Genomic DNA, 110,866 nt, shown 5'->3' on the forward strand with positions numbered 1-110,866 from the left:
GGCCGGGTGGGGGGGGGGGGGGGGGGGGGGGGGGCCGCGCGCCGCCCGCCCCCCCCCCCCCCCCCCCCCCCCCCCCCGGCCCCCGCCCCCCCGCCCCCCCCCCCCGCCCCCCCCCCCCCCCCCCCCCCCCCGCCCCGCCCCCCCCGCGCCCCGCGGGGCCCCCCCCCCCCCCCCCCCCCCCGCCCGGTCACGTGTTGAGCTCGGCCAGCCAGCCGAGTTGTTCGGCGCGGTCGTCCACGGTGGGCGCGTTCAGGCCGACGATCAGCCGGGTGGCGCCCGCCTTGCGGTAGGCCGCCAGCCGCTCGCGTACCCGATCGGGCGTGCCGCACAAGGCCAGGGCGTCGACGAGATCGTCGGGGACCTCCTCCATCGCCTCGCCCAGGTCACCGTCGAAGTAGGCGTCCCGCACCCGTCCCGCCGCCGATCCGAACCCGAGCCGATGCGCGAGCCGGTTGTAGAAGTTGACCCCCCGCGTGCCCATCCCGCCCAGGTACAGCGCCAGCATCGGCCGGATCAGGTCACGGGCGTAGTCGGCGTCGTCGTCCACCATGGCCATGACCATCGGCGAGACCTCCACCTCGGCCACGTCCCGTCCGGCGCGGGCCGCCCCGGACCGCAGGTGCGTCATCGTCTCGGCGAGGTGCTCGGGCGGGAAATGGATCGGCAGCCACCCGTCGGCGATCTCCCCGGCCAGTTCCACCGCCTTGGGCCCCATGGCCGCCAGATGGATGGGCAACGGCTGCCGCGTGGGCGAAACGGTCATGCTCAGCGCCTTGCCCCGGCTGTCCGGCAGCGGCAGCACGATCTCCGGCCCCGGGTGCTCGACCGGCCGTCCCTCCAGTGCCTTGCGGACCACGGCCACATAGTCGCGTAAGTGGGCCAGCGGCCGCGCGTACCTCTGCCCGTGCCAGCCCTCGGCTACCTGCGGGCCCGACGCGCCGAGCCCGAGCAGGAACCGCCCGCCCGACACCCGGTCGACCGTGGTCGCCGCCATGGCCGCCGAGATCGCGGTGCGCCCCGTCACCTGGATCACGCCCGTGCCCAGCCCGATCCGCTCGGTACCGGCCGCCAGCCAGGCCAGGGTGGTCGCCGGATCGACCCCGTAGCCCTCCGAGGCCCACGCCGAGTCGTAGCCGAGCCGCTCCGCCTCACGTACCAGAGCCACCTGGGCATCATGACCGGCCGCCACGGGACCGAGAGTGCCGATACTGAATCCGAGCCGCACTGCCCGCCTCCTCGTAGGCCGATTTCGGGCTTACTCTCCCGCAGAAGCCACGCCGAAACCAGAGCCGCCGCCCGATAAGGGCCCACCCGCCAATCACCGAGGGGCGGGTGAGCCCCTTCGACGCCCAGGGCCGTGCGGCCCGGGTCCCTAGCGCGCCTGCGGGCTCAAGCGATTCCCGAGGCGTTCTGTCACCGTACGCTCACGCGACCGGCGCGGACAGGCCCAGAGTCAGCACACGAGGTTGACGCAGGTGAGCGACAACACCTGCCGGTTGCTGCCGTAGGAGCCGGTGGTGTCACCGCGGTACTCGTTGACCAGCCACAGCTCATTGCTGGCCGGCCAGAAGGACAGGTTCTGCGCGTTGCCGGGCGCGGTGGTCAGATAGCTGGTGGTGATCCGCGATCGGTCCGCCGAGATGATCACCTGGTGCAGGCATGATTTGCGGTACTGCGTGCCGCCGGTGCTGACGATCGACTGGGACACCCCGCCCACGGTGACGTGCGGCATGTAGGAGACCGCGGGGTAGCCGTTCGGGCACAGACCTTCCATGACGCCCATGTCGTTGTAGAACACCGCGCCCTGCATGTCCCACACCGGGCTGAACCAGGCCTCCCGGGGCCGGACCAGGCCGTCGGCGTCCTCTCCCAGCCGGGCGGTGACGAAGTCGAGCGGCCAGCGGACGACCCGTCCGGAGGCGGCCTGCACGTGCTCCACCGTGATCAGGCTGTCGACGCCCGACCTGTCGAGGGAGACTCCGCTGAAGCAGGGCCGCGGCCCGGTGACACCGGCGCAGCCGCCCGCGTCCCGGAATTGGTAGTAGCCGATCTGCGGCAGCGCGAAGCTCGACCAGGCCGCGGAGCAGACCCCGCCCACGCAGCCGACGTTGCCGGAGGAGGTGGAGTTCATCCGCCAGAACTGGGTGAGGTCGAAGACGCGGATGACCCGCCCGGCCGGGTCGCCTCCGGCGAACAGGAACAGCTTGTTGCCGTACCACGTGAGACCGTCGGCGTGGCTGTTGATCTCACGGAACCCCTCGGCCGAGCCGTCGGGCTCGACGAGCAGGGCGTGGCGGTAGTTCTCCGCCGTCGCGCCGGAGAAGCCGGTGAAGCTCACCCTGGCCAGCTGGTTCGCCTGCCAGCGCGGGACCGCGTTCGCGGGGAAGGTCCCGTTGCGCCAGCTGACCGCGGTGATCTTCCTGCCGGGACAGCCGGGGCACGGCGGGTAGTTCACCGAGCCGTTCATGGCGTCGCCGCTGCCGGTCATGCCCTGGGGGTACCAGTTGGCGGTGGTGGTGTCGGTCGCGTCCCAGCAGTTGCCGGTGTAGGCGATGTTCGCCTGCAGGTTGGTCCCGTTGTTCCAGGCCGCGCCGTGGCAGAGCGGCCTTGCCGCATGACCCCCGGGGGCCAGGAGGTCGTTCAGGGTCGTCTTGACCACGGGGAACCTGGCGGCGACGTCGTCGCGGTCGCCGAGGGTCTCGTGGTAGCGCAGGGGGCTGATCTGGGCGAGTTCGGTGTCGGTGAGCGCCCGTCCGGTGGCCGCGGCCTGGGCGGGAACGGGCAGGCCCAGTAAGCCGGCTAAGAGCAGGACGACGGTGACGGCAGAGGTGCGTCTCATGTTCGCGATCTTGCCTGCGGCCGTCCGGGTAGTCATCGCACCGATTCCCGTAGTTCGTCCGAAATCCCCCAGGTGGTCGGGGCCTACCAGGCGATCGCGGTAAAGGGCTCCTCCCCCTGCCAGACCCGCCGGCGAGGGAGAGCCGGGTCGGCCTGCCCGGCCGGCGGGCTCGCCTGGAGGTCGACGCGGTACAGCTCGCCAGGGTGCTCGGCGCACTCGCGCACCGTGCCCTCCATGCCGTGCTGATCGGTGTTCATGACCGAGACCAGCAGGTGGCGGCCCGACGGGTCTGTGCCGTAGCCCATGACGGCCGCGCAGCCCGGACTGAAGGCCACCCGGGCCGTCCGCAGCCGCGGGAGATCCACCACGGTGATCGACTCACCGTAGGAGTCGCCGTCGCTCGTCCACATCGCCACGCGTCCGTCGGGAAGCGTGAGCGCGCTGCCGTCCATCAGCGACCCGAACCTGTGCAGCTTCCTGGCGGCCAGCAGGTCGCCGCCGGGGTGGCCGATGTCCAGCGCGACGATGTGGGGTCCGCCACCGGCCGTGATCGCGCGGAAGGCGAGGGTGCCGGTGTTCCTCCAGTGCAGGGCCAGCCCGCCGGCGCCGTAGGGGCCTTCCTGAGGGGCTCGGGTCGACCATTCGCGCTTCTGGCCGATCAGGCCGACCACGGTCGTGGCGACCTCGCCGCTGTCCTGCGGGTCGGGCAGGAGTCTGGAATAGGCGATCGTGCCCGTCCCGGAGACCGCCAGGTCCATGACCCAACCCTCCAGGTCCCCGCCCACCTGGTCGCCGACGGTCGCGCCGCCGTCACCGTCCATCCGGACACGATGGACGCGTGACGTCAGCTCGCCGAACGCGCCGTCGCCCCGCGTGGTGACCGCGGCCAGGTAGGCGCCCGGGGTCACGTCTCTGGCGACCGCGGTGAACCGGTAGAACGCCGGGTCCGGCGCCTGGACGCGGGTCGTGCCGCCGTCGTCGAGGTCCACGACCGTGAGGGTGGAGCCGGTGATCGCCAGGACGTGCCGGGGCGTCCCGTCGGAGGAACGGCTCGCCACGGGTTCGGCGGGCGGCAGCCGTACGAGGAAGACCGCGAAGGCGGCGGCGGCCGTCACCGCGGCGGCCGCCGCGATCGGGCGCCACGGCAGGCGCGGCAGGTCAAGGGCGGCGCGCGCCCCGAACAGGACCAGCACGGCAGGGGCGAGCGTCCAGGCGATCTCCGCCCAGGGCGTCGTCTCGAAGGTGGCGGGGTCGATCGAGCAGGCGGCGCCCGCGGGCAGGGCGCTGACCGCGCGGGCGGCCTGCAGCAGGGTGTGGGTGAGCGCGATCAGGACGACGACCGTGGTGGTGGCGAGACGCGGGGCGCCGGAACGCCGGACGCTGACCCAGCCGAGCAGCAGTGCCGTGGCGATGGCGGTGGCGTTCGCGGCGGAGAGCAGGTAGCCGGGCAGGACCATCTCCCACGGGGGCCTGGGCTCGAAGCCGGACCACGAGCAGAACACCGTCTGACCGTCATCGGCGGGCAGCCATTGCCTGACCAGGCTCGACACGACCACCAGAAAGGCACCGAACCACCATAAGCGCGACACAGCGTGATCCTTTCGGCATCACACGCTCGCGTCAACGAACCGATCTGATCGACGAGCGCTTCCCCGGCAAGGAGAACCCCGGCTCACTTTGCTGCTCGGCCGGCGTGCGGGACGCGTGGGGAGGTCGCCGTGGCGGGTGAGCGGCGTGAGAGCAGGTATCCCGTCAGCGCGGCGGCCAGGCCGGCCAGGCCCGCGGCCGCGAAGCCGCCCGCGGGCGCCGACGCGTCGATCGCCATCCCCACGACCGGGGCGCCGAGTGCGAAGCCCGCGCTCGCGGCCGAGGCCTGCAGGCCGGCCGCCTCGCCGCGCACGCCGGCCGGCGCCAGCCGGCTCACTGCGTCGGAGACGGTGGAGAGGGCCGGCGCGGTGAGCAGCCCGGCACCGATCATGGCCGCACACAACCACCGCCAATCGTGGGCGAGCCCGGCCGGAATCGTCACCAGCCCGAGCAGGCCGAGCAGCAGCCAGGTGGGCATCGGCCGCGGCAGCGCTCCGTACACGAGACCGCCCACGACGGACGTCACCCCGAACACGGCGACAACCACGGCCGCCCACGAGAGCTGACCGGTTTCTTCGAGCGTGGCGACGATGGCCAGGTCGACGCCGCTGAGCAGCATCGCGAGGCCGAACCCCATCGTCAGGACGGCGAGCATGCGCGCGCCCAGCCACTCCCGGCGCCGGGGCCGTTCCGCCGCCTCGCCCGCCGTCTCCCTCGACGCCTCGTCCGCGGCCCGCAGCGGCGGGTTGAGCAGGGCGATGCCCGCTCCCCCCGCGACGATCACGGCGCCCAGGCCCCACGCCACCACGCCGGGGGACATGCTCGCCGCGCAGACGATCACCACCGCCGGTCCCACCACGTACGACAGCTCGCCCACCACCGACTCCAGCGCGAACGCCGCCTGCCGTTGCCCGGCCGTCGTCATCGCGGCGACCGCCTGCCGGGTGACCGCCTGGATGGGCACCATCAACAGCCCGGCGGCGAAGGAGGCGGCCGGCAGGATCACGTACGGCAGCATCGGCACGGTCAGCCAGAAGACGATCTGCGGCACGATCGTGACCACCAGCACGGTACGCAGGCCCCGCCGGTCGACCATCCGGCCCAGCAGCGGCCCGCCCAGCGCGACACCGGCGGTGAGCGCCGCCACCACGCCTCCCGCGGCCGCGTAGCTCATCTCGAGGGCGAGCACGACGTACATCGTCAGCGCCATCGCGTCGGCCGTGATCGCGGTACGAGCGAGCAGCGAGATGCCCAGCAGCGGCGACATCCCCCGCACCGCGAGCACCTGGCGGAATCTCGTCATTGATCTGACGGTAGGTCGTCCGTGAGGCTATAGGAAGTCGTTAATTCGTTGTGCCAGATATAATGAACGCTTATGGCACGCGATCTCGAGACCGCATTGCTGCGGACGTTCGTCACCGCCGTGCGAGCGGGCAGCATCAGCCGCGCGGCGGCGGCGCTCGGCAACACCCAGCCCGCGCTCAGCCAGCAGTTGCGCAGGCTGGAGAGCGTCGTCGGCCGCCCGCTGCTGCACCGGGCGCCGTCCGGCGTGTGGCCGACCCGGACCGGTGAGGAGCTCCTGCCCTACGCCGAGCGCATTCTCGCGCTGTCGGCACAGGCACTCGCCGAAACCGGAGGCGCGCTCACCGGGCACTGCGGTGTGGGACTCCTCGAAGACCTCGCCGTCTCCCGCCTTCCGCAGGCGCTCGCCGACCTCGCGCGGCTGCATCCCGAGGCGACGCTGGAGGTCCTTGTTCTTTCCGACGCGGCGATGCGGCAGGCCTATGACACCGGCCGCGTCCAGCTCGTGCTCGACGAGGTGCCGGACCTGCCCTGGCCGCCGCGCTGGACGGTGCGCCTGCCGCTGGTCTGGGCGGTCGGGCACGGCGTCGCCGTCGACGCCGATCCGCTGCCGGTGGTGCTGTTCTCCAACACCTGCGCCTGGCGTACGGCGGTGCTGGAAGCGATGGAGGGCAGCGGGCGGCGCTGGCGGGTGGCGTTCGAGAGCAACAGCCTGGCCGGAGTTCTCGCCGCGCTGCGGGCCGGGCTCGGGGTCGCGGCGCTCATGCCCGCCAACCTTGAGCCGGCCATGGCCTGTCATGACGCGGCGGCGTTGCCCGCCCTGCCGGACGTCGAACTCGGCCTTGCCCGCCGTCCGGGCACCGAGGGCGACGCTCTCATCGACGCCGTGGAGACCGCTCTGCGCCGGATGATCTGAGCTCGGGCTGCGGCCGCAGGACCATGAGCGAGTCTTCCGGGGTCGCCACCATGGCGAAGGGGAACCGGTCGAGCTCAAGACAGAGCGCGACGTCATCGGGATGAACTCCCTGACGTACCCCCTGCGCCAGTTCGGCGGCGGCGCGCGAGCCGGCGGCGCGGCGGAGGTACTCGGCGGCGTCCGCCCCGGTCTCGGTGACCCTCCGGGCGATGTACTGAGCGCAGGCCAGATCTTCGTCGGCCCGCCCGTCTTCGCCGGTGACCACGAACGTGACGCCGTCGCTCTCGCGTGTCCGCAGGAGCCGGGCGGTCGCCTCCGCCACCACGAAACCGGCGCACAGCACCAGCGACGCCTCCTTGACCGCGAGCGCGCCGACCGTCCCCGCCGTGGTCTTCTGCACGACGGTCCGTCCGCCGAGGTCGGCGGACCGCAGCAGGCCCGGCGAGTTGACGGCGTCGAACCCGGGCGCGGCCGGGCCGTCCTTAAGCGCCACCCAATCCGGGTGCCGAGCCTTGAGCGCCAGGGCCTCGTCCAGGGACTCGGCGAGAACGATCTTTTCGGCTCCCCGGGCGAAGGCCCAGGCGGCCACGGTGAACGCACGCATGACGTCGACGACGACCGCCACGGACGGCGCTTCGCCCAGATCGGGGATACCAAGGAAACGGGCGTACATTCCGGACATGTTTGCACATGTCCGGCCTAGGAGCGCAGGGCGCCGATCTTCCTGAGCCACTGGTCGCAGTTGGCGCAGGCGGCCCTGGGCTGCCAGCGCTGCGAGGTCACCTTGCCCTCCCAGTTGCCGCCGGGGTGCCACACCAGGGCGTTGAAGACCAGCGTGTTGCGCGGGATCTGGTTGAGCGCGGTGACCGGCATGGGCTGCGCGTGCAGGTACTTCTTCAGCGCGTCCACCTCGGCGCACGACTCCTGCGGCCAGTCCATCGCCTGGTGGGTGCCCTCCAGGAGCCGGGCGATGAGCGGGTGGTCGGGGAAGCCGTGTTTGTCCTTGCCGCTGATGCCGGTGTAGAGCTGCGTGGCGTCGCCGACGACGGCCAGTCCGGCGATGACCCGGCCGTTCTTCTTGTCCAGCGACATCATCCCGGCGGCGTTCTGCCTGCTGAGCGCCAGCGCGCCGCCGCTGGCCCGGTTCTTGGCGTCGTTGATCGCGGCCGCGTTCATGGCCTGGGCCTGCCGGTCGCTCTCGATGAGGTCCTTCGCCTGCTGGTCGGCGACGTAGTAGTCCCAGGCCCCGTAGTCGCTGTTGCTCGCGAGCCATTTCCCGAACTCGTCGACGGCGGTCGCCGGTGCGCCCTTGTTGGCGAGGAAGCTCTCCATCGACCTGAGCTCCTTCTCCAGCGCCTCCATCGCGTCCTGGCTGAAGGTCGAGTGCGGCGTGTACGACACGGCCAGCGCCGACACCTGCGTGCGCCTGCGGTAGAACCAGTCCTTGATGGCCTGCGCGGAGGCGGTGGAGGCGGGGATGGGCGCGTAGAACTGGTACGGCTCCATGACCGGGTCCTTCCTCGAAGGAGACGCCGCCCTCGGGACCGTTCCAAGGCGGCGGGTCAGCTCAACGTATGTCGCGGACCGTCCGGGAAGAACCCCTTCCGCCTGTCCTGAAGCGGACGGCGGGTCACGGCCGCAGCAGCACCTTGACGGCGCGGCGCTCGTCCATGGCCCGGTAGCCCTCGGCCGCCTGGTCGAGCGGGAGGGTCAGGTCGAAGACCTTGCCGGGATCGATCCGGCGCTCGCAGATCAGCTCGATCAGCTGGGGAAGGTACTGGCGTACCGGCGCGGGACCGCCGTGCAGGTGCACGAGGGAGAAGAACAGCTCGTCGCCCGGCAGGGCGACGTCGTGCGCGACGCCGACGTATCCGACGTGACCGCCGCGGCGGGTGGAGCGGATGGCCTGCGTCATGGATTCCTGGGTGCCGACGGCCTCGATGACGCTGTGGGCGCCGAGCCCGCCGGTGAGTTCCTTGATCAGGGCCACGCCCTCGTCGCCGCGCTCGGTGACGATGTCGGTGGCGCCGAACGCCATGGCGAGGCGCTGCCGGGTCTCGTGGCGGCTCATCGCGATGACGCGCTCAGCGCCCAGTTGCCTGGCGGCGAGCACCGCGCACAGCCCGACGGCCCCGTCACCGACGACGGCGACGATCTTGCCGGGGCCCGCCTGGGCGGCGACGGCGCCGAACCAGCCGGTGCCCAGCACGTCGGAGGCGGCCAGCAGGCTCGGAACCAGATCCGGGTCGGGCGGACCGGGGGTGGCGACGAGCGTGCCGTCGGCGAGCGGGATGCGCGCCAGCTCGGACTGGGTGCCGATGGCTCCCATCATGACCCTGTGGACGCACCCGCTCTGGTAGCCCGACCGGCAGATCTCGCAGGTGTTGTCGCTTGCCACGAAGGAGCCGACCACGAACTGGCCCGGCCGGACGGTGCTCACCTGGCCGCCGGCCTCTTCGACGACGCCGACGTACTCGTGCCCCATCGGGGCGGGTCCGTCCGTCTTCTCGATGCCGCGATACGGCCAGAGGTCGGAGCCGCAGATACAGGTCGCCGCCAGGCGGATGATCGCGTCGGTGGGCTCGATGATCGCCGGGTCCGGGCGCTGTTCGACGCGGACGTCGCCTGGGGCGTGCAGCACTGCTCCCCGCATGGTGGGCTCCTTCATGGGCGGCTCCTTCCTTCCCTGTTTCCGCGGACGGGCCGGGGCACCTGAGCCCGGGAGGTTTCTTTGCCTCGGCAGGCGGTGTCCGAACCGTGACTTGACGTCCGCCCTTCCCACATTCACGCTTATGTCTACTTGTTTAGTAGGAATTACAGGAAAGGGGATGTGGTGCGCGCACTCATCCTGCTCGGCCTGGTGGGATTGGCGGCCCAGCTCGTCGACGGCAGCCTGGGCATGGCCTATGGCGTCACCTCCACCACGCTGCTGCTGGCCATCGGCACCAACGCCGCAGCCGCGTCGGCGACCGTCCACCTGGCCGAGATCGGTACCACGCTGGCCTCCGGCATCTCCCACTGGCGCTTCAACAACGTCGACTGGAAGGTCGTCGCCAAGATCGGCGTCCCGGGCGCGATCGGCGCCTTCGCCGGGGCGACGTTCCTGTCGAGCCTGTCGACCGAGATCGCGGCGCCGATCATGTCGATCATCCTGCTCAGCCTGGGCGTCTACATCATCGTCCGCTTCACCGCCTTCGGGCTGCCGAAGGGCAATCTGGGCAAGCCGCTGCGCAAGCGCTTCCTGGCCCCGCTCGGCCTGGTCGCCGGATTCGTGGACGCCACCGGCGGTGGCGGCTGGGGACCCGTCGGCACGCCGGCCATTCTGGCCAGCGGCCGCATCCCGCCGCGCAAGGTGATCGGCTCGATCGACGCCAGCGAGTTCCTGGTCGCCATCGCGGCCAGCGTCGGCTTCCTGATCGGCATCGGCTCGGAGAACATCAACTTCGCCTGGGTCGGCGTCCTGCTGCTCGGCGGCGTGATCGCCGCACCCATCGCCGCCTGGCTGGTCCGGCACATCCCGCCGCGCATCCTGGGCTCGGCCGTGGGTGGCGTGATCGTGCTGACGAACGTGCGTACCCTGCTGCGCAGCGACTGGATCGACGCGCCCGGCAACGTCCAGGCCATCGCCTACATCGTCATCGCCGTCATCTGGGTTGCCGCGATCGTCTACTCGGTACGCGAGTACCGCCGCGACAAGGAAAACGAGTCGGTCGAGGCCATCGAAGCCGAACTGCGGCAGCGCGCGGCCGAAGAAGGGGAGAAGAGCCCCGCCTGATCATGCCAGTGACGCTTCCCGGCCGTGTCACCGGCCGGGACCGCGGGACCCGGCCGTCATACGACGCGCGGCCCCGCGATCGGGGACAAGCCGCGGGGGCGGTGATGATGAGGATGACACCGGCGGTACCGGCCGGTTTCGTGATGGCCGCGCCCGGCACGCCGAGCGCGGTCTTTCTGCTGCCGGTGGGGATGAGCGCGCCACGGCCGCCCCCCACCGCCCCGGCCCCGCTCGTGAAGCACTGACCGCCGCCCCCTTTGACCTCTCACGGCACCCGCACACCCCGTCAAGGACACCCCGACACCAAGGAGCCCCTTTCGTGAAGCCGAGCCATCACCCGCTCAGGCACCGGAGCGGCACATGACGCGCACCTCCGCCCGCACCCAGTACGCCCTGCGAGCCATGGTCACCCTCGCCGCGGCCGACGGACCCCTGACGGCCGGGCGCATCGCGGCCGGCCAGGACATCCCCCGCCGGTTCTGCGACAACATCCTGCTCCAGCTGCGCCGCGGCGGCCTCGTGATCAGCATGCGCGGCCCCGAAGGCGGCTACCGCCTGGCCCGCCCGCCCGAGACGATCTCCCTGGCCGACGTCATCGTGGTCGTCGAGGGCATCGACCAGGACCACGACCACTTCCCCGGCGCGGCCGCGCCCCTGGCCGCGGTCTGGAGCGAGATCCGCGAGCACGAAACCCGGCTCCTCGGCGAGATCACCCTCGCCCAGATCGTCACCACCTTCCGCGGTCACAGCACCCGCGCCTCCTGACCCCGCCACCGGCGGCCCGGAGACCGGGCCGCCGCGACGGCGCACGCGCGGGCGGGTCCGGCCACGAGCCGGAGAGGTTTGCCGGGACGCGCAGGGTTGACGTGCCACCACAGGCACGTATCTTTCGCTTAGGAAAGTTTCCTAAGAATTCCCTCTGCCGTACGCACCCGGAGTCAGGCCTGCACCGGGCGTACGGAAACATCCGCCACCAGCACGAGGAGAGGGTATGAGAAGAACCCTGCGCGCCTTGGCCGCGACCGCGCTCGCCGCGGGAGCCATCACCGTCGCGTCGGGCGCGCTGAGCCCGGCGTCGGCCCAAGCCGGTGACTGTGAGTACGCCATCGGCCAGAACTCGTTCTCCGCCCGATGCGCGACCAGCGGCCCCGCCTACGAGTTCCGCGCGTGGGTCCAGTGCGTCAACGGCCGCAGGGACGGCGGCTGGACGACGACCAACAGCGGCCAGTGGAGCAGCGCCGGTTGCGGACCATGGTGGATCGACCGCCTGAGCTACGGCCTGGACACGCGCCCGATCCCCTGACATCGCCGAGGCGGTACCGCCGCGGCGATCGCCTTGCTCTCTGACACACGACAGTTGACACTGCTCACTATCGGGGAAAAGTCGCTGTCCGCCCTCCAGGGAGTGATCGCCGTGGCCCCTCCGCATCCTCACACCCCCTCCCGCCGCCGATTACTGAAGTCCGGCATCGTCCTGGGTGCCGCCACGGGCATCGGCGGCACCACCGCCGCCGGCTCGACCGCCTGGGAACCCGTTCGCGACCCGCGCGAGAAGAGCATGGTCAGCGTGCCGTTCGAGGGTTTCGAGAAGGTACGGACCGGGCTCATCGGGCTCGGCAACCGCGGCGGCGGCCAGGATCTGCGGTTCGCCGCCGTCTCCACGGTCACCGCCGTGTGCGACATCCGGCCCGAACGGGTCAGCCGCACCATCACCCGGATCATGGACCAGGGCTTCCAGGACGTCGAGCCGGTCGGCTACTCGGCGGGCGAGGAGGACTTCCTCAAGCTCGTCCAGCGCGACGACATCGACCTGATCTACGTCGCCACCCCCTGGGAGTGGCACTACCGCCAGGCCAAGGCGGCCATGGAACACGGCAAGCACGTCGCCGTCGAGTTGCCGATCTCCCCGCACCTGGACGAGATCTGGAACCTGGTCCGCACCTCGGAACGTACCCGCAAGCACTGCATGCTCCTGGAGAACGTCAACTACTTCCGGCCCGAACTGCAGATGTTCAACATGGTCCGGGCGGGCCTGTTCGGCGACCTGCAGCACGGTTCCGGGGGCTATGTCCACGATCTGCGCTGGCCGTACCTGTTCGGCGGCGCCTACCACCCCGAGCACTGGCGGCGGCGCTGGCAGACCCGGATGAACGCCCTGCACTACCCCATGCACGGCCTGGGACCGGTGTCGGCGTCCATGGGCATCAACCGCGGCGACCGCTTCGACGAACTGGTCGCCGTGGCGTCCCTGCCCAAGGCGCTGGCCCTGTTCCGCGAGGAGGACTCCCGGGTGGGCCCGGACCACTCGTCCTGGCAGGACAGACCGTACATCTCGGGTGACCGGCACACCTGCTTCGTCACCACCGCCGGCGGCCGGTTCATCCGGGTCGAGCATGACGTGAACTCCCCGCACCCGTACACCAGGGAGACCACGCTCACCGGGACCAGGGGATCGATCGAGCTCGACAACGCCCGGGTCTACCTGGAGTCACTCGGCCACAACGACCACGCGTGGCGGACCGGCGGCGCGTACACCGGCATCCTGAAGCAGCACGACCACTGGCTGTGGCCTTTGCTGGAACGGCTGGCCGGCCAGTACGGCGGGCACGGCGGCGGCGACTTCGTCTCCATCTTCCGCCTCATCCAGCTGATGCGGCTCGGCATGACCCCCGACATCGACGTCTACGACTCGGCGGCGTGGTGCTCGGTGATCCCGCTCAGCCACGAGTCGCTGAAGACCGAGCGGCTCCACGCGGTCAAGGTGCCCGACTTCACCCGCGGCCGGTGGAAGGAGCCACGGCCCACGTTCGACCGCCCCCAGCCGGAGGACCCGCAACTCCAGGGCAGATAGGCCGGCCGGCACTCACAGGGTTACCCGCGTGCGTCCAGAGCCGGGTCTCGCCTCAGCACCGCCTGGTGCAGGGTGCGCAGCGCCGTTCCCGGCTCGATGCCCAGCTCGTCGGCCATGACGCGGCGAATGTCCCGGTAGACGTCGAGCGCTTCCGAGGGGCGCGAGGCCCGGTAGAGCGCCAGCATCAGCTGCTCACGCGGTCGTTCCCGCAGCGGATGCGCGGTGACGTGACCGGCCAGCATCGGCATCAGCCCGTGGTGGTCGCCGACGGCCAGGCGCAGGTCGGCGTGGTCCTCCTGGGCGGCCAGGCGTTCCTCCTCCAGGCGGGCGGCCTCGGCACGGGCCCACGGAGCGCGGATGCCCGCCAGCGCCTCCCCCCGCCACAGGGTCAGAGCCCGGTGGAACAGGCCGTCCGCCGCCGTCAGGTCTCCCTGCGCCTTCGCGGCACGCGCCCGGCGCACCAGGAGCGAGAACAGCAGGGCGTCCACGTGCTCACGGGGAACGTTGAGCTGATATCCGCCGGAAACGGTGGCGATTCCCGCGTGCGGTGAGAGCAGGCCACGCAGTTTCGACACCACGATCTGTAACTGCTTGGCCGCCGTCGTCGCGGTGCTCTCGCCCCAGACCTGGGCGAGCAGGTGGTCCGCTGAAACCGGCTGCCCGGCGCTCAGCGCCAACCTGGTCAGGACTCCGACCCGTCGCGCGCCTGCCAGCGGGAGCCGCGTACCGCCTGCGCTGATCTCCCAGGGTCCCAGGACGTTGATCTGCATTCCCATCAGAGCGTGCTACCGCGACCTTTCCGTCCGCCTCCCGGTTGATTCCACTGTAAGGACGGGACGGGACGGGCAATGTCCGGTGAACGCCCGACATCGGCATCTCATGGCCCACCGGCGCGACGGAGTACGCGGCGCACGGCGCCCCGTAGCCACTGGTGGCCCCCGTCGGCGGTGTGGCGCGGGTGCCAGGCCATGCCGATCGTCAGGGGTGGCAACGGCAGCGGGATCTCCAGCAGACACAGCCCCAGAGCGTGCGCCGCGTCGCTGAGCGGTGAGGGAGGTTCGCCCGGCAGCGCGGCCGGAACCAGGCAGACCACGTCGCCGGCCGCGGCCAGCGCCATCGCCGCCAGATGTCCGGGCAGGACGGCGCTGACCCGCCGGGTCAGCCCCTCCTCGGCCAGGGCCGCGTCCAGCGGGCCGGTGAAGCGTCCCCGGCGGCTGACCGCCACGTGCTCGGCCCCGGCCAGCCTGGCGGGCGTCAGGGTTCCGTCGGCCAGCGGGTGCCCGGCCCTGACGCCGGCCGCCATTCGCAGCGTGACCAGCTCTTCGACCCTGGTCTCCGGGTCGACGTGGTCGATGGCCCCGATCTCCAGATCGATCCGGCCTTCGCGCAGCGCGGGGCCCGCCTCCCACTCCTCGGCCAGCACCCGCAGGGAGACGCCCGGCGCCCGACGGCGGGCCAGGTCGAGCAGTCCCGGCGCGAGCGCCGTACCGACCAGGTCCGAGGCCTGCACGGTGAAGGTGCGCCGCAGTGCGGCGGGGTCGATCCCGCCGCTCGGGGTGAGCAACGCCTCCAACCGGCGCACCACCGCGGCGGCCTCGTCTTTCAGGGCCTCGGCGCGAGGTGTGGGCACCATCTTCTGTCCTGCCCGCACAAGGAGCGGATCCTGGAGCACCCGGCGCAGCCGGGCCAGGGTACGGCTCATCGCCGCGGGGGAGGTGCGCAGCCTCGCGGCGGCCCGGGTGACGCTCTGCTCGGTCAGCAAGGCGTCGAGGGCGACGGCGAGGTTGGCGTCGAGGTTCGGGTCCGGGCTGCTCACCGGCATCATTCCGTTTCAGGCAATGATTGGATGCTGAAGTTCCCATTGTGGCAATACCGGTGGGGTCCTCACGATGGGGGCTGTATCCATCCGGCACCCACCGCGAGGTTTTCATGATCGTCATTACCGCTCCCACCGGGAACATCGGCCGGCGGCTGCTGTCGCTGCTGGTCGAGGCCGCGCCCGCACGCGGAGAGGAGGTACGCGTCGTCGTCCGCGATCCCACCCGGCTCCCCGAGACCGTGCGCGGAAAGGTCAAGGTGGTCACCGGCTCGCACGGCGACGCGGCGACCGTCGAGCGCGCCTTCGCCGGGGCCGACGCCGTCTTCTGGCTGGTGCCGCCGGACGCCTCGCGCACGCCCGACGAGGCGTACAGCGGCTTCACCCGCCCGGCCGCGCGGGCGTTCGCCGCTCACGGCGTCGGCCATGTCGTCGGCGTCTCGGCGCTCGGCCGCGGCACGCCGCAGGCCGCCCAGGCCGGGCTGGTCACCGCCTCCCTGGCCATGGACGACCTGATCGCCGGCTCCGGCGTCGCCTACCGGGCCCTGGCATGCCCGTCATTCTTCGAGAACCTGCTGGAGGAGGCCGATGCGATCCGCGAGAACGGCGTCTTCACCGACACCGTCGCCGCGGACCGTCCGGCCCCGATGGTGGCCGTCGCCGACATCGCCGCGGCGGCGGCCGGGCTGCTGCTGGACCATTCCTGGACCGGCGTCGGCAGCGTCCCGGTGCTCGGCCCGCAGGACCTGTCGCCCAACGACCTGGCCCGCATCATGACCGAGGAGCTGGGCCGTCCGGTCCGCTACGAGCGCCGGCCGCTCGACGAACTGCGGTCCACCATGCTCGGCCACGGCCTCAACGAGGCGTTCGTCGAGGGCATGGTCGACATGAAGCGTGCCAAGGACCAGGGTCTCGACGCGGGCGCCGGCCGCTCGCCGCAGGCGGGCCCGGCCACGGGATTCGCGCAGTGGTGCGCGCAGACCCTCAAGCCCGCCGTCCTCGCCGGGGCCGAGGCGGTCGATGCCCCCTGACGGAACGGGCCGTAGATTTCAGCCGAGGCAGGACCGGACGGCCTTGGCCAGGTTGGCCGCCCTCGGGTCGTCGGGCCGGAAGTTCCAGAGGTTCGTGACGTAGCAGAAGCCGACCTCGCTCTCGGGGTCGGCGAGGGCGATCGATCCGCCGGAGCCCGGGTGGCCGAACGACCCCGGCCCGATCATCGGCGCCGGCGGGCATGCTCGCCAGAACCCCAGCGACATGGAGAAGGAGCGGTCGGCCGGGATGTCCAGGCCGGGCGGCAGCCCGTACATCCGCGTCCTGTCGGTCTGGACCTCTGTCATCGTCTCGACCGCGGGCGGATCGAGCAGCCGTACCCCGTCGACGTCGCTGACCGTGGCGGCGTACATCCGCGCCAGGGAATGCGCGTCGGCGAGCATGTTCGCGGCCGGGAACTCGGCCGCGCGCCAGGCCCGTGTGGCGTGATAGCCGGAGGTGTTGTCCAGGGCCCCGCCGAGCTCGCCGGCGCGCATCTGGATCGAGCCCGGACTCCACATGGACTCGACCCACGCGGTGACCGTCGCCGCGTCGAGGCCGGTGGCCGCGATCATCCCGGCGAGCAGTTCCTCCACGCTGAACGCGTCGGCGTAGTGGAGGGCGGCCACCCGTTCCTCGTGCTCTTCCGGCAGCCCGATCCAGGCGCTCAGCCCGAGAGGGGCGGCCACCTCCTCGGCGAAGAACGTGCCGAGTGACTTGCCGGTGATGCGGCGCACGACCTCCCCGACCAGGAAGCCGTAGGTGACGGCGTGGTAGACATGCTCGGTGCCCGGCTGCCACAGCGGCTTCTGCGCCTCGATCGCACGGATGACCGGGTGCCACGCGCACGCCTGCTCGAACGTCAGCGGTCCGTCGAGGAGCGGGAGGCCGGCCTGGTGGGACAGCAGCCAGCGCACTTTGATCTCTTCCTTGCCGTGGGCGCCGAACTCCGGCCAGTACCGGGTGACCGGGGCGTCCAGATCCAGCTCACCGCGCTGTGCCAGCATGTGGGCGCAGATCGCGGTGGCGCCCTTCGTCGTGGACGCGACCTGGACGATCGTGTCCTCGCGCCACGGCCGGTTCGCCTCGCGATCGGCGAGGCCGCGCCACAGGTTGACGACGGGGCGGCCGCCCGCGTAGACGCTGCACGCCGCGCCGACCTCGCCGGGGGCGTCGAAGTTCGCGTGGAACGCGTCAGCGACCTTTCCCCAGCCTTCCTCGACGCCGCCGCCTTCGGTGACGTGGTCGTTGCCCTGGTTGGTGGTCATGCGGATGTCCGTTCTCTCGTTCGGGGTTGTCTCTCGCTCTGACCTACGGCAGGCGCGCTCGTCCCAGGCGACGCCACGTCGTGGCCGGTCACCTGGGAGACGCGAGTCAGGCGATGGGGGTTACTTCCCGGTCGTGCCGTGTTCGCCGGTGAGAGATTCCTGGTAGATGTCGGCGTAGGTGGGCGTGTCCTTGATCAGGTCGTCGCAGAAGGCGGCCACGTCGTTGCCGATGAGCTGCAGGACGCCCTTGCCCGCCGCGACGCCTTCCTCGAAGAAGTCGACGATCCCGGGCAGCAGCGGCCCGTCGGGCAGGTCGACCGGCCCGACCTTGAAGAAGTACCGCTGCATCTCCTTGTAGACGATCTGGTAGTCCGGCGGCAGCGCCTTCACCCGCGCCAGGTGCGCCCGCCACTGCTTCTTGCCCTCGATGATGTCCTGGATGCCCACGTCAGCTACCTCCCAGCCGGCCCAGTTTCCTGGCCACGTTCCTGTTCAACTGCTCGCGCCAGCGATCGCGATAGCTGCGGGCCCGCTCGCCGCCGGCCAACGCCGCGCAGAAGCCCGCGATGTCGTCGCCCAGCACGTCGCCGACGCGCTGCCCCTCGGCCGCGGACTCTTCCAGCAGCCCCAGCACGCCATCGACGATCGGCATCAGGTTGCGCCCGGTGAAGTCCCCGTGCAGCATCAGATGCCCCTTGATCTCCTCCCACGCCGCCCGATAGTCGACCGGCAGCGTCTCGGCCCGAGCCTCGAACGCCTTCCATTCCCTGGTGAGATCACTGCCCGTGATGGTCTCCCAGAAGTTCATCTCCCACCCTCCTTGAGCGTGTCGATCCGTGATGTCACGTACTCCCACTTCACCCAGAACCTCGCCAGCTCCGCGCGCCCGGAGTCGTTGAGCGCGTAGAACTTACGCGGCGGACCCTGTCCGGACGGCCGCTTCGTCACCACGACCAGCCCGTTCCTCTCCAGCCGCAGCAAGATGGTGTAAACCGTCCCCTCCACCACATCGGCGAAGCCCAGCTCGTTCAACCGGCGGGTGATGGCATACCCGTAGGTCTCCTCGCCGCCGATGATCTCCAGCACGCAGCCCTCGAGCGTGCCCTTCAACATCTCCGTCAGGTCGTCCATCGCGGTCCTCTTCGCTGCCTTGGTACTTTGTAGTACCGAGTACCACTACACAGTATCACAGAGTAGCGGCGTAGGTAGACATCACCGACGCGAATGCGCGCGCAGTCGTGGAAGCGTCATCTCGTCGAGGTCACACCGAGGAGAGGAACTTCTGTGAACGATCACGAAAACGCCCGTACTCCAGGTCCGGTGACCCGGCGGACGCTCCTGCGCTCCAGCGCAATCGCCGCCGGCATCGCCTCGGTCGGAGCACTCTCCCAGCCGGCACCCGCGCGGGCACGTACGCCCTCCGGCGGAACCGACCTGGTACTCCTGGGAACCGCGGCCGGGCCGGCGCCTTCGAGCGGGCGCTTCGGCATCGCCAGCGCGCTCGTCGTCCGGGGCAACGTGTACATGGTCGACTGCGGCCGCGGGGCGGTGTCGCAGTACGTGCGCGCGGGCCTGGACCCGGCCCGGCTCAAGGGCGTCTTCGTCACCCACCTCCACGCCGACCACATCGCCGACTACTTCAACCTCGCGATGTACATGGCTCCCGCGATCCTGTCCCAGACCGGCGCCATGCCGCGCATCGACGTCTACGGCCCGCCCAGCGCGGGCGCCCTGCCCGACGTTCCCGGCGCGCAATGGGTCGCCCCGCACCGCCCGACCCCCGGCCTCGCCGACCTGACCAGGCTCTCCAACGAAGCCTTCGCCTACTCCAGCAACACCTTCATCGCCGAGAAGATCGGATTCGACCCGGCCGCCGCCCTCCGCGTCCATGAGATCGAACTGCCGGACGTGGGCGCGTCCCCCATCGGCGACACGGCACCGGCCATGCGGCCCTTCCCCGTGATGAGCAACGACGACGTCAGGGTGACGGCCATCCTGGTCTCCCACGGCGTCGTCTTCCCCAGCCTGGCGTACAGGTTCGAGACCGAACACGGCAGCGTGGTCTTCTCCGGGGACACCACGCTGACGCCGAACATCCCCACCCTCGCCGACGGCGCGGACATCCTGGTCCACGAGGCCAACGATCCCCAGTGGTGGCACGAGCACGGAGCGTCGGAGCACTTCGTGGAGCACATGCGCGCGACGCACACGGACGTCCTCGACCTGGGCACGGTGGCCCGGCAGTCGGGCGTCGGCTCCCTTGTGCTGAGCCATATCGGAGATTTCCAGCCGCACACGCAGTGGCAGGAGCGCGCCCGTACCGGCGCGCAGAAGGCGGGATACCGCGGCAAGATGATCGTGGGGAAGGACCTCATGCGCCTGCACGCGCGGCGCTGACCTCACCTTTCGCCCTCCCGCGAAACCTTACCGCCCGGGCCCGGGAACCCGATGAGATCCCCGCATGGACACGCTCCCCGCACAGCTCGCCCGGACCATGCGGTTCACCCTCGGCTCCCCGCGCCACATCACGGTCCGCCCCGACGGCCGCTCCGTGTACTTCCTCCGGAGCAAGGCGGGCGACGATCCGGTCTCCTGCCTGTGGGCCCTCGACTGCGCGACCGGCGAGGCACGCCTCCTCGTGGACCCCGCCGACCACGACGCGCCCCCTCCTGCGGCGGAACTGGCCCTGCGCAGGCGTAGCAGGGAGACGTCCTCCGGAATCGTCGCCTTCGCCGCCGACGGCGCGGGCGAACTGCTGGCGTTCGCGCTGGCGGGCGAGCTGTGGACGGTACGCCCGGCCACCGGCGAGGTGCGCCTCCTGAACACCCCCGGCCAGGTCGTGGCCCCGCGCCCCGACCCGGCGGGCCGGCGGATCGCCTACGTCAGCCGGGGCGCGCTGCGGGTCCACCACGACGGCCACGACCACGCGGTGGCCGAGCCGGACGGCGAGGAGATCACCTTCGGCCTGCCCGAGTTCGTGGCGGCCGAGGAGATGGGCCGCGACCGGGGCTACTGGTGGGCGCCGGACGGCCGATCGCTGCTGGTCGCCCGCGTCGACAACACACCCGTCCAGCGGTGGTACCTCGCCGATCCCACCGACCCCGCCGCCCCGCCCGTCACCGTCCGCTACCCGGTCGTCGGCACGGCCAACGCCGACGTCACCCTGTGGCTGGCACGTCTCGACGGCGCCCTCGTCCCCGTGGCCTGGGACACCGGGGCCTTCGAGTACCTGACCGCCGCCGGATGGGACGCCTTCGGCCCGTACGCCGCCGTGCAAAGCCGTGACCAGCGGCGCCTGCGGATCCTCGGCATCGACGGCGAGACCGGCGCCACCGAAGTGCTGGCCGAGCAGCACGACGACGCATGGGTACGGCTCGTGCCCGGACTTCCCGCCCGCACCGCGGCCGGCGTCCTGGTGACCAGCGCCGACGTGGAGGACACCCGGCGGCTCCTGCTCGCCGGGCAGCCGGCCACCCCGGCCGGTCTGCAACTGGACGAGGTGGTCGTGATCGACGGCGAGACGATCCTGTTCACCGCCTCCGACGAGCCCACGCAGGCCCACCTGTGGGCGTACCGGCAGGACTCGGGGCTGCGGCGGCTGAGTGAGGAGCCCGGCGTGCACACCGGCACCTCGTCGGGGTCCACCACGGTCGTGATCTCCCAGACCCTGACCCACCACGGGGCCAAGATCACGGTCCGTCCGGAGGACGGGCCGCCCGTGGAGATCGCCTCGCGGGCCGAGCGACCCGTCCTCAAGCCTGATCCGCGCCTGCTGAAGCTCGGGCCGCGAGGGCTGCGCGCCGCCCTGTTCCTGCCCTCGTGGCACCGGCCGGGCGACGAACCGCTGCCGGTTCTCATGGACCCCTACGGCGGGCCGGCCATGCGCAAGGTCATGGCGGCGCGGACCTGGTGGACGTACGTGTCGCAGTGGTTCGCCGAGCAGGGTTTCGCGGTCCTGGCCGTCGACGGCCGCGGCACTCCGGGACGTGGGCCCGCCTGGGAGATGGAGCTGCGCCACGACCTGGCCGGGCCGGTGCTGGCCGACCAGGTGGAGGCGCTGCGCGAGGCGGCCGGGCAGGTGGCGGGGCTCGACCTGACCAGGGTGGGCGTTCGCGGCTGGTCCTTCGGCGGCTTCCTGGCCGCGACGGCCGTACTGCGCCGTCCTGACGTCTTCCACGCCGCCGTCGCCGGCGCCCCCGTCACCGACCAGCGGATGTACGACACGCATTTCCGTGAACGCCACCTCGGCCACCCCGCCGAACATCCGGAGGCCTACGACCGCTGCTCCCCCATCCTGGAGGCGGCCTCCCTGACCCGGCCGCTGCTGCTGATTCACGGGCTGGCCGACGACAACGTGGTCGCCGCCCACTCCCTGCGGCTGTCGGCGGCGCTGCTCGAAGCGGGCAGACCGCACGAGGTCCTGCCCCTGCCCCGGGCGAGCCACCTGGTCGTCCGGGAGAACGTGCTCCGCCACGAGCTGGACTTCCTGCGCCGGGCCCTGAACCTGCCTACGGATACTGGCTTTCGACCAGAGCCTGGCCAAGATCGGTGCGGGAGTAGAGGACCGAGCGGCCCACCCGCCGTCGCCGGATGAGGCGCGCGTCCAGGAGAACCTTGAGGTGGCGCCCCACCGAACCGAGTCCCTGCCCGGTCAGCGCCACGAGCTGGGTCGTGCTCTTGGGACCGGCGAGCAGGACGAGAACGCCGGCCCGAGCCTGTCCCAGCAGCTTGGTCAAGGCGTCGGGCACCGGCACCCGCTCACCTTCGGCCAGCGCACCCCGGCAGGGGTAGATCACGGCATAGCGGTGGGGCAGGCGCCAGCTCACCCAGCGTCCGCAGCCCGGGGTCACCGGCACGAACAGCAACTGGACGCCGGACAGCTCCCGGGGCGGGTTGTCGTGCGCGTTGATCTGCAGGCGGCCCTCTCCCAGCCAGCGCATCCCGGGCCGCATGCCGTCCAGCACCGCGGCCCACCCGCCCTGGCTCAGCCGCTCCGATCTGACGGCGATGTCCGCCTCGACGACCCTGCGACGCCGCGGCCAGGAGGGCGACACCGTCTCCCGCCACACCCACGCCAGGAGGCCGGCGGCACGTTCTCCCAGGTCGGCGCGGTGCAGCGGGGTGGGAAGCGGCCCGCCGAGCGACACCTCCAGGTCCGCGTGGATGATCTCGGCGGGTGTCTCGCGCACGCGCTCCAGCTCGTCCTCGAACCTCGCCGCTCCGTCGTCGTCAGGCGTGGGGATGAGGAAGTCGGCGATCCAGTGACGTCCGAGCGCGGCGCGGAGCAGCAGCGCGCTGATCGGATCATCGGACATGCGGCGCCGGTAGGCGGGCCGGTGGGCATCCAGCCACGCGCGCTCACCCGGATGCGCCGGGCCGCCGTTCTCCAGGGTCAGCAGGCTCGCGGTGGTCTCGGCCAGCGCGGACACCACGAACCGGCTCCTGGCGAGGGTGTCGGCGTTGACTTCCCAGTAACCCATGTTTCGCTCCCCCGCGAAACCTTACCGGCCCGGCCGGCGGCACCGATGAGATTCCCCCATGCGTACGTATGGGGAGCTCTTCCGGGTGCCGGAGTTCACGCCGCTGTTCGCCGCCTCCGCCGCGCAGACGATGGCCTCGACGGTGAGCGGACTGGCGCTGGGCACGCTCGTCTACGCGGCGACCGGCTCGCCGCTGCTCGCGGCCTTGAGCATGTTCGGTCCGTCGCTGGCCCAGGTGGTGGGCGCGACGGCGTTGATGTCCGCGGCCGACCGGCTGCCGCCGCGCGCGGCGCTGAGCGCCCTGGCCGTGGCCTACGGCATCGGCACGGCCGTCATGGCGGCTCCCGGCCTGCCGGTGTGGTCGATCTTCGCCGTCCTGTTCTGCCTCGGACTGATCGCGTCGCTGAGCGGCGGGGTGCGTTTCGGGTTGCTGAACGAGATTCTTCCGGGGCACGGGTACCTGCTCGGCCGATCGGTGCTCAACATGTCGGTGGGCCTGACGCAGATCTGCGGGTTCGCCCTGGGCGGGCTGCTGGTGACCGTGGTGTCGCCGCGGGGCGCCTTGCTCGCCGCCGCGTTCCTCGCGCTGGCCGCCGCGCTGATCTCGGGTTCGGGACTGTCCCGGCGGCCGGCTCGTGCCCCCGGCCGCCCATCGGTCGCCGCCACCTGGCGTACCAACGTGCGGCTGTGGTCATCGGCGCCTCGCCGGTACGTCTATCTGGCGCTCTGGGTGCCCAACGGGCTGATCGCCGGCTGTGAGGCGCTTTTCATCCCGTACGCGCCCGGGCACGCGGGCCTGCTCTTCGCCCTGGCCGCGTTCGGCATGCTGACCGGGGACGTGCTCGTCGGGCGGTTGCTCGCCCCGCGGTGGCGGGAGCGGCTCGCCGTACCGCTGCGGCTGCTGATGGCCGTGCCGTACCTGATCTTCCTCCTGGAGCCCGCGCCGCTGCCGGCGGCGGTCGCCGTCACGCTGGCCTCGGCCGGCTTCGCGGCAAGCCTGCCGCTGCAGGAGCGGCTGGTGGCCCTGACCCCCGCCGAGGTCCGGGGGCAGGCCCTGGGGCTGCACGCGTCGGGGATGACGACCCTGCAGGGTGCCGGGGCCGCGCTGGCCGGGGCCGTCGCTCAGCACACCTCTCCCGCTCTGGCCATGTCCGTGATGGCGATGGCGTCGGTCCTGGTGACGTTGTGCCTGGTACGCGGGCTGCGGCCCGGCGTCGGAGACCTGGTCAGGCCCGCGTGACGCTCAGATCGGCGCCCGCGTGGAGATGGGGCCGATCGGCGCAGGCCCGGCCGGATCGTGCGGGGCTCGCCTGAGCACGGCCCCCGCCACCAGCGCCGCCATGCCGGTGCTCACCAGCGCGCCGGCCGCCACCGCCGCCGTGAACCACGGCGACGCCTCCTCAGCCCTATCGCCAGGAGCGCCGCCACGGCCAGCCAGGCGATCGCGTTCAGGATGGCTGCCACCGCGAGTGACTTGCCGGCGGCGCGTACGGCGTCCGCCAGCTGGGGAGATGCCGCCCCGACAAGGGGCACCCTGCCGGAACGGCGACCAGAGCCGCCGCCATGACCACCTGCCCTCTGATCGCCCGCGCCGCCGACCGGTCCGGGGCGTGCTTTCCCACGGCGCGTACCCTCACGGCGAGTTGCCAGAGCGACCGCAGCGCCAGAAGCACCGCCATGGCGAACAACGCCGTGCCCGTCCGGCGCAGTTCGGCGGCGATCGCGCCCGCTCCGGCCGCCTGCGCCCACACGCCGTGCAGGCCGGCCGCGTCGCGTACACCCGGATTCCACAACAACCACAGCACGCACGCGCCGACGGCCAGGATCGCCGGGAGTGGCACGCGCAAGGGCCTGGCGCCGGGAACGCGCCGGCCCCAGCACGACCTCCGCCACGATCCGCAGCATGCCCCTGCCCCGCCTCACGCCTGCCCCCAGGCCACTCGCCTGAACCCTGCCTGTTCGACCCGGCGCAGCGTGGCGAGCTGCTCACGCAGCGCGTCACGTCCGCTCTCGGTGATCCGGTACGGCTTGCGCCGCTCCTGCTCACATCCTCGTCCGGCGGCATCCAGGAGCGCGCGATCGAGGAACAGGGTGCGGACGGCGACCTGCTCGGCCATGACCTGCGGGAAACGTGCGGTTGCCGGAGAAGGCCCGGCGGCCCAAGGGGTGAACGCCGGATCGACGGCCCGGATGAAGTGCCGCGCGCAGGGGTCATCGAACAGCCGGTCCGGTCGGCTGCTCTCCTGGGCGCGCAGGAGAGCCACGCCCCAAGGCGGTCGCGCCGATTCCGGCCAGGCTCGTCACGGGGTTGTCCGGTTCCTTTTGTTGGCAGGCGGTGTCACGAGTGGGCGCCCAGGGCGCGGAAGTAGTCGTGCACGGGTGTGAGGCCGAGGTCGTCGCCGCGGAAGCCGACGTACTTGTCCGGGCGGATCAGATACAGGCTGGGGCGGCGCACGCCGTAGCGGTTGTGCGCCTCGCTGCGCAGGTCGGCGAAGACTCCGTCCAGAGGGTCGGGCGGCAGGTGGCCGCGGGTGATGAGGTGGACCTCGCCGTGCCCGGCCATCGCCTCGTGTGCGGAGGCCTGCCAGGCGGCCAGGGTGGTGGGGTCCGTCGTGTCCGCCGCGAACAGGATGAGGTGGTGGCCCGGCGGCCGGAGGATGTGGCGGAGCGCCACCGGCCCTTCATGGTTCTCGACGTAGGCGTCGCGTACCAGTTCGCCGGCTTCGGGTCCGGTGCGGGCCAGGTCGCTCCACGCTCTGGCTGGTGATTCGTGCCAGCGCTCGAAGACGAGGTCGCTGTCGCGGTAGTGGACGAGGTGTTCGCCGAAGGCGTTCGACAGCCGTTGCTGCACGGGGTTGAGCCGGCCGAACAGGCGCAGCGCGTGCCGCCTGGCCCTGCGGGCGATCAGCGTGCTGCCGGTGGCGACCTTCGTCGTGGCCGAGGTCGCCTCGACCACGGCCTTGATCACGGGCAGGCGTTCGGCCTGATAGCTGTCCAGGAGGGACTCCTCGGCGCGCCCGGTGACGACGAGCGCGAGTTTCCAGCCCAGGTTGTAGGCGTCCTGCATGCCCGTGTTCATGCCCTGGCCGCCCACCGGGCTGTGGCTGTGCGCGGCGTCGCCGGCCAGCAGGACCCGGCCCTGGCGCAGGCGGTCGGCCAGGCTCTCGCGGGCCACGAACGACGAGCTCCACTGCAGATCGCGTACGTGAGAGTCCAGCGGCGTGCGTTCGGCGACGTAGGCGGCGAAGTCGTCCAGCCCCGGAGTCTGCGGCGGCCGGTCGTCCGGCGTGCTGGCCAGGATGCGCCAGTAGCCCCCGACCATGGGGAAGACGGCCACGAGGCCAGACGTGCCGAAGTAGACATGGAAGCGGTCGCGGGTGAGCGGCCAGTCCACGGCGACGTCGCCCAGGATGAACCCCCGCTTCAGGTCGGCTTTCTGCCGGGTGATGCCCGCCGTTTCTCGCACGGTGCTGTGGGCGCCGTCGGCGCCGATCAGCCATCCGGTTTCGTACCGTTCGCCGCGTCCGTCCTCGTGGCTGAGCTCCACGCTGACGCCCTTTTCGCCGGCCCGCAGCCCGGCCAGGCGGGTGCCCCATTCGATGGTGACCCCCAGCTCCTGCGCGCGCTCGCGCAGCAGCGCGACCGTCTGCCACTGCGGGATGCACAGGTCCAGCGGGAACGGGGAGTCCACGGCCGTCACGTCCATCTCGGCCAGGGCGGTCGTGCCCTGGTAGAAGTTCAGCGTGTGCAGGGGTATGCCACGTTCGATGGCGGTTTGGGCCAGCCCGAGATCGTCCAGCATCTCCAGCGTTCTGGCCACGATCGACACCGCGCGGCTCTCCCGATGGTCGGCGCGCCCGGCGTCGATGATCCGTGGGATCGCTCCCCGCCGTGCCAGGTCGATGGCCAGCACCAGGCCGGTCGGCCCCGCGCCGACGATGAGAACATCCGCTTTCGTCGTCACAAACCCACCCTCTTAGAACGAATGATCGTTCTTTTTAGAAGAGCACGGCTGGGTCGTGACCGTCAAGAGCGAATGTTCGTTCTCTATGGTACGGCTTGCGCGGGCGCCGACATCAGGGCCCGCATGCCGTTCCTGAAAGCCGCCGAATCCGCGTAGCCGTACACCGCGCGCCGCACCAGGAACCCGTCGACCAGAGCCATCAGGACATCGGCCACCTGCTCGGCGGGGACGTCGGCGGGAAGCAGGCCGCGCCGCTGATGCCGCGCCACGAGGCCGCCGACCACGCCGCGGGCCTCCGCCATGACCTCCTTCAGCTTCGTGCCCAGCGACGGCGACCGCAGCGCCTCCGACCAGACCTGGACCAGCAGCTGAGCCGACTCCCGCGACCCGGATAGCGGCGGGCGCTCGACCCCCAGCACCAGATCGACGATGCTGTCCAGATCCGGCGGCCGCGCACCGTCGTCCGCCTCGAACGCCGACGCGACCTCGGCCAGCGCCTCGGCCGCGGTCGCCGCGATGATGTCATCCTTGCTCTTGAAGTAGCGATAGACGGCCCCGGCCGACAACGCGGCCTCGGCCAGCACGTCCTGCATGGACGTGGCATGGAAGCCGTTGCGGATGAAGCAGCGCCGGGCGGCGTCCAGAATCTGACGGCGGCGGGCTTCGAGGTGCTCCTTGGGCATGCGTGCCATGGCATCCAACGTAGAACGAACGTTCGCCCTTGACAAACGCGCCTCTTCAAGAATAGAGAAGGAACGTTCGCTTTCTTTGTTGTGAAGGGTTGCGCCATGTCGATCGCCACCAACACCTTGAGCGCCCTGATCGCTCTCGTCTTCCTGCTCGCCGGAGCGCAAAAGGTCCGGCTACAGGCTTCGGTGACGGCCAACCTGCTGAGGCTAGGAGTCGGCCCGGCGATGACCCGCTCGATCGGCACCCTGGAAATCACCGGCGCGCTCGGGCTCGCAGCCGGCCTCTGGTTCAAGCCGCTCGCCGTCACGGCCGCGACCGGCCTCACGCTGCTGCTGATCGGCGCCGTGGGATTCCACCTCCGCGCCCGCGACTTCACCCACCGGCGCCACCGCTCCCACGCCATGGCGCCGGTGGTGCTGGCCGTGGCCACCGGAACGACCACCGCCCTGCTGCTCGCGACTTCCTGAGCGAAGAACACGGTGACAGAGCGTCAAGATCGAGCTGGCGGGTGGCCGGCGAGGACCCGGCTGCGCGAAGGCGGCGCCGGCCTCGCCCAGATCCCCACCTCGCCGTACGGGTTGACCCGCAATGACGTGGGCCGCCTCGCTCATCGAGCGAGGCGGCCGTCTGACGATCGCTCAGACAATCCACCAATCACAGTCCGGGATTCCGTTGTCGTCATCGACGCATACCGTGACGACGACGGCGAACCCCAGATCGGTGACATAGACCGTGTACCTGCCCCACTCGAAGACCTTGCGCGCCATGTCATCGAACGTCGTATCCGGGGTGAGCGGGCTGATCTCGCCCCGCCCTGGCAACTGGTCGAAGCGGCGCTCGGCGACGATCTGCTCGAACTTCTCCCTCGGCATCGACGCGTCGGCGGCATAGATGGTCGCCCGTACCGGGTCGCCGGTCGGCCGGCCGATCTGCTTTTCGACGATCTGCTGGAACTCCCGGATCGTCAGCCTGCCCTCGCGCAAGTTGATCGGGAACCCGTCCTCGGCGTGCGACGGGCTGATGGTGAGGGTGGCCAGTACGGCGATGCCGACGACCGCGGCGACGCCCACCCGGATGATGTTGACGAGCATCTTGCGCATGTTCGGGACTCCCCTGTGTGGTCTGTTCTCGCCCGGCCGGGATGGCAACGGCTTCCGGTGCTCTACTCCTGGAGGCGTTCCATCCCGTTCCATCCAGGTGCCGCAGGGCCGCGACGGCGACACCGTCCGCGGCCGTGACCGCGTCTTCGACGGCCGCGGCCTCTGACACGGACCCGACCACGCCAAGGGCCGCGCCTGGCAGGATCGAGGCAGAGGGCGACGTCGCGGTGGCCCGCCGCCCCAGGTGTCGCATCGCCAAACAGCATCAGGCCCGCGTCCGCGAGAGCGCAGCCGTCGCCGCCCTCCTGGCCACGCGGGGCGTACCGCCCCAAGGCATGAGCGCCGAACGGGTCGGACGAGCGTTCCACGCGACCGGCGGCACCGCCAGAGCCCCTTGAAGCCTTCGGCGGAGATGAGTTTCGCCGTGGCCGCGGGTCTGTACTTCCGACGGCACCCGAGGAGGGCATCATGACCGCTTCCTACACCTTCGACGTCTTCTCCAGCCTCGACGGCTTCGGCTCCGCCGGCGGCGACTGGGGCGGCTACTGGGGCAAGCAGGGCCCCGAACTGCTTGAGCGCCGATTCGCCCTGTACGGGCAGGAGCAGCGGATGGTCTTCGGCGCCACCACGCATCGGGCGTTCGCGCGGATGCTGGCCACGAGCGCCGAGGACTCGGGGGTCCATGACCCCTGGGTCACCCGGATGCTGAACCTGCCCGCGACGGTGGTGTCGGCCACGCTGCGGGGTCCGCTCGACCGGCCGGACGCGACCGTCGCGAGCGGCGACGCGGTCGACGTCGTCGCCGCGCTCAAGGAGACCTCCGGGGTGCCGTTGCGTTCGCACGGCAGCCTGTCGATGAACCGGGCGCTGATGGCCGCCGGCCTGGTCGACTACGTCCAGGTGACGCTCTTCCCCGTGATCACCGGCCAGACCGGGCAGGACCCCGTCTTCAAGGGCGCGCTCGACTTCGACCTCGAACTGATCGAGCACCGGACGCTCGACGGCCACACCCAGGAACTCATCTACCGGCCCACGCTGCATACCCCCATGGGGTAGCGTGAGTGACATGAGGACCCAAGGTTTCGCCGAACCCGGCTACGAACGCGTACGTGAGGTCTTCCAGGACCTCCTCGACAGCGGCCGCGAGACCGGCGCCGGCGTCTCGGTATGGCGCGACGGCCGCGAGGTGGTGAACCTGTCCGGCGGGTGGGCCGACACCGCACGCACCCGGCCCTGGCGGTCCGACACCCTCGTCATGCCGTACTCCCTGTCCAAGGCCTTCGTCACCGTCGCCGCCCTGGTGGCGGTGCGCGACGGCGCCCTGAGCCTGGACGAGCCCCTCGCCGCACGCTGGCCCGAGTACGGCGTCAACGGCAAGCGGGCCACCACCCTCCGCCAGGTGCTCACCCATCGGGCCGGCCAGCCGCGCTTCCCCGCAGGGGCCGCCGACACGGACCTGCTGGACGAGGCGGCGCTGCGGGAGAGCCTGGTGCACGCGCCCCCGGAGTACACCCCCGGCACCAGACTGGGCGAACACGCACTGACCTATGGCCACCTGGTGGACGCCGCCCTGCGCGCGACGGCGGGCACGACCCTCGGCCAGATCCACAACGAGGTGGTACGCCCAGCGCTCGACCTGGACGCCTGGTTCGGCGTACCCGAGCGGCACCTGGATCGCGTCGCCGACCTGGAGTACGCCGACCCGGCCTGGCCCCGGCAGCTGCACGCCGCCCCCTGGCTCCAGATCCCCGCCGGTGCCCTCGACACCGCCCGCACCAACTCCACCGTATGGCGCCAAACCGTCTTCGGCGCGGTCAACCTCCAGTCCACCGCCACCACCATCGCCCGCTTCTTCTCCCACCTCACCGACCCCGCGGGCCCGGTTCGCGAACTCCTGGGCCGCGAACTCCACGAGGAACTGCTGGCCGCCCAGGTCACCGACTTCGACGAGGTCTTCGGGACCCGGATCACCTGGACCCTCGGCTTCGTCCGCGACTCCGGCAAGATCGCCAAAGGCGGCATCGGCGGCTCGGCCGGCTGGTGGTCGCGTACCCACCGCCACGCCGCCGCCTACCTGACCCGCCGCCTGGCCGACCACTCCCGCGCCGCCGAAATCGCCAATGCCCTCGGCGACGACCTCCGCGTCGTGGGCGAGGACCAGCAGCCGTCCTGACTCGGACATTGACCGCGTGTGTCTCATCGGATCGAATGCAAGAGGCTCCTCCCCCATCCGCAGCCGGCAGCCCGGCACCTCCGCCGCTGCCGCCCAGCTCGAAGGAGCGCCTCCCGTGAGACGCCGTGTCGCGTTAGCCATGGTCACGGGCACCGTCAGTGTGCTCGTGACCCTCTCGATCCCACCCGCCTCCGCCGACCCGCCGAAGACATCGGATCGCGTCACCGCGGCCACCGACCACCTGGTGGCCTCCAGGCCCGCCCTGCTGCACAGCTCGCCCAAGGACGCCTACACCCGCCATCGAGTGATCGCCGGTCAGGGCGGCCTGCGCTACACCCCCTACACCCGCACCTACGCGGGCCTGCCGGTCCACGGCGGCGACTTCGTCGTGGTCACCGACGCCGCCGGCGGCGTACTGAGCACCTCGGTCTCGCAGGAGGCCGCCCTGCAAGTGGACACCACCCCCAAGCTCAGCGCGCAGGAGGCCGCCCGCCTGGCCGGGGCCCAGCTGAGCGAGGTCGCGTCGGTCGCCGCCCCCAAGCTGAGCGTCATGGCGGAAGGACGCGGCCGCCTGGTCTACGAGGTCGTGGTCACCGGCGCCGACCGGGGCAGGCCGAGCAGGCTGCACGTCTTCGTCGACGCCCGTACCGGCGCGATCGCGCAGAAGTCCGACGAGGTCATGGCAGGGGTGGGCAACAGCTTCTACAACGGCGACCCCGTCACCATCCCGACGCGCCACTCCGGCGGCGTCTACTCCATGACCGACCTGATGCGCCCGGGGATGGGCTGCGGCGGGCAGAACGGCGTGGCCTACACCGGGTCCGACGACTCCTGGGGCAACGGCAGCGGCACCAACCTGGAGACCGCCTGCGTGGACACGCTGTACGCGGCCGACCAGGAGTGGCAGATGCTCGACGTCTGGCTGAACCGTGACGGCTTCGACGGCTTGGGGCGCGGTTTCCCCGCCCGCGTCGGCCTGAACGACGTCAACGCCTACTGGAACGGGACCTACACCAGCTTCGGCCGTACCGCCGACAGCCGCCGCCAGGCCACCTCGATGGACGTTGTGGCGCACGAGTACGGGCACGCCATCTTCGCCCACACCCCGGGCCAGGATTACGGCACCAACGAGAAGATGATCCTGAACGAGTCCTCCGGCGACATCTTCGGCGCGCTGACCGAGCACTACGCCAACCAGCCCGCCACCCTCGACCCGCCCGACTACATGGTCGGCGAGGAGGTCAACATCGCCGGCACCGGCCCGATCCGCTACATGTACCGGCCCTCCACGCTGAGCGGCCACCCGGACTGCTTCTCCAGCCAGGTGCCGCCCATGATGCCCCAGATCGGAGCCGGAGTTCAGAACCACTGGTTCTACCTGCTGGCCGAGGGCAGCAACCCGGCCAACGGCCGGCCGCCGAGCCCGACCTGCGACAACTCCATCATCGCCGGGCTCGGCATCCGCAAGGCCGGCCAGATCTTCATGGGCACGCTGCTGCGCAAGACCCAGATCTGGACTCACCAGCGGGCCCGCAGGGCCTCCCTGGACGCGGCCGCCCAGCTGTTCCCCGGCTCCTGCGTGGAGTTGAAGACCGTGCGGACCGCCTGGAACGCCGTGCGGGTTCCCTCCGTGGCCGGTGAGCCCCAGGGCTGCTCGAACACCTTCGGGATCACGCTCACCCCGGCCTCGGTGACCGTCCGGCCCGGCGACCAGGTGAGCGTCGCCGTCTCCACGGTGACCGCCGTGCCCCCCGCGCAGGACATCAGCCTGTACGCCACCGGCCTGCCCCCGGGCACGACGGCCGGGTTCGCCCCGCCCGCCATCACCTCCGGCGCCGGCTCCACGCTGACACTGACGGCCGGCGCCGCCACGGCACCGGGCACCTACCACATCCCGGTGCGCGCCAACGGCACCTCCACCGACCGCATCGCCGTCCTCACCCTGACCGTCACCGCGTGACCGTCCGCGCAGGGTTCCGAGCCTGGGGCCCTGCGCCTCGCCGGCCGACGAGCACGGCGATGCCGTCCAGCACGCGCTGCAGCCCGAACTCGAAGAACGCGGTCAGGTCGAACTCCTGGGGCGTCTCAGCCGCGGGAAGGGCGCCGGACGGCAGGCCGGCCTGGAAGATCGGCATGTGGGAGGTGAACCACTGGTCCGAGGTCAGGCCGGTGTCGCGTTCTGACTCCGCCTGCTGCTCCAGGTTGGTGGCGGTGCCCCTGACGTAGTTGGCGACCGTCCACCACGCCATCTGGCCGGCCTCGGGGTCGAGCCCGAGATCGTGCACGGCCTTCATCGCCCAGTCCGCGTAGAGGAACAGGTTCGGCATCGGCTGGGGATGGGTGAGCGAGACCAGCCGGGGCAGCCAGGGATGTCGCAGGTAGAGGCGCCATTGGAGGCAGGCGGCGAGCTCCAGCCTGGCCCGCCAGCCCGCCGGCGGCGGGACGGGGAACTCCAGTTCGCCGAAGGCGGCGTCGGTCATCAGCGCGGCCAGGTCCTCCTTGCCGCGCACGTGGCGGTACAGCGACATGGTGGGCAGGGCGAGGGCGGCGGCGACGCTGCGCATGGAGACCGCGTCGAAGCCCTGGGCGTCGGCTATGGCGATCGCCGCGCCGACGACGCGTTCGCGGCCCGGCTTCGGGGGTGACGGGGCGGGCGCCGGCCGTACGAGGCGGCCGTTGGTCTGCTCCGCCACCACGGTGCCGGCCCGCGCGACGGTCACCACCACGCCCTCCTGGCGCAGCGCGGTCAGCGCCTTGGCGGCGGTCGCGGTGGCCACGCCCCACTGCTCGGCGACCTGCCGGGTGGACGGGACGCGGTCGCCGGGACGCAGCTCGCCCTCGGCGACGCGCCGCTTGATGTCGGCCATGATCTGCCGGTACCGGTCCATTGTGCTAGTACACAGCACGATGGGCCAGGGTGCCAAGTCTTCGAGGTCGCGGGCGGGTTTCCGCTCGTGCGCTGGCCTAGCACACCTTGTCCGAGCGCCTGTCCGCTGTTCTGTACGGCGTACCGTCGTCCTCGTACACCGTACAAAGGAGTGAACATGAGCAACCGCTATCTGGAAGGCCCCTTCGCCCCGGTGAAGGAGGAGGTGACCGCCCTCGACCTGCCGGTGACCGGCAGCCTTCCCGCCGACCTGGACGGGCGCTACCTGCGGATGGGGCCCAACCCGCTCGGCGTGGAGGATCCCGCCACCCACTTCTGGGCCTTCGGCGCCGGGATGGTGCACGGGGTCAGGATCCGGGACGGCCGCGCCGAGTGGTACCGCAACCGCTGGGTCCGCTCGGCCGAGGTCGAGGACGGGCTGCGCAGGATGGAACGCGGGCAGGAGCCCGGGTTCGTCGTGCCCTCCCCCAACATCCACGTGATCGGGCACGCCGGGCGCACGCTCGCCCTCATCGAGGGTGGCGGGCTCCCCCACGAACTGGGCTACGAACTGGACACGATCGGGCCGTGCCCGATGGGCGCCACCCCGGAGGGCTTCAGCGCCAACGCGCATTCCAAGGTGGATCCGCGCACCGGTGACCTGCACTCCCTGGCGTACCTGATGGGGCAGCCGTTCGCGCAGCACATCGTCACCGACCCGTCCGGAACGGTCACCCGCGCGACGAACATCCCGCTACAGGGAGTCCAGACCCCGTTCCTCCACGACTTCGCCCTGTCGCAGAACTACGTCATCGTCTTCGACATCCCGCTGGTCTTCACCATGGAGGCGATGTCCTTCCAGTGGGACCCGGCGTACCAGGCCCGCGTGGGCGTCCTTCCCCGGACGGGCGGAGAGGTCCGCTGGCTGCCGGTCGGCCCCTTCTACGTCAGCCACGTCCTCAACGCCCACGACGACGGCTCCACGATCACCGTCGACTTCATCCGGTCGGACGGCCCGGTCGACATCCTCGACCCGGGCGCGATCGAGCCGACGCTCGACCGCTGGACCATCGACCCGGTCGCCGGCACCGTCGATCAGCGGCGTCTCGACGACCGCGCGCAGGACTTCCCGCGGGTCAACGACGCGTTCGCCTCTCTCCCTCACCGCTTCGGCTACTCCGCCGTCACTCCCGTGTACGGCATGCCGTTCACCCTCGACGGCCCCCACCCCGACCAGTCGTTCACCAACGCGCTCGTCAAGCACGATCTACGGCACGGCACGACCGAGGTCCACGGGTTCGCGCGCGACGCGGCCGTCGGGGAGGCGACGTTCGCGGCCAACCCGTCCGGCGGCGGCGAGGAGGACGACGGCTACCTGATGGCCTACGTCGCCGACCCCGACCGCGGCGCCTCCGACCTGGTGATCCTGTCCGCCCAGGACTTCACCGGCCCGCCGGTGGCCCGCGTCCACCTGCCCGTCCGCGTCCCCCTCGGCTTCCACGGCAACTGGATCCCCGACGCCTGAGCCCTCAGGCGAGAGTGAGGGTCGTCAGGCCGGTCGTGCCCGTGAGGCCCGTGGTGAGGCACTGCAGGAGCTGCGTCTGCGGCAGGGTGATCGTCTGGAGGACCGTGCGGCCCTGGAAGCGTCCCGCGGTGACGGTTCCGGTGATCGTGGTGACGACCTGGCCGAGGACGGCGGTCGTGGAGCCGGAGACGGTGAGCGTGCTGGAGTCCCCGGTGCTCCAGGCGACGACGCGCTCGGCCTGGAAGGAGTCGAGGAGGTTGTTGCATCCGGCGGCGATGGTGAAGGTCTCCCCATACGAGCCGCTCGTCACCTGGCCTTCGCTGTCCACGCATGAGGTGAACCCGCCGGAGGTGGTGATGGTGATGTCGCGCGGCGTGAGGATGATGCTCGGGCTGTAGCTCACGCTCTCCGTTCCCTGACACTGCAGCAGCCCAAGCGCCGCGGGGGCGGCTTGGGCTGTGCCGGTGAGCGCGCTCGCGGCGAGCACGCCGGCGGCCACGAGGGCCGGCAGGCGGATCCAGGCCATCACGTTCTCCCTCAGGGCGGCGGTAGTGCTGTCGCTGGAGCGTCCCTCCCGTGACCTTGGACCACCACTGCCCTGCCGGCCACAGATCGCATACCGCGGACATCCGGTTGGATGATGCCATGGCAATGATCGAGGAGTACGTGAGGGACCTTCGGGAGGCCGACGAGACGAAGGCCGCGGTCGTGGGCGGCAAGGCCGCGCATCTGGGCGCGCTGTCGCGGATCGAGGGCATCCGCGTGCCGGCCGGGTTCTGCGTGACGACGGCCGCCTTCCGCCGGATCATGGCGGAGGCGTCGATCGGCGACCGGCTCGATCAGCTGTCGCGCCTGAACCCCGATGACCGGGAGGCGATCCGCACGCTGAGCGCGGAGGTCCGCCGGACCGTCGAAGGGCTGGCCGTCCCGGACGATCTGGCGGCGGCGATCACCCGGGCGCTCGCCCGGCTCGGCGAGGAGACCGCCTGCGCCGTGCGATCCAGCGCGACGGCCGAGGACCTGCCGACGGCGTCCTTCGCCGGCCAGCAGGACACGTACCTGAACGTCGTGGGACAGGCGGCGATCCTCCGGCACGTCAGCCGGTGCTGGGCGTCGCTGTTCACCGAGCGGGCCGTGACCTACCGCCTGCGCAACGGCATCGGCCACCGCACGGTCCAGATGGCCGTGGTCGTGCAGCGGATGGTCTTCGCGGACGCGGCCGGCGTCCTGTTCACGGCCGACCCCGTCACGGGCAACCGGAAGGTCGCCACCGTGGACGCCGGCTTCGGCCTCGGCGAGGCCCTGGTCTCCGGCCTGGTGAACCCGGACGTCTTCAAGGTGCGCGACGACGAGATCGTCGCCAGGAAGGCGGCCGGGACACGGGATGTGACGATCGATCCGCGACGGCAGGAGCAGCCGGCGCTGACGGATGCGCAGGTGGTACGGCTCGTGCGGCTCGGACGGCGGATCGAAGCGCATTTCGGCCGCCCGCAGGACATCGAATGGTGCCTGGCCGGCGACGACTTCCAGATCGTGCAGAGCCGGCCGATCACCACGCTGTTCCCCGTCCCCGCGGCCCGCGACGGGGAGAACCGCGTCTACCTCTCCGTCGGTCATCAGCAGATGATGACCGACCCCATGAAGCCGCTGGGGCTCTCCATGTGGCAACTGACGGCCATGGCGCCGATGCAGGAGGCCGGCGGGAGGCTGTTCGTCGACGCCACCCGGCGCCTGGCCGCACCCGGCTTCCTGGAGATGGTGGGCAGATCCGATCCGCTGACCAGGGACGCGGTGGAGACCGTACTCGAGCGCGACGACTTCGTCCCGGCGTTTCCCGACGCCGGCCCCGGCGGGCCGCCGCCCGGCGGCGCGCCCGCGGCGATCGAGACCGATCCGGCCATCGTCACCGGGCTGATCGAGCGCAGCCAGGCCGCCATCGCCAACCTGCGGCACGCCATCAGGACGAAGAGTGGACCGGCGCTGTTCGACTTCCTGCTGGAGGCGTTCCAGGAGCACAAGCGCGACCTCGGCGACCCCCTGAGCATGCGGGCGATCATGGCGGGGATGGACGCCACCTGGTGGCTCAACGACCGGCTGCTGGAATGGCTGGGCGAGAAGAACGCGGCCGACACCCTCACGCTATCGGCCCCCGGCAACATCACCTCGGAGATGGGACTGGCGCTGCTCGACGTCGCCGACGTGGTCCGCGCGCATCCGGAGGTGGTGGCGTTCCTGCGGGGCGTCCACGACGACGGCTTCCTGGACGAGCTGCCGAGGTTCGCGGGCGGGAGCGACGTGCGCGACGCCTTCGAGGGCTACCTTCACCGGTACGGCATGCGCTGCGTCGGCGAGATCGACATCACGCGGCCGCGCTGGCGCGAAAGCCCCGCCACGCTCGTGCCCGTGATCCTCGACAACGTGAGGAACTTCGAGCCGGGCGCCGCCGGACGGCGTTTCGAGCAAGGACGGCGGAAGGCGCAGGAGAAGGCGCGGGAGGTGCTCGAACGCCTGCGGGCCCTGCCGGACGGGGAGCACAAGGCCGGCGAGACCCAGCGCATGATCGACCGGGTCCGGACCTTCATCGGCTACCGGGAGTACCCGAAGTACGGCATCATCAGCCGCTATTTCGTCTACAAGCAGGCCTTGCTGAGCGAGGCCGAGCGCCTCGTGCGGGCCGGCGTGCTCACCGAGAAGGAGGACGTCTTCTACCTCACGTTCCAGGAGTTCCACGACGTCGCGCGCTCACACCAGGTGGATGACGAGCTCATCCGGCGGCGCAAGGAGGAGTTCCGGTCCTACCACGCGCTCACGCCGCCCCGGGTGCTCACCTCCGACGGCGAGGCCGTCACCGGGACGTACCGGCGCGACGACGTGCCGGGCGGCGCGCTGGTCGGCCTGCCGGTCTCCGCCGGGACCGTCGAAGGACGCGCCCGCGTCATCCTGGACATGGCCCAGGCCGATCTCGAACCGGGTGACATCCTCGTCACGGCCCACACGGACCCGAGCTGGACACCCCTCTTCGTCGCCGTCGCCGGCCTGGTGACGGAGGTCGGAGGCCTGATGACGCACGGCGCGGTGATCGCGCGGGAGTACGGCCTGCCGGCCGTCGTCAGCGTGGTCGACGCCACTCGGCTGATTCCCGATGGGCAACGGATCCGCGTACACGGAAGCGACGGGTACGTCGAGCTCCTGCCCTGACCGTTGGGTGCGGCGGAATCCTCCCTACCAGGGGATAGATGCATGCTCTAGGTATGGGAGCTGTGACGAACGACGACGACCAGGTACTGGCCGTGATGCCGCGCCTCGCGCAGCTGGGCGCGGAGCAGATGCGGCTCGTCCAGCCGCACGTCACGCGCCAGGTCCGGCAGCTGGAGCGGCGCGGCCCGATACGCCGCACGGGCGAGCCCGGCGACCGCCGCGTCAGCTTCATCGAGCCCACCGGCGAGGGCCAGGCGGCCGCCGACCTATACGCGCGCTCCCTCATCGGCTGGTTCGCCGGCGCCATCGCCCACCGGCCGCGCCAGGACCGCGCCGACCTGGGCCGCCTGCCGGCCCGCTTCGCCGACGACCTCACCGCCCACCTGCCGGCCGTGACGGAGCCGGCAGAGCGGTCAGCCGCTCCAGACCACCCTTGATGAGCCGCGCGTACTCGTCGTCGCCAAGCGCGCCGATCGTGGCCCGCGCCTGCCGCAGACGCTCACGGGCGCTTGCGAGATCGCCCAGTTCGCGATAGCACTCGCTCACGTTGAGATGCAGAGACGGATACAGGCCGGCCACCGGAAGCGCCACCCCCGCCTCCGCCACCCGCTCACCGGTGATCAGCCCGGCGGCGGCGAGCGCGCGCAGATCCCACATCAGCTCCCGGCCCACGTCGTCCTGCACGTCGGCCATCGCGTGGGCAAGGACGCAGATGTGCAGCGGATCGCCTTGCTCAGCGCCGATGTCTTCCCAGATCTGTGCGAACAGCTCGCGGGCCGCCGCGAACTGGTCGCCGAACCCGCCTCGGCGTCCCCGTTGTCCGGCGTCGTCCTGTCGCTGTTCATGGCGCTGCCCCGGTGGAGGCGAGTGACCTGCTCAGACAACGGCTCGCGGCGCTCTCCGCGGCCGCCGAGGAGATCGGCGCCACCATCCGGCGCGCCCACGACCAGGACCTGGCCTGGTGGTTCCTGATCGAGGAGGACTACCGGCCGGCGAAGGTCGAGGCCGAACGGGCCTTCGTCGAACGGCTCGCCGCATCCGTCGCCGGCGACGACTACCACCGGGCGTGGAACCACCACGTCAAGGGGTTGCTTCCTCCCAGGCGGCATGACGACGGTGGTCTCCGGCGTGACATCGCGGCCTCGGCGGTGTTCCGATCGCGCGGATCAGAGCGGGTGGCTTCGGGCCTGATCAACCCCCGACCATTGTTCGCGGTTGATTGATTGAGGCCGCCGCCCTGAATCCAATCAACCGCCGCGTGCTACATCGGCAAGAGACAGCCACGCGCTGTCTTCTCGTTCCCTGGAAGGAGTTGCCCCGATGCGGAAGCCCATGTTCGTGGTCGCGGGCGCCGTGACCGATACACCGCCTCCAGAGCCACGGCAGAAGCGCTTACCCCAGCTTTGTCGTGCGCCGCCGGCCGAACTCGTCCACGTCCATTCCACCCTGCCAATCTGACGGCGCCCCGCCGCCGTCGTTGCGGCAGACGAACTCAGAATTCAATCGCGTGTGCCTGCGGCACGACACCCCAGGAAGGTCAATGCGTATCAGGCGCTACACCTTATCCGTGGAAGACCTGGCCAAGACCCGGCTGATCGGGACGCTGGGACCGCTTGCCGAGACGGCTTTCGCTCTTCAGACGCTGCAGCACACCGCGAGCCCCGCACTGTTCGAAGCGTGGCGGAAAACCGCGAGGAAACGTATTCCGCCGCAGGCCGCGGCCCTCACACGATTCATCGCCCCAGCCCACGGCGTCATTCTGGACGTGCCTTCGCTCGTGGGCGTACACGCGGAAATGGATGACGCGCTCGACCGGCTGCACGGCGTACCCCAGTGGATGCTGTACGCGGAGGTCGACTATGTGGTGGGCTCCCGCCGGGTACCCGATCCGGTAGGTCAGCTCGCCTACGGCGACGGGCCGGCACGTACGGCGCTGGTGCGGGCGCTCAAGACGGGATTCTCCGCCACGGTCGAGCCTTATTGGGACCGGGTCAAAGGGCATCTCGAGGCGCGGACTCTGGTTGCCTCGCGGGTTCTCGCCGCGCACGGTATCGCCGGGCTGCTGAGTTCGCATCCGTCGCTGACGTGGAATCCGCCGGTTCTGGAGCTTCGCAGAAGAACAGCCTCGAATGACCCCTGGAACGCGACGTTGAGCGACTTCTGCCTGGAGGGACGCGGACTCGACATCGCATTCTCCCTGTTTTCTCCTTGGCCCAGCATGCTCCATCCCGAAGACACGCAGCGGCCCTTCATTCTCGTTCTGCCGGCGCGGCCGACGTTGCAGGCGGGGGCCGACATCTGGTCCAAGGGTGAGCATGCCGATCATCGGCGCCTGGCCGCTTTGCTGGGCCGTACCCGCGCCGCGGTTCTGGAGTCCGTCGCCGAAGGACGCACGACCGGTGAGATCGCCCGCCACCTGAACATCTCCTCCGCGGGCGCCAGCCAGCACGCGACCGTACTGCGTGAGGCCGGGCTGATCACCACACAGAGGCATCGCAACACCGTGATCCACACCCTGACCGCGTTGGGGGCCATGCTCCTCAACGGCGGGTGAAGAGAAACGCTCAAATGGAGGAAAGACCATGAGAAAGCCCGCAGCGCTCGCCCTCGCCGGCATCGCCATGATCGGCGCACTCGCCGCCACTCCTGCTCCCGCCGCCGCGGCCGTCGGGCGACTTGTCCTGACAACGGACACCGGCTCCTCAAGCCAGCTCATCTACGGCGGCTGCGAGAACCCCGTGCTCACCCATGCTCCCTCCGGCTTGGCGACCTTCAACAACACGCCCGCGCCGGGCTGCGCCGTCTGGCTCAGCAACGGGAGCCAGCACTTCGTACTGTGCGCGGGCCAAGGCACCGTGCCCGCCGTCTACGCCAACAACGCCCTCATCCACATCCGGCAAGGCACCAGCCTTCCCTGCCTTTAGGCCTCCCAGCAGCAATGCCGTTCCCCGCACGGGCGGATCCAGACTGACCGGTGAAACCCGGATCGAGCCGCACCACCCGAGCCGACACACCCACCTACAGGGCCTGCCAACTTGCTGGGCGGTTCACCGCCCGTGCGGGAGCCAGGCTGACCCGCGAGACCCGGACCGACCCGCTGCAACCAGACCGACACGCACGACCCGGGCTCCCTCGCGGGTCTTGGGGTGACCAGGGGATCGTGAAGGCGGCAGGGCAGGACTTCTGGTGATCTTGACGATGGGCTTCGCAGCCGGGCCTGACGCCACCGGAGGGACAGGGCAGTGGCTGATTCCTGGGTGGCTGGCCGGCTGGGCCGGGCCGGGTCAGACCGGGCCGGGTCAGACCGGGCCGGGTCAGACCGGGCCGGGTCAGACCGGGCCGGGTCAGACCGGGCCGGGTCAGACCGGGATGGGTCAGACCGGGATGGGTCAGACCGGGATGGGTCAGACCGGGATGGGTCAGACCGGGATGGGTCAGACCGGGATGGGTCAGACCGGTTGGGTGGCTGAGATGGGTCGGTTGGGCGGTCCGAGTTGCTTGGAAGTTGTGGTGTTGGAAGTTGTGGTGACAGATTTTGAAATCTGTCATCCTATATGCCATAGTGAAGCCATGCGAACTCTGGGAAACAACGGACCGTCGGTGTCAGCGCTCGGTCTTGGGTGCATGGGCATGTCGGATCTGTATGGGCCGGCCGACGAGGCCGAGTCCGTCGCCACGATTCGGGCGGCGCTGGATGCCGGTGTCACCCTTCTCGACACCGGCGACTTCTACGGGATGGGGCACAACGAGTTGCTCATCCAGGAGGCGCTTCGGGGAAGGGACCGCGCCGCCGTACAGATCAGTGTGAAGTTCGGCGCGCAGCGCGACTTCGACGGGAACTGGCTCGGGTACGACGGGCGACCGGCGGCGGTCAAGACGTCGCTGGCGTATACGTTGCGGCGGTTGCGCACGGATCATGTGGATGTGTATCGGCTGTCGCGGGTGGATCCGGCGGTGCCCGTCGAGGAGACCATCGGGGCCATCGCGGACGAGGTCGCCAAGGGGCATGTGCGCTACATCGGACTGTCCGAGGCTGGAGTCGGGACGATTCGGCGGGCGCAGGCGGTGCATCCGATCGCGGATCTGCAGATCGAGTACTCGCTGCTTTCGCGTGGGATCGAGAACGAGATCCTGCCCGTCTGCCGAGAGCTGGGGATCGGGGTGACGGCTTACGGGGTGTTGTCGCGGGGCCTGCTCAGCGGCCGCTGGGACAAGGACCGTCAGTTGGCGGCGGGCGACTTCCGCTCCGTGAGCCCTCGGTTCTCCAGTGAGAACCTCGCCCACAATCTGGCGCTGGTCGACGCCCTCCGGGAACTCGCCGACGCCAAGGGGGCCACGGCGGCTCAGCTGGCGATCGCTTGGGTTCTGGCGCAGGGTGAGGACATTGTCCCGCTCATCGGGGCGCGTCGCCGGGATCGCCTGTCCGAGGCCCTGGGCGCGCTGGACATCGCCCTCACACCTGCCGACCTGGCAGCCATCGAGACCGCCGTCCCGCAGGGCTCGGCTGCCGGCGCACGGTACGCCGAACAGCAGATGGCCCACCTCGACAGCGAAATCACCACCTCCTGAACCCCCTCGCCCCACACCGCCTGCCACTGCGATGCGGCCCTGCCCGGATCACAGCGCCGCCCGTCCTGCAGGCTCGCCGCCTGTCCTGCAGGCTCAGAACAAGTCCGCCCAGGCCGGACACAAACCGAAACGATCACTCCGAGTGAGCACCCACCTCCTCTGTGCCGTGTGGCCGGTCGTGGCGGAGCGGAGGTGCGCTCTACGCAGAGGCGTGGGTGCTCTCCGCGTGGATACGGGAGCGTGCTCCGCGTGGATACGGGAGCGTCCTCCGCGTGGATGTACGCACACGGTTGGGCTGACAGAATTGGTCATATGACAGAGGGCGTGTTGACTCCGGAGCAGATCCTTGGCGCGGCCGAGGATGCGCTCCGGAGGTATGGGCCGGCGAAGGCCACCGTGGTGGATGTTGCGCGGGCCCTGGGAGTGAGCCATGGGAGTGTCTATCGGCATTTTCCCAGCAAGGCGGCCCTCCGGGAGGCGGTGACTGAGCGCTGGTTGGATCAGGCGCACGCTTCGCTTGTCGCCGCCGTCGAGGCGGAGGGGCCGGCGGTTCCTCGGTTGGGGACCTGGTTCGCTGTGCTGTTCGCGGCGAAGCGGGCCAAGGCGTTGAAGGATCCTGAGCTGTTCGCGACGTACATGGTGCTGGTCCGTGAGTCCAGTGGGGTCATTGAACGGCACATTCAGGGGCTGGTCGGGCAGATTGAGCGGATCTTGCGCGATGGGATCGCGCGAGGAGAGGTCTCCGTGGAGGATCCTCCGGTTACGGCGCGGGCCGTTTTCGATGCCATGAACCGCTTTCACGATCCCGCCTATGCCGATGAGTGGGCACGGCCGGGGATCGAGGAGGCCTTCGATGCGGTGTGGGCGCTGATCGAGCGGGGGATCGCTCGTCGTCGCCGGTGACCGCCGCCCCGACAGTCGGGCGCCTATCGGGTTGGTTATGCCTCTCGGCGGTTGTGCCTCTTGGCGGTTGTGCCTTTCGGGGGTTGTGCACCTGGACGCGACAGGGCGGGCCACTGACGCTGCCCACGCCCGCATACCAAGGATGGTGCAGACGGCTGACGACTGACGGCCGACGGGCAATTGTCAGACCCGTAGCGGGCTTGAGCAGGGTGACGTAGCCGCGGTCGTCGAGCAGGATGGTGCGGACGCTGCCGCCCTTGCCGTGGATGCGGACGTGTTCGTCGTCCAGGCGCAGGTCCAGGTGTTCGACGTATAGGCCGCACACCTCCGAGGCGCGGGCGCCGCACACATAAGCGGTTTCGAACAGCACCCGATCCCGTAGCCGGTCCAGCGGTAGATCCTTGCGCGGCCGCCGCGAGCAGATCACCGCCAGCACCTTGGCCACGTCGGCGGCCGCGGCCGGGCGGGGAAGCCTCTTGGGCACCTTGACGGTGTCGATGCGGTCCATCGGGTTGGCGGCCAGGAGGTCGTGGCGGACCCTCCACTTGGCGAAGGAGGCGACGGCGGCGCGCTTGCGCTTGCGGCTGGCCGGCGACAGCTCGGCGAGTTCGGCCAGGAACGCGCGAACCGGCGCGGCGGTCAGCTCACCTGAGTTCTTCGCCGTGGTGGGCGGCGAAGGCGATCAGGTCGCCGCGGTAGGCGCGCCGGGTGTGCGCGGAGGCGCCGGCGTTGGCCAGGTCGGTGAGGAACTCGTCCAGGTGCCGGGCGAGCGGGTGAGCGCGGCCGAACTGCTCGACGATGGCCGGATCCACCGTGCCGACCTCGCTATTCGCAGGGTTGCCAGATAGCCGGAAACAAAGCCTGCGCGCCGAGCGACGGCCGCCCAGCTCACGCTACCCGGTGATCGCTATCTTGCCAGATAACGCTGATTATCCCGCAACACGCGCGGTCGTGCGCGTCTTTGGTGTGGGAGTACCGCCGGTCATGTGTGGGAAGGGCACCGGACCCTGCCCTGGAGCGTGGCAGACGCCGTCTCACGTGGGACGGGCCGGCGCCACCGAAGGTGGAGAAACGCGCTCGACGCCCCGATCAGCCCCTCTTGGGGAAGGCGGCGCGCAGTGCGGAGCCGCGGGTGATGAACGCGACCCGGATGAGGGGCAGCATGCAGACGACCTGCATCACGGCGTACCATAGCGGACAAATCCCCGGGATCAGGTCGACGCCGATGATCGCGATCGGCATGATGACGGCGAGAGCATTCACGCGCTCGAAGGCCCGTCGAGATCCCCGGGAAGCGGAGACCGTCATCCAGTAGATCAGCACGGCCACCACCGGCAGCAGGATCGCCCGGACCCACATGAACGTGTTCACCATATGACCGCTGCTCGATACCACGATGACTGCCAAGAGGGCGATGGCGCTGAGTGCGCCGTACACCTTGATGCTGTTCTTCGCCGTGCCGAAGGCCCCTTGGGTGCGGGGGGTGTTGAGGAGTGCCGCCTCGGTCGTGGTGTGTGTGTTGGATTCCATGCTTAGCGACGCTACGAAGCGGTTGGTCGAGGCGGTATCGGTTCAGGCACACGGGTGGGTGGGGCCAGACCCACTCCTTGGCCGGTCCGGGCAGTAGCGTGCTCGGCGCGGTGCACAGTAGAAGCATCGAATGGAGAGGCGAAGGAAGAGGCATGCGGCAGTTGGGTACCTGGGCGAGGCGCATCGGCGTGGGGTTCGTGCGGTCGTGCGTCGTGGCGGTCGTCACCATGCTGGCCCCGGCCGTGTGGGCCGTGGCCGTGGCGTGGGCCATCTGGTGGGGTGCGGGGAACCCATGGTCGTGGCTGGGGCCGTTCGTGCTGGTGTGCGTGGGCACCCTCGGGCTGTCCCGACCGGTCTGCCGGCTGGTCCGTTCGCTGGTGGCGAGGTGGACGGGCACCTTCATCCCCGCCGGCTACCGGGAGGCCGGGCCGGTGGTGCGGATGTCCACCGGGTACTGGTGGAACGGCTTCTCCTACGAGCGCAGCCGGCGTGACGCCGTCCTGGATCAGAAATGGCGGGTGCGGTGGAAGGATCCCGCCGTCTGGCGCGACGTGCGGTTCACCGGGATCGTGCCGTTCGCCGCGGGCGTGGTAGCGGCCGTTCCGCCGGCCGGGGTGGTCGCGGCGGTCCTCGGGCTCGGCCAGCCGGGGCTCACCTCGCGCCTGGCCGGAGTGTTCGGCTTGGTCGTGGCCATCGCCACAGCCCCGTACGCCTGGCGGCTGCTCGTACCAGTCGCCGTCCGCTTCCTGCGCCCGTCGCGCGCGATGGCGATGACCGAGCGGGTGGAGGAACTGACCGCCCAGCGCGCGGACGCGACGGTCGCGCAGGCCGCCGAGATCCGCCGGATCGAACGGGACCTGCACGACGGGGCGCAGGCCCGCCTGGTCGCACTCGGACTCGCGTTGGCGACCGCCGAGAAACTCATGGAGACTAACCCCGACCAGGCGAAGGCGCTGATGCGGGAAGCACGGGGCGGTGCCGCCGCCTCGCTGGCCGAGCTTCGCGAACTGGTCAAGGGGATCAGCCCGCCGGTGCTGAACGAGCGGGGGCTCGTCGACGCCGTCCGCGCCCTGGCCCTGGACGTCCCCCTCAACGTGGCCGTCAGCGCCGACGCCGGCCTGCGCCTGGACCCCGTGATCGAGGCCGCCGTCTACTTCGGCGTCGCCGAGCTGCTGACCAACGCGGTCAAACACGCCCAGCCGTCCCAGGCGCGGATCTCCCTCGCACAGGACGACGCCGATCTCATCGTCGAGGTCGAGGACGATGGGCGGGGCGGGGCCAATGTGCGCGCCGACGGCGGACTCGCCGGTCTGCGCCACCGCCTCGCGGTCTTCGACGGCACCCTGGAGATCAGCAGCCCGCCGGGCGGCCCGACCCGTGTGAGAATGGCACTGCCATGCGACTCGTTGTAGCCGAAGACCTCTACCTCCTGCGCGAGGGGATGGTCCGCCTGATCCAGGCGTACGGGCACCAAGTGGTGGCCACAGCGGCCACGGGCCCCGAGACGCTGGAGGCGCTACGGAGATGGCGCCCGGACGTCTCCGTCATCGACGTTCGCATGCCGCCGAACCAGTCCGACGAGGGCCTGCGCGCGGCCCTGGCCGCCCGTGCCGAGATGCCTGGGCTGCCGGTCCTCATCCTCTCTCAGCACGTGGAGCAGCTGTACGCCCGGGAGCTCCTGGCCGACGGATCCGGCGGCGTCGGCTACCTGCTGAAGGACAGCGTGTTCGACGCCGACCAGTTCATCGGCGCCCTGGAGCGCGTCGCGGACGGCGGGACCGCCATGGACCCGGCCGTCATCGCCAAGCTGTTGTCCAGCAGTTCCCCAAGCCGCGGGCTCGAGCGGCTCACCGAACGCGAGCACGCCGTTCTGGCGCTCATGGCCGAGGGACTGTCCAACCAGGCCATCGGCCGCCGCCTTTTCCTCAGCGACAGCGCCATCAGCAAGTACACCACCTCCATGTTCGGCAAGCTCGGCATCGTCGACGACGAAGACACCAACCGCCGCGTCCGCGCCGTCCTGGCCTACCTGAACAAGCCCTAGCTTGATCGGTCGCCTGGCACGTTCACCTGACCTCATGCCCGCCGAGCATGGCCTCCGTCCACGACCCCCGCCCTCGCTGTCGTCGGCATCCAGGCCGTCACGGTGGGCTGATTCTGGGCCACCCGCCGCCCGGCCAGGCGGCGGCGAACTCGGAACGCCGACGCTTTCCCGACGATGAGCGAGGCGGTGGCCTCCCCGAACTTCAGCGACCCGCCCATCCGCAGCAGATCAGGTCCTCGTTCCACCGGTCGGCCGGCAGCGGCCCGGCGTGCGGGTAGAGCGCGCTGGTCGCCGCCGGGGTATCAACCCGGAGCATGGTGATCCTGCCCAGGTCCCGCATCCTGGGGTGAGGACCTTGCCGACCAGGTCGAACAACCCGAAGTTGACCAGCGTGGCGCCGTGGGTATCGGTCGCGTGCTCGTGGATCGGCAGATCGGTGGCGTTGCCGAGCATCTCATCCAGAGTGCAATGACCCTCGCGGGTAGTGGGCACGATCTGCTTCGTGCCGTACGGCGACCACTGGTCGGAGACATGGGTGTAGGTCGACAGGACCCGGCCGCCGTGGATGTTCATGTCCCGGGCCGTCAAGCTCTTGCGCGGACGGGGAAGCGCTGCCCGTCCGAGGACGACCTGGTGCCGCCGCCGAACTTCCCGGCCAGCTCCATTGAGTAGTGGTGGTTGACCAGGATGGTGTTCGCCTCGCGGAGTGTCTCCTCCCGCACATACCACTCCTGAGTCCAGGCGAGGGTGTCGTAGGACACCCCCGCACGCCTCCGGCGTGCGGGTCAGCCCCAGGTTGGTGGCCCCGGCGATCAGGACGGCCAGCATGTTGCGCTTCTGCTCATCGCCCGGTCCAGCAGGAACTGTTCCAGCTCCTTCAGCGTCTCGTCCCTGGCCGGAACCGGTTTCCAGTCCAGGTACTTCCGCACCAGCTTCAGATGATCACTGCGGGTCTGCGCCCGCCGCCCGTACTGCTCCAGCATCCCCGCATAGACCGCCAGCTGGTTCGCCAGCCGAGGCACGGCCGCCCGCGGCACCGCCCAGATGTCATCGGGCACGAAACCCAGCCACGGTAACGTACACAGCTGGACGGCCAGCCCCAACCACGCCGCGGGCCCGCGGGCCCGCGGCCACCGCCACGGTCCAGGTTGTCGATGAAGCCCAGATCCTTCCGCGTCAGCGTGAAGAACCGGATCAGTTCCTCCCGCCCGATGTCCGGATACGCCCGCAGCCGCTCCATCTGCTCATCAGAGAAGAACTGGGTCGCCAACCCCATCAACCTCCACGGAAGCACTACAACCAGTACGAACCGTAGCGGGCAAAGATCGTCAACCGTCCCAGGGAGGCGAAAAACAGCAGGTCAGAGATGGGTTCGTTGGATTATCCGCGATTGCTACCGGGATCCCGTGCCGTGTCACGTACGTCGGCGCTCCGTCCCGGAACCGCGCCGGTCAGGACCCGTTCAGCAGGCCCCACTGCTCGCTGTTATAGGTAGGAAACGACAGGCTGTTGTCGCGGATGTTGCCGAGCTTCGCGTCGTATGCGAGGAACGATCGATTCTGGTAGAGGGGCAAGATCGAGTAGTCCGATGAGACGATCTTGTCCGCCTCCTGCAGCTTCTTCGTCGCCTCTTCGGCGCTGGTCGCCGACAGGGCGGCGTCGAGGAGCTTGTCGACCTTGAGGTTGCGGTAGTTGCCCAGGTTGAAGCGGCAGAAGTTCACCCCTTCCTCGCAGCTCAGGAAGTACGGGATGTTGCTGGTCGCGGTGAACGGCGACTGCGACACCGTGCCGACCGTCATCGCCCAGTTCCCCTCCTGTACGGCGTCGACCGTGTTGGACACCGCGGCCACCTGCACCTCGATCCCCAGCGGCGCGACCGCGGCCTTGACCAGCTGGGCTTCAGAGGCGCGCAGCTGGTCGCCTGCCTGGACGGCGAAGCGCAGCGCGGGCACGGGCTTGCCGTCGGGCGCCACCAGCTTGGCACCGATCCCGGTATACCCGGCATCGCCCAGCGTCTTCTTCGCCTTCTCGGGGTCGCCGATGCCGTACTCGAACTCGCTCACCACGTCGGCGTAACCGGGCGCGCCGCTCAGGAACATCTGGCTCAGCCGGGGCTCCGCCGTACTGTCGAACTGGCCGATCGTCTTGGCGATCAGGTCCTTCACGCTCACCGCCTGGAAGATCGCCTTGCGCAGGGCGAGGTCTTTCAGGGCCGGGGCGTTGTGGTTCAGCCAGATCTGGTGCACGGAGGCGCTCGGCGACACCTGGTAACGGACCGCGGGCAGGTCGTCGACCTGCTGGACGATGTCGACCTGCGGGTTCGGGTAGATCACGTCGACCTCCTCGTTGGCGAGCGAGGTCGGTTGCTGGGAAACGTCCGTGATGAGGCGGAAGATGAGCTTGTCGAGGTTCTGTGGCTTGCCGTACCACTTCTCGTTGCGAACCATCACCACCGAGCCGTCCGCCGTGAACTCCTCGATCCTGAAGGGCCCCGCCGAGAACTTCGGGACCGACTTGGCGAAGCCCTCGTTGAAGCTCTTCTCCAGGCCCGCGGCGGTGTCGGTCGGCCCGTAGGTCTTCGCGACGTGCGCGGGCAGGATCGGCGAGAACAGCGCCTTCCAGTCGACGTACGGCCGGTCGAAAACGACGGTGACGGTACGGCCCTGCTCGGAACCCTTGACGGACTTGATCCGGTCGTAGCCGGCGTTGTTGGCCGCCTGGCATTTCGGGCAGGTGCGGGGGTCGAGGGCCCGCCAGGTGTACACGAAGTCGTCGGCCGAGATCGGGGTGCCGTCGGACCAGACGGCCTTCGGGTCGATCGTGTACGTGATCGTCTGCGGCGCGTCGGCGGTCTTCTCCGCGCTGGTCACGAGTGTGGCGTTCTGGGTGACCGAGCCGTCGGGCTGGATGGAGAACGCGTTCGGCAGCAGCACGCTGGAGATGTCGATCACGGAGTACGTGGCGCCGCCGGCGTTGAGCACGTTCCAGTTCGAGATCGGATACGTGATCGTGTAGGTCACGGTGCCGCCGGTGCCGACGGTCGCGGTGTTCACCGTGTTCACCTCGCCGGTGACGCGGCCGTCGCCGGACGTCGCCGTCTTCGCGCCGCCTCCGCCTCCGCCCGCGCAGGCGGTGAGCAGGAGCGCCAGGGCGCCGGCCGTCAAGGCCATCGGAAATGTGCGGCGCAAAGCCATGTTCGGCTCCAAACAGGGGGTGAGTTGGATCAGTGACGCTCGCCGCGCACCTGGGCGACGGCTTCCGCGGCCGCCCAGCCGATCAGCGCGTCGAGGTGTGGGGCGTTCGGGGTGGGGTCGGCGGCACGGGTGAAGACGCCGACGGCGTACCTGCCGCCGTCGCGGAACTCGAGCACGCCGGCCTCGTTACGGATCAGCGGCAGGGTGCCGGTCTTGCCGCTGATCACCACGTCGTCCCCCGGGAAGCCGCTGCTCAGGCGGTGCGGCCAGATCTGGGCGCCCATCCAGCCGCGTACCAGGGCGCAGGCGTCCGGCACGGCCGCCTCCTCACGCCAGATGCCGGCCAGCAGGCGGGTGATCTCCTCGGGCGTCGTGCGGCAGGTCCGCGCCGGGTCCAGCGCGCGCAACGACCGCAGTCGCTCCAGCGGCACCTCGCTCAGCTCGCGTTCGTCGTCGCCGTAGGCGGTGCCGAGGTCCTGCGCCACACTGGCCAGAATCTCCGCGCAGTTCTGCGGTACGGCGGTGCCCCCGAGACCGAGCTCCGCCAGAAGAGCGGCCACCCGGTCCTTGCCCACCCGATCGAGGACCAGGTCGGTGGCCACGTTGTCGCTGATGACCATCATGAGCTGGGCCAGGTCTCGGTAGGAGGCGACGACGTGGTCACGGTGCGCGGCCAGGCCGTACGGCGACGGCACCCTGCCCTCGTCCGGGACGGTGACCCGCTGGGTGAGGTCGATCTCGCCGGCCGCCGCCTGGCGGGCCAGTTCGAGGGCCACCGGCACCTTGAAGACCGAGGCGGTGACCACCGGGGTGTTCTCGCCGACGCCCACCGACTTCCCGGTGTCGAGGTCACGCGCGTGCAGCCAGATCTCGGCGCCGAGCCCGGCCGCGTGCTCGCGGATCTCCTCGGGTGTGGCCGCCCTGACCGCACCCGGCCTCCGCACGCCACTCCCCCGCGATCGCAGGCGATCATCCGCCGATCGCACAGGAGCGTCCGCCGACCACACGAGCGTGTCCGATCGCTCGGGGGCATCCTCCGATCGTTCGGGAGCGTCTGAGCGCTCGGAAGCGTCCGATCGCGGGTGGTCGCCGCACGCGTGTGGGTGGCCGGCAAACGCTCGCCCGTCCACGTCCGAACACAGGCACTCGCCCGGCGAACGCGAGTGAGCGTCCGACAGCGGGTGCTCGCCGGATGAGCGCGGTTGGTCGCCGGATGGGCGCAGGTGGTCGCCGGATGATCGTGAGTGATCGCCGCCGGGCGAGCGCAGGTGGTCGCCGGGCGAGCGTGGGTGATCGCCGCCGGGCGAGCGCAGGTGGTCGCCGGGCGAGCGTGGGTGATCGCCGCCGGATGAGCGCAGGTGGTCGACGGCCAGGCGGCCGAGGGTTCCGACGCAGGCGTCGGCGGCGGGCTGGCGGTAGCGGTGGTCCTCGGTTCTGATGAACACCGCGACCGCGAACCGCCCTCCATCGGCCTCCACCACCCCGGCCTCGTTACGCCAGAACGGCAGCGTCCCGGTCTTGGCGCTCACCCGCGTCCCCGGCTCGGTGAACCCGGCCCGCAGCCGATGCGGCCACGCCTGCAGGCCCAGGATGCGCCGCATCTCGGCACACTCCGCGGCCCCGGCCGCCTCGTCCTTCCAGATGGCCGTGAGCAACCGGGTGACCTCGCGCGGCGTACCGGAGTGCTGGGTGCGCTCGGGATCGACCGCCCGCGCGGCGCGCAAGGCGTCGGGACCCGCGCCTTCCGGCACGTCCTGGTACATCGTCTGGTAAAGGTCGTCGCAGGTGCCGTCGACCCTGGTCCTGGTCAGGCCCAGCTCGCGCAGCGTCGCGTTGATCGCGTCGATGCCCAGCAGGTTGACGAGGATGTCGGTGGCCGCGTTGTCGCTGACGCTCATCATCCAGTACGCCAGGTCACGCAGCGAGAGCTCGATCGGGTCGGCCATGACGGACAACCCGGTGGGCCCGGCCGAACGTCCCTCGGCGGGGACGTCGAGCCGCGCGTCAGGAGACAGCCGCCCGTCCCCGAACCGGCGGAACAACTCCACCAGCACCGGAATCTTGAAGACGCTGGCCAGCGCGACCAGCCCGTACTCGCCGTACCCGGCCTCCGCGCCGCTGTCGAGATCGACGGCGTGCACCCAGGCCCGTGCGCCGATCGGCCCGAGAACCTGCTCGACCTGCTCTTTCATGACGACCTCCCCCTCCTCAGCGCCCGTCCGGGCAACCGCCCGGTGGGCGCGCCGTCGGCGAACGCGGTCTGGCCGTTGACGACCACGTGCCGCATCCCCCGCGCGTACTGGTGCGCGGACTCGTAGGTGGCCAGGTCGCCGACGGTCTCGGGGTCGAAGACGACGATGTCGGCATAGGCGCCGACGGCGAGGCGGCCACGGTCACGCAGGCCCAGGTTGGTGGCGGGCAGGCTGGTCATCCGCCGCACCGCCTCGCCGAGGGTCAGCAGCCCCTGCTCGCGCACGTACCGGCCGAGGATCCGGGCGAACGTCCCGTAGGCCCGCGGATGCGTGGGCGCGTCGGTGTAAGGGGGCTCCGCTGCGAAGGTCTCGGCGTCGGACCCGACGGAGACCCACGGGTTGCGCAGGGCGGTCCGCAGCACGTCCTCGTCCATCATGAAGTACATGGCGTGCAGCCCCGGCTCCTCCTCGACCAGCTGCAGCAGCGTCTCGACGGGGTCGGCGCCCCGGTCGCGCGCCGCCTGCCCGAGGCTGAGGCCGCGGTAACCGGCGGCGGGCCCCTTCGGGTCGGGCAGCAGCATGACGCCGTCCGCGCCGCCCGAGGCCAGGTAGATGTTCTCCCAGCGCTCCGACGGCGTGCGCACCCCTTCGCGGATGCGGGCCCGCTCGGCCGGGTCGGCCAGCCGGGCCGCGAGCGCCTCGTGACCTCCCTCGTGGAAGTGCGGCGGGATCGAGGCGGCGAGGTTGGTCTGCCCGGCGAGGTAGGGGTAGATGTCCGCGGTCACCACCTGCCCGGCGGCGCGGGCGGCCTCGACGCGTTCGACGGCGCGTGCCATCTTCGGCCAGTTGTCGCGCCCGGCTGCCTTGAGGTGGTAGATCTCCGCCCGCACCCCGGCCCGGCGGCCGATCTCGATCAGCTCGTCGACCGCGTCGAGGAAGTGGTCGCCCTCGCTGCGCATGTGCGAGATGTACATGCCGTCGTGGCGGGCGACGACCTCGCACAGCGCGACCAGCTCGTCGGTCGGGGCGAAGCAGCCGGGCGGGTAGATGAGCGCCGATCCCAGGCCCAGGGCTCCGTCGGCCATCTCCTCGTCGAGGACGCCGCGTACATGGGAGAGCTCGGCGGCGGTCATCGGCCGGTCGTCCGTGCCCGCGCCGATCATGCGCAGGTTGTGCGCGCCGACGAAGCTGACGACGTTCTGGACCACGCCCTTGCGCTCCAGGTGCGCCAGGAACTCCGACAGCCGGTCCCACTCCAAAGACCCGAAGCTCGCGTCGAGCTCGGCCCTGATCGCGGGGGTGAGCGGCCCGATCGACAGTCCTTCGCCGAAGACCTGCGTCGTGACGCCCTGGTAGAGGTCGGACAGGCCACGGCCGTCCTTCTCCAGGGTGAAGTACGCGTGGCTGAGCACGTTCACGAAACCGGGGGCGACCACCAGCCCGGTGGCGTCCAGCACGGGCACGTCGTGGCCGCCCGCCGAGGGGCCGACGGCGACGATCCGATCGCCTTCGACCAGGACGTCCGCGACCCTCCCAGGGCCACCGCCGCCGTCATGAACCGTGCCACCGCGAATCACCAGAGAAGCCGACATGCGGGCATCCTGCGACGTCACGCCCACCGAATGTTCATCGAATCCGATGAAGTGGCGCAGATCTTACGTCGCATCCGACGAAGTCCGGGCGAGTCGGAACGACTGCACTGGGTGACCAAACCTCAGCCACAGAGAGCCGGTGACCCCTATCGTGCTCACCTTCACCTTCCGCCGCCTCCTGATCTCCATCCCGGTGATCGTGGCGTCGACGTTCGTCGTGTTCCTGCTCGTGACGATGTCCGGTGATCCGCTCGCCAGTCTCAAGGGCCGCAACCCGCCGCCGTCCCCGCAGGTCATCGCGGTCGAGGCGCATCGCCTGTATCTGGACCAGCCGGTGCTGCAGCGCTACTGGACCTGGATGACCGGCGTGCTGCGCGGGGACTTCGGCCCTTCGGTGCGTACCAACCTGGACATCGGCCACGAGATCGCCGCCCGGTTCGGCGTCACGCTGCGTCTCATCGCGGTGGCCGTCGTCCTGGCCCTGCTGCTGGCCGTGGTCGTCGGCGTGCTCAGCGCGGTGAAGCAGTACTCGGGCGTCGACTACGGCTTCACCTTCGCCGCGTTCCTGTTCCTGTCGATGCCGTCGTTCTGGTTCGCGGTGCTGCTCAAGCAGGGCGGGATCTCGCTCAACCAGCTCGTCGGCGATCAGGTGGTGTACACGATCGGGGAGAAGTCGGTGGTCGTGGACGGCGGCGCCTGGGCCCAGCTGACCGACGCGGCGGGCCACATGGTGCTGCCGACGGTCTCGCTGGCGCTGATCTCGTTCGGCGCGTGGAGCCGGTTCCAGCGCGCCTCGATGCTCGACGTGCTCAACAGCGACTACGTGCTGTTCGCACGGGCCAAGGGACTGACACGGCGGCGGGTGGTCGTACGGCACGCGCTGCGCACCGCGCTCATCCCCATGACCACGGTGACCGCGCTCGACTTCGCCTCCCTGATCTCCGGCGCCGTCATCACCGAGACGGTCTTCCAGTGGCGCGGGCTCGGCGACTTCCTCGTCACCTCGATCAACCAGCGCGACGCCTACGCGGTGCTCGCGTGGCTGCTCGTGGTGGCCGTGGCGGTCATCGTGTTCAACCTCGTCGCCGACCTCCTGTACGCCCTCCTCGACCCCAGGATCCGCTATGAGTGACGACACGCGCATCCGCCGGCGCAGCCAGCGCGAGCTGGTGCTGCGCCGCTTCCTCAGGCACAAGGCGGCGGTGGCCAGCCTGGTGCTGTTCGCCGCCGTCGTCCTGCTGGCCTTCGCCGGCGGCGCGCTCTGGCGCTACGACTACGCCGACATCACCTCGGCCGTGTCGGTCCCGCCCTCCCTGGAGCACCCGTTCGGCACCGACAACCTCGGCCACGACACCTTCGCCCAGGTGCTGCGCGGCACCCAGCGCTCGATCGAGATCGCCCTGCTCATCGCGCTGCTCGCCGGGCTGGTGGGCACCCTGTGGGGAGCCTTCTCCGGCTACTACCGCGGCATCACCGACAGCGTGATGATGCGCATCGCCGACCTGGTCCTGACGCTGCCGCTGCTGGCGGTCGCCGCGGTCCTGACCCGCGGCACGTCGGGCTCGTGGTGGTTCGTCGCCCTCGTCATCGCCTCCCTGCAGTGGGCCTACGTCTCCCGTGTGGTGCGCGGCGTCGTCCTGTCGCTGCGCGAGAAGGAGTACGTCGAGGCCAGCCGCGCGCTCGGCGCCACCGACCGGTGGATCATCTTCCGGCACCTGATCCCCAACGCGCTCGGGCCGATCATCGTCAACGTGACGATCCTCGTGGCCGCCGCCATCCTGGTCGAGACCGCGCTGTCGTTCCTCGGCCTCGGCGTCCAGCCGCCCGACACCTCGCTCGGCCTGCTCGTCAGCGAGGCCGACACGGCGGTCAGCACCCGGCCCTGGCTGTTCTACTTCCCCGGCGCGTTCATCGTGGTGATCGCCCTGACCATCAACTTCATCGGGGACGGGCTGCGCGACGCCTTCGACCCGACGCAGCGGAAGGTGCGCACATGAGCGAGCCCGAGATCGTGCTGGAGGTCGAGGACCTCACCGTGTCGTTCCCGACCGAGGACGGCCTGGTCAGGGCGGTCCGCGGGGTCAGCTACGAGCTGCGGCGGGGCGAGGTGCTCGGCATCGTCGGCGAGTCCGGCTCGGGCAAGTCGGTCACCTCGATGGCGGTGATGGGCCTGCTGCCGGGCTCGGCGAAGGTCGGCGGCTCGGTCCGCTTCCGCGGCCAGGAGCTGGTCGGGGCGCCGGACAAGGAGCTGCGGGCCATCCGCGGCGGTCGCATCGCGATGGTCTTCCAGGACCCGATGACCTCGCTCAACCCCGTCCACCCGGTGGGCGACCAGATCGCCGAGGCGGTCAGGGCGCACCATGACGTCAGCGCCGCCGCGGCCCGCGAGCGCGCGGTCGAGCTGCTGGCGATGATGCAGATCCCCCGGCCGAGGGAACGCGCCCGCGACTACCCGCACGAGTTCTCCGGCGGCATGCGCCAGCGCGTCGTCATCGCCACCGCGATGGCGAACGACCCCGACGTCATCATCGCCGACGAACCCACCACCGCGCTCGACGTCACCGTCCAGGCGCAGGTGCTGCGGGCGCTGGAGACCGCGCGGGCGGCCACCGGGGCCGCCATGGTGCTGATCACCCACGATCTCGGCGTCGTCGCCGGCACCGCCGACCGGGTCCTGGTCATGTACGCGGGCCGGCCGGTGGAACTCGGGCACGTGGATGCCATCTACTACGAGCCGCGCATGCCGTACACGCTGGGACTGATCGGGAGCCTGCCCCGGCTGGACGACGCCCGCAGGGGCGAGCGGCTGGTCCCGATCACCGGCTCGCCGCCGTCGCTGCTGGACCTGCCGCCCGGGTGCCCGTTCGGGCCACGCTGCCCGATGCGGCAGGACAGATGCCACGCCGCCGAGCCGGAACTGCTCGCCACCGGCCCCGGCCACCTGGCCGCCTGCCACTTCTCGGCCGACCTGGAGGGCCGCCGCCCCGAGGACGTCTTCGCCCTGACCTCGGCAGACCACGAGGGAGGTGCGGCATGAGCGGGTCACCGCTGCTGTCAGTGCAGGATCTGGTCAAGCACTATCCGGTACGCGGCAAGGGCCTGATCCCGCGTACCACGGGACAGGTGCACGCCGTCTGCGGCGTCTCCTTCGACCTGCACCGGGGCGAGACCCTCGGCCTGGTCGGCGAGTCGGGCTGCGGCAAGTCGACCACCGGCCGGGCCGTGCTCAGGCTGCAGCCGCCCACCTCGGGGACGGTGCTGTTCGACGGCAGGGACCTCGCGGCGGCCGGCGCCGCGGAGATGCGCCGGCTGCGCCAGCGGATGCAGATCGTGTTCCAGGACCCGTACGCCTCCCTCGACCCGCGGATGACCGTCAGCGACGCCATCGCCGAGCCGCTGCGCATCCACGACACCTACCGCCAGGAGGGCCACGAGCGGGTACGCGAGCTCCTGGCCACCGTCGGGCTCAACCCCGAGCACGGCAACCGGTATCCGCACGAGTTCTCCGGCGGCCAGCGCCAGCGCGTCGGCATCGCCAGGGCGCTGGCGATGCGGCCCGAGCTGATCGTGCTGGACGAGCCGGTGTCGGCGCTCGACGTGTCGATTCAGGCCGGCGTGGTGAACCTGCTCCAGGACCTGCAGGAGCAGCTGGGCCTGGCCTACCTGTTCGTGGCGCACGACCTGTCGGTGGTCCGGCACATCGCGCACCGGGTCGCGGTCATGTACCTCGGCCGGGTCGTGGAGATCGGCGACAGGGACGAGCTGTTCGACCGGCCCGCCCACCCCTACACCCAGGCGCTCATCTCGGCCATCCCGCTGCCCGATCCGCGGCTCGAACGTGTCAGGGCGCGCGAGCGGATCGTCATCGGCGGCGACGTGCCCAACCCGGTCAGCCCGCCGAGTGGCTGCCGGTTCCGCACCCGCTGCCCGAAGTTCACCCAGCTCACCGAGGGCGAGCGGGAGATCTGCGTCGAACAGGCGCCCGAGCTGGTCGACCGCGGCCACGGCCATCCGGCCGCCTGCCACTACGCGGAGGTGGCCGCGGTCGTCTGACGCCCTACCGCCACGGCTCGCCGTGCTCGTCCCCGGGACGGCGGCGCCGGGCGGGCGGCGGCGGGGGCGGGTCGTCGCGGCGGGAGGAGGAGTGCGACTCCCCCATGATCTGGATGACGACCCACACCACCGCCACCGGGACCCCGACGATGAAAAGGGAGATCTTCCAGCCGCCCGGCACCACGATCGCCACGATGAGGGCCACGACGAGCAGCGCGAACGCCCCCACGAGGCCGAGACCGAGCTTCTTCCACAGCGACATAAAACCTCCAGGAAACAGCTGGAACGCGACAAAGTATCCCCGACTTGGCGATCTACCGCATCACCCGCCAAACCCCGGGGTAGCGGGGCAGAGACGCGTGTGCGAGGGTGGCGAACATGGTGATCCCGGGGCCGGCGCCGTCCGCGGCGGGCGACAACCTCGACGACATCGCCGCCGCCGGTGGCCTGCACACCTTCCAGCTGGCTCTGCACCGCGACTACGGCGACGTGGCCGCGTTCCGGATGCCCGGCTCGCGGCTCGTGTCCGTCGCCGATCCCCTGCTGCTGGAACGGGTGGCGCGGGTCGACAAGCGGCCGGAGAAGCTGTTCGAGTTCCTCGCCCCGCTCTTCGAGACGGGCAACCTGCAGGTGATGCCGTCCGAGGAACACGTGCCGTGGCGCAAGCTCGTGCTCTCCGCGCTGGCCGGGCGCAAGTCGCACGAGGCGCACTACCCCTCCTTCGCCCGCATGACCGCCGGCATGGCCGACCGCTGGGCGGCCGCGGACGGGCCGGTGGCGCTGCAGAAGGAGCTCAGCGAACTGTCCCTGCGCATGGTCTGCCAGTACGCGCTGGGCATGGAGATGGACGAGGGCGAACTGCCCCGGCGGGTGGTGGGCGCCTTCGAAGAGGTCCTGTCGGAGTATCTGGGCAAGCTGTACGGCACGCCGTACCAGGAGGGCAGGGCGCGGGAAGGCCTGGCGTTCCTGCGTGACGCGGTCGACCAGGTGCTCGCCGGACGGCGCCCGCCGGACCGGCCCGACCTGATCACGCTGATGGCCGAGGCCGGCGAGCGACCGGCGCGGGTGCGCGACACCGTGCTGTCGATGATGCTGGCCGCCCACCACACCACCGGCGTGGCGATCTCCTGGACCCTCTACCTGCTGGCCGCGCACCCGGAGGTGACCGAGCGGATCCGCGCGGAACTGGCGGGGGTGCCGGACGTGCCCGGGTTCGCCGACCTGAGCCGGCTGCGGGTGCTGGAGATGGCACTGAAGGAGTCGATGCGGCGCTACCCGCCCGGCCCGTATGGCGCCCGCGAGACCACCGAGCACCTCACGCTGGGCGGCTACGACCTGCCGGCCGGGACGAACGTGTTCGTGCCGATCTGGGCGGTGCACATGAACCCGCGCGTCTGGACGGATCCGGAGCGGTTCGACCCCGACCGGTTCACACCCGAGCGGATGCCGGAGCGGCCGAGGCTGGCCTACATCCCGTTCGGCTTCGGCCCGCGCGCCTGCGAAGGGGCGTCGCTGGCCATGCTGGAGGCGCGACTGGTGCTGGCCGTCCTGCTCAAGCGCTTCACCTTCCGCCCGGTCGAAGGGCATCCGGTGGTACCGGTGGAGCGCTTCGTGCTGTGGGCCGAGCACGACATCGAGATGACGGTGCTGCCGGCGCCGTCCTGACCGGTTCTTTCGGGCTGCTTACGTCAGGCCCGCGGCTCTCCTCCGGAGGGGTCCGGGCGCTCATGATACGAGCGACACAGCCCCGAAAAATCGGAGTGAATCAACATGTTCCGCCTCACCGCCGCCGCCGGATTCCTGTGCGCGGTCGTCCTCGCCTTCAACACCGCCCGCCGCGCCGGAGTCCTGCCGGAGACGGCGCTCACCCACGCGATCGCGCCCCTTGCTCCGCTGGCCGGCCTGTTCGCGATCACCGGCTGCTACTTCCTCATCTCCCGTACGGCCGGCCGCCTCGGCCTGATCGGCTTCACGCTCAACGCCGCGGGCCTGGCCGGCGCCTTCGCCGTCGAGTACACCCTGCACTTCGTCTTCCCCGCCCTCGGCCGCAGCACGGTCGCCACCCTGGTCGCCGGGGGCACCGGCCGGGCGTTCCTGGTGACGTCCCTGGTGCTGATGGCAGGCGTCCTCACCTTCGCCGCGGCCGCCATCAGGGCGGGCGGCCTGCCCACCGGCGCCATCGTCCTCTACGCGGCGGGCATGATCCCGGGCTCGCTCAGGAACGTCGTCCCCGAACCCCTCTACCTGCTGGGCCTGCTGGTCGCCGCCGCCGGAGTGGCCTGGCTGGCCCTGGGCCTGTGGCGGGCGGAACCCGCGCGCGCGACCCTGGCACAAGCCTGACTCAGAGCGCCGCCCGGATCGCCGTCTGGGCGGCCTCGCGCAGCTGGGCATGGACCAGGGCGTTGGACTCGCGCTCCGAACGCACCTCGACCACCCGCAGCCCCTCCCCGCGCAACGCCTTGCCCAGCTCCGAGATGTCACTGACCAGCGTGTACGGCGTCCCCGTGGCCGCCGCCACATACCCGAGATCGACCCCGTGCGGAGTACCGAAGACCCGCTCGAACGGATCGCGCACCGCCGCCTGCGGCAGCAGCGAGAAGATCCCGCCGCCGTCGTTGTTCACCACGACGAAGCACAGGTCGGGCCGGGGCTCACGGGGCCCGAGGATCAGCCCGTTCTGGTCGTGCAGGAACGACAGGTCCCCCAGCAGCGCGAACGACGGCCCGTTGTGCCCGAGCGCCGCCCCCATCGCGGTCGAGACCAGCCCGTCGATCCCCGAGGCGCCCCGGCTGCTCAGCACCCGGATCCCGCGCCGGGGCCGCATGGCCTGGTCGAGGTCCCTGATCGGCATCGAGGAGCCGCTGAACAACAGCGCCCCGTTCGGCAGCGCGTCCACCAGATCACGGGCCAGGCGCGGCTCGCTGAGCCCGGAGGCGTCGAGAAGCTCGTCGATCGCGGCGCGGGCGGCCAGGTCGGCGCCGCGCCAGGAGTGCAGCCACGTGTCGTCGCCGGAGGCGACCGGGATCTCCACCGCCTGCGCGACCTGCGTGGCCGAGCGGGTCGGATCGGGCCAGCGGGCCAGGTCGGGCGCGACGACGATGTGCTCCTGCGCCCGCTTCAGCCACGTCAGCAGCGGGCGCGACAGGCCGGGACGACCCAGCGTCACGACCACGTCGGGCTGGTGGGCGTCGGCGAACTCGGGCGTGCCGAGCAGGAAGTGGTAGGTGGAGATCGCGTGGTCGCCGTAGCGGCCGCCACCGTTGGGCTCCGACAGCACCGGCCAGCCGGCCATGCCCGCGGCGGCGATGTAGCGGCGCACGTTGGCCGCGCCGTCGCCGACGACCAGGACGCCCCGGCGGGTGGGCGGGATGTGCAGCGCCACGGGCGGCGGGGCGACGCGGGCGCGCACCCACGGGCCGTTGACGTCGCCGTCGAGCGACTCGCACCAGCTCGTGTCGCCGTCGGGGATGAGCGGCTCGCGGAAGGAGAGGTTGAGGTGGACCGGTCCGGGATCGGCCGGTCCGAGGGTGCGCTGGTAGGCGCGGCAGGCCAGCGAGCGCCAGTACGCCACCTGGCCGGGGCGCTCCTCCGGCACCCCCACCTCGGCGAACCAGCGGACGGCGGAGCCGTACAGCTTGATCTGGTCGATGGTCTGGTTGGCGCCGGTGCCGCGCAGTTCGGGCGGCCGGTCGGCGGTCAGCACCAGCAGGGGTACGCCCGATTCGCCCGCCTCGATGACGGCGGGGTGGAAGTTGGCGGCGGCGGTCCCCGACGAGCAGAGCAGGGCGACCGGCCGTTCCGAACGCTTGGCCAGGCCGAGCGCGAGGAAGGAGGCCGAGCGCTCGTCGATGCGCACGTGCAGGCGGACCCGGGACTCGGCGTGCAGGGCGAGCGCGAGGGGGGCGGAGCGGGAGCCGGGCGCGAGCACGACGTCGGTGAGTCCGCAGCGCACCAGCTCGTCGACCAGCACGGAGGCCAGCGCGGTGGCGGGGTTCACGGGGCAGCCTCCTGCATCCGGCGAAGCCACGAGGGGGATTCGATCTCAAATTCCGACAAATACGAAAAATCCACGTTCGGGCGGCGGACCACTATCTGTCCGTCTACCGGCATGAGGGAGTCTTTCACGACATCTCCCGAAAGGAGGGTCATGGTGCCCAGACCGCACGCATAGGGCAGCTCGGGCAGAGCGGCGGCCAGCGCCAGGCCCGCGGCCAGGCCCACGGAACTCTCGACCGCGCTGGAGACGACCGCGGGCAGCCCGCACGCCTCCACCACGCGCAGCGCGTCGCGCACGCCGCCGAGCGGCTGGACCTTCACCACCGCGATATCGGCCGCCTCCGCCGCGCGCACCCGCAACGGATCCTCCGCCTTGCGGATCGACTCGTCGGCGGCGATCGGCACGTCACACCTGCGGCGCACCTGGGCCAGCTCATCGAGGGTGGCACAGGGCTGCTCGGCGTACTCCAGGTCGAAACGGCCGAGATCCCTCAACCGGCGCACCGCCTCATCCACGCTCCAGGCGCCGTTGGCGTCCACGCGCAACCTTCCCGAGGGGCCGAGCGCGTCGCGCACCGCCTCCACCCGGGCCAGGTCCTCGGCGAAGCTCTGGCCGCGCTCGGCGACCTTCACCTTGGCGGTGGCGCAGCCGGCCCGCCGTACGAGCTGGAACGCTTTGTCCGGCGGCACGGCGGGGATCGTCGAGTTGACCGGGACGGCGGCGCGCACGGGCGCGGGCCAGCCCTCGTCGGCGGCCTCGCGGGCGCAGGCCAGCCAGCGCGAGCACTCGCGCGGACCGTACTCGGGGAAGGGCGAGAACTCACCCCAGCCGGCGGGCCCGTGGATGAGCACGCCTTCCCTGACGGTCTGCCCGCGAAAACGCTCGCGCATGGGGATCCGGAAGACGACGGGAGAACGCTCCACGACCCTCCCCGCACTCATATCCGAACTGTCGCCACTAACCTTACGAGCATGGTGAGCAAACCGTTGCACGCCCTCGCGCTGCCACCCGGTCCGCGGCTGTTCGCGGCGATTCGCGATGCTCTGACCGGCGACGGTCCCGCCGTGCTCCCCCTGCCGCCCGCCGACGCCGGCGCCACGCTGACGGCCCTGCGCCCCACCCATCTCGACGGGGTACGGCAGGCCGGCGGAGAAGGCGTGCCCGAGGACGTCGCGGTCGTGATCGCGACCAGCGGCAGCACCGGCGTGCCGAAGGGCGTCATGCTCACCGGGCGGGCGCTGCGCTCCTCCGCCGAGGCGTCGCTGCGCCACCTGAAGGCCGCCAAGGGCGAGCGCTGGCTGTGCTGCCTGCCCCCCTCGCACGTGTCAGGACTGCAGGTGCTGGTCAGGTCGGTGCTGACCGGCAGCGAGCCGGTCATCCACGACGGCTTCTCCCCCGAGGCGGTGCTGGGCTCGGGCGCCGAGCACGTGTCGCTGGTGCCGACCCAGCTGCACCGGCTGGTGGAACGGGGTGCGGACCTGTCGGTGTTCCGCTCGATCCTGCTCGGCGGCGCGGCGCCCCGGCCGGGCCTGCTGCGGGAGGCTCGGGCGCTCGGTGCGCGGATCGTCACGACGTACGGGATGAGTGAGACCAGCGGCGGCTGCGTGTACGACGGCCGGCCCCTTTACAATGTAGATCTCAAGATCGGGGCGGACGGCCGGGTGCGGATCGCCGGTCCCGTCCTGTTCTCCGGCTACCGCTTCGGCGCGGCGCCGTTCGAGGACGGCTGGTTCGTCACCTCCGACCTCGGCGAGCTGAACGGCGGGCGGCTGCGCGTGCTCGGCCGGGCCGACGACGTCATCAACACCGGCGGCGAGAAGGTCGTGGCCGGGGTCGTGGCCGCCGTGCTCGGCGAGCATCCCGAGATCGCCGACGTGGCGGTCGTCGGCGGCCCCGACCCGGAGTGGGGCGAGCGCGTGGTCGCGGTCGTGGTCCCCGCCGACCCCGCGCGCCCGCCCACGCTGGACCAGCTCCGCGCCTACGCCAAAGACCGGCTGCCGGCCTACGCCGCCCCGCGCGAGCTGCGGCTTCTCCCCCGGTTGCCGCTACTGCCGAACGGTAAAACCGACCTCGCCCTGTTGCGGACCGGAACCTGACGCGGCCGGGCTGCGTCATAGGTGGCGAGAGAAAGAGGGAGCGCTTCATGAACCAGACCCGCAAGATGTGGGCGTCCGCGGCGGCCGTCGGCGTGATCCTCGTCGGTGGCGCCACAGTCGCGGCAGCCGCCTCGGCGGGCCGGGTCGACCAAGCCCGGGGAGAGACCCGGGCGGAGGTCGGGAAGACCACGCCCGCGCCCACCCCGACCGACCGCGTCGTGGTCTCCCAGGACATCAACCCCGACCCCTCCAAGGTCCTGGAGCACTGGACCGAGCAGCGCATGGAGGGCGCGGAGCCGATGCCGATGCCCGAGGTCGAGCTCAAGCCCGGGGAGTTCGAACTGGCGGAGTGAATTCCCGCAGGGTGTGGGGTGGATCGCATTCTCCGCGGTCCGCCCTTTTTTGCCGGGTCCGGGAACAAATGGCGGCGAATGACGTTATTGATACTGGTGCGTCGAGCGGCCACACCGCCCCACCACAAACTGCCTGATCGCTTCGACTCCGTATGGAGGAGGTGTCCTCATGCCCAGAACCGCCGTGGCGGCCCCGCCCGCGACCCTCGACCAGCTCCTTGACCGAGGGCGAGCTCAGGGTCACCTTTCTCTTTCGGAACTGCGCGACGCGTTCGCGCTGGCCGGCATCAGCCCCGCCGAGGGCCGTTCCATCCTGCGCGAGCTGACCGAGGCCGGGGTGAGCCTGGCCGCGGAGAACGAGCCCGCCCTGACCAAGAAGGTCCCGGCCGCGAAGAAGACCACCGCCAAGAAGACGTCCGCCGCCGGCAAGACGTCCGCGGCCAAGAAGAGCGCCGCGCCGAAGGCGTCCGGGAAGTCCGAGGCCGCCTCTTCGGAGGACGAGCCCGACGAGCCGGCGATGTCCGACGAGGACGCCGAGCTGGAGCAGGAACCGCTCGACCTCGACGACAACCAGTCCGTCATGGGCGACTCCGTGCACACCTACCTCAAGTCGATCGGCCGCCGCACGCTGCTGACCGCCGCCCAGGAGGTGGAACTGGCCAGGCGCATCGAGGCCGGGCTGTACGCCGAGTACAAGCTCGACTGCGACCAGAACTGCTCCGCCGCGGTGCGCGCGGACCTGGAGCTGGTCATCGAGGACGGCAGGCAGGCCAAGGACCACATGCTGGAGGCCAACCTGCGCCTGGTGGTGTCGGTGGCCAAGAAGTACACCGACCGCGGCATGTCGCTGCTGGACGTCGTCCAGGAGGGCAACCTCGGGCTGATCCGGGCCGTGGAGAAGTTCGACTACACCAAGGGCTTCAAGTTCTCCACCTACGCCATGTGGTGGATCAGGCAGGCCATCCAGCGCGGCTTCGCCGACTCCGCCCGCACGATCCGGCTGCCGGTCCACGTGCTGGAGATGCTGTCGAAGCTGTCGCGGATCGAGCGCGACATGCACCAGCGCCTCGGCCGCGAGCCCACGCCGGAGGAACTGGCCGTCGAGCTCGACAAGACGCCCGACCAGATCGAGGAACTGCTGCGCACCAGCCGCCAGCCCATCTCGCTCAACGCCACGATCGGCGAGGACGGCGAGACCACGATCGGCGACCTCATCGAGGACGTCGACTCGCCCGAGGCGTCCGAGATCGTCGACCGCCAGCTGCTGGGCGACCAGCTCCGTGGCGTGCTCGACAACCTCTCGCCGCGTGAGTCCAAGATCATGGCGTTGCGGTTCGGCCTGGTGGACGGCAAGCCGCACACCCTGGACGAGATCGGCAAGCACCTCGGCCTGACCCGCGAGCGGATCCGCCAGCTGGAGAAGGAGTCGCTGTCCAAGCTCCGCCACCCCAGCAACACGCGCCCGCTCCTGGACTGGGCCAGCTGACCCACCCCGGAAAGGCCCGGCACCCCGCACGGTGCCGGGCCTTCCCTTTTTCCGGTACGGCAAGCCGCCCCCACCCGGCGCTCCTCACCATCCAGAAGCCCTGACCAGACCCCCGCGGCCGATCGCCCAGGCGAGCAGCCTGACCAGATCCGGCCCAGCACCCCACGGCCGACCACCCTGGCCGGCACCTTGGCGGCCGCCGGCCCACCGGGTCTCGCCCGCTCCCGCGGCAGCGGCAGCGGCTGGGGCGGGCCCGCGGTCCGGGCAGGCCCGGGACCGGGTTGGCGGGTCCGGACGGGGCCCGAGGCGAAGCCGGGCCGGGGGCCGGGGAGGGTTCGGGATGGGTTGAGGGGGTTCGGGTGGTTGGGGTGGTACCAGGGAAGATGTCCACGTTCCGTAGTGTGATACTTACGGTATGACCGTCTTTGCCGGAGGCAAGATCGAGGCATTTGTCGGGCCCACCGAACTGGGCGCGGCCGACAACCTCGAACAGGTGATCATCGACTTCATCGGCGGCGCCAAGCGGTTCCTCGACATCGCCGTCCAAGAGCTCGACTCCGAGCCCATCGCCCAGGCCATCCTCGACGCCCGCTTCCGCGGCGTGGACGTCCGCATGGTCCTGGAGCAGGACTACCTGATCTCCGCCAAGCTCCCGAACATCGCCCCCAAGGCCGGGGAGGACGAGGCCGCCGCCCGCCTTCGCGTGCAGTGGGGCCAGGAGAGCGGCGCCAAGAGCCTGGAACCCAACCGGAAGATCCTCGCCGCGCTGCTGCGCTGCAACGTCGACGTCAAGGCCGACTACAACCCGGCGATCTTCCACCAGAAGTTCATCATCCGCGACTTCCGCGAACGCGCCCTGCCCAGTTCCGCCATCCTGTCCGGCTCGGCGAACTTCACCGGCACCGACTGCCACCGCAACCTCAACCACATCGTGATCTTCAACGATGCCCGGGTCTGCCGCGAGTACACCACCGAGTTCGCCCAGATGCGCGCCGGCCAGTTCGGCCGCGGCGCCCACGGCAAGGTGCCCATGGCGTTCAACCTCAACGGCGTGCCGGTCAAGATCCTGTTCGCGCCCGACCACGCGCCCGAGCTGGAGATCATGAAGCAGATGCTCAAGGCGTCCAAGCGGGTCGACTTCGCGATCTTCACCTTCTCCGGCTCCTCGGGCATCGACGACGCCATGATCGCGCTGGCCGCGGCCAAGCGGACCGTCACCGGCGTCATGGACCCGGGCCAGGGCGCCCAGGCCTGGGCCGCCACCCACGACCTCGACCGCGCCCGCATCGAGCTGTACTTCCCCAAGCGCAGCGCCGCCTTCGGCAAGCTGCACCACAAGCTCATGGTCATCGACGAGGCCGTCGTCATCGCGGGGTCCTTCAACTACACCGCGCCGGCCAACAACTACAACGACGAGAACATCTTCGTCCTCGGCAGCCCCTACCCGGAACTGCCCAAACGTGAGGGAGGCCCGGTCGACCCCGCCGCCTGCGCGGAGCTGGCCCGCTTCTTCCGCACCGAGATCGAGCGCATAGAGGCCGCCGGAGAACGCTTCATCGGCAAACCCTGAGCGCGATCTGTCGGAGGCCGCTGCTATAGATGGCGCACCACTGTCAAGATCCCTCGCGGACGGGAACCATCGGCATGCAGCTCTCCCCCCTCGCCCAGCGCCTGTTCGCGCTCATCAGCGGGTCGGCGAACGACCCTTCGTACTGGCCGGTGACCTCCCAGCTGAGCACCGGTCTGGTCGGGGTGGCGCCGGAGCGGCTGACCGCGCCCGCACGTGAGCTGGTCGGATTCCTGCTGCCGGACGCGCTCCCGGTCCACGCGCCGTTCCCCGCGCTGGTGGCGGCGGGACTGGCGGGCATGGACGGCGAGGTACGGGCCCGGCTCGGCCGGGAGCAGGGGCCGATCGCGCTGACCGAGTTCGACCTGCTGCTCGGCTGGGACGTGGAGCGCCGGGCGCTGTTCGCCGAGGTGATGCGAGAGGAGCCGCCCCAGGGCGTGACCGCGTGGCTCCGCGGCCTGCCCGGCTATGCGGGCTTCGCCCGCGAGGCGCTTGAGGCGGCGCGCGACCGCGTCGCGGCGATCCACGCCGGGGAGATCGCCTACCAGGCGGACAAGGCGTTCGCGGACGGGGAGAAGGGGAGCGTCGGGCGGGCCGCGCGGGTCGCGCTCTCCCGCGACGAGCCCTGGCTGCCCGAGGTGCTGGAGCCGCTGCTGCTCGGGGTCGCGGTGGCGCCCACCCAGGCCAGGACCCTGCCCTCGCAGGCGGTGCTGTTCGAGATCGCCCGCGCGGTGGAGGAACATCCGACGCCCGAGGCGATCTCCGCGCTGCGCGCCGCCCGCAGGGCCACCCGGCACGCCGGGGTGCCCAAGCAGCTCGACCGCATGTTCAAGCGCATCGAGCCCGCGCTGGCCGAGCGGCTGGAGGTGGCCTTCCGGCTGCCCGACGGCCGCGTACGCCAGTCCGTCGGCGAGCACACGGCGGTGATCTCCACCGACGGCGCGGTCGAGTTGTCGTGGTGGCACGGGGACAAGAAGCTCAAGGCGGTCCCGGCGGCGGTCAGGCGCGAGCATCCCGGCGAGGTCGGGCGGCTGCGCGAGCTGGCCAGGCAGGCGACGGCGCAGCGGGCCACCCTGGTCAGGGCGCTGGAGGCCGGATACACCGGGGAGACGGCGCCGCCGTACCGGCGGCTGGAGGGTCACGCGGTCGCCGACCGGCTGATCTGGGAGTTCGAGGTCGCGCCGGGCGTGTGGCGGGCCGAGCTGGGGATGGGCGTGCCGGACGTGCCGGTGCGGCTGTGGCATCCGGCCCGCGCGAGCGCGGAGGAGGTGCGGGCATGGCGGGACGTGGTGCTGGGCGAGGAGCTGCGTCAGCCGTTCAAGCAGGCCTTCAGGGAGGTCTATCCGCTCACGCCCGCCGAGGAGGCGAGCGGGATCTACTCCCAGCGGTTCGCCGGGCACGTGGTCGACTACCGCAAGCTGTACGCGCTGTTCAAGCAGCGGGGCTGGAAGGCGGAGTTCCTGGGCCCGTGGGACGGCGGCGGCGACGGCGAGGCCAGGCGCACGATGGCGGGCGGGCGGTGGCGGGTGAGCCTGGGGCACGGCCTGTACACCGAGGCCCAGGCCTGCACCTCCCGGGTGTCCTTCCAGCGGCGGGCCGAGGGCGGGTGGCAGGACGCGCCGTTGACGGAGGTGCCGCCGCTGGCGTTCAGCGAGGCGCTGCGCGACGTCGACCTGTTCGTGGCCGTCGCCTCGATCACGACCGAGCAGCGGTGGGCCGAGGAGGGGCCGGAACGCATGCGGGACTACTGGCGCGACGGCTCGTTCGGGCCGCTGACGCCCTCCGCCGAGGTCCGCCGCGACGCGCTGGCGCGGCTGATCGGGCGTACGGCGATCGCCGGCCGGTGCGCCCTGACCGATCGGTTCCTGGTGGTCAGGGGGGATCTGCGCACCTACAAGATCCATCTGGGGTCGGCGAACATCCTCATGGAGCCCAACGACGCCTACCTGTGCGTCGTCTCCGCCGGCGACCCGCGCGCCGGGCTGTTCCTGCCCTTCGAGGAGGACGGCAAGCTGGCGCTCATCCTCAGCAAGGCGTTCCTGCTGGCCGGCGACACCGCCATCACCGACCCCACCATCACCCGGCAGATCCTGGCGCCCTGACGGCTCTAGGCGGCCACTCCGGCGGGGCGGCGTACCGGGGCGGTGGCGACGATCCGGCCGGTGGCGGTGTCGATGGCCGAGACCAGGTGGGCGCGGGTGCTGCAGACGTACAGGCGGCTTCCCTCCCCGGACAGGGTGAGCGCCTCGGGGCTCTCGCCGACCTCGGCCCGGGAGACGATCCGCCTGGTCAGGGTGTCGATGCCGAGGACGCTCCTGCTGTAGTAGTGGGTGACGTAGACCCGGTCGTGGGCCGGTGAGGCGGCGATGCCGTAGGGGCCGGACTCGACGTCTATGGTGGCGACCTCCTCCAGGGTGGCCGTGTCCAGGACCAGCACGTGGTTGTCCTGGCCGGGCAGGTTGGCGCCGGTGGTGGTGACGTAGACGTGGGCGCCGTCGCGGGTCACGGCGACGCCGTTGGGGTGCAGTCCGACGGGGACGGTGGCGATCACCTTGCCGGCCGCCGTGTCGATCACCGACAGGTCGTGGCTCTCGAAGTTGGTCACGTACAGGCGATCGCCCGACAGCGCGGGGGCGGCGGCGTTGCGGCCGACGGCGATGGTGGCGGTCACGGCGCCGCGCCGCAGGTCGATCACCGACACGTCGCTGCTCTGGTAGTTGGTGACGTAGGCGTGGCGGCCTTCGGGGTCGACGACGATGCCGCCGGGGTGGTCGCCGACGGGGATGCGGCCCACGACGGCCAGGGTGGCGGTGCTGACGACGGTGACGCTCCCTCCGCCGAAGTCGGTGACGTACAGGCGCTCGCCCGCCAGCGCCGGCGCGTACGGCCGCGCCCCCGCGCCGACGCTCGCCAGGTGTTCGAGGGTGACGGCGTCGAGCACGGACACGGACGAGGTGTCGGGGCCGGCCACGTAGATCCGGTCGTTCATGAGCTCGCCGCCGGCAGGAGCTGGCCGGCCGCGAGGTCGCGGTAGAGGCCGTCGGCCATGAGCAGTTCCCGATGGGTTCCCGCCGCGCGCACTCTGCCCTCCTCCAGGACGATGATGGTGTCGGCGTTGACCACGGTCGACAGCCGGTGGGCGATCACGATGACGGTGGTGGTGGCGGCGATCTCCTCGACCGCCTGCCGCAGGGCCAGCTCGGAGGCGGCGTCGAGCTGGGAGGTGATCTCGTCGAGCAGCAGCAGCCGGGGACGCCGCAGCAGGGCGCGGGCGACCGCGACGCGCTGGCGCTGCCCGCCGGACAGGGTGGTGCCCCGGTGGCCGACCGGCGTGTCGAGTCCCTGGGGGAGCTGGTCGAGCAGGGGCGTGAGCCCGGCCCGCGCCAGCACCTCGTGGATCTGCTCGTCGGTGGCCTCGGGCGCGGCGTAGCGCAGGTTGTCGCGCAGCGTCCCGGCGAGGATGGGCGCGTCCTGCTCGACGTAGCCGATGGCCGCCCGCAGCTCGGCCAGCGGCCAGTCCCGCACGTCGCGCCCGGCCACCTCGACGGCGCCGTCCTCGACGTCGTAGAAGCGCTCCAGCAGGCCGAACAGCGTGCTCTTGCCCGCTCCCGACGGGCCCACGACGGCGGTCATGGTCCTGGGCGCGACGCTGATGTCCACGTCCCGCAGTACGGCGCCGCCGCCATAGCCGAAGCGCACGCCGCGGAAGCGAACCGAGGCCCCGTCGCCATCGGGGTCACCGGGCGCCTCCAGGGGTTCGGCGGGCAGGCGGTCGACCTCCTGGAGGCGGCGGACCGCGGCCAGACCCACCTGCACCTGCGTGAACGCCGACAGGATCTGGCCGATCGGGCCCGACAGGTACATCAGGCAGAACAAGAACATGATCATCGAGGGCAGCGTCAGCGTGCCCTGGCTCACCCGCAGGCCGCCCAGGCCGAGCACGACGAGGAAGGTGACCTGCGTCGACAGGGTTCCGGCCACGCCGGTCGCCGACTGCCAGCGGGCGGCGGTGATCGCGTGCCGCCACGCCGTACCGGATGCCCGCGCGGCGCGCGCGCTCTCGCGGCGCTCGCCGCCGCTGGCCTTGACCGTCCGGTAGGCGCCGAGCACGCGCTCCACGATGGCGCCGAGCAGCCCGACGGCCGCCTGCGTGCGCTGGGTGGCGGCCGAGACGCGCGGCATGACCAGGGCCATCCCGGCCAGCGTGAGCGCCAGGACCGCGGCGGTGGCGCCCAGCAGCACCAGGTCGGTCGTGGCCATGAGCGCGAGCGCCCCGGCGCCGAGTACCAGGCCGGTGGCTCCGGTGACGACGGCGTTGGTGGTCGCCGAGCGCAACAGGGTGATGTCGGCGGTGAGCCTGGACATGAGGTCGCCGGGTTCGAGCCGGTCGAAGTCGGCCAGGCGCAGGCGGAAGACGCGCTCGGTCAGCCGGTCGCGGGCGGCGCGCACGACGTTCTCACCGGCGACCTCCAGCACGTAGCGGCCGCAGGCCGACAGCACGGCGCCGGCGACGAGCAGCGAGGTGAGCAGGGCGAGCGTGCCGAGCACCGGGGTGCCGGCCAGGAGGTCCTCGGTGACCATCTTGGCGGCCACCGGCTGGATCAGGCCCGCGGCGCCGCCGGCCAGGCCGAGCAGGCCTCCGGCCAGGATCCGGCCCCGGTGCGGGCGTACCTGGGCCAGCAGGGCGCTCCAGGCGGCCATCACGGCCCCCAGGTGACGGGCAGGCGGGTGACGCCCTGCAGGGACAGCGCGGGTTTGACCGGCAGGCTCCCGGCGGGCTCGGCGAGCCGGAGCGTGGGCAGGCGGGTGAGCAGCGCGCTCAGCGCGGTCTCCAGCTCGGCTCTGGCCAGGTTGCTGCCCAGGCACTGGTGCGGGCCGTGGCCGAAGGTCAGGTGGCGGGCGTCCCGGCGGCCCAGGTCGAGGTCGTCGGGGGCGGGGAAGGCCGCTGCGTCGCGGTTGGCGGCGGCCAGGAGCACGACGACGCCGTCGCCGTCCCTGATCAGCCGGTCGCCGAGCGGGATGTCGGCGGTCGCGACCCTCGGCAGCGGGTCGGCGACGCTCGTGTGGCGCAGGAGTTCGTCGACGGCCTGGGGCATCGTGGCGGCGGTGAGCGCCTTCAGCCCGCCCGGCCTGGTCAGCAGCGTGAACACGCTCAGCGCGAGCGTGTTGGCGGTGGTCTCGTGCCCGGCGATGACCAGCATGGCGGCCATCTCCTCGGCCTGCCGTCCGCTCAGCTCGCCGTCGGCGACCCGGCGGGCCAGGGCGGAGAGCACGTCGTCGCCCGGCCGGGCCGCCTTGTCGCGCAGGAGCCGGGCCAGTAGGTCGTAGACCACCCGGAACGGCGGGCCGGTGGACGGGTCGAGAAGCGTCGGCCAGCGCAGGTGATCGGTGAAGACGGCCTGGTCCTCGCGCGGCACGCCGAGCACCGCGCAGAGCGTCAGCGCGGGCAGCGGCGCGGCCAGAGCGCTCACCAGGTCGGCGGGCGGTCCCGCGCCGATCATCGCCGTGATCAGCCCGTCGGCCAGCGAGCGCAGGTGCGGGCGCAGCTCGCGCACCCGGCGCGGGCCGAAGTGGGGGATGACCATCCGCCGGTGCTCGGCGTGCAGGGGGTCGTCCATCTCCACGAAGCTCAGCGCCTGCCTTTTGCGCTCCGGGTCCGGCGGCGGCGCGCCCTTCTCCCGCGCCAGGTGCGGGTGGGCCGGGTGCAGGGCGTCCGACGACAGCCGCGGATCGGCCAGCAGCGAACGCGCCCGCGCGTGGCCGGTCACCACCCAGACCGGGGTGCCGTCGCGCAGGACGGCGCGCGCCAGCGGGCCGTGCCCGCGCAGCCGGTCGTACCCCGGCGGCGGGTGGTGGGGGCAGCCGCGTGGCATCGGGATCTCCGGCAGCTCGCTCATGGGGTGGCCTCCCGTGGCACCTGCAGCAGGACGCGGTGGTAGCCCGGCGGGGCGGGCTCGTCGACGGGCCGGCCCTCGGCCAGGACCCAGGCGTGCGCGCCGAACGGCGGCAGCACCCGCACACCCGCGCACCAGGTCGGCCAGCTCCCCCGCGACCTGCACAGCAGCGCGGTGGCGATCGAGCGGGGCAGGCAGCCCTTCGGGCTCGCGCACGCCCTGCTGGTGCGGGTGACCACCTCGCGGGCCCGGCTGGCCTCGGCGTAGGTGGCCGGGCGGGTGCCCGCGCTGACCCGGCCCAGCACCCTGACGATGGTGCTCGGCGAGCGTCTGGCCAGCGCCTTCGCGGCCAGCACGGCCAGGCGGGCGCGCCAGCGCTCCAGCGGCGGGTACGCCCGCGGCGCGAGCGCCATCGTGGGGTCGACGCTCATGCCGGCCTCCGCACGAGGATGCCCATGGTCACGAGGCTGTCCATGAGGTGGGCGACGTCCTGGGCGGCTTCGCCGCCGTCCACGTCGAAGGCCGCGACGAGCCGGTCGACGGCGTCGCCGGGGTCGCCGGACTCCAGCGCGGAGCGCAGCACGATCGCTCCGGTGGGGTTGAGGCTCCAGTACTCGCCGCGTACCTGGTGGAGCAGGGCCATGCCGTAGTCGGTGTCGACGGCGGAGATGTCAGGCGCCAGCGCGTACACGCTCGTCCTCCTTCACGGTGCGCAGCCACATCTCGCACGCCAGCGTGGGCTCGATGCGGCGGTGCTGGGTCAGCACGTCGATCGGCCCGCGGCAGGTGGCGCGGAAGAGATCCGGGTCGATGAGGCCGAGCTCGCCCAGGAGGCTGTCCTCGGCGAGTGCCATGATCTGGTCACGGTGCTTCCTGCTGCCCATGACCGCGCCGGCGGAGGTCTCCGACTTCGTGGTACGGCCCAGCGTCACCGCGGGCACGATGCCGCGCATGGCGTCGGCCAGCACCGGCTTGTACCTGGCCGGGTCGTAGCGGTCCCCGGGCCTGGCCGCCAGCGCCGCCTCGACGACCCGGTCGTCGAAGAAGGGCGCGGACAGGGTGATGCCCCGGGCGGCGGCGATCTGCTGAAAGTCGCCGACCATCTGGCAGCCGCCGTGGATCGCGGCGAGGTTGTGGTGCGCGCCGCGCCCTCGTGCCAGCGGCAGGTGGCGCGCGGCCGCCTCGCGCAGTTCACCGGCGGCCAGTTCGACCGCGTACGGCGTCGCCCACGCGGGCATCGTCGGCGGCAGATCCCACCCCAGCGCGGGCCCGTCCACGCCGTGCCCGTCGCGGCCGAGGCGGTCGGCGGCGGCCCGCATCCACGCGTCGTACGCCCTGCCGGTCACCAGGTGCCGCAGCGTCCGCCGCAGCGGCCAGCGGTTCTTGGCCGCTGCCGTCAGCAGGTGGCGCGTCCCGGTGAGCGGCGCCTGCCTGATCAGCGTGGGCAGCCAGGTGGGCATCATGGTGGCGGCCTCGTCCCCGCCCAGCCCGGCCAGGTGGGCGGCGGGCGCGTACGCCTGGCCGCGCCGCAGGATGTGCGTGAGCCGGCTGCGGTGGTGCAGCAGCAGGAACGGCGCGTCGAAGCGCTCGTGCGCGCCGAGCATGTCGTGGTAGACCAGCGGGCACTCCTCCGCGGAGATGATCTCGTGCCGCACCGGGTGTCCGGCGGCGGCCAGCGCGGCGGCGGTGCGCCCCGCCCACAGCACGTCCTCGTCCATGGGGTCGGGCTGGGCGGCGGTCAGGGCCACGACGTCGGCGCCGGTGCGGGCGGCCAGGGAGCAGACCGACGAGGAGTCCATGCCGCTCAGGTGCGCGACGACCGTGCGGCCGGGCCCCGCGCGCAGGGCGACCGCCTCGCTCAGCGCGGTTCTGAGCGCCTCGACCGCCTCCTCGCGCGCCATCGGCTCGGGATAGCTCCACCAGCGCGCCTGTGTGAGGCCGCCGCGCTCGTCGAGGACGGCGTCGTGGCCGGGCGGCACGGCGTCGACGCCGTCCCACACCGGCAGCCAGTTCAGCGGCCACGGCGGGTGGGCGAACAGCAGCCGGGTGGCGAGCCTGGCCGGGTTCGGCGCGGCCCCGGTCAGTTCCGCCAGCACGAGCGCCCGGTTCGCCGCGACGGGCGTCCCGCCGACCCGGCAGGTGTACACCCTGCGCAGCCCGGAGGCCGTCCCCCGCACCCGGACCCGGCCGCCCTCCGACACCATCAGGTACGCGCTGCCGGGAGCCGTCGCCGGCAGGCCGGGCGCGCCCCCGGACAGGTGCTCCTCGCTCATCGCGTGCTCGCCGAAGGCCGCGACCGCCGCGCCCGCCCTCCTGCCGACCGTGAGCGTGCCGGGCTGCCAGCGCCCGATGAGCCACGGCCGTCCGGAGGGGTGGCTCACCTCGTGCGCGCCGCCGCGGGTGTCGTGGATCCGCCGTGCCACGTCCGTGCTCTCCTCCCGGTCGGGCAGGACGGTGAACCATGGGTCTTCTGTCACGGACAAGGTCGCTCTCCCCTCCTTCGCGGTACGGCAGGCGGCCGGGCGGCCGCCTGCAATACCTCATGGGCGGTTAACGGCAGTAGTTCGGGTAGATCCACTCCCAGTGCGGGCCGCCGCAGCCCCCGTTGGTCAGGGTGTGGAAGTCGCCGGCGAACGTGATCTCCGGGCGTTCGTAGACGCGCATGTCATTCACCTCCAGGTGTCCGCTACCAGTCGAGACGGTCGGTAAGCCATTCCCAGACACAGCCGCAGCCGGCGTTCGTCAGGGCCGTGAATCCGCCTTCCGGCGTGATTTCCGGACGTTCGTAGACACGCATTCAGCTCACCTCCTTTCCTGCTCGGCCTTCGATCCGGCCGGGTTCCGGCTCCGGATCCCGAACCTGGGCGGGACCGTGGGGCGAGAGCGCCTCGATCCCGGTCATCAACCGGAGCATGCGGGCCAGCAGCAACGTCAGCACCAGCAGCCACACCAGCGCCCCGTAGACCAGGATCGTGGTCATGCCCGCCTCCTCTCCCTGTGCGCGGACTGGACGGTGAGGTAGGTCCCGAAGGCCGCGGGCAGGCCGATGACCAGGACCGTCAGGCCGAGCGCGTCCGCCACCGCCCCCGCGTGCACGGCGGGCGCCCCGGTCAGATACACCACCAGCGCGGCCAGTGCGCCCGCCGCCATCGCCGCCGCGCGCACCGGCGTCACCCAGGACAGGTGCGCCTGCCCGAACAGGCACCCGCAGGCGAAGCGGTCCCCGCGCGCCAGCGCCGGAACCGAGATCGCGATGAAGCACAGCGACAGCGCTCCCGCCATCGCACATCCCGCGACGGTCAGCGGTGGCGGCCCCAGCAGCGCCACCGCAGTGAGCAGTTCCACCGCGCCGAGCCCGACGGCGAAGACGGTGCTCTCCCGGCGCATCACCCGGAACTGCACCGCCGCGCGGGCGGCCGAGCCCGGCCGCACCACCTTGCCCACCCCCGCGACGCCGAACAGCAGGGCCAGGACGATCCGCACCGCCAGCACCGCCGGCGCGCCGAGCGATTCCCACGAAGTCGTTATGACGCTCACGGGTCCGACACTGCGTCGGTCTTGCCCGTCTCACCAGGGAAATGAGATGCGATGAGAAATCCGGGCGGGATGAGCTGGGCATTTGCCATGGTTCGTCCCGCCGCGCGGTCATCCCCAGGATGGCATGGTGGGAAATGACGGAGGCCGTCGTGACCGGGGGGACGGATGCCGGAATCTGAGGCACGGCAACAATTCGCTTTCATGCTGCAGTCGTGGAAAAAGCGCTCCGGCCGCAGTTATCAGGCGCTGGGCCGGCGGCTGGAGCTGAGCCATTCGACGGTCCACCGGTTCTGCACGGGCAAGCAGCTGCCGCAGGACGCCGCGCAGGTCGAGCGGCTGGCCGCCGCTCTGGGCGCCGACCGGCAGGAGGCGGAGATCCTGCGCGGGGTGTGGCGGCTGGCGCGGGAGGCACCGCCGGCCAGGCCCGACGCCGCGCCCCCGCCCTCGCCCTCGCCCTCGCCCGACGAGTTGCCCCACGACGATCTGCCGCGTGACATCGCCGACTTCACCGGGCGGGCGGAGGAGCTGGGCGCGCTGCTCAAGGCCGGCGGCACGCCCAGCGGCGTCTGGACGGTCGACGGGATGGCGGGCGTGGGCAAGACGACGCTCGTCCTGCACGCGGCGCACCAGCTCAAGGAGGGCTATCCGGACGGACGGATCTTCCTCGACCTGCACGGGCACACCGCCGGCGTCGCGCCGATGCCGGCCTCTGACGCGCTGAAGGCGCTGCTGAGCGCCGCCGGGGTACCGGAGGAGGGCATTCCCGCCGAGGCCGGCCGGCGCGCCTCCCTGTGGCGTTCGGCGCTGGCCAGGCGGCGCATGCTGATCGTCCTGGACAACGCCGTCGACGCCGAGCAGGTGATGCCGCTGTTACCCGGGGCCACGCCGTCCCTGATGATGATCACCAGCCGGGCCCGGCTGGTGGACCTGGACGGCACGGGCACGATCACGCTGGGCGAGCTCAGCGCCGAAGACGCCCTGGCCATGTTCATGAAGATCGCCGACGCCGGCCCGCCCGCCGACCTCGGTGACGCCGAGGAGACGGTACGGCTGTGCGGCTACCTCCCCCTCGCCATCAGGATCGTCACCGCCCGGCTACGCCACCGCCTGTCGTGGACCCCCGGCCACCTCAACGAGAAGCTGCGCCAGGAGCACCGGCGCCTGGCCGAACTCCAGGCGGGCAGCCGCAGCGTCATCGCCGCCTTCTCCACCTCCTACGGCAAGCTCGGCGGACCGGCCCGCCGGATGTTCCGCCTGCTCGGCCTGATCCCCGGCGTGGACGTGGGCCTCGCGGGCGCCGCCGCGCTGACCGGCCAGCCGGTCGAGGCCGCGGAGCCGCTGCTGGAGCAGCTCATCCAGGCGCACCTGCTGCAGCGCCCGTCGGCCGACCGCTACCGCTTCCACGACCTGGTGCGCGACTACGCGCGGGCGGTGCTGGCCGAGCAGGAGCAGCAGGAACACCGGCAGGCCGCCCTCGGCCGGATCGTCGAGCACTACCTGCGCATCGCCGACCACGCCGCCGAGCTGATCGAGCCCAGCAGACGCCCCAACCCGCTCACCGGCCCGGTCGCCGCCCCCGCCCTGCGCCTGGCCGACCGCCGGGAGGCGATCTGCTGGCTCGAACGCGAGCTGCCCAACCTGATCGCCGCCATCGAGAGCGCCGCCGCCGGGGGCCTGCTCGTCCACACCTGGCAGCTGGCCCGCTCGCTGTGGCACTTCTTCCTGCTGCGCGGCGACACGCGCGACTGGATCCACACCCACCGGCTGGCCCTGAGCGCCGTGCAACTGCTGGGCGACCGCGAGGGCGAGGCCGAGACGCTCAAGAACCTCGGCGTCGCGTACTGGCTGTCGGACGACCGGGAGGGCGCCATCGCGCTGCACCACCAGGCCCTGGTGCTGGACTGCTGGAACGGCGACCCGGTCGGGCAGGCCAAGACGCTGACCCATCTCGGCTACATCCACCACCGCGCGGGCGAGTACGCCGTGGCCGCCGACCACTTCCTGCTGTCCGTCATGCTCTACCGGGAGGTGGACGACCCGGTCGGGGGCAATCGCGGGCTCAGCGGGCTCGGCGACAGCCTGCGCAGGATGGGGCGGGCGGAGCGGGCGATGCCGTACCTGCTGGAGGCCTTGTCCCTGAGCAGGAGCGCGGCCGATCCGTGGGGGGAGATCCAGGCGCGCACCGCGGTGGCGCTGGCGCACCTGGAGGCGGGCGAGGCGGGGCTGGCCTGCCGCCACCTCGTACGCGCGCTGGAGCTGAGCAGGCTGCTGGGCGACCGGCTGAGCGAGAGCACGGTACGCACGGCCCTGGGAGCCACGTGGCTGGAGGTCGGCGACGCCGGGATGGCGCGCAGACACTTCACCAGAGCCCTGACGCTGAGCAGGCAGAGCGGCGACCGCTGGGGCCAGACGGAGGCCAGCGCGGGCCTGAAGGCCGCGCGCACCCGGCAAGGGTAAAGGGAGCAAAGATCACGAGGTCCCGGCGGGCACATGACGGCCCCGGCGGACCGCGTCCCTGCCCAGCGGACCTGCCGACTAAACGAAAGGCTCGACACCGGAAAACTAGCAGGTGAGGCACTCTCCGGCGAAAGCTCACATAGGAAAGGTTGCCGTTTTCGTTAGAGATCGGCCCCTCTATTTATTTGCGCTTTAACGTGGGTGCCGCGAAACAGCTCGAAGCGCCGGTCGCGGCGGCTTCCCGCCCGGCGGGCACGGACCTCCGACACCGCGCTGAACAGGCATGATTGACGCTTTTCCGGGGTCGCGCGGCCGATTATCGGGCGGGGCCTCCCGGGCGCCGCGTCAAACCCTGCCCAAATACTCCCCTAATGGCCGATATGACGCGATTCGGGTGTTAGCGTCCTATTTGTCAGCACAGGCAGCACTCGCATGTGAGTGCACGCACAAAGGAGGGGGATCATGACTCCTGTCGGTTTCCCTACGCGTCACTGGGATGACTGGGGATGGGGCGGCGGCGGATGGTGGGGCGGCCGCAGACGCTGCCGTCGTCGCCGCCGCTGCGGCTGCGGGCGGCGGAGGTGGTGGTGGTAACCACCACTGGGAAGAGCCGGCGGGTTTCCCGTCGGCTCTCCCTTTCCGCCCGGCCGGGGGCGCGATCGGGCCCGCACGGCCCGGAGCTCGCGCCCGCCGTCATGATCCGCAAGACCTTCGCCGAGTTCTGGCCCGACACCCGCGGCGTCCGCAGGCTGTTCGTCATCGGCGGCGTGCTCGCCATCGTGGCGGCGCTGTGCGAGGTGGCGGCCATCGGACTGTTCGCCGTCATCACCGACGAGGTGCTCGCCCGGCAGGATCTGGGGGCGTTCTGGACCCCGGCGCTCACCTGGCTCGGCCTGGCGGTGGTCGCCGGCCTGGCCGCCTTCGGCGGCGCCTACATCACGGCGCTGGCCGCCGAGCGCTTCCTGCTGAACCTGCGTGACCGGGTGTTCGCGCACGTGCAGACGCTCACCCCGGACTTCTTCAACAACCGGCGCCTGGGCGACCTGATGGCCCGGCTCACCGACGACATCGAGGCCATCGAGACGCTGGTCGGGTCCGGCCTGGTCAAGGCGTTCACGACGGTCATCAGCGTGATCGTGTTCGCGACCGCGGCGTTCATCGTCCGCTGGGACCTCGCGCTGATCACCTTCGCGCTCATTCCCGGGTTCGTCATCATCTCCAAGCTGTTCGCGGCCAAGTTCAGGGGCGCGGCCGCCCGCGAGCGGCAGAGCAACGGCATGATGAACAGCGTCATCGAGGAGAGCCTGTCCAATCAGACCCTGGTGCAGGCCCACAACCGCCAGGAGGCCGAGGCGGGCCACCTGCACCGCCAGGGCGAGACCTGGCTGCGGGCCAACATGTCGCAGGCCTGGCTGTCCGGCCTGTACGGCCCCGCCGTACAGGTGCTCGAGACCATCTGCATGATCGTCATCCTGGGATTCGGCGCGTGGGAGATCTCGGCCGGCCGCCTGACGATCGGCGGGCTGCTGGCGTTCGCGGCCTACCTCGCCTTCCTCTACCCCGCCGTCCAGAACCTGGGCGAACTGGCGCTTACCGTTTCCGAGGCCGCGGCCGGCTCCGACCGCGTGATGGAGGTGCTCAAGGCCCGTCCCGGCGTCGCCGACAGCCCGGCCGCCCGGCCGCTGATCGGGCCCGTGCCCGGCCGGATCACGTTCGAGCAGGTGGGCTTCACCTACCCGAACCGGACCAGGCCGACGCTGGCCGGACTGTCCTTCACCGTCGAGCCCGGCCAGACCATCGTCTGCACCGGCCCCAGCGGCGCGGGCAAGTCGACGCTGGCCAAGCTGCTGCTGCGCTTCTACGAGCCCACCAGCGGCCGGATCCTGCTGGACGGCACGGACATCCGCGACATCACCAGCACCTCGCTACGCGACCACATCACGATCCTGCAGCAGGAGAACCTGCTCTTCTCCGGTACGGCCCGCGACAACATCGCCTACGGCAAGCCCGGGGCGAGTTTCGAGGAGATCGTGGCCGCCGCCAAACTGGCCGACGCGCACGACTTCATCAACCGGCTGCCCGACAAGTACGACACCCCGCTCGGGCAGCGCGGGCGGCTGCTGTCCGGTGGGCAGCTCCAGCGCATCGCGATCGCGCGTGCCCTGCTGCGCAACGCGCCGGTGCTCGTCCTGGACGAGCCGATGACCGGCCTGGACGCCGCGACGGCGGCGCGCGTGCAGGAGCCGATGCGGCGGCTGATGGAGGGCCGCACGACCATCCTGATCACCCACGACCTGCGGCACGTGCCGCCGGACGCGGCGATGATCGTGCTCGAACCGGTCCGGCGGTCCAACCGGATCCGGCTCAAGCACATGCCGCCCGCGCTGTCGCGCCTGGGCCGCTGACGTGACCGGGTCCGGGAGGGCCCGGTCGCGCGGGCATCGCGCCGCGCCGGCGCGTGCCCGATGGGCCGGGACCGCTCGGCCCGTCGAGGCGCTCAGTGGTGTTCCTGCCGTGGGAACACCACCTCGCCGACGATCAGCTGGACGGCCGCGGCGACCGGGATGGCCAGGAGCGCGCCCACGACGCCGAGCAGGGCGCCGCCGATAAGCGCCGCGACGATCGTGGTGGCGGCGGGCACGTCGACGGAGGACTTCATCACTCTCGGCGCGATCAGGTAGTTCTCGATCTGCTGGTAGACGACGAAGAACACCAGCGTGGCGATCGCCACCGGCACCGAGACGAACAACGCCACCAGCGTGGCCACCGCCGCGCCGATGCCGGCCCCGATCAGCGGGATGAGGTCGGTGATGGCGACGATGAGGGAGAGCGGCAGCGCGTACGGCACGCCGGCGATCGACAGGAAGAAGAAGCTGGTCACACCGGCGATGAACGAGATGATCAGGTTACCGGCCACGTACCCGCCGACCCGGTTGAGTATCTCGTCGCCGAGCAGTTGCACGCGGGCGCGGCGGCTCCTGGGGACGAGCCGGTAGCCGGTGCGGGTGACCGAGCGCAGCGAGGCCAGGAAGTACAGGGTGAGGATGAGCACGGTCAGCGCCGAGAACACCGCGCTGACCAGGACTCCGGCCACGCCCAGCAGCCCGCCGAAGACCTGCCGGCCGAGATCTCCGCTGGTCAGGTAGGTCTGCAGGCGCTCCAGCAGGCCGTAGCGCTGGTCCAGGTCGCGTATCTGGGGGTTGTTCTGCAGCTGCTCGACGTAGGCGGGGACCTGGTCGATGAACTGGCCGGCCTGCTGCGACAGCGCCGGGACGACCGCGAGGCCGAACCCGGCGAAGAAGGCGATCACGCCGGCGAACACCACCGAGATCGCGGCCCAGCGCGGCAGGCCGCGCTGTTGCAGCCACCGCACGGCGGGGTCCAGGCCGACGGCCAGGAACAGCGAGACGACGATCAGGATGATCATCGAGGCGGCCGCGGTCAACGCCTGGACCAGCATCCAGGCGGTCAGCACGCCGAGGGCGGCGGTGAAGCCGAACGTGAACGGGCTGCCGCCGAACGGCCGTCCCGGCTTGCCGAACGGCATCATCCCGGCGGGCTCGGCCGGCCCGCGAGGGCCGGGCACCGGTGTGCCGGGCTCCGGTGTGCCGGGCTCCGGCGTGCCGGGGCCGCTCCCCGCGGCGGGGGCCGGGCGCCGGGCGGGGTGGGACGGGTCGGGCGCGGGCGCGTCGTCGGTCATGGCGGCTCCTGAACGTGAGGGACGACATCTGCCCTCACCGGCCGCCTTCTACCGTCCTGACCGCGCCCGCGGGCTCAGTGAGCGATCCGCGCGTGGCCGGTCTCGCCGTCGGACAGGAACGACGCCAGGGCCCGTCCCTGCTCGATCACCTCCGCGTGCTCGGCCCGGGAGAAGGCCCGCAGCGGGGTGACGGTCACGACGCCGGACTCGACGGTCCAGGTCGCGGCCACCCGGCCGTCGGCCAGGACGACGCGGGTGCCCGCGACCGACACGCCGCGGTGGGCGTCGTCGACGATCCGGGTGCGGTCGTCGTAGCCGAGGAGCGCGTTGTCGAAGGCGGGCAGGAACCGCACCGGGGCGGGCGTGTCCGGGTCGGGGCGCGGGGCGCCGGGGAGGTCCAGGAGTTCCCGGCCTCGTTCGTCGCGGAAGGCGACCAGCTCCGCGCGGATCGACGCCACCGCCGCGGGCAGTCCGGCCAGGCCGCTCCAGGCGCGCACGTCGGCCGTCGCGGCGGGGCCGTAGGCGGCCAGGTACCGCCGGACCAGTGCCGCGCCGGCCGGGTCGGCGCCGTTCGCGGGCGAGGGCACGACGTCCCGGCCCAGCCAGGTGGACAGCGGCGTGTTGCGCACGCCGCCCTTGGTCCGCCACACCCCGCGCGGCGGCATCTGCGCCATCGGGATGAGCGCGGCCACCAGCATCTCGCCCAGGGCCCGCGTCCCCGGCTCCGGCCAGCGATCGGCCACCGCGCGGGCGAGCTCCGCCATCGAGCGCGGCTCGCCGTCGGCCATGACGGCCAGGCCCGCCGCGGCGAGTTCGCCCAGGTCGACGCCGGCGAGCTCGCGGCGGTAGGTCCCGAGGACCCGCTGTCGCAGCATGGCGTCGTGGCGGGGGCGCCAGGCCAGGACGTCCTCGGCGGTGAGCAGGTGAACGGTTCTGCGCATGAGGTGGGTACGGACCACGCTCCGCCGTACCAGCAGATCGGACAGCTCGGCCGGATCGAACGCCCGCAACCGCGACCAGAGCCCCACGAACGGTTCCTGCGGCTCCTGCGCCTGCAGCCCGCACAGGTGCGCGACGGCGTCCAGGGCCGGCAGGTCGGCGCGGTCGAGCAGCATCTGACGGGCGAGGGTGGCGCGGTTGAGCGCCCGGGTGCCGAGTACGGTCATCCTCCAAAGATCGCAGAAGAAGCGGTCAGTTTGTGTCCTCTTCTCAGGGCAACATAGAGGTCATGCTCAAGACGTCGGCACGGCTGCTGTCGCTGCTCTCCCTGCTCCAGGTACGCCGCGACTGGCCCGGCGCCCTGCTGGCCGAGCGGCTGGAGATCAGCCCGCGCACCGTGCGCAGGGACGTGGACCGGCTGCGCGAGCTCGGCTACCCCATCGCGGCGGTGAAGGGCCCCGAGGGCGGCTACCGGCTCGACGCCGGCACCGACCTGCCGCCGCTGCTGTTCGACGACGAGCAGGCCGTCGCGCTGGCCATCGCCCTGCAGAGCGCGGCCACCAGCGGCGCCGGCATCGAGGAAGCCGCCGCGCGGGCGCTGAACACCGTCCGGCAGGTCATGCCCGCCCGGCTGCGCCACCGCATCGACACCCTCCAGATCACCGCGGTCGACCGGGCCCGTCAGCACCCCCCGGCCGACAGCGGCGTGCTCACGGTGCTCGGCGCCGCCGTCCACGCCCGCGAGGTGCTGCGCTTCGGCTACGCGGGGGCCGACGCGCCGCGCCGGGTGGAGCCCCACCACCTGCTGACCTGGGGCGGCCGCTGGTATCTGGTCGCCTGGGATCTCGACCGCGGCGACTGGCGCACCTTCCGTGCCGACCGCGTCACCCCGCGCACCCCGTCGGGTCCCCGCTTCACCCCGCGTGATCTGGGGGACGTGGCGGCGTTCGTGGCCGAGAGGTTCCGGGGCGTCGACGCCTCCGGCGACTGGCCCTGCCGCGGCGAGGTGATCCTCAGCCTGCCCGCCGCCGACGTCTCCCCCTACGCCCGCGACGGCGTCGTGGAGGAACTCGGCCCGGACCGCTGCCGGCTCATCCTCGGCTCGTGGTCCTGGCCCGGCCTGGCCGCTGCCATCGGCCGGTTCGACGCCGACATCGAGGTCGTCGGGCCACCCGCGCTCAAAGACGCCTTCGCCCACCTTGCTCGCCGTTATGCGAAAGCATCAGGATAAAACCCCGGAGGCCGCTATTTCTGCTGAGCGCGACACTCCTTTGGAAAACGCCTTAGTCTGCGGGCTCATCGGCACGGCCGGCCTGTTCGTTCTGGCGGAGGCGGCGGGCCGGCTGGGAATCGTCTCCACGGCGCGATTCCCGCTGGCCTCCACCGTGCTGGCCACCGCCGCGCGACTCGCCATGGATCCGGCGTTCCTGCTGGATGTCGGCGCCACCTTCGCCGGCTGGGCGCTGGGACTGCTGCTCACCGTCGCGGTGGCCGTACCGGCCGGGCTCCTGCTCGGCAGCGTGCCGCCGATCGAGGCGGCGCTGCGGCCGGTGATCGAGTTCCTGCGGCCCATCCCGTCCGTGGCGCTCATCCCGCTGGCCGCGTTCGTCTTCAGCGAGCGGCTCGACATGAAGATCGCGATGATCGTGTACGCCTCCGTCTGGCCCGTGCTGATCAACACGATGTACGGCCTCAAGGAGGTCGATCCCCTGGCCAAGGAGACGCTGCGGGCCTTCGGGTTCGGCCGGATCGCGGTGTTGCTGCGGGTCTCGCTGCCGAGCACGGCGCCGTTCATCGCGACCGGGATCCGGGTGGCCGCGACGATCGCGCTCATCCTGGCCATCAGCACCGAACTGCTGGCCGGCGGGTCGAGCGGGATCGGCGCGTTCATCATCCTGGCCGGCAGCAGCCCCGACGGGCTCACGCTGACGGTGGCCGCCACCGTGTGGGCCGGAGTGCTGGGCGTCGTCACGAACGGCGCGTTCGCCTGGGCGGAACGCCGCCTCTTCCACTGGCGGGCGGCCCGGTGATCGCGCGGGTCGTGGTGGTGCCCGCCGTCCTGATCGTCTGGGAACTGGCCACACGGGCCATGGCGCATCCGTTCTTCCCGCCGCCGTCGGTGATCGTGGCGCACATGCGCGAACTGTGGTTCACCGGCTCCCCCGCCCGGCTCTGGCTGAACGACACGGCTCTGGCCAACTTCCCGCCCAGCCTCGGCAGGCTGCTCGCGGGCTGGGCCGTCTCGGGCGTGGCCGGTGTCGCGCTGGGCGTGGCCCTGGGCCGGTCGCCGCTGCTCTACCGGCTCCTCGACCCGGCCGTCCAGTTCGGAAGGGCGCTGCCGCCCCCCGCGCTGCTGCCGTTGATGCTGGCGCTGTTCTCGACGGGGACCCGCATGCAGATCGCCGTGATCACGTTCGGGATCGTCTGGCCGGTGCTGTTCAACGCGGCCGACGGCGCCCGCCACGTGGACCCGCTGCATCTGGACACGGCGCGGGCCTTCGGCCTCTCGCGCGGGCAGCGCGTGTTCCGGGTGATCCTTCCGGCCGCCGCACCGAAGATCTTCGCGGGGCTGCGCCTCAGCCTCTCCCTGGCCCTGATCCTCATGGTCATCGCGGAGTTCTTCAGCACCGAGGGCATCGGCTTCCAGCTCCGCGCCGCCCAGCGCGCCTTCGACCTGCCGGGCGTCTGGGGCGCCATCGTGCTGCTGGGCGTGCTGGGCTATGTGCTCAACCAGGGCTTTCTTTATCTGGAACGCCGCATCCTCACCTGGCATGACTCCGTGCAAGATAACAGGTCATGACATGGAAGCCATTCACGAGTAGTCTCAAGATCACGGTTATATCGGCCCTTGGAGCTCTTATGTTAGAGTTTCGCCGCTTTTCTCTCTTTTGTGCCGCCACGCTGGTGATCGCCGCGTGCGGCGGTAATTCGGCCGGGCAGGAAAATGGCCGGGAAAAGACCGATATCACGATCGGCATGCTGGCCCTTCCCGAAGTGGCGCCCGTGCAACTCGCCATCGACAAGGGCTACTTCGCCGCCGAAGGGCTCAAGGTCGAGGTCGAGGTGATCGCGGGCGGCGCGGCGGCGATGCCCGACCTGGTCTCCGGCAAGCTCGACGTCCTGCACAGCAACTACGTCTCCGCCCTGGCCGCCTCCGCCGGCGGCGTGGTGAAGACCAAGATCATTGGTGACGCCTACGTGGCCAAGCCCGGCAACTTCGTCCTCATGACGAAGAAGGGCTCGCCGATCACCACGGTCGCCGGGCTCAAGGGGGCGACGATCGGCGTCAACACCCTGAACAACGTCGCCACGCTGTCCGTGAGCGCCCTGCTGAAGCCCGCCGGGCTCACGCCGGCGGACGTCAGCTTCGTCGAGCGGCCCTTCCCCGAGATGGGCGCGGCGCTGGAGGGCGGCCAGGTGGACGTGGCCTTCCTGCCCGAGCCGTTCCACCAGGCGGCGGCCAAGAAGGGCGCGGTCGTGCTGAGCGACATCTTCACCGGGCCCACCGCCGACTTCCCGATCTCCGGCTACCTCACCACGGAGACCTTCGCGCGGAGCAACCCGAAGGCCGTGGCCGCCTTCCAGCGCGCCGTGCGCAAGGCCGCCGGCCTGGCCGTCGCCAGCCCCGCCGAGATCGCCCCGGCCCTGGAGAAGTACACGAAGATCGACCGCGCCACGGCCGGCGAGATGAAGCTCGGCGGCTACTCCACGTCCGTCGACGCCGCGCGGCTCCAGCGGGTGGCGGACATGATGCTCGAGTTCGGCTACCTGAAGCAGAAGTTCGACGTCACACCGATGCTGGCCGGAGGTGCCTCCTCATGATCGCTCCCTACCAGGCGGTGGGGCTCGTGCCCACCATGCGCGGCATCCGTCACCGCGAGGACATCCACCACAACATCGACCACATCGGCCACCTGATCAAGGCCGCCTCCTGGCTGTCCAGCCTCGACCTCCCGGTACGGCTGATCGCGATCCCGGAAGGCGCGCTCCAGGGCTTCAACGACGAGGTCCTCGACCTCGACCACGAGGACTTCGCCGCCAACTGCGCCATCGACGTGCCCGGCCCGGAGACCGCCCGGCTGGCCGAGCTGGCCGTCCGGTGGGACGCCTATCTCATCGCCCAGGCCAAGGCCCGCCACCCGGAGTTCCCCGGCCTGTTCTTCAACCTCGGCTTCGTCATCGACCCGCGGGGCGAGATCGTGCTCAGGCACTACAAGACGGTGCCGCTGCTGCCCGTGGAGCACTCGGTGACGCCCCACGACGTGTGGGACCGCTGGGTGGAGCTCTACGGCGAGACGCTCGACAGCTTCTACCCGGTCGCCGACACCGAGATTGGCCGCATCGGCATCCTCATGGCCAACGAGGGCTCCTACCCGGAGAACGCCCGCGGCCTGGCCATGAACGGCGCCGAGATCATCTACCGCGGCCCCTACCCCCACCCGCACGCCGGCAACGGCATCTACGAGGTCCAGAACCGCGCCAGGGCCCTGGACAACAACGCCTACCTCATCGCCTGCAACCTCGGCACCTACTACCTCGACGCCGACTCCGAGCACCCGATCGACGCCTTCGGCGGCCAGTCGATGATCGTCGACTACAAGGGACAGGTGGCCGGCCGGCACGACTACAGCGGCGGCTCGTCCTGGGTCGCGGGCACGATCGACATCGGCGCCCTGCGCCATTTCCGCTCCACCGCCCAGTGGGACAACTGGATCAAGGACCTGAAGACCGAGCAGTACCGGGTCATCTACGACCAGCCCATCTATCCCAAGAACATGTACCTGACGCGCAAGCCGTACACCCACGCGGAGTTCCGCTCGGAGGTCATCAGCCGGCAGATCGAGCTCATGCACGATCGCGATGTCTGGGTACGTCCGGAGAAGTCCTGACCCGGCGCGGCCAGAAGTTCTCGGCGAACAGGCGGGCCACCAGCTCTCCCCTGCTGGACACCCGGACCTTGCCGAAGATCGCTTTGATGTGGTCGCGGACGGTGTGCGGGGAGATGAACAGGCGGCCGGCGATCTCCCCGGTGGTCAGGCCGAGCGCGATCAGCTGGGTGATCTCCAGTTCGCGGGGCGACAGCTCGTACGCCTCGGCCACGATGACCGCCATGTCGGAGGCGGCGGCGGGCTCGATGACCAGGACGGTCGGGCCCGCCACACCGCCGGGGCCGCTCATGGCCGAGGCGTGGCACACCAGCCAGTGCCCGTCGGCGGTGCGGATGCGCACGCGGGCGGCCTGACCGGGCGCGCAGGCGCGGGCCTGCAGGGCGGCGGTGACGATCCAGATGGGCAGGCGCACGCCCAGCTCGCTGCCCGCCGACGGACCGGCGGGGAGTCTGGCCAGGTAGTGGCGGGCCTCCTCGTTGACCGACGTCGCCCGTCCCGACGCGTCGAACAGCACCAGGCCCGGACCGGGCGCGTCCGGCGCCGGCCGTAGGCCGGCGGGCCGGGCGAAGGAGCGCAGCCGCGCGGCCAGCGGCGCCGACAGGCTCGCCACGAACTCCAGCTCCTCCGGCCCGAACGGCGCCCGCCCCTTGTCGCGGAACAGGCTCACCACGCCCCACGTCCGCCGGCCGGTGCGCAGGACCGCGCGCAGCTCCTCGTTCTCCGCCTGCCAGGGGCGGCCGCCGCCGTGCCGCCGGCTCGCCACGGCCACCTCGGCGCGGGCCAGGTCGCGGAAGGCGAAGGGGCTCTCCCCCAGGATCTCGCTCTCCCAGTAGGCCGCGCAGTGCTCGCCGCCGCCGAGGTTCTCCACCCGCATCGGGGCGGTGACCAGCCCGGTCTCCGGGTCGGTCGCCGACCACACCGCGGCGTCGAAGACCACGACCCGCCGGAGCCGCGCCGAGGTGACGGCGAACAGCTCGTCGGCGTGCCGCGCCCGTTCCGCGCGAGCCAGCACGTCGGTACGGCGCCGCCGTACCGCGGAAGGAGAACCCACGCCTCCACCCTGCCTGTTCACGGGCGGATACGCGCATCCCCCAGATGAGGGATGGGCCCGGGGCGGGGCGGCGGCCAGCATCTCCCTCATGAGAATCGCCATCGTCGGAGGCGGGGCCGCCGCGGTCGCCCTGCTCGACTCCCTGGCCCGGCTGGACGCGCGGCCCGCCTCCGTCACCGTGTTCGAGCCGTCGGCGCGGCTGTGGAGCGGGCGGGCGTACGGGCCCGACCTTGACGCCGTGCGGGTGAACGCGCCGCCCGTGATCATGTCGATCCGCCACGGCGACCAGGGGCACTACGCGCGCTGGCTCGGCGAGCGGGCGGCGGCGCACCTGGACGAGCGCCTCGGCGTGCCGCTGGTGCCGCGCGCCCTGTACGGCGAGTACCTGCACGAGACCGCCACCGCGGCGGCGGCGCGGCTGCCGGTGGACGTGCGCCGCGACCGGGTCACCGGCGTGGCGCGGCGCGGCGCGGAGCTGGTGGTGCGGACGTCCGGCGGCCACGAGCAGGCGGTGGACCGGATGGTGCTGTGCGTCGGCAGCGGGACTCCGCACGACCTCTTCGGCCTGGCGGGCACGCCCGGCTACGTCGGCGACCCCTACCCGCTCGCCCGCACCGTGCTGGACGTGCCGCGCGACAGCAAGGTCGCGGTGATCGGCAGCGGTCTGACCGCGGTCGACGTGGCGGTCGCCCTCGCGTCGGCGGGCCACGCGGGCCCGATCACCCTGATGTCGCGCAGTGGCGTCCTGCCCCACGTGTGGCAGCGGCCGGTCCGCCACGAGCCGCGTCACCTGACGGCGGCCCGTCTGCGCGAGGTCCGCACGGCCGGCGACGTGGCCCGGCTGGTGCGCGCGGAACTGGACGACCTGGGCGAGGACTTCGACGCGTTCGCCGCCGACCTGCTGGCCACCCCGTTCGAAGATCCGGTCGTACGGCTGCGCCGCCAGCTCGCCGCGATCGACGCCCCGGAGCTGGGCCGCCGGATCGTGCAGCAGGCGGCGCACACGCTCGGCCCGCTGGCCTGGAGCGTTCTGGAGGACCGCGACCGGCTGACCGGCGCGCACCACCGCACGGCCGTCAGCCTCAGCTCGCCGATGGTGCCGGTGAACGCCGTCCGGCTGGACCGGTTGCTGGAGGCCGGGCAGCTCACGCTCGTCCGCGGCCTGAGCGCGGTCGTGCCGTCGGACCCGGGCTTCCGCATCACGGCCACCGGCGGCGGCTCACGGGCCGACGTCGTGGTCAACGCCGTCAACCCGCCGCCGCAGGCGGTGCCCGAGCCGGCCGCGTCCCTGGTCGCCTCGCTGCTGGCCGAGGGCCTGGCGGCGACGGCGCCCGGGGGCGGGCTGGAGGTGCCGGCCGGCGCTCCGCTGCACGTCGTGGGCGATCTGGCGGCGGGCGGGACGTTCGTGACCTCCAGCATCCCGGCGGTCGCCGCCCAGGCCGCCGCCACCGCGCAGGCGCTCACCGCTCAGTAGCCCACGCACCCCCCGCGCGGATACCCCGGTCATCAGATCCTCCTCAGGCTGGGTGCTCTCGATTCCGGCCGGGGACCTCCCGCGCGCCGATGGACACCCGCCGGAACTCCGGCCCGCCGTGCGCGACAGCCGCCGATGGGTCGGGGAGGATCTCGACGTAGCCCTCGGCGCCGTTCACCCGGATGAGCTGGCCGTCCTTGATCCGGCTTGTGGCTCCTTCCACGCCGGCGACCGCGGGCAGCCCGTACTCGCGGGCCACCACCGCGCCGTGCGTCATCACCCCGCCGACCTCCATGACGACGCCCTTGACCGAGACGAACAGCGGAGACCAGCTCGGGTCGGTGAACACCGTGACGAGGATGTCCCCCTCGCGCACGTCGGCCTCCGCGATGTTCAGGATGACCCGCGCCCGGCCCTCGACGACGCCCGACGACACGGCGATGCCCGCCAGCGCCCCGTCCGGCAGACCTCCCGCGTCGTACTCGCCGCTGATCACCTCGCCCTCGGAGGTGATCACTCTCGGCGGCGTGAGCTTCCGGAACGTCTCGTGCTCCGCCCGCCGCCGCTCGATGAGCTCCGGGTCGAGATCACCGGTGCGGACGACATCCCTGAACTCCCCGATCGACAGGTAGTACACGTCCTCGGGCGCCGTGATGACCGCGCGCGCGGCCAGCTTGGCCGCCTCGTCCATGAGCGCCCGCTTGTAGATCTCGTAGCGCAACAGCAGGGAGTGCTTGGAGTATTCGCGGTAGCCGATGAAGTGCCGGATCAGGCTCATCTTCCTGGCCGCCTTCCTCGCCTTGCGCGCGCCGCCGGGCAGCTTCCGCAGGCGGTCCAGGAGGTCGTTCATGGCGCGTTCGGCCTCGGCGCGGCCCCGCTCCGCCTTGCGGCGGCGCTCGCCGGGCGGGAAGTTCCTGACGCCGCTGAGCAGGAGCGGGACGAGCAGCGTCGGGTCCTCGCTCCAGCGGGTCCTGGTGAGATCGATGTCGCCCGCGCAGTGCATGCCGTACCCGCGCAGATAGTCCTCGATCGCGGCCTGTACGGCGGAGCCGCCCGCGAAGGCGGCCAGCCCGTCGAAGAACGTGTCGCGCCCGGCCGTCTCCAGGTAGCGCACGATGTCCGGGTGCGCGCGCACCACGTCGGCGACGTCCAGCAGGTCCAGCCCCATGGCGGCCACCACGTTGTGGTCGGCGGACTGGGCGACGGCGTCGGCGGCGTTGGACACGCCCAGCCAGGCCTTCATGTGCTTGTTGACCCAGTTCACCGACTGGATGCCGAGAAAGGCCGCCGCCACGCTGCGCGGGTCGAAGGTGAGCTCGGCCAGCACCTCGTGGTCGGCTTCGATGTGGGCGAACAGTTCCTCGCCCGACTTCCCGGCGATCTCGCGCCGCAGCCGCTCCACGGTCTCCTCGGTGTGCGCGATGAGCGCGGGCACGACGCCGGGATCGTCCTCGCGGGCGAGTTTCAGGTACTGCCTGACGATCGGCAGCGGGCCGCCCGCGCCGAAGTCGAGCATGGAGGTTCTGCCGCGCGCCAGCGAGGCGGTGAAATCTTCGCGCTTCAGCACGGCGCGCAGGGCGCCGGCCATCAGCACGTCGACCTGGTCCAGGCTCTTGAGCGTCGCGGGCCTGGCCCAGAACGAGGTGAGCTCGGCGGAGACGTCCTTGTAGAAGCGGTTGCCGGCCACGACGCCCGCCGTGCGGCCCAGCTTGTCGTGCAGCAGCTCGAAGAACGACAGCCCCAGCGGCGCGAAGGCGTCGGTCATCATCTGCCGGTGCCCGTAGGAGATGTACACGTGGTTCTTGCCGTCGGCGGCGGGCGGCACGGGGTAGAGCGTGGTGATCGGCCGGCTCTGCAGGATGTGGAACTCGCCGTCGCGTAGCGCCCACTCGATGTCCTGGGGCGCGCCGAAGTGCGCCTCGATCGCCCGGCCCAGGGTTTCGAGCCGCAGGATCCGCGCGTCGTCGAGCGTCTGCGCGTTCTGCCTGGCGGGTTCGACCGGGTGCTCCTCCGTGCCGCCGTCCGGCCGGGCGCGCAGTTCCTTCGTCTGCTCGGCGATCTTCGTGCCGATGATCCGGCCGGCTCTGACCCGGTAGTTGTCGGCGTTGACCAGCCCGGAGACGAATGCCTCCCCCAGCCCGAACCCGGCGTCGATCGAGACCACCGCGCGGTTGGCGGAGACCGGGTCGGCGGTGAACATGATGCCCGCCGCCTCGGGGAAGACCATCTCCTGAACGACCACCGCCAGGCGGACCGCCCGGTGGTCGAAGCCGTTCCTGACGCGGTACGCGCTCGCGCGGTCGGTGAACAGCGACGCCCAGCACCGCCGGACCGCGTCGATCACCGCGTCGGCGCCGCGCACGTTCAGGTAGGTGTCCTGCTGGCCGGCGAAGGAACTGGACGGCAGGTCCTCGGCCGTGGCGCTGGAGCGCACCGCGCAGGGCACGTCCTCGCCACCCATCCGGCCGAGGCGGGCGACGATGTCGTTCCGGATCGGCTCGGGCACGGGCAGGTGCTCGATGGCGGCGCGCAGGCGGGCGCAGGCGGCGGCGATGCCCTCGCGGTCGTCGGCGCGCAGCCCGGACAGCGCCTCGATCAGCGCGGCGATCGACGGCTCGCGCTCCACGACGTCCAGGTAGGCGTCGGTGGTGACGCAGAAGCCGTCCGGCACGCGGACACCGGGCACGGACGACAGCTCGCCGAGGTTGGCGCCCTTGCCTCCGGCCAGGGCGATCCGTGTCTTGTCGATGTCGTGGAAGCCGAGCACGTAAGCACTCATGACCGTTTCCTGTCTCTCTGGGGAACGCCGATTACGATACAGTACAGATCTGTATTGTAACTAGGCACTATGCTCCCGCCCGAGGAGGTACCCGGACATGACCGACACCGCGCGCACCCCGCGCTCACCCGGGCGGCCCCGCAGCCAGAAGGTGGACGCGGACGTGCTTGCGGCCGCCCTCGACCTGCTGATCGAGCGCGGCGCCGCGGAGACCAGCATCGAGCAGGTCGCCCAGTGCGCCGGGGTGACGCGGGCCACCGTCTACCGCAGGTTCCCCGACAAGACGACACTGCTGATCCAGGCCATCGAGTCCGTGCACCAGGACCACGACCCCGAAGCGCTGGAGTGGCCGGACACCGAGCACATGCTCGACGACTGGGCGCGCTACCTGAGCGAGCCCCGCAACCGCCGCATGCTGCGCCGGCTCTACGGCGCGGTGGACGACCACCCGGAACTGCTGCTGGCCTACCGGAACGCGCACGGCGGGCGGCGCGCGGCGGCCGAGCACGCGGCGCTGCTGCGCACCCGCGAGCGCGGGCAGCTTCCGCCCGAGCGGGACATCCAGGTCGTCCTGGAGATGCTCAACGGCGCGATACTCCACCACCTGGGCGCCTACCCCGACACCGAGCCCCCCGAGGCCGTCAAGTCCTACTTCCTCGCGCTGCTCCGCCAGGTGGGCTACCGACCGGCCTAGGAGGTCGCCCGCTGGATACTACGGCACTCTTCCCGACATATCGCCTGGCCAGCGCCGTCGGCCACCGCCGGAGAGAGTCCGAGAACTCGGTCCAATTCCCCCCATGTCGAACACCTGTTCCTATATAATGATCGCATGGATCTGAAACCGAAGGGTCTGCCCGATCTGTGGCGTCCGCCGATCGTGGAGTACGCGGAGGCGATGTTTCCGGTGCCCGACAGCGGCGAGGCGCGCTACCTGCTCGCCTGGGGCGACGACCGCGACGGCGAGCGCTGGGGCTACCTGCTGTGGCGGCCGCAGACGCTCGCCACCCACGAGGGCGTACGGCACAGCGGCCACGTGCGCTGGGTGCACTGGCAGGACATCCGCCCCGTGGCGGGAGAGGACTACGAGACCGTCCCGGTCTGCGATCCCCTGCTGGCCGGGCACGACGATCCCATCTGACCGCCGAGGGGCTGTCGATTCTCCGGGTGCTCACGCGTCATGAGGCGTGAGCACGCATCGGAGAAAGGCAGAACCCATGACCGACATCCAGGCGGCCATCGCCGCCGAGCGCCGCGACCTGGCCGCCCTCCTCGCCGGGCTGACCCCCGAGCAGTGGCAGACGCCCTCGCTGTGCGCGGGCTGGCGGGTACGCGAGGTCGCCGCCCACCTGTCCATGGCCTTCAGGTACTCCATGCCACGAGTCGTCCTGTCCATCCTGCGTGCCCGCGGCGACTTCCACCGGGCCTGCGACCGCCTGGCCAGGCGCGACGCCGCGGCCATGGACACCGGGCGGCTCGTGGCGGCCCTGAGCGGCAACGCCGAGCACCCCTGGACCCCGCCGGGCGGCGGGCCAGGGGAGGCGCTGCGGCACGACGTGATCCACGGGCTCGACATCACGCTCCCGCTCGGGCTGGACAGGAAGGTCCCGCCGGATCGCCTCATCCTGGCGATGCCCGCCGACCTGACGGCCAAGAGCGTCACGTTCTTCGGGGCCGACCTCGACGGGGTCCGCTTCGCCGCCGACGACCTCGACTGGAGCGCCGGCACCGGCGACCTCGTCAGCGGCCCGGCCCAGGACATCCTGCTGGCGGTCACCGGCAGGAAGCTGCCCGCCGGGCGGCTGTCCGGAGCCGCGGCCGCCCGTTTCACCAGCTCATGAGAAAGGTCAGGTCAGCGGGCCGGTTGCCTTCACCTGGACGCGGACGCTGTCTCCCGGCAGGTAGGAGATGGGGATCTCGGTGATGGCGGTGATGCGCGTGCCCGCGGGGTCGGCTCCGGCGCGTACCGCGGCGTCGACGGCGGCTCGCCTGGCGGCTTCGAGGCAGGCCTCGCGGCCGCCGTCGGAGAACTGGTAGGTCCGGTCGAGCGTGCCGGACGCCTCGGCGATGGCGGCGCCGATGGCGTTGGCGACCGCCGCGTACTCGTGGCGGTGCACGACGCTGACGCCCGGGATCTCGTCCGGGATCAGGTGCGCGCCGCCGCCGACGGCGACCAGCGGCAGGTCGGAGCGGGCCACCTTGATGCGGTCGGCCAGCCTGCCGATCCGCTCGTCCACCCAGGACAGGGCCTGCCCGACGAGCGGGCGGGACACGTCGACCGCGCGGCCCGGCTCGCCGGCCGTCAGGCGTCCTGCCAGCACCGACACGTCGGTGAGGGTGAGCGTGTCGCCGCCGAAGACGCGGGCGCGCTCGGTCAGCCGATGCGCGACGCTGTCCGGCCCGATCCGCAGGCCCTCGTCCGCGCGGACCACCGTCCCGCCGCCGAGGCCGACGGAGATGAGGTCGGGCATGCGGTAGTTCGTCCGTACGCCGCCGATCTCGACCGGGAGGGCCGACTCGCGCGGGAAGCCGTTGACGAGCATGCCGACGTCGGTGGAGGTGCCGCCGACGTCCATGATGATCGCGTCGGCCAGCCCGGACAGGTGGGCCGCGCCGCGCATGGAGTTCGTCGGGCCGGAGCCGATCGTCATGACCGGCCGGCGCGCCGCCTCCGCCGCGCTCAGCAGCGTGCCGTCGTTCTGCGTCATGTAGATCTCCGCCCGCAGACGGTGCGCGGACAGCGCCTGTTCGAGGCCGGTCACCACCTCCGCGCCGACGAAGCGCAGCGCCGCGTTGAGCGTCGCGGAGTTCTCGCGTTCGAGCAGGCCGAGCCCGCCGATCTGGTGTCCCAGGGTGACGGGGAAGTTCTGGCCGAGTTCTTCGGCGAGGATCTGCCCGGCGCGGATCTCGTGCTCCGGGTTGGCCGGGGAGTGCACGCCGGTCAGCGCGATGGCGTCGACGGCGGTGCCGCAGGCCTTGGCGAAGGCGCGCACGGCGTCCTCGTCGAGGGGGCCCATCGGGCTGCCGTCGAACTCGTGGCCCCCGCGCACGACCGCGCTGTACGCGCACACCAGGCCGGCCAGGTCACGCGGCCAGTCCGCCAGCGGCGAGATCGACATCGTGGCCGGGGCGCCGATGCGCAGCACGCCGACCCTGGCCAGGTTGCTTCTGGCGATGAGCGCGTTGACCGGGTGGGTGGTGCCGAGCATCACGTGGCTGACGTCGGCGGGCCGTACCCGGGCGAGCACGGCGGAAAGGCCCGTCCCGATGCCGTCGAACAACGTCGCGGTCGTCGGGGTCTTGTGCCACGTCACGACCTGCCCGTCGGGGTCGATGGCGACGACGTCGGTGTTGGTGCCGCCGACGTCGATGCCGATGCGGATGGTCGTCATCGGGTCCCTCCGATGGGCACGAAGTCGAGGTCGTAGCCGAACGCGCGCGGTCCTGCCAGCGCGAGCCCTTCCGGCGTGTGCCACTGCGGCAGCGCCGGCATCGCGATCACGTGCAGCCGCTGGCCGTAGGCGACCGCCTCGGTGGTCATGGCGGTGCCGGTCTCGGTGTCGAGCAGGGTGATGAGGTCGGGGACCATGGCCTTCGGCTCGCCGTCCTCGAAGGCGATGAGGTTCTCGTTCTGCACCTCCACGCGCATGGCGCGGCCCGGGTCGTCGAGGTGGGTCAGCGTGATCGTGCCGCGGGCCCAGCCGCCGGTGGTGCGGCGTTCGATGTCGGCCACCTTGCCGGTGAACAGGATCTCGGCCTCGCAGAACCGCAGGAACTCCTCGTACGCCCCCGGCCTGCCCTCCTGGATCGCCCGGATCCTGCGCCCGATCTCCAGGCAGTAGGTCAGCGAGCCGTTCGCGCCGAACCGCGCGCACTCGCCGGCGGTGACGGCATAGGCGCTGACCACCGCGAGCATCCCCATCTGGGCCACGCACGAACGGGCCAGCTTCTCGCCGGTGGCGTTGTCGACGGAGTCGAAGAACACGTAGTTGCCCATGGAGTCGGCCATGGTCATCGGCGTGGAGGAGAGCCCGGCGAGGGTGAACAGGCTCATCTCGATCTGCGGGAACGCGCGCCTGATCGCGTCGGCGTCCACGCAGGGCAGCCCCAGTTCGGCGGCGACCACGAGCGGGAACAACGAGTTCAGGCCGCCGTTCTCCAGCGGTAACACCGCCACGCCCGTGCGGCCGAGGTGGCTTTCCAGGGCTCTGAGCACCCGGCCGGCCTCGTTGCCGTTCGGGAACTTCTCCACGACGACCGTGGGCGCTCCGACCATGCAGATCGGCAGGAGCAGGCCGTCCGGGTCGAGGTCGGCGGCGTTGACGATCTCGATGGGGCCGTGCTTGGCGATGGCCTCGCGCAGCATGATCTTCGCGATGTAGGGGTCACCGCCCCCACCGGTGCCCAGGACGACCGCGCCGAGCGCGAGGTCCTCGACGTCGTCGAGCGTGATGCGGTTCACGAACCCACCTCCTGATGGTTCATCCGTCGATCTCCACTTCGGCTTCGATCTCCACGGGAATGCCGAACGGGAGCGAAGCGACTCCCACGGCCGAGCGCGCGTGGAGCGCGCTGTCCTCCGGCCACAGCTGGTGGATCAGATCGGAGAAGCCGTTGATCACCGCGGGCATGCGGGTGAAGCCCGGTGCCACGTTGACCATGCCGAACACCCGCAGCCAGGCCGTCACCCTGTCCAGGTCGCCGAGGGCCGCGCGCAGGCTGGTGACCATGTGCAGCCCGGTCGCCCTGGCCGCCGCGTAGCCCTCCTCCACGCTCACCTCGGCGCCGACCCGTCCCGCCGGACCGTCCACCGACCAGTCGGGCAGCAGCGGCCCGTGCCCGGACAGATAGGCCCGGTTCCCCCGCACCCGGACCGACGGGAAGGGCAGCCGCAGCCCGTCCGGCGGAATGAGCGGCGCGGGCAGGACGAGGCCGAGTTCCCTGATGCGTTCCTCGACGCCCATCGCGCTCACACCCCTTCCGCGCGGGTACGGCGCAGCGCCTGCGCGGCGAACTCGGCCACGTACCGCGACATCCAGTCGGTGAAGGCGGCCTGGTCCGTCATGGCCAGCATGCGGTGGGCGGCGTAGTCGGCCCGCGCCCGCCGCAGGAACGCGTCGTCGTGCTCGCCCATGATCCCCATGAGCCGGTCGGCGGCGTCGAGCATGCGGAACGCCGACAGCAGCCTGGTCTCGTCCAGGGCGAGCGGCGCGCTGCAGACCAGCACCGTGACGGTCTCGTAGAGGGCGCGGTCCGGTTCCTCGCCGGCCGCGGTCATCGCGCGCCGTCCTCGAAGGCGGCGCCGAAGGCGTTGTGGTGCAGCCCCGAGGTGAATCCGCGCACCGCGGGCGAGGCCGTCTCCTTGGTGACGTAGCCGATGGCGACCGTCACGTCGGGGCGGATGTGCGCGGGCAGCCCGAACAGGGCGCGGACCGCCTCGTCCGCCCAGCTGGTGACGGTGCAGATGCCCAGGTCCAGCGTCTGCGCCATGAGCGCGAGGTGCGCGCAGGCCGCGCCGGAGTCCAGGCGGCTGACGTGCTCGACCATGCGCGGGCCGCCGGTCGTGCCGGCCTGGTCGAGGTCGGAGCACAGGGCGAGCATGGCCGGGGCGTTGTTCAGGAACCCCGGCAGCACCTGCCGCGCGGTGGCCAGCAGCACCGGATCGTCGACGACGACCACGTGGCGTACGCCCGAGCGGGCCTGCTGGGCGCGGGCCGCCGCCCAGGCCATCCGGCCCAGGACCTCGGCGGGCACCGGGCGGTCCTCGAAGATCCGGTGCATACGGCGGCGCCGCATGCCGTCGGCTATGTCGAGTGGCTTGGCATCGATCATGTGCGCTCCCTGGGGGGTTCGGGAAGGTTGTGCCTGACCCTAAGCCGGGCCAGACAAAAGGGATATGTGCGATAGCACATCTCAAATCCTCATCTTGTGCGCATCGCACACCTGGGACTACCGTGCGGCTGATGACGGTGGTCCGCGAACTCCTGCTCAGGCCCGACATCGGCCGGGCCGTCACGGTGCTCTGCGACGCCGGGCACTCCCGCGACATCGCGCGGGTCACGCTCATCGAGGACATGCGGGCCATCCCGCCCGCCCCCCACGGCCAGGTCGGGGTCTGCACCGGCAGAGCCTCCGACGAGATCAACCCCGACCTGCTGGACGTCGCGGTGGGCTTCGCCGCCGGCGCGAACGTGGCCGCGCTCGCCCTGGTCGGGCTGCCCCCCGACCGGCCGCTGCCGCTGACCGTCAGCAGGCTGGCCGAGCGGCGCGGGCTCTCGCTGCTGTCGGTGGAGCGGGGCACGGACCTGGCGCGGCTCGTGATCGCGATCGAGCAGGAGCTCGCCCTCGGGCCGATGCGCACGATCTCCCGGGCGGCGGCCGCGCTGGCGGCCCTGGACCGCGCGGAGCCGGGGCCCGACCCGATCGGCGAGCTGGCCGCGCTGGCCGGGCGCGAACTCGGCAGGCCCGTCACCGTCGAGCGGCGCCCGGACGGCGAGGGGGCGCCCGTCACCGCCGAGCAGCACCCCGATGGGGAAGGGGTGCCCGTGACGGTCGCCGGGGCGGTGCGGGCGCGGCTGAGGTGCGCGCCGGCCGGGGACGCCTCCGACGCGGTCGTGCGCCTCGTGCTGCACCGGGCCGCCTCGCTGGCCGGGCACACGATCGAGCAGGCCCGCCGTACCTCGGAAGGGCCGGCCGCGTCGCGGGCGGCGCTGCTGGCGGAGCTGCTGCTGAGCGCGCCCGAGGACGCCGGGCCGCTGCTGGCCAGGACGCGGCGCGCGGGCTTCGTCGTCGACGGCTGGCACACCGTGATCCACATCGAGCTGGACAACCTCGACAGCCTCACCGGCGGCGAGGCGGCGCGCCACGAACTCACGGTCGAAGCCCGCCGCCTGGCGCTGCAGGCGGCCTTGAACGACGGCGCTGACTGGCAGCGCGCGGACGCCGGCAGCGCGCTCACGCTGGTGCGGACCGACCGGTCCGAACCCGCCGCCACCCAGCCGAAGGCGCTCACCCGCACCGCGAGCGCCGTGCTCGCCAGGCTCAAGGAGCAGTTCGCCGGCCTGCGCCTGTACTGCGGCGTCGGCGGCTCCTACCAGGGGCTCGAAGGCCTGCAGACCTCCGCGACCGAGGCGCGCGCCGGCGGGGCGGCCGCGCGCACCGCCCGCCACCAGGACCGTCCGCTCGCCTTCCGCGACCTCGGGTTCCGGCGCGTGCTGCTGCAGTGGTACGCCATGAACAGCTCGCGCGTCGTCGTCGACCGCCTGCTGGCCCCGCTCGACGAGCTCGGCCCGCGGCGCAAGGACGAGGCCATCCGCACGCTCCAGGCCTTCCTCGACCACCCCGGCTCGCCCCGCGACGCGGCGGCGGCGCTGGGCGTGCACCGCAACACCGTCGCCAACCGGGTCAAGAGGCTGCTCGACCTGCTCGACATGGACGGCGACAACGCCGACCACCGCCTCCTGCTGCAACTGGCCTGCCGCGTGGCCGCCCGAGCGAGCCAGGATGGACCGGTCGCGACCCCGATAGCCTCTGGATCCGGGGCCGGACACCCGGCAGGCGCACAGAAAGTCGGTACGAGATGACGGCGGAAAAGCTCGGGGATCTGGCGGAACGCTTCTGGCGGTGGCGAGTCGCGGCCGCTCCCGACTCCGGCGACGACATCACGAGGGTCGAGCGTCCGCCCGGCTGGGTGCCGGACTGGTCGGCGGCCTCGGTGGCGGCCCGGCGGGAGACGTGGCGTTCCTACGACGCGGAGCTGCGCGCGCTCGACCTCGACGGGGAGCCCGTCCCGGTCGGGGTCGACGCCAGGCTGCTGGGGTCGGCGCTCGCCCGGGTGAGGTGGGAGCTGGACATCCTGCGGGCCTGGCAGCGCAACCCCTGCTTCTACCTGGACCAGGCGTTGGTGGCCGTCTACAACCAGCTCCTGCCGGCGCCGCCGTTCACCGTGACGCGAGCCGCCTCGATCGTCGCCGCGCTGGACGCGATTCCCGCGGTGCTGGCCCAGGGCCGCGAGAACCTGGCGGGCCACGCCGCCGCGCCGTTCGCCCGGTCGGCGCTGACGCTGCTGGAGAGCGCGGGCCCATCCCTGAGCACCGCGATGTCGGCCCTCGCGCCGCTCCTGCCGGACGGCACGCGGCTGGGCGAGACGACGCGGGCGGCCGTGCGCGCGCTCGACGACTTCGCCGTCTGGCTGCGCGGGCAGCTGCCCGCCTGCACCGACCGGACGGCCGTCGGGGCCGGCGCGCTGGCCTTCTTCCTGCACGAGGTCGCGCTCCTGCCGTACGGCGCGCGGCAGGTGCGCGCCATGGGGCGCCGGGAATGGGACAGGGCCGAGGCGCTGGAGGCCGCGCTCCGGCACCGTCACCGCGAGGCGCCCGACCCCGCCCTGCCCACCGGCACCGCCGCCCTGGTCGAGACGGAGGCGGCCGACGAGCTGGCGTTGCGGGCCTTCTACACGGATACGGGCCTGCTGAGCCAGCCCGCCACCCTGCGCCACTACCTCTTCGCCGAGATGCCCGCCTACCTGGCGCCGCTGTCGTGGCTCGGCGTACCGCACGAGATCGGCGTCGAGTCGCGTCCCGGCGCCGACGCGATCAGATACGTCGAGCCGCCCCGGCCCGACCTGCCGTACTTCGAGCTGGCCGCCGCCCGCGACCCTCTGGTCCAGCTCGCCCACGAGGGCGTCCACGCCCAGCAGCTGGCGCTGTCGTGGCACCACCCCGATCCGGTACGCCGCCGCTACCACGACTCGGCGGCCAACGAGGGCATCGCCTTCTACCACGAGGAACTCATGCTGCAGGCGGGGCTGTTCGACGGCTCCCCGCACAGCGCCGTGTTCGTGGCCAACGCCATGCGGCTGCGGGCGCTGCGGGTGGAGGTGGACGTCGCGCTCGCGCTCGGAGACCTCACACTGGACCAGGCCGCGGACGTCCTGGCCGATGCGGTGCCGATGGACAGGGCCACGGCGTGGGAGGAGGCCGTGTTCTTCGCGGGCAACCCCGGGCAGGGGCTGAGCTATCAGATCGGCAAGCTGCAGGTGCTCGACCTGCTGGCCGCCACCCGCCGCAGCCAGGGCGCGGCGTTCGATCTCGGGGCCTTCCACGACCGGCTCTGGCTGGAGGGCAACGTGCCGCTCGCGCTCCAGCGGTGGGAGTCGCTCGGCCTCACCGACCACATCGAGGAGGCCGACCGGCTGGCCGAACTCGGGTAGCGCGGCCGGCTCTACGATGGCGCCCATGGAGGGGAACGCTTCGGACGTCGTGCGGGCCTGGGACGCGCGTGCCGACCACTATCTGCGCCTGTTCCGCCACGAGCTGGAGGGGAAGCCCTTCGACCGGGAGGTCCTCGACGCGTTCGCCAAGCGGATCGGCGACGGAGGCAGGGTGTGCGACGCGGGCTGCGGGCCCTGCGGTCACGTGACCGCGCTGCTGGCCGCGCACGGCCTGGACGCCTTCGGCGTCGACCTGTCGCCGCGCTGCGTGGAACTGGCCAGAAGCGAGCAGCCCGGATGCCGGTTCGAGGTGATGGACCAGCGGGCCGTCACGCCGGCGCTCGACGGCCTGGTGTCGTACTACTCCCTGCACGACCAGCCCAAGCGGGAACTGCCGGCCGCGCTCACCGCGTGGGCGGCGGCGATCCGTCCGGGCGGTCAGCTCCTGGTCGTCGCCAAGGAGGGATCCGGCGACGGCGTCATCGCCGATCCGCTCGGCAGTGAGCTGCGGGTGTACTGGGCCGAGTTCACCGCGCCAGAACTGCGTGCCGCGGCCGGGGCGGCCGGTTTCCTCGTGGACGACGTCACCGTCCGCGAGGCGTACGAGGACGAGATCCCCACCAGGAGGATCTACCTGTCCGCCACCCGCTCAGCCGACCCGGCGGGCTCGTAGCGCTTCCAGGGCCTTGTCGGCGTGGACGGACATGCGGATCTCCGACTTGACCACCGCCAGCACGCGGAAGTCGGTGTCGATCACGAAGGTCTGGCGCCGGGTCGGCGCCAGGGCCAGCCCCCGCCGCACGCCGAACCTGCCGGTGACCGTCCCGTCCGGGTCGGACAGGAGCGGGTAGCCGAGCCGGTGCGTGTCGGTGAACTCCCGCTGCCGCTCCACCTCGTCGGTGCTCACGCCGACGGGCCGCGCCGACTCCTGCGCGAACTCGGCCGCCAGGTCGCGGAAATGGCAAGCCTCGCGGGTGCAGCCCGCGGTCATCGCCGCCGGGAAGAAGAAAAGCACCACGGGACCGTCCGCCAGCAGGTCCGACAGCCGGCGCGGCCGGCCCGTCTCGTCGGGAAGCTCGAAGTCCTCGACGAGGTCGCCCGTTCTCATGCGACGACCTTACGTCTCGCCGGCCGCCCGGTACTCGGTGGGGGTCTGGTCGTGGGCCTGGCGGAAGGCGCGGTAGAAGCTGGAGCGGGTCTGGAAGCCGCTGGCGTGCGCGATCCGGTCCACGCCCCAGTCGGTGCCGGACAGCAGGCGGCGGGCGTGGGCGAGGCGGAGCTGGGTGACGTACTGCCAGACGGGCATGCCGAGCGCCTGCTTGAAGGCCAGCGCCGCGTAGGTGGGGTGCACTCCGGCCGCCTGCGCGATCTCCTCGACGGTGAGGTCGCCGGTGTAGCCGCGGGCGATGACGGCGAGCATGCGTTCGGCCGAGCGGGCCTCCACGGCGCCGGTGGCCGGTCGCCTGCCGGTGGCGAGGCGGGCGAGCCTGGCGTGGAGCTCCAGCAGGCAGATCTCGGCCTCGTCGGCCACCGGGCGGCGGCCCAGGCGCAGCTCCTCCTCCCAGCGGCGCATAAGGAAGCGGTCGTGGGCGGATTCGCGGGCGGTGCCGTACAGGAAATGGCCCTGCAGGAGGCGGTCGAGCGCGCTCTGCAGGGCGGGCTGGCCGATGACGGCGCTCAGCGGGACGGTCACCCAGAGGAAGTCGACGTCGCGCTCGGACACCAGCCGGTGCGGGTAGCCGCCCCAGAAGACGGCGAGCCTGCCGCGCGGCAGGTCCACCGCGCCCGCCGAGGTGGTGTAGCGGGCGGTGCCGGACAGGACGAGGTTGAACTCCAGCTCGGGGTGGATGTGGGACCGCGGCATCGGTCCCGAGGTCACGTGGAAGGCCCGCAGGCCGATCACCTGGGCGAGGGGCACGACCTTGAGAATACGCGACTCCTTGCCGATTGCGCGTGGATGCCCGGCGGGGGTGCGGCGCAGGAGGGTGGAGACAACACCCCTTGATGCGGAGGTACGCACCATGTCCGAGCTCGACGACTTCATGTTCGACCTCAACGGCTACCTGATCCTGGAGAACGCGGTCGACCAGGATCTGCTGGCGCGGCTCAACGCCGAGTTCGACGCCTTCCCGCGCGATCTGGCCCGCGGCGAGTGGTACCGGGGCGGCCAGCGGCGCGACTACACCCCGGAGACCGGGTTCGAGCTGCACCAGGCGGTGGCGGCCGGGCGGCCGTTCGAGGAGCTGATCGACCATCCGAGCTGGTTCGAGCTGGTCAAGCACTACGCGGGCGAGGAGGACAGCTACATCCCCGGCGTCTTCATCGACGAGACGATCGCCTCGATCAGAGAGTCGGGCGGGCACCATCCCGTGCACTCCGGCGGCTACCGTACGGCGCTGCGCTGCGGCTACCGCTACGACCACGGCGTCTTCCGCTGCGGCCAGGTCAACATCATCCTCGCGCTCACCGACATCGGGCCGGGCGACGGCGCGACGATGGTGGTGCCCGGCTCGCACAAGTCGAACTTCAAGCATCCGCTGGCCGGCGACTACGCGCGCGGCGACCGGATGGACACCCTGCCCGGCGCGATCCCGGCGTATCTGAACAAGGGCGACGCGCTGCTCTTCGTCGACGGGCTGATGCACGGCGGCTCCACCCGGACGAACCCGGGTGAGCGCCGCGTCCTCATCTACCGGTACGGGCCCGTCTGGGCCGGCAGCCGCTACGGCTACGCCTACGACGACGCCTGGCTGAAGGAGCTGCCGGAGCGTCGGCGCAGCGTGCTCTACCCGGTGCCGCGCGTCCATGTCGGCGACCCCTGCCCGGCCGAGCCCGGCGACCGCTGAGTTCCGGAGTCCCCGTCGTCGGCGAACAGGTGGCGGTCGTGGTGGGCGACGGCGTACTCGATGGCGCCGAAGACCACGCACTCCTCCCCCAGCGTCGAGGCGCGGACCTCGGGCATGCGCATGCACACGCGTTCGAGGCGTTCGCGCAGCGGCGGCAGCAGGACGTCGGCCGAGCGGGAGAAGCCGCCGCCGAGCACGACGACCTCCGGGTCGAGCAGCAGCACCATGGCGGCGGTGCCGACGGCCAGGTCGTCGACGAAGCGTCCGACGCAGTCCAGGGCGACGGGGTCGCCGTCCCTGGCCGCGGCGAGCGTGTGTCCCGCCGCGTCCTCGGGCGGCACGTCGGCGGGTACGGCGGGGCAGGCGTGCAGGTGTTCCGGGGCGTCGTACCAGCGCGCCTCGGGCAGCATGGCGATCTCGCCGGCGGCCGCGCCGTACCCCCGGTGGAGTTTGCCGTCGATGATCAGGGCCGATCCCATACGCCGTCCGATGTGCAGGAAGACGACGTCGCCGGCGCCGCGCGCGGCCCCGCGCTTGGACTCGGCGAGCACGGCGAGCCTGCTGTCGTTCTCGATCAGCACCTCGCACGGGAACATGCGGCGCAGCTCGGCGGCCAGGTCCAGGCCGCGCCAGGCGGGGATGGCGGCGGAGAAGACGACGTGGCCCTCGCGGGTGACGACGCCGTTGGTGCCGACGGCCACGGTCCAGAGGTCGGTCATGCGCTTGTCGCTCAGGGCGAGGCAGCCGTCCACCGCGCGCTCTATGGCGGCCAGCCGGTCGGCGAGCGGGGCTTCCGGCAGGACGGGCTGCCTGGTCTCGGCCAGCACCTCGCCGTCGAGGTCGGCCAGCGCGGCACGGACGTTGTGCGCGCCTATGTCGATGCCCACCAGGTAGCCGCTGTCGGCGCGGAAGCGGTAGCGCCGGGCGGGGCGGCCCATGCTGCCCGCGGTCGGCGGGACCTCGACGACCCAGCCGAGTTCGATGAGCTCGTCGACGACGTCTTTGGTGGAGGGTCTGGACAGGCCGGTCCGCTCGGCCAGGGCCGACAGCGTGAGCGGCCCGGCCCCGCGCAGCTCGCGCAGGGCCGACAGCGAGTTGAGCTGTCTCAGCCGGGACAGGTCACCGCCGCGAAGGTTCGTCATCGTCCTCCCTAATGGAGCTTTCCTGGTTATGTGAGCAGTATGCCAGTGCGCACTTCGGCTCGTTTTCCTTGGTTTTCGCTACGAAATCGGCATTGACCCGCTGATTGCCACGGTGCTAGTAATGAAGCACTCCTTCGTAAGTAGCGAGAGGAAACAAGCCTGATGCCGTTCGCAGACGTCGGCGAGGTCAGCTGCGACCCCCGGAACGCGCTGGTCTTCGAACACGGCTGGCAGTCGTGGAGCCCGACAGGCGCCTACCGCCTGGACGACCGGCCGCCCCGTGCGGCCGACCCCACGATCCAGACCCTCTGCTACCGCCCCGAGACGCCGGTGCCCGCCGGCGTGTTCCAGGGCGAGGGCCTGCTCGCGATCGACCCCGGCGACGGTGGTCCCGTCGAGTTGTGGTCCGCGCCCGGCCCTCTGCACGTGCCCTCGATCCGGGCCCGGCGCGAGCACGACCGGCTGATCGTCTCGGCCGACGGCCCGGTACGGCACAGCCGTACCTCACAAAGCCTGGACCGGGCGCTGCGCGACTGGGCCCGCACGATCGCCACCGGGCACGCCCCCGAGTCGTTCCCCGCGGTGCCGCCCATGTGGTGCACCTGGTACGGCTACTGGGACAAGGTCACCGAGGCCGACGTCCTGGAGAACCTGGAGCTGGCCCGGCGGCACCGCGTGGACGCCGACATGTTCCTCATCGACGACGGCTACGAGGCCGGGATCGGCGACTGGCTGGACTTACGACCGGAGTTCGGCTCGCTGGAGCGCGCGGTCGGCGCGATCACCGACGCCGGCAAGCGGGCCGGGATCTGGGTCGCCCCCTTCCTGGCGGGCCACCGCAGCCGGATCTTCCGCGAGCACCCCGACTGGCTGGTGCCCGGAGTGTCCGCCGGGCACATGTGGGACCAGGACCTCGCCGTCCTCGACGTCACCCACCCCGACGCCGCCGCCCACCTCGTCCACGTCTTCGAGCGGCTGGCCGCGATCGGCCTGACCCATTTCAAGCTCGACTACATCTACGCCGGCGCGCTCCCGGGCCGCCGCCACCAGGACGTGGATCCGATCGCCGCCTACCGCAGGGGCCTGGAGCTGATCCGCGAGGGCGCGGGACCCGGCGCCACCATCCACGGCTGCGGCGCCCCGATGCTGCCCAGCCTCGGCCTGGTCGACATCATGCGGGTCAGCCCCGACATCGCCCCCACGCTGCTGCCGAGGTCCGGCGACATCAGCCAGCCGTCGCAGCTCGGCGCCCGCCTGGCCGGGGCGGCCAGGGAGTTCCTGCACGCCCGCTGGTGGGTCAACGACCCCGACTGCCTCATCGCCAGGCCCGAGGTGGAGGCCCGCGAGGACTGGGCCGCCCACATCGCGGCCACCGGCGGGCTGCGCGGCTCCAGCGACCCGATCGCCGCGCTCGACGCGTGGGGGCTGGAGACGACCAGACGCCTGCTGGTCCCGACCAGGACGGATCCGTCGTGACGGCCGACGCGCGGCCCCTGTCGGCGGCGAGCGGCCGGCGGCGCCGCGGGAAGGCGCGCCGCGGCTGGCGCTCCCTGCACCCCTACGTGTTCGTCGCGCCGAGCCTGTTCGGCGTCGTCGCCTTCCTCCTGCTGCCCGTCCTCATCGTCTTCGGCCTCAGCCTGTTCGACTGGGAACTGCTGTCGGAACCGGTCTTCGTCGGCCTGGACAACTACGTCGCGATGGCGGCCGACGGCACGGTCTGGAGCTCGCTCGGCGTCACCGTCCTGTACGTCCTGCTGTGCATCCCGCTGCAGACGGTGCTCGCGCTGGCGCTGGCGATGCTGGTGAACCAGAAGCTCAGGGGGATCAAGTTCTTCCGCGCGCTGTTCGTGATCCCCTGGATCGCGACGCCGATGGTGCTCGGCCTGGTCTGGAGCTGGATCTTCGACCCGAGGGACGGCGCGATCAACCGGTTCCTGGAGGTGTTCGGCGTCACCGGGCCCGCCTGGCTGTCGGAGACCTCGCTGGCGCTGCCGGCGGTCGCCCTGGTCAGCGTCTGGCAGAACACCGGCTACAACATGCTGTTCTTCCTCGCGGGGCTGCAGGGGATCCCGCAGGAGCTGCACGACGCGTCCTCCGTCGACGGGGCCACGCCGCGCCAGCGCTTCTTCCGGGTGACGCTGCCGCTGCTCAACCCCACGATGTTCTTCGTCATGGTGACCAACATGATCGGCGCCTTCCAGGCCTTCGACACGATCTACTCGATGACGGCGGGCGGGCCCAGCGAGTCCACGACGGTCTTCAACTACAAGATCTTCCACACCGCGTTCAGGGAGTTCGACTTCGGCTACGCCGCCACGCTGTCGATGCTGCTCTTCCTGATCATTCTGCTGGTGACGACGGCGCAGATCCGGTTCTTCAGCAAGCGCACCACCTACGACCTGAGCTGAGGCAGACCGTGAAGCGATTCCTCCTCTACGCCGTCCTCGTCATCGGCGCGTTCGTCTCCGTCTTCCCCTATCTGCTGGTCGTGCTGACCGCCTTCAAGGACCGCGCCCAGCTCCACACCACCGCGCCGTGGCTGCCCGGCGACCCGATGACGACGGCCAACCTGGAGAAGCTGCTGGGCGGCGACTTCCCCTCCTTCATCCTGAACACCCTGCTCATGACGCTCGCGCTGACGGCCGGGCAGCTGGTGTTCACCACGTTCGCCGCCTACGCGTTCGCCAGGCTCCGCTTCCGCGGCAGGGAGGTGCTGTTCTGGCTGTTCGTCGCGACCATGATGGTGCCGGTCGCGGTGACGGTCATCCCGCTGTTCCTCATCATGCGTCAGCTCGACCTCATCAACACCTGGGGCGGGCTGCTGGTGCCGTACATCCTCGGCACGCCTTACGGGATCTTCCTCATGCGGCAGTTCTTCCGCGGCCTGCCCGCGGGGCTGGAGGAGGCCGCGCGCATCGACGGCGCCGGGCCGCTGACGATCCTTCTGCGGGTACTGCTGCCGCTGTGCAAGCCCGCGCTGGGCACGCTGGCGATC

Annotated in this window: 104 protein-coding genes and 2 pseudogenes (1 of these 106 cut by a window edge); 51 read left to right on the plus strand and 55 right to left on the minus strand. The window is 71.5% G+C overall.

The window, feature by feature from the left end:
• Nucleotides 1-187: 187 nt before the first annotated feature.
• From ACIBHY_RS36360 to ACIBHY_RS36375, 4 genes are all read right to left on the minus strand, one after another.
• Nucleotides 188-1,165 (minus strand): LLM class flavin-dependent oxidoreductase, encoded by a 978-nt coding sequence (locus ACIBHY_RS36360; RefSeq protein WP_397257135.1) that lies wholly within the window; start codon nt 1,163-1,165, stop codon nt 188-190.
• 288 nt (nt 1,166-1,453) lie between these two features.
• Complete coding sequence (locus tag ACIBHY_RS36365; RefSeq protein WP_397309062.1) at nt 1,454-2,839, minus strand: hypothetical protein; 1,386 nt, start codon at nt 2,837-2,839, stop codon at nt 1,454-1,456.
• Nucleotides 2,840-2,922: 83 nt separating this feature from the next.
• A complete protein-coding gene (locus ACIBHY_RS36370) occupies nt 2,923-4,428 on the minus strand; it encodes a hypothetical protein (RefSeq protein WP_397309063.1) in 1,506 nt (501 codons plus the stop codon).
• A gap of 83 nt (nt 4,429-4,511) precedes the next feature.
• The gene (locus ACIBHY_RS36375) at nt 4,512-5,729 is read right to left on the minus strand and encodes an MFS transporter (RefSeq protein WP_397309064.1); all 1,218 of its coding nucleotides are present in this window, start codon (nt 5,727-5,729) and stop codon (nt 4,512-4,514) included.
• A 72-nt stretch (nt 5,730-5,801) separates the two neighbouring features.
• Between ACIBHY_RS36375 and ACIBHY_RS36380 the strand changes: the two genes are divergently transcribed.
• On the plus strand, nt 5,802-6,644 hold the full coding sequence (locus tag ACIBHY_RS36380; protein WP_397309065.1) for a LysR family transcriptional regulator: 843 nt from the start codon (nt 5,802-5,804) through the stop codon (nt 6,642-6,644).
• Here the strand turns inward: ACIBHY_RS36380 and ACIBHY_RS36385 are convergent.
• The 3 genes from ACIBHY_RS36385 to ACIBHY_RS36395 form a co-directional block, all read right to left on the minus strand.
• Nucleotides 6,604-7,317, minus strand: a complete 714-nt coding sequence (locus ACIBHY_RS36385; protein ID WP_397309066.1) for a 2-phosphosulfolactate phosphatase — start codon at nt 7,315-7,317, stop codon at nt 6,604-6,606. The two genes, ACIBHY_RS36380 and ACIBHY_RS36385, sit on opposite strands and share 41 nt — an antisense overlap.
• Nucleotides 7,318-7,343: 26 nt before the next feature.
• The gene (locus tag ACIBHY_RS36390; RefSeq protein WP_397309067.1) at nt 7,344-8,150 is read right to left on the minus strand and encodes a hypothetical protein; all 807 of its coding nucleotides are present in this window, start codon (nt 8,148-8,150) and stop codon (nt 7,344-7,346) included.
• Between the two features lie 124 nt (nt 8,151-8,274).
• Nucleotides 8,275-9,297 carry a zinc-dependent alcohol dehydrogenase family protein gene (locus ACIBHY_RS36395; RefSeq protein WP_397309230.1) on the minus strand — a complete coding sequence of 341 codons (1,023 nt, stop codon included), beginning with the start codon at nt 9,295-9,297 and terminating at the stop codon, nt 8,275-8,277.
• A 180-nt stretch (nt 9,298-9,477) separates the two neighbouring features.
• Here ACIBHY_RS36395 and ACIBHY_RS36400 point away from each other — a divergent pair, with 180 nt between their 5' ends.
• From ACIBHY_RS36400 to ACIBHY_RS36415, 4 genes are all read left to right on the plus strand, one after another.
• The gene (locus tag ACIBHY_RS36400; RefSeq protein WP_397257124.1) at nt 9,478-10,419 is read left to right on the plus strand and encodes a sulfite exporter TauE/SafE family protein; all 942 of its coding nucleotides are present in this window, start codon (nt 9,478-9,480) and stop codon (nt 10,417-10,419) included.
• Between the two features lie 360 nt (nt 10,420-10,779).
• Complete coding sequence (locus ACIBHY_RS36405; protein WP_397257122.1) at nt 10,780-11,184, plus strand: RrF2 family transcriptional regulator; 405 nt, start codon at nt 10,780-10,782, stop codon at nt 11,182-11,184.
• A gap of 226 nt (nt 11,185-11,410) precedes the next feature.
• A complete protein-coding gene (locus tag ACIBHY_RS36410) occupies nt 11,411-11,722 on the plus strand; it encodes a hypothetical protein (RefSeq protein ID WP_397257120.1) in 312 nt (103 codons plus the stop codon).
• A gap of 54 nt (nt 11,723-11,776) precedes the next feature.
• Nucleotides 11,777-13,270, plus strand: coding sequence for a Gfo/Idh/MocA family oxidoreductase (locus ACIBHY_RS36415; protein WP_397309068.1), 1,494 nt, complete (start codon nt 11,777-11,779; stop codon nt 13,268-13,270).
• A 20-nt stretch (nt 13,271-13,290) separates the two neighbouring features.
• On the opposite strand, the gene ACIBHY_RS36420 is transcribed toward ACIBHY_RS36415, so the two are convergent.
• Nucleotides 13,291-14,046: a BTAD domain-containing putative transcriptional regulator gene (locus ACIBHY_RS36420; RefSeq protein WP_397309069.1), complete on the minus strand. Its 756-nt coding sequence runs from the start codon at nt 14,044-14,046 to the stop codon at nt 13,291-13,293.
• A gap of 101 nt (nt 14,047-14,147) precedes the next feature.
• Entirely contained in the window at nt 14,148-15,086 is a 939-nt protein-coding gene (locus ACIBHY_RS36425) for a LysR substrate-binding domain-containing protein (RefSeq protein WP_397257115.1), read from the minus strand.
• A 113-nt stretch (nt 15,087-15,199) separates the two neighbouring features.
• Between ACIBHY_RS36425 and ACIBHY_RS36430 the strand changes: the two genes are divergently transcribed.
• Nucleotides 15,200-16,117 carry an NAD(P)H-binding protein gene (locus ACIBHY_RS36430; protein WP_397309070.1) on the plus strand — a complete coding sequence of 306 codons (918 nt, stop codon included), beginning with the start codon at nt 15,200-15,202 and terminating at the stop codon, nt 16,115-16,117.
• An 18-nt stretch (nt 16,118-16,135) separates the two neighbouring features.
• Here the strand turns inward: ACIBHY_RS36430 and ACIBHY_RS36435 are convergent, their stop codons facing one another.
• The 4 genes from ACIBHY_RS36435 to ACIBHY_RS36450 all read right to left on the minus strand — a co-directional run bounded on the left by ACIBHY_RS36435 (nt 16,136) and on the right by ACIBHY_RS36450 (nt 18,514).
• Nucleotides 16,136-17,383 carry a serine hydrolase domain-containing protein gene (locus tag ACIBHY_RS36435; protein WP_397309071.1) on the minus strand — a complete coding sequence of 416 codons (1,248 nt, stop codon included), beginning with the start codon at nt 17,381-17,383 and terminating at the stop codon, nt 16,136-16,138.
• 120 nt (nt 17,384-17,503) lie between these two features.
• Nucleotides 17,504-17,830 (minus strand): DUF1048 domain-containing protein, encoded by a 327-nt coding sequence (locus tag ACIBHY_RS36440; RefSeq protein WP_397257111.1) that lies wholly within the window; start codon nt 17,828-17,830, stop codon nt 17,504-17,506.
• A gap of 1 nt (nt 17,831) precedes the next feature.
• Entirely contained in the window at nt 17,832-18,191 is a 360-nt protein-coding gene (locus tag ACIBHY_RS36445) for a DUF1048 domain-containing protein (protein ID WP_397257109.1), read from the minus strand.
• Nucleotides 18,188-18,514 carry a PadR family transcriptional regulator gene (locus ACIBHY_RS36450; RefSeq protein ID WP_397257108.1) on the minus strand — a complete coding sequence of 109 codons (327 nt, stop codon included), beginning with the start codon at nt 18,512-18,514 and terminating at the stop codon, nt 18,188-18,190. Before ACIBHY_RS36450 ends, ACIBHY_RS36445 begins: the two co-directional genes overlap by 4 nt.
• A 153-nt stretch (nt 18,515-18,667) precedes the next feature.
• Here ACIBHY_RS36450 and ACIBHY_RS36455 point away from each other — a divergent pair, with 153 nt between their 5' ends.
• Nucleotides 18,668-19,780 carry an MBL fold metallo-hydrolase gene (locus tag ACIBHY_RS36455; RefSeq protein ID WP_397309072.1) on the plus strand — a complete coding sequence of 371 codons (1,113 nt, stop codon included), beginning with the start codon at nt 18,668-18,670 and terminating at the stop codon, nt 19,778-19,780.
• 64 nt (nt 19,781-19,844) lie between these two features.
• Nucleotides 19,845-21,977, plus strand: a complete 2,133-nt coding sequence (locus ACIBHY_RS36460; RefSeq protein WP_397309073.1) for a prolyl oligopeptidase family serine peptidase — start codon at nt 19,845-19,847, stop codon at nt 21,975-21,977.
• Here the strand turns inward: ACIBHY_RS36460 and ACIBHY_RS36465 are convergent.
• Nucleotides 21,892-22,863 (minus strand): transcriptional regulator, encoded by a 972-nt coding sequence (locus ACIBHY_RS36465; RefSeq protein ID WP_397309074.1) that lies wholly within the window; start codon nt 22,861-22,863, stop codon nt 21,892-21,894. The two genes, ACIBHY_RS36460 and ACIBHY_RS36465, sit on opposite strands and share 86 nt — an antisense overlap.
• Before the next feature lie 58 nt (nt 22,864-22,921).
• Between ACIBHY_RS36465 and ACIBHY_RS36470 the strand changes: the two genes are divergently transcribed.
• Entirely contained in the window at nt 22,922-24,103 is a 1,182-nt protein-coding gene (locus tag ACIBHY_RS36470; protein ID WP_397309075.1) for an MFS transporter, read from the plus strand.
• 3 nt (nt 24,104-24,106) lie between these two features.
• Here the strand turns inward: ACIBHY_RS36470 and ACIBHY_RS36475 are convergent, their stop codons facing one another.
• The 5 genes from ACIBHY_RS36475 to ACIBHY_RS36495 all read right to left on the minus strand — a co-directional run bounded on the left by ACIBHY_RS36475 (nt 24,107) and on the right by ACIBHY_RS36495 (nt 27,519).
• Nucleotides 24,107-24,235, minus strand: a complete 129-nt coding sequence (locus tag ACIBHY_RS36475) for a hypothetical protein (protein WP_397309076.1) — start codon at nt 24,233-24,235, stop codon at nt 24,107-24,109.
• 76 nt (nt 24,236-24,311) lie between these two features.
• Nucleotides 24,312-24,704, minus strand: coding sequence for a hypothetical protein (locus tag ACIBHY_RS36480; RefSeq protein WP_397309078.1), 393 nt, complete (start codon nt 24,702-24,704; stop codon nt 24,312-24,314).
• Nucleotides 24,705-24,782: 78 nt separating this feature from the next.
• Nucleotides 24,783-25,127, minus strand: a complete 345-nt coding sequence (locus ACIBHY_RS36485; protein ID WP_397309079.1) for a class I SAM-dependent methyltransferase — start codon at nt 25,125-25,127, stop codon at nt 24,783-24,785.
• Between the two features lie 74 nt (nt 25,128-25,201).
• Nucleotides 25,202-26,827: an FAD-dependent monooxygenase gene (locus ACIBHY_RS36490; RefSeq protein ID WP_397309080.1), complete on the minus strand. Its 1,626-nt coding sequence runs from the start codon at nt 26,825-26,827 to the stop codon at nt 25,202-25,204.
• A gap of 83 nt (nt 26,828-26,910) precedes the next feature.
• The gene (locus ACIBHY_RS36495; protein WP_397257090.1) at nt 26,911-27,519 is read right to left on the minus strand and encodes a TetR/AcrR family transcriptional regulator; all 609 of its coding nucleotides are present in this window, start codon (nt 27,517-27,519) and stop codon (nt 26,911-26,913) included.
• A gap of 96 nt (nt 27,520-27,615) precedes the next feature.
• Between ACIBHY_RS36495 and ACIBHY_RS36500 the strand changes: the two genes are divergently transcribed.
• Nucleotides 27,616-27,984, plus strand: a complete 369-nt coding sequence (locus ACIBHY_RS36500) for a DoxX family protein (protein ID WP_397257088.1) — start codon at nt 27,616-27,618, stop codon at nt 27,982-27,984.
• A 171-nt stretch (nt 27,985-28,155) separates the two neighbouring features.
• Here ACIBHY_RS36500 and ACIBHY_RS36505 read toward each other — a convergent pair whose 3' ends face one another.
• Nucleotides 28,156-28,617, minus strand: a complete 462-nt coding sequence (locus ACIBHY_RS36505; protein ID WP_397257086.1) for a hypothetical protein — start codon at nt 28,615-28,617, stop codon at nt 28,156-28,158.
• A gap of 468 nt (nt 28,618-29,085) precedes the next feature.
• Between ACIBHY_RS36505 and ACIBHY_RS36510 the strand changes: the two genes are divergently transcribed.
• The 3 genes from ACIBHY_RS36510 to ACIBHY_RS36520 all read left to right on the plus strand — a co-directional run bounded on the left by ACIBHY_RS36510 (nt 29,086) and on the right by ACIBHY_RS36520 (nt 32,750).
• Entirely contained in the window at nt 29,086-29,673 is a 588-nt protein-coding gene (locus ACIBHY_RS36510; RefSeq protein ID WP_397257082.1) for a dihydrofolate reductase family protein, read from the plus strand.
• 10 nt (nt 29,674-29,683) lie between these two features.
• Nucleotides 29,684-30,790 (plus strand): serine hydrolase domain-containing protein, encoded by a 1,107-nt coding sequence (locus ACIBHY_RS36515; RefSeq protein WP_397309081.1) that lies wholly within the window; start codon nt 29,684-29,686, stop codon nt 30,788-30,790.
• A gap of 115 nt (nt 30,791-30,905) precedes the next feature.
• Nucleotides 30,906-32,750 (plus strand): M4 family metallopeptidase, encoded by a 1,845-nt coding sequence (locus ACIBHY_RS36520; protein ID WP_397309082.1) that lies wholly within the window; start codon nt 30,906-30,908, stop codon nt 32,748-32,750.
• Here the strand turns inward: ACIBHY_RS36520 and ACIBHY_RS36525 are convergent.
• A complete protein-coding gene (locus tag ACIBHY_RS36525) occupies nt 32,740-33,678 on the minus strand; it encodes a GntR family transcriptional regulator (protein WP_397257077.1) in 939 nt (312 codons plus the stop codon). The genes ACIBHY_RS36520 and ACIBHY_RS36525 overlap by 11 nt on opposite strands.
• Nucleotides 33,679-33,834: 156 nt before the next feature.
• Here ACIBHY_RS36525 and ACIBHY_RS36530 point away from each other — a divergent pair, with 156 nt between their 5' ends.
• On the plus strand, nt 33,835-35,181 hold the full coding sequence (locus ACIBHY_RS36530) for a carotenoid oxygenase family protein (protein WP_397309083.1): 1,347 nt from the start codon (nt 33,835-33,837) through the stop codon (nt 35,179-35,181).
• A gap of 4 nt (nt 35,182-35,185) precedes the next feature.
• Here the strand turns inward: ACIBHY_RS36530 and ACIBHY_RS36535 are convergent, their stop codons facing one another.
• Complete coding sequence (locus ACIBHY_RS36535) at nt 35,186-35,707, minus strand: hypothetical protein (RefSeq protein WP_397309084.1); 522 nt, start codon at nt 35,705-35,707, stop codon at nt 35,186-35,188.
• Between the two features lie 125 nt (nt 35,708-35,832).
• Here ACIBHY_RS36535 and rph (ACIBHY_RS36540) point away from each other — a divergent pair, with 125 nt between their 5' ends.
• Together rph (ACIBHY_RS36540) and ACIBHY_RS36545 are read left to right on the plus strand one after the other, a co-directional pair.
• Nucleotides 35,833-38,379 (plus strand): rifamycin-inactivating phosphotransferase, encoded by a 2,547-nt coding sequence (gene rph / locus ACIBHY_RS36540; protein ID WP_397309231.1) that lies wholly within the window; start codon nt 35,833-35,835, stop codon nt 38,377-38,379.
• Nucleotides 38,380-38,432: 53 nt separating this feature from the next.
• Nucleotides 38,433-38,816 carry a MarR family winged helix-turn-helix transcriptional regulator gene (locus ACIBHY_RS36545; RefSeq protein ID WP_397309085.1) on the plus strand — a complete coding sequence of 128 codons (384 nt, stop codon included), beginning with the start codon at nt 38,433-38,435 and terminating at the stop codon, nt 38,814-38,816.
• On the opposite strand, the gene ACIBHY_RS36550 is transcribed toward ACIBHY_RS36545, so the two are convergent.
• Nucleotides 38,752-39,072 (minus strand): hypothetical protein, encoded by a 321-nt coding sequence (locus tag ACIBHY_RS36550; RefSeq protein WP_397309086.1) that lies wholly within the window; start codon nt 39,070-39,072, stop codon nt 38,752-38,754. The two genes, ACIBHY_RS36545 and ACIBHY_RS36550, sit on opposite strands and share 65 nt — an antisense overlap.
• 164 nt (nt 39,073-39,236) lie before the next feature.
• Here ACIBHY_RS36550 and ACIBHY_RS36555 point away from each other — a divergent pair, with 164 nt between their 5' ends.
• The 5 genes from ACIBHY_RS36555 (at nt 39,237) to ACIBHY_RS36575 (ending at nt 43,851) form a co-directional block, all read left to right on the plus strand.
• Complete coding sequence (locus ACIBHY_RS36555) at nt 39,237-39,602, plus strand: hypothetical protein (protein ID WP_397309087.1); 366 nt, start codon at nt 39,237-39,239, stop codon at nt 39,600-39,602.
• Between the two features lie 344 nt (nt 39,603-39,946).
• Nucleotides 39,947-40,933: an ArsR/SmtB family transcription factor gene (locus ACIBHY_RS36560; protein ID WP_397309088.1), complete on the plus strand. Its 987-nt coding sequence runs from the start codon at nt 39,947-39,949 to the stop codon at nt 40,931-40,933.
• Nucleotides 40,934-40,961: 28 nt separating this feature from the next.
• Nucleotides 40,962-41,303, plus strand: coding sequence for a hypothetical protein (locus tag ACIBHY_RS36565; RefSeq protein WP_397309089.1), 342 nt, complete (start codon nt 40,962-40,964; stop codon nt 41,301-41,303).
• Between the two features lie 646 nt (nt 41,304-41,949).
• Nucleotides 41,950-42,948 (plus strand): aldo/keto reductase, encoded by a 999-nt coding sequence (locus ACIBHY_RS36570; RefSeq protein ID WP_397309090.1) that lies wholly within the window; start codon nt 41,950-41,952, stop codon nt 42,946-42,948.
• Nucleotides 42,949-43,260: 312 nt separating this feature from the next.
• Entirely contained in the window at nt 43,261-43,851 is a 591-nt protein-coding gene (locus tag ACIBHY_RS36575) for a TetR family transcriptional regulator (RefSeq protein WP_397309091.1), read from the plus strand.
• Nucleotides 43,852-44,113: 262 nt separating this feature from the next.
• On the opposite strand, the pseudogene ACIBHY_RS36580 reads toward ACIBHY_RS36575, so the two are convergent.
• The 3 genes and pseudogenes from ACIBHY_RS36580 to ACIBHY_RS36590 form a co-directional block, all read right to left on the minus strand.
• Nucleotides 44,114-44,359, minus strand: a pseudogene (locus ACIBHY_RS36580) (recombinase); the annotation flags it as partial.
• Between the two features lie 136 nt (nt 44,360-44,495).
• Entirely contained in the window at nt 44,496-44,663 is a 168-nt protein-coding gene (locus ACIBHY_RS36585) for a site-specific integrase (RefSeq protein WP_397258746.1), read from the minus strand.
• 277 nt (nt 44,664-44,940) lie between these two features.
• A complete protein-coding gene (locus ACIBHY_RS36590; RefSeq protein ID WP_397309092.1) occupies nt 44,941-45,381 on the minus strand; it encodes a hypothetical protein in 441 nt (146 codons plus the stop codon).
• 152 nt (nt 45,382-45,533) lie between these two features.
• Here ACIBHY_RS36590 and ACIBHY_RS36595 point away from each other — a divergent pair, with 152 nt between their 5' ends.
• Both ACIBHY_RS36595 and ACIBHY_RS36600 read left to right on the plus strand, forming a co-directional pair.
• Nucleotides 45,534-46,793, plus strand: coding sequence for a sensor histidine kinase (locus tag ACIBHY_RS36595; protein ID WP_397309093.1), 1,260 nt, complete (start codon nt 45,534-45,536; stop codon nt 46,791-46,793).
• Nucleotides 46,778-47,425, plus strand: coding sequence for a response regulator (locus ACIBHY_RS36600; RefSeq protein ID WP_397309094.1), 648 nt, complete (start codon nt 46,778-46,780; stop codon nt 47,423-47,425). The genes ACIBHY_RS36595 and ACIBHY_RS36600 overlap by 16 nt, the downstream gene beginning before the upstream one ends.
• Nucleotides 47,426-47,653: 228 nt before the next feature.
• On the opposite strand, the gene ACIBHY_RS36605 is transcribed toward ACIBHY_RS36600, so the two are convergent.
• From ACIBHY_RS36605 to ACIBHY_RS36630, 6 genes are all read right to left on the minus strand, one after another.
• Complete coding sequence (locus ACIBHY_RS36605; protein ID WP_397309095.1) at nt 47,654-47,998, minus strand: Tn3 family transposase; 345 nt, start codon at nt 47,996-47,998, stop codon at nt 47,654-47,656.
• 11 nt (nt 47,999-48,009) lie between these two features.
• Nucleotides 48,010-48,186 carry a Tn3 family transposase gene (locus tag ACIBHY_RS36610; protein WP_397309096.1) on the minus strand — a complete coding sequence of 59 codons (177 nt, stop codon included), beginning with the start codon at nt 48,184-48,186 and terminating at the stop codon, nt 48,010-48,012.
• Nucleotides 48,187-48,237: 51 nt separating this feature from the next.
• Entirely contained in the window at nt 48,238-48,528 is a 291-nt protein-coding gene (locus ACIBHY_RS36615; protein ID WP_397309097.1) for a DUF4158 domain-containing protein, read from the minus strand.
• A 348-nt stretch (nt 48,529-48,876) separates the two neighbouring features.
• A complete protein-coding gene (locus tag ACIBHY_RS36620; protein ID WP_397309098.1) occupies nt 48,877-50,619 on the minus strand; it encodes an ABC transporter family substrate-binding protein in 1,743 nt (580 codons plus the stop codon).
• Nucleotides 50,620-50,648: 29 nt separating this feature from the next.
• Nucleotides 50,649-52,811 carry a serine hydrolase gene (locus ACIBHY_RS36625; protein ID WP_397309099.1) on the minus strand — a complete coding sequence of 721 codons (2,163 nt, stop codon included), beginning with the start codon at nt 52,809-52,811 and terminating at the stop codon, nt 50,649-50,651.
• Nucleotides 52,808-54,403, minus strand: coding sequence for an amidohydrolase family protein (locus ACIBHY_RS36630; protein ID WP_397258734.1), 1,596 nt, complete (start codon nt 54,401-54,403; stop codon nt 52,808-52,810). Before ACIBHY_RS36630 ends, ACIBHY_RS36625 begins: the two co-directional genes overlap by 4 nt.
• A 151-nt stretch (nt 54,404-54,554) precedes the next feature.
• Here ACIBHY_RS36630 and ACIBHY_RS36635 point away from each other — a divergent pair, with 151 nt between their 5' ends.
• The 3 genes and pseudogenes from ACIBHY_RS36635 to ACIBHY_RS36645 all read left to right on the plus strand — a co-directional run bounded on the left by ACIBHY_RS36635 (nt 54,555) and on the right by ACIBHY_RS36645 (nt 58,456).
• Nucleotides 54,555-55,535 carry an ABC transporter permease gene (locus tag ACIBHY_RS36635; protein WP_397258752.1) on the plus strand — a complete coding sequence of 327 codons (981 nt, stop codon included), beginning with the start codon at nt 54,555-54,557 and terminating at the stop codon, nt 55,533-55,535.
• A complete protein-coding gene (locus ACIBHY_RS36640) occupies nt 55,528-56,400 on the plus strand; it encodes an ABC transporter permease (RefSeq protein WP_397258732.1) in 873 nt (290 codons plus the stop codon). Before ACIBHY_RS36635 ends, ACIBHY_RS36640 begins: the two co-directional genes overlap by 8 nt.
• Nucleotides 56,397-58,456: pseudogene (locus ACIBHY_RS36645) on the plus strand (dipeptide ABC transporter ATP-binding protein). The gene ACIBHY_RS36640 and the pseudogene ACIBHY_RS36645 overlap by 4 nt, the downstream one beginning before the upstream one ends.
• Nucleotides 58,457-58,460: 4 nt before the next feature.
• On the opposite strand, the gene ACIBHY_RS36650 reads toward ACIBHY_RS36645, so the two are convergent.
• Complete coding sequence (locus ACIBHY_RS36650; protein ID WP_397258731.1) at nt 58,461-58,718, minus strand: hypothetical protein; 258 nt, start codon at nt 58,716-58,718, stop codon at nt 58,461-58,463.
• 116 nt (nt 58,719-58,834) lie between these two features.
• Between ACIBHY_RS36650 and ACIBHY_RS36655 the strand changes: the two genes are divergently transcribed.
• The gene (locus ACIBHY_RS36655; protein ID WP_397309100.1) at nt 58,835-60,121 is read left to right on the plus strand and encodes a cytochrome P450; all 1,287 of its coding nucleotides are present in this window, start codon (nt 58,835-58,837) and stop codon (nt 60,119-60,121) included.
• A gap of 105 nt (nt 60,122-60,226) precedes the next feature.
• Complete coding sequence (locus ACIBHY_RS36660) at nt 60,227-60,796, plus strand: hypothetical protein (RefSeq protein WP_397258727.1); 570 nt, start codon at nt 60,227-60,229, stop codon at nt 60,794-60,796.
• 1 nt (nt 60,797) lies between these two features.
• Here ACIBHY_RS36660 and menD read toward each other — a convergent pair whose 3' ends face one another.
• Both menD and ACIBHY_RS36670 read right to left on the minus strand, forming a co-directional pair.
• Nucleotides 60,798-62,453: a 2-succinyl-5-enolpyruvyl-6-hydroxy-3-cyclohexene-1-carboxylic-acid synthase gene (gene menD, locus ACIBHY_RS36665; protein WP_397258725.1), complete on the minus strand. Its 1,656-nt coding sequence runs from the start codon at nt 62,451-62,453 to the stop codon at nt 60,798-60,800.
• Entirely contained in the window at nt 62,450-63,394 is a 945-nt protein-coding gene (locus ACIBHY_RS36670; protein ID WP_397258723.1) for an o-succinylbenzoate synthase, read from the minus strand. Before ACIBHY_RS36670 ends, menD begins: the two co-directional genes overlap by 4 nt.
• 30 nt (nt 63,395-63,424) lie before the next feature.
• Here ACIBHY_RS36670 and ACIBHY_RS36675 point away from each other — a divergent pair, with 30 nt between their 5' ends.
• The 5 genes from ACIBHY_RS36675 (at nt 63,425) to ACIBHY_RS36695 (ending at nt 70,057) form a co-directional block, all read left to right on the plus strand.
• Nucleotides 63,425-64,549: an AMP-binding protein gene (locus ACIBHY_RS36675; protein WP_397309101.1), complete on the plus strand. Its 1,125-nt coding sequence runs from the start codon at nt 63,425-63,427 to the stop codon at nt 64,547-64,549.
• Nucleotides 64,550-64,596: 47 nt separating this feature from the next.
• Nucleotides 64,597-64,902, plus strand: coding sequence for a hypothetical protein (locus tag ACIBHY_RS36680; RefSeq protein ID WP_397258719.1), 306 nt, complete (start codon nt 64,597-64,599; stop codon nt 64,900-64,902).
• Between the two features lie 169 nt (nt 64,903-65,071).
• On the plus strand, nt 65,072-66,388 hold the full coding sequence (locus ACIBHY_RS36685; RefSeq protein ID WP_397309102.1) for a sigma-70 family RNA polymerase sigma factor: 1,317 nt from the start codon (nt 65,072-65,074) through the stop codon (nt 66,386-66,388).
• A gap of 415 nt (nt 66,389-66,803) precedes the next feature.
• Nucleotides 66,804-67,958, plus strand: coding sequence for a phospholipase D-like domain-containing protein (locus tag ACIBHY_RS36690; protein WP_397309103.1), 1,155 nt, complete (start codon nt 66,804-66,806; stop codon nt 67,956-67,958).
• Nucleotides 67,959-68,032: 74 nt separating this feature from the next.
• Nucleotides 68,033-70,057, plus strand: a complete 2,025-nt coding sequence (locus tag ACIBHY_RS36695; RefSeq protein WP_397309104.1) for a DUF4132 domain-containing protein — start codon at nt 68,033-68,035, stop codon at nt 70,055-70,057.
• 5 nt (nt 70,058-70,062) lie between these two features.
• Here ACIBHY_RS36695 and ACIBHY_RS36700 read toward each other — a convergent pair whose 3' ends face one another.
• The 8 genes from ACIBHY_RS36700 to ACIBHY_RS36735 all read right to left on the minus strand — a co-directional run bounded on the left by ACIBHY_RS36700 (nt 70,063) and on the right by ACIBHY_RS36735 (nt 77,386).
• Complete coding sequence (locus tag ACIBHY_RS36700) at nt 70,063-70,944, minus strand: hypothetical protein (protein ID WP_397309105.1); 882 nt, start codon at nt 70,942-70,944, stop codon at nt 70,063-70,065.
• Complete coding sequence (locus tag ACIBHY_RS36705) at nt 70,941-72,656, minus strand: ABC transporter ATP-binding protein (RefSeq protein WP_397309107.1); 1,716 nt, start codon at nt 72,654-72,656, stop codon at nt 70,941-70,943. Before ACIBHY_RS36705 ends, ACIBHY_RS36700 begins: the two co-directional genes overlap by 4 nt.
• Entirely contained in the window at nt 72,656-73,852 is a 1,197-nt protein-coding gene (locus ACIBHY_RS36710; RefSeq protein WP_397258707.1) for a cytochrome P450, read from the minus strand. Before ACIBHY_RS36710 ends, ACIBHY_RS36705 begins: the two co-directional genes overlap by 1 nt.
• Nucleotides 73,849-74,280 (minus strand): lasso peptide biosynthesis B2 protein, encoded by a 432-nt coding sequence (locus tag ACIBHY_RS36715; RefSeq protein ID WP_397258705.1) that lies wholly within the window; start codon nt 74,278-74,280, stop codon nt 73,849-73,851. The genes ACIBHY_RS36710 and ACIBHY_RS36715 overlap by 4 nt, the downstream gene beginning before the upstream one ends.
• Nucleotides 74,277-74,540, minus strand: a complete 264-nt coding sequence (locus ACIBHY_RS36720) for a lasso peptide biosynthesis PqqD family chaperone (protein ID WP_397258703.1) — start codon at nt 74,538-74,540, stop codon at nt 74,277-74,279. Before ACIBHY_RS36720 ends, ACIBHY_RS36715 begins: the two co-directional genes overlap by 4 nt.
• Complete coding sequence (locus ACIBHY_RS36725; RefSeq protein WP_397258702.1) at nt 74,521-76,326, minus strand: asparagine synthase-related protein; 1,806 nt, start codon at nt 76,324-76,326, stop codon at nt 74,521-74,523. Before ACIBHY_RS36725 ends, ACIBHY_RS36720 begins: the two co-directional genes overlap by 20 nt.
• A 320-nt stretch (nt 76,327-76,646) precedes the next feature.
• The gene (locus tag ACIBHY_RS36730) at nt 76,647-76,829 is read right to left on the minus strand and encodes a hypothetical protein (protein WP_397258700.1); all 183 of its coding nucleotides are present in this window, start codon (nt 76,827-76,829) and stop codon (nt 76,647-76,649) included.
• On the minus strand, nt 76,826-77,386 hold the full coding sequence (locus ACIBHY_RS36735) for a MauE/DoxX family redox-associated membrane protein (RefSeq protein ID WP_397258698.1): 561 nt from the start codon (nt 77,384-77,386) through the stop codon (nt 76,826-76,828). The genes ACIBHY_RS36730 and ACIBHY_RS36735 overlap by 4 nt, the downstream gene beginning before the upstream one ends.
• A 201-nt stretch (nt 77,387-77,587) precedes the next feature.
• On the opposite strand from ACIBHY_RS36735, the gene ACIBHY_RS36740 reads away from it, so the two are divergent.
• Together ACIBHY_RS36740 and ACIBHY_RS36745 are read left to right on the plus strand one after the other, a co-directional pair.
• Entirely contained in the window at nt 77,588-79,843 is a 2,256-nt protein-coding gene (locus tag ACIBHY_RS36740; protein ID WP_397309108.1) for an ATP-binding protein, read from the plus strand.
• Nucleotides 79,844-80,349: 506 nt separating this feature from the next.
• A complete protein-coding gene (locus ACIBHY_RS36745) occupies nt 80,350-82,248 on the plus strand; it encodes an ABC transporter ATP-binding protein (RefSeq protein ID WP_397309109.1) in 1,899 nt (632 codons plus the stop codon).
• A gap of 92 nt (nt 82,249-82,340) precedes the next feature.
• On the opposite strand, the gene ACIBHY_RS36750 is transcribed toward ACIBHY_RS36745, so the two are convergent.
• Together ACIBHY_RS36750 and ACIBHY_RS36755 are read right to left on the minus strand one after the other, a co-directional pair.
• Nucleotides 82,341-83,543 (minus strand): AI-2E family transporter, encoded by a 1,203-nt coding sequence (locus ACIBHY_RS36750; protein ID WP_397309110.1) that lies wholly within the window; start codon nt 83,541-83,543, stop codon nt 82,341-82,343.
• A gap of 74 nt (nt 83,544-83,617) precedes the next feature.
• Nucleotides 83,618-84,709, minus strand: coding sequence for a winged helix DNA-binding domain-containing protein (locus ACIBHY_RS36755; RefSeq protein WP_397258689.1), 1,092 nt, complete (start codon nt 84,707-84,709; stop codon nt 83,618-83,620).
• 62 nt (nt 84,710-84,771) lie between these two features.
• Between ACIBHY_RS36755 and ACIBHY_RS36760 the strand changes: the two genes are divergently transcribed.
• From ACIBHY_RS36760 to ACIBHY_RS36780, 5 genes are read left to right on the plus strand one after another with little or no spacing between them, the layout of a single operon-like run.
• Nucleotides 84,772-85,713, plus strand: a complete 942-nt coding sequence (locus tag ACIBHY_RS36760; RefSeq protein WP_397309111.1) for a helix-turn-helix transcriptional regulator — start codon at nt 84,772-84,774, stop codon at nt 85,711-85,713.
• Between the two features lie 40 nt (nt 85,714-85,753).
• Nucleotides 85,754-86,512 carry an ABC transporter permease gene (locus tag ACIBHY_RS36765; RefSeq protein WP_397309112.1) on the plus strand — a complete coding sequence of 253 codons (759 nt, stop codon included), beginning with the start codon at nt 85,754-85,756 and terminating at the stop codon, nt 86,510-86,512.
• Nucleotides 86,509-87,282 carry an ABC transporter permease gene (locus ACIBHY_RS36770; RefSeq protein ID WP_397309113.1) on the plus strand — a complete coding sequence of 258 codons (774 nt, stop codon included), beginning with the start codon at nt 86,509-86,511 and terminating at the stop codon, nt 87,280-87,282. Before ACIBHY_RS36765 ends, ACIBHY_RS36770 begins: the two co-directional genes overlap by 4 nt.
• A gap of 59 nt (nt 87,283-87,341) precedes the next feature.
• Nucleotides 87,342-88,304 carry an ABC transporter substrate-binding protein gene (locus ACIBHY_RS36775; RefSeq protein WP_397309114.1) on the plus strand — a complete coding sequence of 321 codons (963 nt, stop codon included), beginning with the start codon at nt 87,342-87,344 and terminating at the stop codon, nt 88,302-88,304.
• On the plus strand, nt 88,301-89,371 hold the full coding sequence (locus tag ACIBHY_RS36780; RefSeq protein ID WP_397258679.1) for a nitrilase-related carbon-nitrogen hydrolase: 1,071 nt from the start codon (nt 88,301-88,303) through the stop codon (nt 89,369-89,371). The genes ACIBHY_RS36775 and ACIBHY_RS36780 overlap by 4 nt, the downstream gene beginning before the upstream one ends.
• Here the strand turns inward: ACIBHY_RS36780 and ACIBHY_RS36785 are convergent.
• The gene (locus ACIBHY_RS36785; protein ID WP_397309115.1) at nt 89,328-90,422 is read right to left on the minus strand and encodes a response regulator transcription factor; all 1,095 of its coding nucleotides are present in this window, start codon (nt 90,420-90,422) and stop codon (nt 89,328-89,330) included. The two genes, ACIBHY_RS36780 and ACIBHY_RS36785, sit on opposite strands and share 44 nt — an antisense overlap.
• Before the next feature lie 88 nt (nt 90,423-90,510).
• Between ACIBHY_RS36785 and ACIBHY_RS36790 the strand changes: the two genes are divergently transcribed.
• Nucleotides 90,511-91,896, plus strand: coding sequence for an FAD/NAD(P)-binding protein (locus tag ACIBHY_RS36790; RefSeq protein WP_397309116.1), 1,386 nt, complete (start codon nt 90,511-90,513; stop codon nt 91,894-91,896).
• Nucleotides 91,897-91,939: 43 nt separating this feature from the next.
• Here the strand turns inward: ACIBHY_RS36790 and rph (ACIBHY_RS36795) are convergent, their stop codons facing one another.
• On the minus strand, nt 91,940-94,675 hold the full coding sequence (gene rph / locus ACIBHY_RS36795) for a rifamycin-inactivating phosphotransferase (RefSeq protein WP_397309117.1): 2,736 nt from the start codon (nt 94,673-94,675) through the stop codon (nt 91,940-91,942).
• Between the two features lie 97 nt (nt 94,676-94,772).
• Here rph (ACIBHY_RS36795) and ACIBHY_RS36800 point away from each other — a divergent pair, with 97 nt between their 5' ends.
• The 3 genes from ACIBHY_RS36800 to ACIBHY_RS36810 all read left to right on the plus strand — a co-directional run bounded on the left by ACIBHY_RS36800 (nt 94,773) and on the right by ACIBHY_RS36810 (nt 96,513).
• Nucleotides 94,773-95,369 (plus strand): TetR/AcrR family transcriptional regulator, encoded by a 597-nt coding sequence (locus tag ACIBHY_RS36800; RefSeq protein ID WP_397309118.1) that lies wholly within the window; start codon nt 94,773-94,775, stop codon nt 95,367-95,369.
• Nucleotides 95,370-95,504: 135 nt separating this feature from the next.
• On the plus strand, nt 95,505-95,813 hold the full coding sequence (locus tag ACIBHY_RS36805) for a hypothetical protein (RefSeq protein ID WP_397258669.1): 309 nt from the start codon (nt 95,505-95,507) through the stop codon (nt 95,811-95,813).
• Between the two features lie 76 nt (nt 95,814-95,889).
• A complete protein-coding gene (locus ACIBHY_RS36810; protein ID WP_397309119.1) occupies nt 95,890-96,513 on the plus strand; it encodes a maleylpyruvate isomerase family mycothiol-dependent enzyme in 624 nt (207 codons plus the stop codon).
• 6 nt (nt 96,514-96,519) lie between these two features.
• Here ACIBHY_RS36810 and ACIBHY_RS36815 read toward each other — a convergent pair whose 3' ends face one another.
• From ACIBHY_RS36815 to ACIBHY_RS36835, 5 genes are read right to left on the minus strand one after another with little or no spacing between them, the layout of a single operon-like run.
• Nucleotides 96,520-98,064, minus strand: coding sequence for a hydantoinase/oxoprolinase N-terminal domain-containing protein (locus tag ACIBHY_RS36815; protein ID WP_397309120.1), 1,545 nt, complete (start codon nt 98,062-98,064; stop codon nt 96,520-96,522).
• Complete coding sequence (locus ACIBHY_RS36820; RefSeq protein WP_397258663.1) at nt 98,061-99,134, minus strand: DUF917 domain-containing protein; 1,074 nt, start codon at nt 99,132-99,134, stop codon at nt 98,061-98,063. Before ACIBHY_RS36820 ends, ACIBHY_RS36815 begins: the two co-directional genes overlap by 4 nt.
• Nucleotides 99,135-99,153: 19 nt before the next feature.
• The gene (locus tag ACIBHY_RS36825; protein ID WP_397258750.1) at nt 99,154-99,636 is read right to left on the minus strand and encodes a RidA family protein; all 483 of its coding nucleotides are present in this window, start codon (nt 99,634-99,636) and stop codon (nt 99,154-99,156) included.
• A gap of 5 nt (nt 99,637-99,641) precedes the next feature.
• Nucleotides 99,642-99,950 carry a DUF6092 family protein gene (locus tag ACIBHY_RS36830; RefSeq protein WP_397309121.1) on the minus strand — a complete coding sequence of 103 codons (309 nt, stop codon included), beginning with the start codon at nt 99,948-99,950 and terminating at the stop codon, nt 99,642-99,644.
• Nucleotides 99,947-100,504: a nitroreductase family protein gene (locus ACIBHY_RS36835; protein WP_397258659.1), complete on the minus strand. Its 558-nt coding sequence runs from the start codon at nt 100,502-100,504 to the stop codon at nt 99,947-99,949. The genes ACIBHY_RS36830 and ACIBHY_RS36835 overlap by 4 nt, the downstream gene beginning before the upstream one ends.
• 131 nt (nt 100,505-100,635) lie before the next feature.
• Between ACIBHY_RS36835 and ACIBHY_RS36840 the strand changes: the two genes are divergently transcribed.
• Genes ACIBHY_RS36840 through ACIBHY_RS36850 form a run of 3 tightly spaced genes read left to right on the plus strand, consistent with a single transcriptional unit; the run spans nt 100,636 to nt 104,556 of the window.
• The gene (locus ACIBHY_RS36840) at nt 100,636-102,255 is read left to right on the plus strand and encodes a PucR family transcriptional regulator (RefSeq protein ID WP_397309122.1); all 1,620 of its coding nucleotides are present in this window, start codon (nt 100,636-100,638) and stop codon (nt 102,253-102,255) included.
• Nucleotides 102,252-103,883 (plus strand): DUF885 family protein, encoded by a 1,632-nt coding sequence (locus ACIBHY_RS36845; RefSeq protein ID WP_397309123.1) that lies wholly within the window; start codon nt 102,252-102,254, stop codon nt 103,881-103,883. The genes ACIBHY_RS36840 and ACIBHY_RS36845 overlap by 4 nt, the downstream gene beginning before the upstream one ends.
• A gap of 25 nt (nt 103,884-103,908) precedes the next feature.
• The gene (locus ACIBHY_RS36850; protein ID WP_397258654.1) at nt 103,909-104,556 is read left to right on the plus strand and encodes a class I SAM-dependent methyltransferase; all 648 of its coding nucleotides are present in this window, start codon (nt 103,909-103,911) and stop codon (nt 104,554-104,556) included.
• On the opposite strand, the gene ACIBHY_RS36855 is transcribed toward ACIBHY_RS36850, so the two are convergent.
• Nucleotides 104,533-104,991, minus strand: a complete 459-nt coding sequence (locus tag ACIBHY_RS36855; protein ID WP_397309124.1) for a peroxiredoxin — start codon at nt 104,989-104,991, stop codon at nt 104,533-104,535. The genes ACIBHY_RS36850 and ACIBHY_RS36855 overlap by 24 nt on opposite strands.
• Before the next feature lie 9 nt (nt 104,992-105,000).
• The gene (locus ACIBHY_RS36860; RefSeq protein ID WP_397258650.1) at nt 105,001-105,801 is read right to left on the minus strand and encodes a helix-turn-helix domain-containing protein; all 801 of its coding nucleotides are present in this window, start codon (nt 105,799-105,801) and stop codon (nt 105,001-105,003) included.
• A 103-nt stretch (nt 105,802-105,904) separates the two neighbouring features.
• On the opposite strand from ACIBHY_RS36860, the gene ACIBHY_RS36865 reads away from it, so the two are divergent.
• Nucleotides 105,905-106,729, plus strand: a complete 825-nt coding sequence (locus tag ACIBHY_RS36865) for a phytanoyl-CoA dioxygenase family protein (RefSeq protein ID WP_397309125.1) — start codon at nt 105,905-105,907, stop codon at nt 106,727-106,729.
• Here ACIBHY_RS36865 and ACIBHY_RS36870 read toward each other — a convergent pair.
• On the minus strand, nt 106,669-107,871 hold the full coding sequence (locus ACIBHY_RS36870) for an ROK family transcriptional regulator (RefSeq protein ID WP_397309126.1): 1,203 nt from the start codon (nt 107,869-107,871) through the stop codon (nt 106,669-106,671). The two genes, ACIBHY_RS36865 and ACIBHY_RS36870, sit on opposite strands and share 61 nt — an antisense overlap.
• 162 nt (nt 107,872-108,033) lie before the next feature.
• Here ACIBHY_RS36870 and ACIBHY_RS36875 point away from each other — a divergent pair, with 162 nt between their 5' ends.
• The 3 genes in view from ACIBHY_RS36875 to ACIBHY_RS36885 are tightly spaced (at most 8 nt apart) and all read left to right on the plus strand, a layout consistent with a single transcriptional unit that may run on beyond the window.
• Entirely contained in the window at nt 108,034-109,347 is a 1,314-nt protein-coding gene (locus ACIBHY_RS36875; protein ID WP_397309127.1) for a glycoside hydrolase family 36 protein, read from the plus strand.
• The gene (locus ACIBHY_RS36880) at nt 109,344-110,279 is read left to right on the plus strand and encodes a carbohydrate ABC transporter permease (RefSeq protein WP_397258642.1); all 936 of its coding nucleotides are present in this window, start codon (nt 109,344-109,346) and stop codon (nt 110,277-110,279) included. The genes ACIBHY_RS36875 and ACIBHY_RS36880 overlap by 4 nt, the downstream gene beginning before the upstream one ends.
• An 8-nt stretch (nt 110,280-110,287) precedes the next feature.
• Nucleotides 110,288-110,866, plus strand: partial view of a carbohydrate ABC transporter permease gene (locus ACIBHY_RS36885; protein WP_397258640.1) — the 5' portion only. The gene runs 228 nt beyond the window's last position; only the first 579 of its 807 coding nucleotides appear in the window; the start codon lies at nt 110,288-110,290; its stop codon lies off the right edge, out of view.

Source organism: Nonomuraea sp. NPDC050547 (assembly GCF_044457345.1).
GTDB lineage: Bacteria > Actinomycetota > Actinomycetes > Streptosporangiales > Streptosporangiaceae > Nonomuraea.

Bases quoted from the DNA above. Each gene is read 5' to 3' on its own strand.
- ACIBHY_RS36365 (WP_397309062.1), bottom strand. From the start codon at position 2,839: ATGAGACGCACCTCTGCCGTCACCGTCGTCCTGCTCTTAGCCGGCTTA.
- ACIBHY_RS36375 (WP_397309064.1), bottom strand. From the start codon at position 5,729: ATGACGAGATTCCGCCAGGTGCTCGCGGTGCGGGGGATGTCGCCGCTG.
- ACIBHY_RS36380 (WP_397309065.1), top strand. From the start codon at position 5,802: ATGGCACGCGATCTCGAGACCGCATTGCTGCGGACGTTCGTCACCGCC.
- ACIBHY_RS36385 (WP_397309066.1), bottom strand. From the start codon at position 7,317: ATGTACGCCCGTTTCCTTGGTATCCCCGATCTGGGCGAAGCGCCGTCC.
- ACIBHY_RS36390 (WP_397309067.1), bottom strand. From the start codon at position 8,150: ATGGAGCCGTACCAGTTCTACGCGCCCATCCCCGCCTCCACCGCCTCC.
- ACIBHY_RS36395 (WP_397309230.1), bottom strand. From the start codon at position 9,297: ATGCGGGGAGCAGTGCTGCACGCCCCAGGCGACGTCCGCGTCGAACAG.
- ACIBHY_RS36405 (WP_397257122.1), top strand. From the start codon at position 10,780: ATGACGCGCACCTCCGCCCGCACCCAGTACGCCCTGCGAGCCATGGTC.
- ACIBHY_RS36410 (WP_397257120.1), top strand. From the start codon at position 11,411: ATGAGAAGAACCCTGCGCGCCTTGGCCGCGACCGCGCTCGCCGCGGGA.
- ACIBHY_RS36420 (WP_397309069.1), bottom strand. From the start codon at position 14,046: ATGGGAATGCAGATCAACGTCCTGGGACCCTGGGAGATCAGCGCAGGC.
- ACIBHY_RS36430 (WP_397309070.1), top strand. From the start codon at position 15,200: ATGATCGTCATTACCGCTCCCACCGGGAACATCGGCCGGCGGCTGCTG.
- ACIBHY_RS36435 (WP_397309071.1), bottom strand. From the start codon at position 17,383: ATGACCACCAACCAGGGCAACGACCACGTCACCGAAGGCGGCGGCGTC.
- ACIBHY_RS36445 (WP_397257109.1), bottom strand. From the start codon at position 18,191: ATGAACTTCTGGGAGACCATCACGGGCAGTGATCTCACCAGGGAATGG.
- ACIBHY_RS36450 (WP_397257108.1), bottom strand. From the start codon at position 18,514: ATGGACGACCTGACGGAGATGTTGAAGGGCACGCTCGAGGGCTGCGTG.
- ACIBHY_RS36460 (WP_397309073.1), top strand. From the start codon at position 19,845: ATGGACACGCTCCCCGCACAGCTCGCCCGGACCATGCGGTTCACCCTC.
- ACIBHY_RS36465 (WP_397309074.1), bottom strand. From the start codon at position 22,863: ATGGGTTACTGGGAAGTCAACGCCGACACCCTCGCCAGGAGCCGGTTC.
- ACIBHY_RS36470 (WP_397309075.1), top strand. From the start codon at position 22,922: ATGCGTACGTATGGGGAGCTCTTCCGGGTGCCGGAGTTCACGCCGCTG.
- ACIBHY_RS36495 (WP_397257090.1), bottom strand. From the start codon at position 27,519: ATGGCACGCATGCCCAAGGAGCACCTCGAAGCCCGCCGCCGTCAGATT.
- ACIBHY_RS36500 (WP_397257088.1), top strand. From the start codon at position 27,616: ATGTCGATCGCCACCAACACCTTGAGCGCCCTGATCGCTCTCGTCTTC.
- ACIBHY_RS36505 (WP_397257086.1), bottom strand. From the start codon at position 28,617: ATGCGCAAGATGCTCGTCAACATCATCCGGGTGGGCGTCGCCGCGGTC.
- ACIBHY_RS36510 (WP_397257082.1), top strand. From the start codon at position 29,086: ATGACCGCTTCCTACACCTTCGACGTCTTCTCCAGCCTCGACGGCTTC.
- ACIBHY_RS36515 (WP_397309081.1), top strand. From the start codon at position 29,684: ATGAGGACCCAAGGTTTCGCCGAACCCGGCTACGAACGCGTACGTGAG.
- ACIBHY_RS36525 (WP_397257077.1), bottom strand. From the start codon at position 33,678: ATGGACCGGTACCGGCAGATCATGGCCGACATCAAGCGGCGCGTCGCC.
- ACIBHY_RS36530 (WP_397309083.1), top strand. From the start codon at position 33,835: ATGAGCAACCGCTATCTGGAAGGCCCCTTCGCCCCGGTGAAGGAGGAG.
- ACIBHY_RS36535 (WP_397309084.1), bottom strand. From the start codon at position 35,707: ATGGCCTGGATCCGCCTGCCGGCCCTCGTGGCCGCCGGCGTGCTCGCC.
- rph (WP_397309231.1), top strand. From the start codon at position 35,833: ATGATCGAGGAGTACGTGAGGGACCTTCGGGAGGCCGACGAGACGAAG.
- ACIBHY_RS36545 (WP_397309085.1), top strand. From the start codon at position 38,433: ATGGGAGCTGTGACGAACGACGACGACCAGGTACTGGCCGTGATGCCG.
- ACIBHY_RS36550 (WP_397309086.1), bottom strand. From the start codon at position 39,072: ATGGCCGACGTGCAGGACGACGTGGGCCGGGAGCTGATGTGGGATCTG.
- ACIBHY_RS36565 (WP_397309089.1), top strand. From the start codon at position 40,962: ATGAGAAAGCCCGCAGCGCTCGCCCTCGCCGGCATCGCCATGATCGGC.
- ACIBHY_RS36570 (WP_397309090.1), top strand. From the start codon at position 41,950: ATGCGAACTCTGGGAAACAACGGACCGTCGGTGTCAGCGCTCGGTCTT.
- ACIBHY_RS36575 (WP_397309091.1), top strand. From the start codon at position 43,261: ATGACAGAGGGCGTGTTGACTCCGGAGCAGATCCTTGGCGCGGCCGAG.
- ACIBHY_RS36590 (WP_397309092.1), bottom strand. From the start codon at position 45,381: ATGGAATCCAACACACACACCACGACCGAGGCGGCACTCCTCAACACC.
- ACIBHY_RS36595 (WP_397309093.1), top strand. From the start codon at position 45,534: ATGCGGCAGTTGGGTACCTGGGCGAGGCGCATCGGCGTGGGGTTCGTG.
- ACIBHY_RS36600 (WP_397309094.1), top strand. From the start codon at position 46,778: ATGCGACTCGTTGTAGCCGAAGACCTCTACCTCCTGCGCGAGGGGATG.
- ACIBHY_RS36605 (WP_397309095.1), bottom strand. From the start codon at position 47,998: ATGAACATCCACGGCGGCCGGGTCCTGTCGACCTACACCCATGTCTCC.
- ACIBHY_RS36620 (WP_397309098.1), bottom strand. From the start codon at position 50,619: ATGGCTTTGCGCCGCACATTTCCGATGGCCTTGACGGCCGGCGCCCTG.
- ACIBHY_RS36625 (WP_397309099.1), bottom strand. From the start codon at position 52,811: ATGAAAGAGCAGGTCGAGCAGGTTCTCGGGCCGATCGGCGCACGGGCC.
- ACIBHY_RS36630 (WP_397258734.1), bottom strand. From the start codon at position 54,403: ATGTCGGCTTCTCTGGTGATTCGCGGTGGCACGGTTCATGACGGCGGC.
- ACIBHY_RS36640 (WP_397258732.1), top strand. From the start codon at position 55,528: ATGAGTGACGACACGCGCATCCGCCGGCGCAGCCAGCGCGAGCTGGTG.
- ACIBHY_RS36650 (WP_397258731.1), bottom strand. From the start codon at position 58,718: ATGTCGCTGTGGAAGAAGCTCGGTCTCGGCCTCGTGGGGGCGTTCGCG.
- ACIBHY_RS36655 (WP_397309100.1), top strand. From the start codon at position 58,835: ATGGTGATCCCGGGGCCGGCGCCGTCCGCGGCGGGCGACAACCTCGAC.
- ACIBHY_RS36660 (WP_397258727.1), top strand. From the start codon at position 60,227: ATGTTCCGCCTCACCGCCGCCGCCGGATTCCTGTGCGCGGTCGTCCTC.
- ACIBHY_RS36670 (WP_397258723.1), bottom strand. From the start codon at position 63,394: ATGAGTGCGGGGAGGGTCGTGGAGCGTTCTCCCGTCGTCTTCCGGATC.
- ACIBHY_RS36675 (WP_397309101.1), top strand. From the start codon at position 63,425: ATGGTGAGCAAACCGTTGCACGCCCTCGCGCTGCCACCCGGTCCGCGG.
- ACIBHY_RS36680 (WP_397258719.1), top strand. From the start codon at position 64,597: ATGAACCAGACCCGCAAGATGTGGGCGTCCGCGGCGGCCGTCGGCGTG.
- ACIBHY_RS36685 (WP_397309102.1), top strand. From the start codon at position 65,072: ATGCCCAGAACCGCCGTGGCGGCCCCGCCCGCGACCCTCGACCAGCTC.
- ACIBHY_RS36690 (WP_397309103.1), top strand. From the start codon at position 66,804: ATGACCGTCTTTGCCGGAGGCAAGATCGAGGCATTTGTCGGGCCCACC.
- ACIBHY_RS36695 (WP_397309104.1), top strand. From the start codon at position 68,033: ATGCAGCTCTCCCCCCTCGCCCAGCGCCTGTTCGCGCTCATCAGCGGG.
- ACIBHY_RS36700 (WP_397309105.1), bottom strand. From the start codon at position 70,944: ATGAACGACCGGATCTACGTGGCCGGCCCCGACACCTCGTCCGTGTCC.
- ACIBHY_RS36705 (WP_397309107.1), bottom strand. From the start codon at position 72,656: ATGGCCGCCTGGAGCGCCCTGCTGGCCCAGGTACGCCCGCACCGGGGC.
- ACIBHY_RS36710 (WP_397258707.1), bottom strand. From the start codon at position 73,852: ATGAGCGAGCTGCCGGAGATCCCGATGCCACGCGGCTGCCCCCACCAC.
- ACIBHY_RS36715 (WP_397258705.1), bottom strand. From the start codon at position 74,280: ATGAGCGTCGACCCCACGATGGCGCTCGCGCCGCGGGCGTACCCGCCG.
- ACIBHY_RS36730 (WP_397258700.1), bottom strand. From the start codon at position 76,829: ATGACCACGATCCTGGTCTACGGGGCGCTGGTGTGGCTGCTGGTGCTG.
- ACIBHY_RS36740 (WP_397309108.1), top strand. From the start codon at position 77,588: ATGCTGCAGTCGTGGAAAAAGCGCTCCGGCCGCAGTTATCAGGCGCTG.
- ACIBHY_RS36745 (WP_397309109.1), top strand. From the start codon at position 80,350: ATGGGGCGGCGGCGGATGGTGGGGCGGCCGCAGACGCTGCCGTCGTCG.
- ACIBHY_RS36750 (WP_397309110.1), bottom strand. From the start codon at position 83,543: ATGACCGACGACGCGCCCGCGCCCGACCCGTCCCACCCCGCCCGGCGC.
- ACIBHY_RS36755 (WP_397258689.1), bottom strand. From the start codon at position 84,709: ATGACCGTACTCGGCACCCGGGCGCTCAACCGCGCCACCCTCGCCCGT.
- ACIBHY_RS36760 (WP_397309111.1), top strand. From the start codon at position 84,772: ATGCTCAAGACGTCGGCACGGCTGCTGTCGCTGCTCTCCCTGCTCCAG.
- ACIBHY_RS36775 (WP_397309114.1), top strand. From the start codon at position 87,342: ATGTTAGAGTTTCGCCGCTTTTCTCTCTTTTGTGCCGCCACGCTGGTG.
- ACIBHY_RS36780 (WP_397258679.1), top strand. From the start codon at position 88,301: ATGATCGCTCCCTACCAGGCGGTGGGGCTCGTGCCCACCATGCGCGGC.
- ACIBHY_RS36790 (WP_397309116.1), top strand. From the start codon at position 90,511: ATGAGAATCGCCATCGTCGGAGGCGGGGCCGCCGCGGTCGCCCTGCTC.
- rph (WP_397309117.1), bottom strand. From the start codon at position 94,675: ATGAGTGCTTACGTGCTCGGCTTCCACGACATCGACAAGACACGGATC.
- ACIBHY_RS36800 (WP_397309118.1), top strand. From the start codon at position 94,773: ATGACCGACACCGCGCGCACCCCGCGCTCACCCGGGCGGCCCCGCAGC.
- ACIBHY_RS36805 (WP_397258669.1), top strand. From the start codon at position 95,505: ATGGATCTGAAACCGAAGGGTCTGCCCGATCTGTGGCGTCCGCCGATC.
- ACIBHY_RS36810 (WP_397309119.1), top strand. From the start codon at position 95,890: ATGACCGACATCCAGGCGGCCATCGCCGCCGAGCGCCGCGACCTGGCC.
- ACIBHY_RS36815 (WP_397309120.1), bottom strand. From the start codon at position 98,064: ATGACGACCATCCGCATCGGCATCGACGTCGGCGGCACCAACACCGAC.
- ACIBHY_RS36825 (WP_397258750.1), bottom strand. From the start codon at position 99,636: ATGGGCGTCGAGGAACGCATCAGGGAACTCGGCCTCGTCCTGCCCGCG.
- ACIBHY_RS36830 (WP_397309121.1), bottom strand. From the start codon at position 99,950: ATGACCGCGGCCGGCGAGGAACCGGACCGCGCCCTCTACGAGACCGTC.
- ACIBHY_RS36835 (WP_397258659.1), bottom strand. From the start codon at position 100,504: ATGATCGATGCCAAGCCACTCGACATAGCCGACGGCATGCGGCGCCGC.
- ACIBHY_RS36840 (WP_397309122.1), top strand. From the start codon at position 100,636: ATGACGGTGGTCCGCGAACTCCTGCTCAGGCCCGACATCGGCCGGGCC.
- ACIBHY_RS36845 (WP_397309123.1), top strand. From the start codon at position 102,252: ATGACGGCGGAAAAGCTCGGGGATCTGGCGGAACGCTTCTGGCGGTGG.
- ACIBHY_RS36850 (WP_397258654.1), top strand. From the start codon at position 103,909: ATGGAGGGGAACGCTTCGGACGTCGTGCGGGCCTGGGACGCGCGTGCC.
- ACIBHY_RS36855 (WP_397309124.1), bottom strand. From the start codon at position 104,991: ATGAGAACGGGCGACCTCGTCGAGGACTTCGAGCTTCCCGACGAGACG.
- ACIBHY_RS36865 (WP_397309125.1), top strand. From the start codon at position 105,905: ATGTCCGAGCTCGACGACTTCATGTTCGACCTCAACGGCTACCTGATC.
- ACIBHY_RS36870 (WP_397309126.1), bottom strand. From the start codon at position 107,871: ATGACGAACCTTCGCGGCGGTGACCTGTCCCGGCTGAGACAGCTCAAC.
- ACIBHY_RS36875 (WP_397309127.1), top strand. From the start codon at position 108,034: ATGCCGTTCGCAGACGTCGGCGAGGTCAGCTGCGACCCCCGGAACGCG.